The sequence below is a fragment of the Acidobacteriota bacterium genome, assembly GCA_004299485.1.
In the GTDB taxonomy this organism is placed as follows: domain Bacteria; phylum Acidobacteriota; class Terriglobia; order Terriglobales; family SCQP01; genus SCQP01.
On sequence record SCQP01000014.1, the window covers coordinates 1 to 115,343 of the forward strand.

Genomic DNA, 115,343 nt, shown 5'->3' on the forward strand with positions numbered 1-115,343 from the left:
GTCAAGTGACCATTCTTGACCACGATGCGGATCGGGTGCGCCGGATTGTTGCGGTAGCGGATGAACAGCGGGTTGCCGTAGATGGCGCGGGCAGCCGCCAGGCGGATCGAGTCGTCCATGGGCGAAACCGGCTCAACGTTGATATTGTCAATAACGCCCTTGACTCCCTTGGTGGCAACGATGATGTCGACCGCCGAGTCGCGCGATGGGTAGTCGATGACACTGCCGCTCACGGTCACCATGCCGTTTTGTACTTTCAGATTGAGCGAGTTGAAGGTTTGCCCCATGCTGATACGGTCGTAGACCAAGCGGTCAGCGATTTCGCGCTCCAGTTGCCCGTCCGGCACGGTGACCGTGCTGACCTCGATCTTATTGATGACGCCATTCACGGATTGCACCTGGCGCGCATCCTGATCGGCCTGCATCTTGGCCCGCAGGTCAGTCACCGAACCGGTCAAGGTAACGACGCGGTCATCCACGGTGGCATGGATATTGGCCATTTCCTTGTGCTTGGCGAACTCATTCTTGAGGAATGATTCGATGGAGTTGTCGAGCGCCTGCGTCTGGGATTGACGCGGCGCTTGCGCAGCAAGCAGGCTCAGGCCGAGCAATAGGCACCCAAGCACTGCCGGTATCCGGTAGTCCTTTGCTAGCATAGCTGCCTCCTACGCCATTGGATGCCCACCGGAACCACACGTTGCAAAAGGCGCTTGCGCTTTAACGGCCTGCGGTAACCAGGTCGCGGCGCGAGGGATAGAGCGGAAAGGCGTCGGCGAGTTCGAGAACCTGCTTTTGGACTTCGGCCAGCACTTGCGGTTCCTGATGATGATGCAGCGCTTGGGCGATCCATTGGCCAATCTGGCGCATCTCCTGTTCGCCCATGCCGCGCGTGGTCAACGCCGGTGTGCCCAGGCGGATACCGCTGGGGTTGAGCGGCGGGTTTTGGTCGAAGGGAATCGCGTTTTTGTTGACGGTGATATTGGCGGCATGCAGGGCATTTTCGGCTTCTTTGCCGCGGATGCCCTGGCTGAAGACATCGACCAGCATCAAATGGGTGTCCGTGCCACCGGAGACGATGCGGAAGCCTTGCCTTTGTAGCTCGGCCGCCAGCGCCTTGGCGTTGGTCACGACCTGCTGGGCGTAGGTGCGGAATTCTGGCTGCAGGGCCTCGTGCAGGCAAATCGCTTTGGCGGCGATGATGTGCACTAACGGTCCGCCTTGCGAGCCGGGAAACACGGAGCGGTCGATCTCTTTGGCGTAGACCGATTTCGCCAGGATCATGCCGCCGCGCGGGCCGCGCAGGGTTTTGTGCGTGGTTGTGGTTACGATCTGCGCGTGCGGCACGGGACTGGGGTGTACCCCGCCGGCGACGAGGCCGGCAAAGTGCGCCATGTCTACCAGATACAAGGCGCCCACTTCATCGGCGATGGTGCGCATGCGCGCAAAGTCGATGAGGCGCGGGTAGGCGCTACCGCCGCCGATGATCAGCCTGGGCCGCGCTTCGCGCGCTAGCCTGGCCAGCTCATCATAGTCGATCGTTTCGGTCTCGCGGTTGACGCCATAGGCTGCGATCTTATATGTCTTGCCGGAAAAGCTCAGCGGATGGCCGTGGGTAAGGTGGCCGCCGTGGGCGAGATTCAGCCCCATCAGCGTGTCGCCCGGCTGTATCACGGCGGCATAGGCTTCCTGATTCGCCTGCGATCCCGAGTGTGGCTGGACATTCGCATACTCGGCGCCAAAGAGCGCACACGCCCGCTGCCGCGCCAGCTCCTCCACGCGATCAGCGTTCTCGCAACCCCCGTAGTAACGCTTGCCGGGATAGCCTTCGGCATACTTGTTGGTAAACACCGACCCGGCCGCCTCCAGCACCGCTTCGCTGACGAAATTTTCTGACGCAATCAGCTCCAGGTGATCGTGCTGCCGGCGCGTTTCGGCGGTGATTGCCTCGGCCACGTCGGGATCGACCGTGCTGATGGGGGCGTGAAAGGTTGGCGGAAGTTGCATAGCTTCCATTCTAGGACCGGAGGCCCCGTCGCCCCAGCCCTGCACGCGCAAGGCAAAAAAAGCCGGAAGGCAGGGTTGCCTTCCGGCGGAGGTCGTGGCCCCGCGTGTGCGGGGCACGGTCAAGTGTGTGGATAGGCTCAGTCTACCGCAATCGTGTTCAAAAAACAGAAAAAAAATTATGAATAATTCTGAAAATAGAAATGTATTTAAGAGCCACTACTGGCTGCCTTCTTCTCGCGTTCGAGGATGTGAGCCTCCGTGCCGTCGAAATTGCACAGTTTGTGGCTGCTATCGCAGAAGGGCTTATTCTTCGACATGCCGCATCGACAGAGCGAATAGGCCGTTTTGCCCAGCGGCAGAGGTGGTAGTGGGATCTCTGCACCATCTGATCCAACCAGCCGGAATGGTCCTTCGACCTTGAACGAACCGTATCGCCGCACAGTAATGGTGACTTCAGGCATTCAATTTTCCTTTCTTCGGTCCATTGCGGTGTAGTGTTTCCGGGCACGCTGCAGAAGCTGGTCGAGACGCTGGGTATGCTCTTTGGATCGATCCAGCTCGAAACGTAGTTCGGGCACGCGCCGCAACTGCAACCGGTGGCCCAGTTCCACGCGTAAGAAGCCCCGTGCGGCCAGCAACCCCTCCATAGTGCGCACCTGCTCCTCTTCGTTGCCTGAGACCGCAAAGTAAATCCGGGCCAGGCGCATTGGCGGCTCTAGTTTTACTTCGCTTACGGTCGCCAGGCCGATGCGCGGATCGGCCAGCTCGCCCTCGATCAGCTCGGTGAGCTCGTCACGAATCATTTCGGCCAAACGTTCAGGACGGTGAGGCATAGGCGCATTTACGCGATCAGTTCCGCGGCGCTCCAGGTGACCCGCTGGCCGGCCAGAATGGTTTCTGCCGCGGCGCCTGCTTGTTGCAGCAGACCCAGCAGGTAATTTCCGTCAGGTCCGATAGCGGCAATACCAATAGTCGCGCGCTGCCACAGGTCGTGCGTCTCATCCATCTCGGCTACGGACACGTTGAACCTATGCCGCAGTTGGGCTTTGAGGCTTTGCACCACCTGGCGCCGGTCCTTGAGAGAAGCGGCTTCGGGCAGCAGAATTTCGAGTTGGAGCACGCCGACGGGCACAACCACACTCACGCTTAGGACAGCAGGGGCGCAACTTTCTCGATCGTGAAGGCTTCCAGCACGTCACCCTGCTTGATGTCGTTAAAGTTGCCGACGGAGGCGCCGCACTCCATGCCGGCGCGAACTTCACCGGCATCCTCCTTGAAGCGCCGCAGAGAGGTGAGCTTACCGGTGTAGACCACTGCGCCATCGCGGATCACGCGCACCTGCCCATCGCGCACCAATTTGCCGTCTTTAACGAGACAGCCGGCGACGGTTCCCACCTTGGGGATGCGGAAGGTCTGCTGCACTTCGGCGTGACCGAGGGTGGATTCTTTGAACGTGGGTTCGAGCAGGCCATGCATGGCGCGCTGAATTTCATCGGTCAATTCGTAAATGATGGTGTGCAGCCGGATGTCGACGTTTTCCTGCTCGGCCAGCTCGATCGCCTTGCGCTCCGGCCGCACGTTGAAGCCAATCACCACGGCATGCGAGGCCGACGCCAGCAGGACATCCGATTCGGTGATCGCGCCCACGCCGGAGTGAATCACGCGGACCTTCACCTTGTCGGTGGACAGCTTGTTGACGGCATCGACCAGCACCTCCTCGGATCCCTGTACGTCGGCTTTGATGATCAGGTTGAGTTCCTTCACATCGCCCCGCGCCAACTGTTGACTCAACGCTTCGAGATTCAGCCGCGTGGAGCGGGCAAGAGTCGCTTCGCGCGCCTTTTCCTCGCGGAACATGACAATTTGGCGCGCCTTGTTGCGGTCGTTGACCACCAGCCAGTTCTCGCCGGCATCGGGCAAGCCGTCGAGGCCCAGGACTTCGGCGGGGGTGGAGGGTCCAGCTTCCTCGATGGCGCGGCCGCGATCGTCGAACATGGCACGGATTCGGCCCATAACGGCGCCCGCGATGAGCGTATCGCCGGTATGCAAGCTGCCGTTCTGCACTAACACCCGGGCGACAGGGCCACGGCCACGGTCGAGTTGCGCCTCGAGCACCACGCCCTGTCCCGGGCGTTCCGGATCGGCTTTGAGCTCCTGCAAGTCGCTGACTAGCAGAATCATTTCCAGCAGCAGGTTCAGATTGGTTTTTGCTTTGGCGCTGACGGACACGGTCACCGTGCTCCCGCCCCAATCCTCGGCCAGTAAGCCGCGTTCGCCCAATTGCTTTTTCACGCGATCGGGCTGGGCTCCGGGCTTGTCGATCTTGTTGACGGCGACCACGATGGGCACATTGGCGGCGCGGGCATGGTCGATGGCTTCAATGGTCTGGGGCATGACGCCGTCGTCGGCGGCCACCACGAGCACCACGATGTCAGTGACCTTGGCGCCGCCGGCGCGCATGCGCGTGAAGGCGGCGTGGCCGGGTGTGTCAATGAAAACCACCTTGCGTCCAAACGCCGGCGAGTTGGGATCGGTGACCTCAACCTTGTACGCGCCAATGTGCTGGGTGATGCCGCCGGCTTCGCCGCTGGCGACGCTGGTTTGCCGGATGGCGTCGAGCAGCGAGGTCTTGCCATGGTCGACGTGGCCCATGATAGTGACCACGGGCGCGCGGCTCACTAGGGTTTCCGAGGGCGCGGCTTCGCCTGCCCCAGCGTCCACCGGCTCGATCGCTCCCAGGGCTTCCTGTTCGAAGCTGACCGTTTCTGCCGTCGCGCCGAAATCCTTGGCGATTTGCGTGGCGATTTCGGTATCGAGAGACTGGTTCACGGTGACCAGCAAGCCGCGATCCAGCAGCTTGCGAATGACGTCCTTGGCGCGCAGGCCGAGACGCTCGGAAAGATCCTTGACCGTCAATCCTTCGCTGATGGTGATGTTGGTGACGGCGGCGACCGGCGCCGTAGCACGCGCTGCGGGCTGGAAGTTCTGAGCGCCTTCCTTTTGCCGCTCCCGCCGGCCATGGCCGTGCTGCGCCCCTCGTGGCGGCGCGCCCCGGCCCTGCGCCGGCCGGGTGGGATGCATCGGACGGCGTCCTTCCGGCACCACCCCGGGCCGGGGCGCTCCCACCGGCGTGCGCTGATAGATGGGGCGTCCAGGCGCGGGAACGATGGGCCGCCCCGGAGTGGTTCGGACAACGGGGCGGTCGGGAGCGGTGTAGATCGGCCGCTTGGGTGCGATCGGGACGATGACGCGCCGCGCGCCCATGTCGATCTGGCCGGCGCCGGTGGGCCGATTGGGAGTTTGAGAAATATTAAGTTGGGGCCGGCGCACAGTTGGTCGAACAGGCGATGGCGCTGCCGGTTGCGGTGTTGCCCTGGCGGCGGGAGAGGGTCCCGCGGCCGGCACAAACGGTTTGAACACCGGCGGCCGGCGGGGTGCCTCGGGAGCAGCGGGCGTGCGCGACGGCGGCGGCTCTGGTTTTGCGGTCACCGGCGGCGCTGGCGCGGCGGGGACGGGCACATGGTAGACGGGCCGTTCGGGGGCGATCGGCAGTTTGGGTTTTGCCGGCGTTACTGTTGCAGGAGAGGCGGCAGCAGGAGCTTTGCGCAGCCCGGGAGCGCGTGCCTCGGGCTTGGCCGGTGGCTGCGCAGCCGGCTCCGGTACGGCCGGAATTTCGGCCGCCACTGGTTCCTGCGCTTTGGTTTTTGCGGCTGGCTTTGCAGCAGCGGGGGCGGCAGCCACGGGCGCGACATCTTCGCCGCGCAAGTGACGGCGCACGCGATCGGCAACATCGTTTTCGATGTTACTGGAGTGCGTTTTTTTCTCGGTAAAGCCGATGGCGGTCAGCGCGTCCAGAATGACACGCGACTTCACCTCCAGCTCACGCGCGAGATCGTTAATGCGGGTTGTGTCCATTCCTCGGTCCGCTCTGCTCCTACAGGGTTTTCTCCGGCGGCTCGGGCCGCCGCGCTTCGCTCGGCTCGGGCTCGCTGGCGGCGTTCAGTTCGCCGGGTTGTTCTTCCGCTTCGGCGTTTTCGCCGCGCGCCGGCGCTGATTCCGCCGCCGGTTCCAGACCGTCGCGCGCGGGCAGCTCGCTGGCATCGGCCAGCGGAGCATCGAGCACACCGCGCCGCTGCTCGGCTTCGAGATCCTGGCCGGTGGCGTCCAGTTCGCCAGGTGCGGTAGCCGTCAACTCCGGCTCGTTCTCGCTGCCGGCGGATTGCGCTTCCGGGTTTGCTTCGCCGGGCGTCTCCAGTACACCGAAAAATTGATTGACCGCCACGAAAATCCTGGCAATGGCCTTGGGTCCAATGCCGGGAATCTCCTGCAACTGTTCGGGAGTCTTGCTTCCCAACTGTTCGATCGTGGTGATGCCGGTTTCGATCAATCGCTCAATGATGCGTTCACTGAGGCCGGGCAGTTGCGCCAATGGAGTTTCCGAGACCACACCATCTCCCACCAGCGCCGACATTTGCTCTTCCACTTCCCGGCGCTTTTCCTCCTCGCTTTTGATGTCAATCTTCCAGCCCAGGAGTTTGGCGGCGAGCCGGACGTTCTGGCCCTTTTTGCCGATCGCCAGGGAAAGTTGTGCGTCGTCCACCACGACTTCTAAGTGGTGGTTTTCGGCATCGAGAATTGTTACATGGCTGATTTTGGCCGGACTCAGGGCGTTAGCGGCGAACTGAACCGGGTCCTCGTTGTACTCGATAATGTCGATTTTTTCTCCGCGCAGCTCCCGGATGATGCTCTGCACCCGCATGCCCTTCATCCCCACGCAGGCGCCCACGCAGTCCACGTCCTTGTCGCGCGAGCTGACGGCGATCTTGGTCCGTTCGCCCGCTTCGCGGGCTACACCTTTGATCACCACCGTCCCATCGTAAATCTCAGGTACTTCCGCTTCGAAAAGCTTCTGGACGAGCGCCGGGTCAGCGCGGGAGACGACGACCTGCGGTCCCTTGGCGGCTTTTTCCACGCCCCGGATCACCGCCCGGATGCGCTCCCCGTTGGCAAAGGATTCCAACCGGGACTGGTCCCGTTTCCCCAGGCGCGCCTCCGTGTGTCCGAGCTCCACGATGACGTCCGGGCCCTCGGAACGCTTGACCGTCACATTTACGACTTCGCCCACCCGACCGATGTACTCGTTGTAAACGGTGTCGCGCTCGGCTTCGCGGACTTTCTGGAAAATGATCTGCTTGGCCATCTGCGCGGCGATGCGCCCCAAGCCCTCGGTGTCTTTCTTGATGCGCACGCGGCCGCCGACTTCAACCGCAGGATCGATGCGCTGGGCATCGGGAAGAGAAATCTCCAGGACGGGATCGGCGGGTTGTTCCGCGACCGTCTTGACGGCATAGACGGAAATTTCGCCGGTGTCTTTGTCCAGCACCGACTCCAGTTCCTCCTGTGTCTTCAATTGCTTGCGCGTAGCGGCCAGATAGGCGTCCTCGACCGCGCTCACCACGATGGCGGGGTCAATGCCTTTGTCCCGGCTCAATTGCTCGACTTGTTGGTACAGTAAACTCGCCATAAAGACTCTCAGTGCCGCGGTTTTGCCTGTGGCTCCGGCCACTTAGGCGCCAGCCGGGCCTGGGCTACGTTATCCCAGGCGATGGATACCGCCTCGGCGCCGGGCGCCTCCGGTTGCATCCTCACCCCGGCTTCACTGCTTGCCTCCAGGGTTCCGGTGAAGTTCCGGCAGCCGTTCCAGGCTTCCTTCATCCGCACGTGCACGCGTTGGCCGGCAAAACGTTCAAAATCGGAGCGTTTCACCAAAGGGCGTTCCAGACCAGGTGAGGAGACTTCCAGCGTATAAGGACCGGACAGTAATTCCTCCCCACTCGCCTCGCGCACATCCAAAGCTTCGCTGAGCGCCCGGCTGACGCGTTCACACTCCGCCAGTCCCACGCCTGCAGGCTGATCGACATAGACCCGCAGGAGCCGGCCCGCCCCCTGGCCCTTCACTTCCACTTGCACAAGTTCGAGCCCTGCCGCGGCGGCCACGCCGCCCGCGAGTTGTTCCAGTGCCCCGAGTTGGACCGTTGCATGCATCACCAACAAAAAAGTGGGCTTACGCCCACCGTGGATCTCCACCGATTGCTCCTGACTATCATAACGCAACCGCTGGCCTATGGCAAAGCGAGCTGCCCGCTATCGCAACTATAATGAACCCGATGGACCTTTCGCCGTCTGCTGCGCCGCCGGCTGCCTGCGGCCTCTGGCAATCGCGCGGCCGGCGCTACCACGAACCACCGCATCCTTACCGCAGCGCCTTTCAGCGCGACCGCGACCGGGTCATCCACGCGCGCGCGTTTCGCCGCTTGGAGAACAAGACCCAGGTCTTTTCCCGGCGTTTTTCCGATCATTTCCGCACGCGGCTGACACACACGCTCGAGGTCGCTCAGATTTCGCGCACCGTCGCCCGCGCGGTGGGTCTCAACAGCGATCTGGTGGAAAGCCTGGCGCTCGCTCATGATCTCGGCCATCCTCCCTTCGGCCATGCGGGCGAGCACGCTCTGGACGAGTTGATGCATCCGTTTGGCCAGGGATTCGACCACAATCTGCAGGCTTTGCGCATCGTGGAACAGTTCGAGTTGCGCTACGCCGCGTTTCCGGGTCTGAATCTCACCTTTGAAGTCCGCGAAGGCTTGGTGAAGCACTCCCACGACTACGCGGCAGCCTCCCACCCCGAGCTGTCCGAATATCAACTCGATTGCCGTCCGACGCTCGAGGCACAGCTCATCGATCTCACCGACGAAATCGCCTACAGCGGCGCCGATCTGGACGATGGCTTCGAGGCTAAATTGCTCACACTGGAGCAAATGGAAGCTGTGCCCATTCTGGCGCGCTTGCTGGCTGCGGCGCGCGCGCAGCTGGGCGCACAGCCGCCAAAACTCCTCTTTAATGAGATGCTGCGTCACCTCGTGGACGTGCTCGCGACCGATTTGATCGAAAATCTGCGCCGTGTCCTTCCAGGATTCGATTCGGTCGAAGCCGTGCGGCGGCATCCGGTACGTCTGGCGGCTTTTTCAGCCGCGGTAGAGCCGGATCGTCAGGCGCTGAAATCGTTCCTGTACGCCAACCTGTACCACCACCCGCTCCTGCGCGCGGAAAACCGGCGTGCCGAACGGATCGTGCGCGAGGCATTTGCTTTGTATCTCGACGCTCCGGCCCATCTTCCGCTGTTGTACCGGACAAGAATGGAGACCGAAAAGCCCGAGCGCGTGATCTGCGACTATATTGCGGGCATGACTGACAATTTCATTACCCAGAACCTGCGCGCTCGCACGGCCACAACCGAAGATTGACAGAGGGCAGAACGGTATACTGAAGGCAGGTATGCCTGAAAATGATCATCCAGAGACGGTGCTGAAAGTTTCCGATCGCCGTCATTTCACCGAGGCCGGGGAACGCCGAACGGATGTGGAGGCGCCTGCATTTGAAGAGGGCCCGCCGCAGCCGCTGCCCAAGGCTGCGGCTGCCGCGCCAAAAGCTGCCAAGCCGCCGGAACCGAAACCCGCCGCAGCGCCGGCGCCGGCCAAGCGGGAGCGTTTGGCCAGTCGGGAAATCACTTTTGTTGGCCTGATCCAGGATCTGTATGCAACTGGGCTGCTGCAGTTGGGCGCCGAACTGCAACCCGGGCAGCCTCCCCATGTCGATCTGGAAGGCGCGCGGGAGACAATCGACCTGCTGGGCATGCTGGAGCAGAAAACCCAGGGCAATCTCGATGCTCAGGAGACTCGCTTGCTGGCGATGGCGCTGGACGAGCTTCGCCTGGCCTACGTCGAAGTGAAGCAGGCAGGCAACCGAGTACAGCCGGCGGCGGTGGTTCCGCCGCCGCCCGGCCGGCGCCGCTGATCGCGGATGCGCGGAATCCTCACGGTTCTGGGTTCAGGCACTTCGACCGGCGTGCCTACGCTGCGCTGCACCTGTTCCGTCTGCACCTCCTCCGACCCGCGCGATCATCGTTTGCGGCCCAGCATCTGGCTCAGTTTTGGGGGGCATGAAATTGTAATCGACACCACTCCGGACTTTCGCCAGCAGGCGCTGCGCGCCGCGATTCCGGCATTGGATGCTGTGTTGTTCACCCACAGCCACGCCGACCACATCATGGGCATGGACGACATCCGGCCCTACAATTTCGGCCGCCCGGAACCGCTCCCCATTTACGCCAATGCTGCGACGCTGGCGGATCTACGCCGCGTCTATCAGTACGTATTCGAAGCGAGCTATGCCGCGAGCGCGATCCCACGGGTTGCTGCGCATGAACTGGATGGACCGGTCGAGCTGTTCGGAGTGCACTTCGAGCCGGTACCGGTTCGGCACGGGCAACTGCACGTCCTTGGCTACCGCTTCGGCGCCAACGCCTACGTTACCGACGTCAGTGAGATTCCGCCAGAGAGCCTGGCACGTTTGCAGGGTCTGGATTTGCTCATTCTCGACGCCCTGCGGTTGCGGCCCCACCCAACGCACTTTCATCTGGCCGCGGCTCTGCGCCTGGTGGAACAACTGCGGCCGCGCCAGACCTACTTCACTCACATTGCGCACGAGCTGGCGCACGCGGCGACGGAGGCCAGCCTGCCGGACGGCGTTCACCTGGCCTACGATGGCCTGAGGCTGGAGATCGATCTGTAACCATGCGTGTACTGAACCAACTGCCGGAAGCCCCTTCGCCTTGCGTGGCGGCGGTGGGCAACTTTGACGGGGTGCACCTGGGACACCAGAAGCTGCTTGCGGCCGCCGTGGCCGATGCCCGTAGACGAGGCGTCGAGGCTGTCGCAGTTAGTTTTGAACCCCATCCGGCGCGCATTCTGACACCCCAGGTCGCCCCGCGGCTGCTCACGCCACGGGAGCAGAAGATACCGTTGCTGGCGGCCTGTGGCCTGGATGCATTGTTGTTGTTGCCGTTCACCCGCGATCTTTCGCTGCTTTCTCCGCGGGAGTTTGTAGAGCGCATTCTAGTGCGGGGTTTGCGCGTGGCCGCGGTTTATGAAGGCGCCAATTTCCGTTTTGGCCATCGCGGCCAGGGAAGCGGGGAAGTGCTGCGGAGGTTCGGGGAAGAGTTGAGATTTGCCGTCCATATCGAACCCCGTCTGGAAATTGACGGTGCTGCGGTGTCGAGTACCCGGGTACGCGAGTTGATCCGCTCCGGCGAGGTGAGGGCGGCTGGGCGGCTGCTCGGCCGTCCGTTTACGATTGCCGGACTGATCGCGCCCGGGCGCGGCATCGGCCGCCAGCGCACCGTCCCCACCTTGAACTTGCAGCACTACGACGAGCTACTTCCCGCCATCGGCGTTTATCTCACTCGAGTGAGTGACCAGCCCGCGCTCACCAATGTGGGCGTGCGCCCCACGTTTGGTCCCTCAGGTCCGCTCACGGTGGAGTCCCATCTGCTGCATCCTTCCGCGGAGAACCTGAGCGCCGGCTTGGGCGACCGTCTGGAAATCGCCTTTCTCGATCGCCTGCGGGATGAGCGCAAGTTCGACTCGCCCGACGAGCTACGGACGCAAATCCAGTCCGATATCGCCGCCGCCGAGAAATTCTTTGCCAATCAGTAGCCCCAGTAGGGCGCGTAGGCGTTCCAGGCGGTCCATTGCAGTTGTTGCGCCGTACGCCCGCCCGGACCCGAGTATGGGTGGTAAAGATGCGTTCCGCGACACTCATGTTTGCCGGATCAGGTCCAGAAGGTCGGACTTTGTTACCATGGCGACAGTGTGTCACTCATTCCCCGAACAGGAGTAAAGCCGATGAAACCTGTCTTTCGTTCTGCAGCCGTTGCGGTCGCGCTGGCGTGTTGCGGCCTGCTTGCCGCCGCGCAATCTTCCAATCCGGTCGCTGATGCGGTGCGCGCCTCGATGCAGCGCTCGGCCAAGATCATGGTCGCTGCCGCCAAGGACATGCCCGCCAACAAATACAGCTATAAACCAACCGCAGGCTCGATGACGTTCGGACGCCTGGTGCTGCACGTCGGGCAGTCAAATGCCATGACCTGCCACTGGATCATGGGCGGCACGTCCATGGCGCCGACCACGCTCACCCCTACCTCCCCCAAGGGTGAGCTGGTCGCCTACCTGCAAAAAGCGTTTGACTACTGCAACACCAAACTCGCCGATTTAACCGACGCGCATCTGAGCGAAATGAAGCCCTTCTACGGCCATCGCCAGGTGACCAAAGCGGCGCTGCTGTTCGCACTCACCGATGACATGGCCGATCATTACAGCCAGCAGGCGGCCTACCTGCGCAAGAACGGAATGCTGCCGCCGACGGCGCGCCGCGGCAAGCCGTAAGAATTTTTGCGTTTCCCGTTTCGAGTTCACGCCCGGGAGTCTATTCCGCTTTGAGCGCACGGGTCATGAGTTCGCTCAAGGCCCGGCGCGGAGTGAGATGCTCGAACAGGACGCGGTGCATCTGCGCCAGGATGGGCATCTCGACCCCCCACCGCTTGGCCAGCAGTACGCCGGCGGCGGTGGTGCGCACGCCTTCGGCAACCATGGGCGTCGCCGCCTGCGCCTCCGCCAACGTCTTGCCCTGACCGAGAGCGATTCCCAGTGCACGGTTGCGGCTGAGGGCGCCGGTGCAGGTCAGCACTAGATCGCCCAACCCGGCCAAACCCGCGAGCGTTTCCGCCTGGCCGCCCATAGCAATAGCAAGGCGGCTCATTTCCGCCAGGCCTCGCGCGATCAACGCCGCTTGGGTGTTTGAGCCCAGACCCAGGCCGGTGCAGATGCCCGAGGCGATGGCAATTACGTTTTTCAGTGACGCCGCCAGCTCGACGCCGATGACGTCTTCGCTGGTGTACAGCCGCAAGCTGGAAGAGGCCATACGTTTTTGCAGCGAGCGGGCCAGCTCGGGGGCGTGGGAAGCCAATACGACCGCGGCCGGTTCGCCGGCGGCAACTTCGCGGGCAAAGGTCGGTCCGCTGAGGGTGGCCAGACGCCTGCCAACGCCTTCTCCCAGCACGTCGACCGCAACTTCGCTTACGCGCAGGCAGGTCTGTTCCTCGAGCCCTTTGGTGGCGAGCAGAATCTCGCCTGCGGGCGGCAGCACCGGCTGCAGCCGGCTCAACGTCGTGCGCAGCGCATGCGACGGGGTGGCGACCACGGTCAGCGGCCCCACGGCTTCGACCAGTTTCGTCGTGGGACTTATGCCGGAGCCAAGAGGAAAGCCCGGCAAGAACACGGCGTTCTCGTGTTCATCGCGGATGCGTTCGGCCAGCTCCGGCTCATAAACCCACAACCCAACTTCGTATCCCAGGCGCTCGAGCACCAGCGCCAGCGCCGTGCCCCAGCTTCCAGCGCCGATGACACCAGCACGCTTGCCCCGCGAATAGCTCCGTTCTTTGGCGCTTGTGCTCATGCGATTTTTCCGGCGCCCTGACCCAGGCGGGACTCGGTACCCTGCGACAGGCGGCTCAGATTGCCCTTATGGCGGTAAACGACCAGGGCCATGGCTGCCGCTGTCACCGCAACGATAACCGGCGCGATGTGACCGGCGTGCATCGGAATCAGCAGCAGCAGCGGCAACGCGCTGCAAGCGCAGATGGATGCCAGCGAAACGTAACGCCATGCCGCCAGGACGATGAGAAAGACCACCACTGCGCCCGCCAGAGCGCCTGGCGCCAGCGCCATAAAGGCCCCGAGCGCCGTCGCGACGCCCTTACCGCCGTGCCCCCGCAGCCAGGGGCTGAACATATGGCCGACGATCACTAAAAACAGACAGCCGGCTACCAGCACCGCCGGGTTTTGCCCCCAGTGCAGCGCCAGCCATAGGGCAAGCCAGCCTTTGAAGGCGTCCAGCAACAGAGTGAGAATGCCGAGCTTTTTGCCAGCCGTGCGCAGAACATTGGTCGCCCCGATGTTTCCGCTGCCGGAGCGGCGGATATCGCCGCCCGTGTGCCAGCGAACTAACAAATAGCCGAAGGGGATCGATCCCAGCAGAAATGCCAGGGGCAGGAGCAACCAATGCATGCCTCTCGATTGTACTGAGGAAATCGCACACAATGACAGCATGGCCTGGCTACGATTTCTTTGGCGAGCGACGAGGGGACACCGCTTCACACCATGGCGGAGTCCGTTGCTGGCCTGGCGGATCGAGACCTACTCGGGAATTCCCGCCGAGCAGGTGACGTTTGGCCTGTTCTGCCGCTTCGGCTGGCGCGAGCGCGAAGAACTGTGCCGCTTTCTGGCGTGGACGCAGGAGATGAGCGGACACCCTAGACACGACCGGCATCCCGGACAGTCAGCCGAAGCCGGCCCATAGCCTACTGCCCTGGCGGAGTGATGTTGTAGTAGAACGAGAACTGCAGGGTAATGGAAGGCCCATGGAAGGCTGAGGGCAGAGGTGGAAACGGATTCGATGCGTGGATGGAGGCCTCGGCAGCCTGATCCAGGGATGCAGTACCGGAGAGGCTGACCGGGCGTAATCCGGGAACGGTGCCGTTGGTATTGATATTAAAAATAATCACCACGCGTCCCTTGGTGCCCAAATATACGGTTTCCGGCATAACGGCATACCAGTTGCGGCGCACGATTTCGACAATGCGGCGCAAGTAGGAACTAAAGTCAACCCCCTGCGTGTCGGTCAAAATCTGCACGCCCGCGCCTGTCTGACCTGGAGCTGCGCTGCCGCTGCCGGAGGGTTGACGGGGAAGGGGCGCGACTTCGGTAACCGCCTGTTGACCCCGGGAGCCATCGCGCACGGCGCCTTCGATGGCGCGCTGGAGCGAATTGGCCGGGTTGAGATCGAATTGCAACCCTTGGCGCGGCTTGGGCTGAGGAACGTTCTGAAGCTGGAGCTGGCCGGCTTCCGGACCAGGCTTGCCGCCGGTTTTGGCCGCGCTATTAGGCTCTGGTTTTGGACGCGGAGGTCCGGCAGCGAGCACGCTGGGCCGCGGCGGCGCCGGACGTTCGGTGGGTGCGACCCTACCGGGCGGTGGCGCCGCGGGACGGGGTTGGGGAGCAGGCCGCGCCCGCGGCACGCTCAGGGAGTTGGTGATCTTGTCGTCGTGTTGAAAATGCCGGTCCCGGTCGCTCAGAGCTTTGGGCTGCGTCGGTTTCGCCTTGGTGATCAAATCCGGCGGCATCTCCAGAAAGGTGAGCTGCGGCGGAGGAACTTGTTTCTCCTCGACCACCGGCCGGATCGTCAGGGAAGGAAAAATCCTGGCGCCGAACAGCAGAATCAGGAGTACGAAGACGTTGGCCAGAACCGAAAGAACAAACGCTTCCCGCACGCGCCGCCGCTCGCGGCTATGGACCTGTTCGAGCAACAGGTCTTCGATGGGGAAACTGCCCCCTTTGAGCATAGGCGGCGGAGGCGGGAGGGTGTCATCCTCCGGATCCGCCAGTATTCGAATGAGGGGCATCTCCGCGTTCCCTAAATCTTAGCAAGCCCGTGCGCACTGTCCTGTAGTCTGATACGAATAGTCTGATACGAAATGTCGGAGTTCTCGGACACATTAAAGGCGCGCGCCGATCTGGGGCAGCTCATCGGCGAAGTGGTTGCTCTGAAGCCCGGTGGGAACGGCTTCATCGGCCTCTGCCCTTTCCATTCGGAAAAAACACCTTCCTTCCATGTTCACACGGCACGGCGGTTCTATTACTGTTTCGGCTGCCATGCGCACGGCGACATTTTTCAGTTCTACATGGTACTGCGCAAGATCTCGTTCCCAGAGGCGGTGGAATTGGTGGCCGAGCGGCTGGGTGTGGCGATGCCGCAGCGGCTGGGGGAAAATGCCGATCCGCTGCGGCGGGAGCTGCTGCAGGTGCAGGGTCTGGCGCGGGATTATTTTGAGCGCGAATTGGCCGGCCGCGAAGGCTCGCATGCGCGTGCCTATCTTGCCAGCCGTGAATTCCAACCGGAGCAAGTGAGCGCCTTCCGGCTGGGGTTTGCCCCGGCAAGCGGCCGCGGCTTGACCCAGCAATTGCAGCGGCAGGGCGTGGCGCCGGCGGTGGCCTTACGGGCGGGCGTGTGCCAGCTCCGGCGCGAGTCGGCCGGCGCGAGTTTGCCTGCGACACAAGCCCGATGGGAGGATCTCTACGACCGCTTCCGCGAGCGGCTTATTTTCCCCATTGCCAATGAGCGCGGAGACGTAGTCGCCTTCGGCGGACGGGCGCTCGAAAGCAACGACCGTGTGCCCAAATATCTGAACTCACCCGAGCACCCGTTATATACCAAAGGCAAGCTGCTCTACAACCTCGATCGGGCGCGCAAGGCCATTCACGAACTCGGCTACGCCATTCTGGTGGAAGGCTATTTCGACTGTCTGCGTGTATTTCTGGCGGGGTTCGAGAATGTGGTTGCCAGTTGTGGGACGGCGCTCACACCCGCGCAGGTGGCGCTGCTCGGCCGCAGCAGCAAGAAAGTGGCAATCAACTTTGATCCCGATGTGGCTGGCCGCGCCGCCGCGGAACGCTCCGTGGCACTGTTGCTGGAAGAAGACTTCCAGATGCGGGTGGTAATCCTGGAAGGCGGTCTCGACCCCGACCTTTTCATCCGCCAGAAGGGCAGGGAAGCGTATGCGGCCGCTTTGAAATCGAGCCGGTCGTTTTTCGACTATCTTGCCAGCCGGGCACGGGCGCAATTTGAAGTTTCACGCCCCGATGGCAAGGTCAGTGCAATCAACTACTTACTCCCGTTTCTTAGCCATGTGCATGAGCCGGTTCTGCGACAAGGCCTGGCGGAAAACCTTGCCGCACAACTGGGCGTGGACCAACCCTTGATCAGCCGCCGGTTGCAGCAGGCAGTCCGGCTGCGCCGACGGGAATTAGAGGTGGATACGGCCACTACGCCCCGAAGTCTGTACGCGGAACGGATCGTGCTGCGAGCCTGGCTGGAGTGGGAGGGCCGCCGCAGCACGATTAGCCATCGCTTGCAAAGCGAGCGCCTATTCGAAGGGCTTGGCTCGGAGGGCCTTTTCAATCGGCTCCAACAGGGGGATCCGGGTGCGGACTGGCAGGCACTGACCGCGACGCTGGATCCTGCCGATCAGCATTGGCTGGCCGAGATTCTTCTCAGTTCCAATGATCCAACGCTGGATGAGGCCAGCTTTGAAGAGGCGATCGCCACCCTGCGCCAGCGCCGCGCCAGCCGGGAACGTCAGGATCTCCAGTCCCAGATCGCGGCGGCAACGGCGCGCGGCGACCGGGCGGGCGTCGAGGCTCTGCTGCGGCGGAAGGCGGCTGCCGATGCTGCCGGCCGGGATCGTTAATTGGCGCGGGACCCCCTCGGCCGAGCGACCCGCTTGCGTTGGGCGGGGCTGGGGGTCCTGGATTCCGAGCCCCGCCATCGTTGAAACTTTCCCTGCGGCGGACTCATCTAGCATAAGGAAGCTGTGGAAGCGAGCATTTTCTTTGATTTAGCCGTCAGCATCCAAGTAAAATAAATGTTTGCAGCGGGCTGCGGCGGGAAACGGCGCAGAAGAGGATTCCTTTGGCCATTGACGACAACGACGACGTTACTAAATTAGTCCACACCGGAAAGCGGAGCTATCGAAATGACGACTCCGCCGATGCCACCGAAGAGGTGCACTCCAGCGATGATCTGGACGATCTGATGTCCCGCTTCGGCCGCCGGCCGGGCGTGGAAGCAATTGAGGAGACGAGCGAGCCGGAACGCGTGGGCCTGGATGAGGAAGAGCTGGATTTGGACCTTACGCCCGGCGCGTTGGAAAAGACGAACGACCCGGTTCGCATGTATCTGCGCGAAATGGGCACCGTGCCGCTGTTGACACGTGAAGGCGAGGTGGAAATTGCCAAGCGGATCGAACGCGGCCAGATCCGGGTGCTCAAGGCGCTTTCGCGCTCGCCCATTGTGATCCGGGAATTGCTGGCGGAAGGCGAACAGCTTCGCCAGGGCAACCGGGGAATTAAAGAATTTGTTCCGGTGGACATCGAAGAGGACGAAGTTTCCGAAGAAGTCATGCAAAAGCGCCGCCGCGAGGTGCTGACCAGCATGGACCAGATGGCGGTGCTGCTAAAGCGCAGCGAGCAGGCCGGCGAGAAGTATGCCCACTTGCCGCGTAAGGGGACGGAGCACGTGCGCGGACATTACCAGCTATCGCGCGCGCAGGTGGAACTCTCGCGGCTAATCCGGGGCATGGGCTTCACGGTTAGCGCGCGCAAGCGTCTCATCGACCGCTTGTTTCACGTGGTGGATCAACTCCGTCCGCTGGAGATGCAGCACGCACGGCTGGAGCGAAAACTGGAGACGGCGCGCGGCGCTGACGCGATCAAGGAATTGCGGCGCGAGCAACGCCAGGTGCGGGATCAGATTGCCGAAATTGAGACCACCGCCGGCGCTCCGGCGGCGGAACTCAAGCGCACCCGCGCCACGATCGTGATCGGAGACACGGAGGCTGAGCAGGCCAAGCGGGAGCTGATCGAGGCCAATCTCCGGCTGGTGGTTTCCATTGCCAAGAAATATACCAACCGCGGTCTGCAGTTCCTGGACCTGATTCAGGAAGGCAATATCGGCCTGATGAAGGCCGTTGACAAGTTCGAATACCGGCGTGGCTACAAGTTCTCGACTTACGCCACCTGGTGGATTCGCCAGGCGATTACCCGGGCGATTGCGGATCAGGCGCGCACCATCCGCATTCCGGTGCATATGATCGAGACCATCAACAAGCTCATCCGCACCTCACGCCAGCTCGTGCAGGAGCTGGGCCGCGAACCCACCAGCGAGGAGATCGCCCGGCGCATGGAGATCCCGGTGGCGAAGGTGCGCAAGGTGCTCAAGATCGCACAGGAGCCGATCTCGCTGGAAACGCCCATCGGCGAAGAAGAAGATTCGCATTTGGGCGATTTCATCGAGGATCGCGGCGTGATTTCTCCCTCCGATGCCGTCATCAACGTGAACCTGAAGGAGCAGACCTCGCAGGTGCTCAAGACGCTGACGCCGCGCGAAGAGAAAGTGATCAAGATGCGCTTTGGCCTGGACGACGGCAGTGAGCACACGCTGGAAGAAGTCGGGCAGTCGTTTGCCGTTACGCGCGAGCGCATCCGCCAGATCGAGGCCAAGGCGTTGCGCAAGCTCCGCCATCCCTCGCGCAGCCGCAAGCTGCGTGCCTTTGTGGAAAGCCTGGTCGAGTAGGCTCATGGCGCGCGGCGGGTTCGGCGGTCGGTCGCTGGCGGCAATGCTGCTCCTGGGCCTTGCCGTGGGCTGGCTGTTGGCGCGCCACACCTACAAACCGCAAGCACAGCCGCGAGTGCCGCTTTCGGCCCGGATCAGTGCGGCCGAGCGCGCCGTGACGCCGGCCGTCGTGACGATTGATGTCGACAGTCGCGGACGCCGGGGGCGCTTGCTGCACAGCCAGGGTTCGGGCCTGATCGTCGACGCGCATGGCTATATCATCACCAACCGGCACGTGATACGCGATGGCGCGCGCATTGCCGTGCGCACCGATACCGGCAGCGCGCATCATCTCTACTACGCCCATCTGGTGGGCGCCGACCCCGATACGGATTTGGCGCTGCTGAAGATCAAAGCCGCGCATCCACTGCCGTTTGCGCCGCTTGCGGCTTCTGACAATTTAGCCGTGGGCGATTGGGTGGTTGCTGTCGGTAGTCCCTTCGGCTTGGCCAATACCGTGACGGCGGGCATCGTAAGCGCGGTGCACCGCGTCATGGATCCGCGCCAGCAATTCGAAACCTTCATCCAAACGGATGCGCCCATCAACCCAGGCAACAGTGGTGGTCCGTTGGTGAATCTATCCGGTCAGGTGGTCGGCATCAACACCGCAATTTATACGGAAGGGAGTGGCTACCAGGGGATCGGTTTCGCGCTGCCGAGCGATTTGGTCCGGCAGATTTATCCCGAGCTACTGCACCGGGGGCAAGTCACGCGGGGTTCGCTGGGCGTGTACTTCGAGAGCTCGCTCGACCCGGCCATTCGCCGTATCTACCACATTGCTAATGGCGTTCCGCTGACGCAGGTAGCTGCGAGCGGACCGGCAGCCAAGGCCGGGCTAAAGCCTGGGGATGTGATCACGATGTTGAACGGCCAGCGTGTTGCCGATGCCGCCGTCTTGATGCGCGACGTTGAGTTCTATCCGGTCGGGCGCACCATTCGGGTCGGTTATACCCGCAAGGGCCAGTATCACTCAGCCGAACTGCGGGTGGCTAATCGTGCCCAGCTATTTCCCAGCGCGGCGGGCTGGGCTGCAACCCGAAAACACAGCGCCCCTTTCAGGCCACCCACGGATTTCGGTATGGTGCTGGAAACCGCGCCCGGCGGCAAGGGTGTACGTGTCCTGGGTGTAGTTCCTGGTTCTTTTGCCGATGAGATGGGTGTAAATGCCGGCGATCTAATTCTGCAACTGAACCGGCAGGATGTACATAGCCGTAATCAGTGGGAACGAACTGCGGCGGGACTCCATCCTGGCTCGGATGTAGCCATGCTACTGCATCGCCGCGATGACAGTGGCGCGGTGAGCCGCTGGCTCGTGGGTGGCACGATTCCGCCCCCGCTCGAGGGCCACCCCTGATGGCGGTTTGGCTCCTGGCATTGGCGTTGATTACGCCACCTCACCATGCACGCCGCAAGGCGCGCCACCACGTCGCGCGTCATAGCCGCCTCCAACGGGTAGACATCAGCCCCGCACGCGCGACGCAGATTCAACAGGCGCTGGTCCACGCTGGTTATCTCAGCGAAGTCAGCGGACATTGGGATGCCGCCAGCATTGCTGCCATGAAGAAATTCCAGGCCGCGCACGATTGGCAGACCCGCTACGTCCCCGATGCGCGCGCACTGATGGCGCTGGGTCTGGTGCGCACGGGGACTGAGCAGGTCGCCGAAAACGGCATTCTGTAGGCGTTGCAGCGGCGCACGGCGCAGTACGCGTGCGACAACTCACGGAACTGGTGATTTGCGCTGCTGCCTCCGTAGTCGCCGCCGGGGCTTACACAAGCGCCCATGCTGCCGCGCCGGGAACGTTCAACGTCCCGTGTACGAAACCGATGCGGCGGGTCTCGCGCTGACTGAGGCGATGCCAGTCGGCGAGCGCGGCGACGGCGGAGCCGAGCGCGCCGACCAAGCCAATGACAATGGCCCCTCTTGCCGCCGCATCCCAAGGGTCACGGCCACGTTTGCCGGCGAGCCGGTCGAACACCACGGCGGCTGTCCAGCCGCCCAGCGGCACATCCGTCAGCACGACATGCAGAGGATGGCCGAGGGGATTACCATGCAGTCAACCGGCGACAGCGTCGCGGCGTGAGCCGAGCCGTTTGAGGGAGGCAGCAATTGCGCGGTCCAGGCCTTTTTCAGCCGTTTCCAGCCATTAATGGAGCGCCACTACGGAGGCGAGTGAGAGGAGCGTGCTGAAACGCAGCTTCAGGCAGCTCGGGCTTCGGGATTGGCGGGTACCAAACGCGCGTCGAGTTGAATTTGCACGCCGCTCAGCGCCTTGGAGACGGGGCAGGTAAGCCTGGCTTGCTCGGCGGCGCGGCCAAACTGTTCCGGGGTGATACCTTCTACGGCAGCTTCACAGTGCAGGTGGATGGCCGAGATAACGTAGCTATCGCCGCTCCGGTCAAAATGCACATCGGCCTGAGTGGTAATGCGGCTTGGTGTGGCATGCAGGTGTCCTAACTCGAGTGCCAGCGCCATGGAAAAGCATGCGGCGTGAGCGGCTCCCAGCAATTCTTCCGGATTCGTGCCTTCGCCGCTTTCCATGCGCGAGGCATACGAGTACGCACCCTGGTAGCTTCCGAAGCCAAGCGTTCCCCTGCCGCTGGCGACCTTTCCTTCCCATGCCGCCTGTGCGTGTCGAACGGGCATACTGTGCGGCGATGATACGCGGGCGCGGGTGGTTGCATGGCGGGGTGCAGTAAACTGGAAAACGCTATGGCAGACACTATTTCTCTTCACAATTGGATCGCAGGTCAGCCCGCGGCACCGCATTCCGGTGCCTGGCTGGAACGGCAGAATCCGGCGGACACGCGCGATCTGGTGGCGCGTGTGCCGGCCTCTGACGCCGCGGATGCCGACGCAGCCCTCGCGGCGGCAGCGGCAGCCTACCCTGGCTGGCGGGCCACGCCCGCACCACGGCGGGCCGAAATTCTGTTCCGGGCGGCGCAGCTCCTGGTCGAGCGCAAGGAGGCCTACGCCGCAGCGATGACGCGGGAAATGGGCAAAGTACTGGAGGAGACGCGCGGCGATGTGCAGGAAGCCATCGACATGCTCTACTTCATCGCCGGCGAAGGCCGGCGGCTGTATGGTCAGACCACGCCCTCAGAGCTGGCCAACAAGGTATGCATGACGGCGCGCGTGCCGCTGGGTGTGGCGGCGCTGATTACACCTTGGAATTTTCCCATGGCGATTCCGAGTTGGAAGCTGGCGCCCTGCCTGTTGTGCGGCAACACCGCCGTGCTCAAGCCTGCGGAAGACACCCCGCTTTCCGCCATGAACCTGGTGCAAACTCTGACTGATGCCGGACTGCCGGCGGGCGTGGTGAACGTGGTATTTGGGCGCGGCGGCGAAGTGGGCGCGGCGCTGGTGAGCGATGAGCGTCCGCGCATCATTTCCTTCACCGGTTCTACGGCGGTAGGGAAACAGGTGGGCCAGATTGCCGCTGCCGGCTTGAAGCATTGCAATCTGGAGATGGGAGGCAAGAACGCCATCCTCATCCTGGATGATGCCGACTTGGAACTCGCCCTCGATGGCTGCCTGTGGGCAGCCTTTGGCACAAGTGGCCAGCGTTGTACCGCCGCCAGCCGCATCGTGGTGCAGAAGGGGATTTACAAAAAGTTCCTGGAAGCGTTCCAGAAGCGAGCCGCGGCGCTCCGCATCGGCCCAGGGCTGGACGCCGCGAGTCAGGTCGGACCCATCGTCAACGCCAAGCAGCGGCAGCGGATCGAGGAGTACATCGAAATTGGTAAAAAAGAAGGCGCGCGGTTGGCGCTGGGCGGCGGGCGCGTGATGACTGAGGCCTGCGCGCACGGCTACTTTCTGCAGCCTACTATCTTCGCCGACGTCGACCGGGGTATGCGGATCGCGCAGGAGGAAATTTTTGGCCCGGTGGTGTCGCTGATTCCGTGCCAAAACCTGGAGGAGGCGATCGCCATCAACAACGGCGTGCGGTACGGTCTGTCCTCGTCGTTATATACCGCTGATGTCAATGCCGCCTTCCAGGCCATGCGCGATCTGGACACCGGTATTGTTTATATCAACGCACCAACCATTGGCGCGGAAGTCCACCTGCCTTTTGGCGGAGTGCGTGCGACCGGCAACGGGCATCGGGAAAGCGGACTGGCGACGCTCGAAGTCTACAGCGAGTGGAAAACCATATATGTCGACTACAGCGGCCGACTGCAACGGGCGCAGATTGATACGGGGGAATAGGCCATGATTATCGGAGTCCCGCGGGAGTTGAAGGATCACGAAACCCGTGTCAGCCTGGTGCCCGCGGGCGTCGTCGAACTGACGGGCGCGGGCCACCAGGTGCTAGTCGAGACGGGCGCTGGGCAAGCGTCGTTTTTTGACGACGAAGAGTACCGGCGGGCGGGCGCGGAGCTGTTGGGTACGGCCAAAGATCTCTGGTCGCGCGCCGAGCTGGTGTGCAAGGTGAAGGAGCCGATCGAGGCGGAGTATAAATTGTTTCGTCCAGGGTTGCTCCTGCTCACCTATTTGCACCTGGCGCCGCTACCGGATTTGACCGAGCATCTGCTGCAACAGCAAGTCACGGCAATCGGCTACGAGACTGTTTCTTCGAGCAGCGATGGGCGCTTGCCCCTGCTTGAGCCCATGAGTGAAATCGCCGGGCGGCTGGCGGTGCAGATCGGTGCGCAATATCTGGAGCGGCGGTATGGCGGGCGCGGCATGCTGCTCGGCGGAGTGCCGGGCGTGCCGCCGGGACGGGTGTTGATTCTGGGCGCGGGGATTGTGGGCAGCAATGCCGCGCGCATGGCCTCCGGCCTGGGGGCAGTGGTGACGGTGGCCGACCGCAGCGCCGTGCGGCTGCGGCATCTGGACGACATTCTGGATGGGCGGGTGCAAACGCTGGCCTCGAATCCGGCGACGATTTCCGACGCAGTGGCCGAAGCCGATCTGGTGATCGGCGGGGTATTGATTCCCGGCGCCAGCGCGCCCAAGGTGGTGACCCGTAGCATGGTGGCAAGCATGAAGCGCGGCGCCGTAATTGTGGACGTCTCCATCGACCAGGGCGGCTGCATTGAAACCGCGCACCCCACCACCCACACCCACCCTTCCTACATTGAATTGGACGTGGTTCACTACGCCGTCACCAACATGCCGGCCGCGGTGCCGCGGACCTCAACCCTGGCGCTCACCAACGCGACTTTGCCCTACGTGCGCAAGGTGGCTGATCTCGGCTTTGTGGCGGCGGTACACAGCGACGCGGGTCTGATGCGCGGCGTCAACACTCACGCCGGGGTGTTGACGTATGAAGCGGTTGCTGCGGCCCAGGCACGGCCCCACCGCAATTTGAGCGAGCTAGTTTAGGCAGCACCTGTGAGTTCGTTGACAGCTTATAATGAAGCGTGCGCGATGTGTCCCAAGCTACGGCGGCCCCGGCGGCAGGCCGCGAAACGGCAATCCTGGAAGGTGTGGTGGAGACCTACCTGGCGACGGGATTCCCGGTGGGCTCGCGGGCGCTGGCGGAAGGTGGCCGATTGGAGACAAGCTCGGCGACCATCCGGCATGCCCTGGTGGAGCTGGAACGGTGCGGATTTCTGACACAGCCCCATACCTCGGCGGGGCGGGTGCCGACCGCCGCGGCGATCCGCTGGTGGCTGCAGCGCATGGACGCACCCTTGCCGCTGGGCGATGAAGGACAAAAGCTGCGCCTGGAACAGGCGTTGCGCGCGGCCAGTGATGAAACCACTCTCTGGTTACGCACCTCCGAGTTTTTAGCTGAACTGACGAGCCAGGTGGGCATGGTGGCCGTGCTGCCGGCACACGACACAGGTCTGAAGGACCTGAGGTTCTTCCGGCTGACGGATTATCGGGTTCTGGCAATTCTGGTGACGGCCGATGGTCAAGTGCGCGAGCGCGTGGGACGGGTACCGGAGGCCTACAGCCAGCCCGAGTTGGATACCGCCAGCCGCTATCTGCTCCACCATTTCAGCGGTTTGACTTTGGCCCGCATCCGCCAGGAGCTGGTGCGGCGGGTAGAGGAAGAACGCGCCGCCTACGACGAACTGCTCAAGCGGGTGTTAGTGCTGTCGCATTGCGGAGTCCTGGAGATGCAGAATGAGGGCGCCGTGTACGTGCAAGGTGCCGGACACCTGGCAGAAAACCTGCACGCCAGCCGCCTGGCGGCGCTGTTGAGTGAGTTGCAACAGAAAGAACGCTGGTTGCACCTGCTGGCGGGACTGGACGAGCCGTTGAACGCGGAAGTGGTGCACTGGGAAGCGGGAAACAACCTGCAGGAGCGGTGCTGGCTGCGCGTGCGCGTCGGCATGGAGAACGAGGCCATGCCGGAGCTCTCGCTCATTGCCGCTAATTATGGATCGGGCGCGATTGGCATCCTTGGTCCCACTCGCATGCCGTATGCGTATGTGCTGGGGGCGGTAGCCCTGGTCCGCGCCGTTTGCCAGCGGGTGCTGGGGGAGCAATTGTCATGAGCCTGGAAAATCCGGATAGCAACTCCGATGTGACCGCGAGCTCCGGTCTCGACCCGGAACACCAGCTCGCAGAGGCGACGCCGGCGCCGGAAGTGGCGGACGAAGTCCAAAAGCTCACCGAGGAGCGGGACGCTCTGCAGGACCGGCTGCTGCGCGCTCTGGCGGAAGCCGACAACGCGCGCAAACGTTATGCGCGGGAGCTGCAGGATGCCCGCCAGCTTGCGACCGCCGAAACGGCGAGGCCATTTCTCAGCGTGGTGGACAGCTTCGACCGGGCGCAGGCGCATGCCGCCTCCGGCTCCGTCGACGAACTGCGCAAGGGCATGGATTTGCTGCACCGCCAGCTTCTCGATGCCGCCCGCAAGGCAGGCCTGGAACCGATTGCCTCGCAGGGCCAGAGTTTCGATCCCCATCTGCACGAAGCGCTGGAGATGGTGGAAACCACGGACGCTCCCGACGGTCAAATTGTGGAGGAACTGCAACGCGGTTACAAACTGCGCGACCGGCTGGTTCGTCCTGCGATGGTGCGCGTGGCGCGCCGCAAGGGTTGATCCGGCGTGCCCATGGCAGAAAAACGCGACTACTACGAGGTACTCGGCGTCGGCCGTGACGCCGGGGAGACCGACATCAAGAGCGCCTATCGCCGCCTGGCGATGAAGTATCATCCCGACCGCAACCAGGGCGACCCGCACGCCGAGGAAGCGTTCAAGGAGGCATCGGAAGCCTACACTGTCCTGGCCGATCCGCAAAAGCGCGCCCAATACGATCGCTTCGGCCATGCCGCGGTGGGCGGCAACGGTGGTCCCGGGTTTGATCCCAGCGCCTTCACCGACTTTGCCGATATTTTTGGCGACTTTTTCGGCTTTGGCGAGATTTTTGGAGGTGGACGCCGCACTCGCCGCGGCGGTCAGCGGGGCTCGGATCTGCGCTATGACCTGGAGCTAACGTTTGAACAGGCGCTGCGGGGTGCGGAGGTGGAAATCAAATTCCAGCGCCTGGGCACGTGCGATGTCTGCCACGGCAAGCGCACCCGCGGGGGCGCGGCGCCACCTACCTGCCCGGATTGCCGGGGTACGGGGCAGGTGCGATTCCAGCAGGGCTTTTTCAGCGTGGCGCGGACGTGCGGCACCTGTGCCGGCGCGGGGGTCGTAATCCGGGATCCCTGTACGGCGTGTCACGGACAGGGGCGGAGCAGCAAGGAAATTCATCGCACCGTGGCGGTGCCGGCAGGCATCGAGGAAGGCATGCAACTGCGCCTCAGCAGCGAGGGGGAAGCGGGCGTGGGCGGCGGCGCGGCAGGCGACCTGTATGTTCTGATCCACGTGCTCGCGCATCCGTTTTTCCGCCGCCGAGGCACCGAATTGTATTGTTCGATTCCCGTTTCGTTTCCGCAAGCGGCGCTCGGCTGTGACGTCAAGGTGCCCACACCTTGGGGGGATGATTTCCTGACAGTGCCCCCGGGCACGCCAAGTGGCGCTGAGATGCCGGCCCTGAAGGGCAAGGGGGCTCCGCGCGTGAATGGACGTGGACGCGGAGATCTGCATGTCATGGTCGAGATCGAAGTCCCCAAGAAACTGACGCGCGAGCAAAAGCAAGTGCTGCAGGAACTCGATCGGCTCATGCCCAACCAGAATATTCCGCACGACGCCGGATTATTCGAAAAGGTCAAGGATCTGTTCGGTTAGGGATGGCCCGCCGCCGCTTTTTCGCTACCCGAGTCCAGGGCGATCGCGCCTCGATTGAGGGCGCGGGAGCGCAGCATCTGGCATCCGTGCTGCGGGTGGAACCCGGTCAGGAGTATGAGCTGGCGTGGGAGGGCGCCGTTTACCTCGCCCGGATCGAACGGGCAAGTTCGGGTGCAGTCGCCTTCGCGATCCTGGAGAGGCTGGCCGCGCCGGCGCCGGTGCCGCAACTGGAAGCCGGCGTAGCGATCTTTAAATTTCACCGTTACGAGTGGATGCTGGAAAAGGCGACCGAGCTGGGGCTGACGCGGTTGTGGCCGCTGGTCACGCGGCGGACCGACGCGCAGCTAGCCACCGCCGCCACAGCCCGCTGCCGCCGCTGGCAGCAAATCGCCGCGCAAGCCGCCGAACAGTCGCGGCGTGCGGAACTCCCTGAGGTGGCGCCGCCGCTGGCGCTGCGCTCATTTCTGTCCCTGCCGGCCACGGGAAACCGTTGGCTGCTGCAGGAATCCGAAGCAGCTAGTACCGTGCTGGCGCCTGGCACGCCTTGCCGGTTGCTGATCGGACCGGAAGGCGGCTGGACTCCGGAGGAAGCTGCCGAGGCGGCCACTGCCGGGTTTACGCCGGTTTCCCTCGGCTCCCGGATTTTGCGCTGTGAGACGGCCGTGCTTGCCGCCCTCGTCCTGGCCGCGCGCTGAAGTGGCTCGCCACTTTTTGCCCTGGTCGCTCCCGTTGGGCGCTTGGAGTGCGGGCTTCGATTGCCGGCAGGGTCCGCCCGTTGGCGCTCAGGGCTTCTCCAAGTTGCCGCCAGGAGCGGCCCTACCTACCTGCCTGCAGCGAGCCGCTGCGCCAGCCGTACGGGCAGACCGGCGGCAACGATCTTGGTCTGCGCCTGGGTGATGTCGTAGGGAACGCGGTGAAAGACGACGCGCCTGGTCTCGGTATTGTAAAGCGCGAACGCCGCCCGCCAGTCGCCGTCGCGTGGCTGGCCCACCGAGCCGGGATTGAGCAGATAGCGGCCGTCGGGCCGCAGCACCAACTCGCGACTGCTGGCGCGGGCGCTCGCGCCGGGCTTTTCTTCCGCTGCCGAGGGCAGCACCGCAACCTGATCGTCGGCCAATACGAATCCGCCTTGCACATGCGAATGGCCATACCAGCAGAGCGAGGTGCCGTCGGCGGCAAAGGCCCCGGCCGCCTGCACCGGCTCGAGTAAATATTCATCCTCGTCGAGCGGAGATCCATGCACCAGCCGCGCATGGTCCCACGGCAGCGGTCCGGCAGGCAAATGGTCGAGCCAGGTGAGGTGTTCCGGCCGAAGGTTCTGGTGCGTCCACAGTGCCGCCTGTGCGGCCACGGCGTTAAAGCCGGCAATACCCTTGAGCGAAGCGCAGGCGCGATCGTGATTGCCGCGAATCACGGTTGGAGTATGGGTGTGCACCCAGGCGGCGGTTTCATTGGGATTGGCGCCATAGCCCACAATATCGCCCAGGCATAGACTGACGTCGTAGCGGCCGGCCGCAGCTTCCTCGACGGCCAACAGTGCCTCCAGGTTGGCATGGACATCGCTATAGATCAGCACCCGCATGTCTCGCCGCCCATTATCGCCCGGAACGGCTCAAATTGCTCGCTGCATCGAGAGTGGCGCGAAGCTGGCGCAGCTCGCGCTGCATCTCGGCCAGGTGCTGGAAGGCGCCGGTGGCGCGCAACCACTGGGCGTGGGCAAAGGCGGGCGATCCGCTATACATTTTCCCCGCTTCCAGGTCGCCATGAGTGCCGCTTTGGGCAGTGACGATCGCTCCGGCGCCGATCGTGCAATGGCCGGCCACGCCCACCTGGCCGGCCAACACGGCGCCCGCGCCGATGCGGGTGCTGCCGGCAAGGCCTACCTGGGCGCAGAGCAGGACATCCTCGCCGAGGTCGCAGTTGTGCGCGATCTGGGTCAGGTTGTCAATTTTGACGCCATCGCCGATGCGAGTGACCTCGAGGCTGCCGCGGTCAACGCAGCTATTGGCCTGAATTTCGACACCGTTGCCAATCACAACGGTGCCCACCTGTGGAATTTTGAGGTGGTGACCGTCACTGCCCGGGGTAAACCCAAAGCCATCCCCGCCGATGACCACTCCGGGTTGGAGCGTCACGTCATCCCCGAGGACCGTCCCCTCGCGCACCACCACGTGCGCGTGGGCCAGCAAGCGTGCGCCCGCGATCACGTGAGGATAGAGCACCGCATGAGCGTGAATGATGGCATCGGCGCCGACGTGGCAACCTTCCCCGATAACGGCGAAGGGGCCTACGTAGCAGCCCGGGCCCAGTTGCGCCGAAGGATGCACGCTCGCGTTGTGGTCTACGCCGGGCTCAGGCCGCCAGGGCGGCCGCAGCAGGGCGACGGCACGGGCGGCGGCCACCGCGGGATTGGCTGCACGCAGCAGTGCGCGGACTGGCGCTGCCGGTGCAGAAAAGTCCTCGCCGACGATCAAAGCCCCTGCACAGGAAGCTGCCGCCGCGGTGGCGTGCTGCCGGTCGGTGACAAAGCTCACGTCCGTCGGTTTCGCAGCCTCTAAACTGGCAATGCCGGAAAATTCGGCATCCGCTGGGCCCTCATAGCGGCATGCCAGATGGTTGGCCAGCTCGTCCAGTCGCATTAGCCTTTTTCTCCTGATGGAAATAACCAGCGCTGAGCCTCGCTCCCGGCCCGGCGCCGCCGGGGCGGACGCACGACGCCGATGATCGAAAACTGCTCCAATGCCCCCCGCGGAATATAGACTCGCTGCCAGGAGCATTCCGCAAAGGGCGGCGTGAGCTCGACTCCCGCCTCCAGGTGCAGCAAATCGGTTGCCAGAAGTCCCTCCCGGGTCTGGTGGTCGAGCGTCCGGCAGCGCACGCGCACGCCCGGAAGCGGTACTGCGCCCCTGGGAGCTGGACTGGCTAGCATTTGAACGTTCACAAACTCCCCGACGAAATAGGCCGCGAGCAGTTGTTCGCCTGCGACCTCGACCTTGCGGCCTTGCGGCATCAGTACCTGGAACTGCCCCGCCGCACTCAGGGCTTCCGGTTCCACGAACCCAGCCAGGACGTGTCCGGAGCGCAGGCAGAGAACCAGTTTCTTGCGAATCGAGGGGTTCAAGCGATGAGTCCCTTGGCCATGAATACGGCTGGCATCGTTTTGCCAACTTTAGTATGATTCGTTCTGAATCGGTCTGAGTTCGTAATTAACTCATTCCCATTCAGCCACTTGGAGAATGCGTGGAAACCTCCGTCACCATAGGCTGGCCTGATGCCATGGCCGGGTTCTTGGGCTGGGCCCGTGTCGAAAAAGGGTTAGCTCTCAACAGTTTAACAGCGTACACCCGCGATCTGGTCCAATTCACGAACTGGGCTGGCAGGCAAAGTCTGACACCTGCCACATGCCAAAGGGGCGACATCCAAGCCTACCTGCTGGCCCTGCACCGCCGTGGCGTGAGCGCCCGCAGCGCCGCGCGCCAAGCGGTGGCGATCAGGAACCTTTTTGGCTACCTGGTGCGGGAAAGCCGGTTGGAGCACGATCCTGGGGAGAATATTCGCGCGCCACGTTGGGGCCACCCGATCCCGGCGGTGCTAGGGGTCGAGCAGATCGAAAGCCTGATCGGAACCACTGAACCGCCCGCAGGCGCCAGCGAGCGCCAGCAGGCGATGCTGGCACGCGATCGTGCCTGCCTGCACGTTCTCTACGGTTGTGGATTGCGCGTCAGCGAGGTGGTGGGGTTAAAGCTCAGCGATATCGACCTGCAGCAAGGTTTCCTGCGCTGCCAGGGCAAGGGCAACAAGCAGCGTTTAGTACCCTTGAACCGTCGGGCAATTGCGGCGCTGCGCGGGTATTTGACCGAGGCCCGACCGCGCCTGTTGGGCACTCGCAAATGCGGTGGGATGTGGCTCTTTCCGGGCACGGCCGGCAGACCCCTCACCCGTCAAGCGCTCTGGCAGCGGCTGGTGCAGCTCAGCCGGCGCGCGGGGCTGCACGCCTACCCTCACCTGTTGCGTCACAGCTTCGCTACCCAGATGCTCGAAGGGGGAGCCGACCTGCGCAGCTTGCAGGCGCTGCTGGGGCACGCTGACATTCAAACCACGCAGATTTACACGCACGTCGCCAGCGGGCGGCTGCAGGAGGTCTACCGCGCGCATCACCCTCGCGCCTGAGCGAAGCCATGGCCGACTACAACTTCCTTCTTACTACGCGCCTGAATCAGGATCAGCAGCTTGCGTTGCAAGTACTGCAAGGCATTTGCCAGCAGCGTCGCCTGAACCTGTACTTCACCGGTGGCAGCATGCGCGACCTGCTCACGGGGCAAGCCGTGCGGCTGCTGAATTTCAGCCTGGAAGGCGACCCCCTGCCCCTGGAGACAGCCCTGGCGGCTGCCGGGGGTGAGCGATTGAGTCCGCTGCGGGAAACAGCCACGCTGTCGTTCAGTCTGCGCGGCTGCCGGATGCGGCTGCAGGCCGCGCGGCGGGACGGCACCGGTTCGGGCCCGGCTACCATCCACGATGACTTGCGCCGGCGTGGCCTAACCCTCAACTCCATTGGCCTGTCGCTCAATCCCGGATCGCGCGGCTTGCCGCTCGATCCTTGCAACGGTGCGGCGGATATCGAGGCGCACCTGATCCGGATGAATCACCCGTATGTATTCATCGAGGATCCCCTTGCCACACTTCGTGCCACGCGTTTGCGCACACGCCTGGGCTTTACCATCGAAGAACGCACGGCGGCCCGGATTGAGGTGGCGCGCGAGGAAGACTATCTGAAACAGGCGAGCCCTTCCGCACGCGGCCAGGAGTTGGAAGCCATTGCCTACGAGCCGGACCCAGCAGCCGTGCTGACGGCGCTGGAAAAAGAGCAATGGCTGACGGCCGCCTTTGGCCCCAGTGTCAAAACGAGCAAGATGAATCTGGCGGGCTTGGCCAAGCTGACATCGGCCGTCGAATCCTGGGAACTACTGGGGTTGATGATTGACGTCGGCCTGGTGGCCATGCCGATGATGCTGGCAGGCTTGGCGCCGGCGGATCAAGCGCGGCTGGCACAGTGGTTGCCGAGCCGGCACTTGGCCTCCGGCTGGAAGAAGCTCATGGTGGAAGCGAAGGGTCTGGAGAAGCGGCTGCTGACTCTGAATAGCGGGGGGAAATGGCTGGCGGCGGCGCAGGAGCTAATGGAGCATTGTTCCCCGGAAGCCGTGGTCTATGCCAGCATCGATCCGTCGGATGCAAAGGCCGGGAAGAAGCTGCGCGACTTCCATGCGCAGGCGTTGATTCAGCGCCAGAAATTGCCGCTGGGAGTTCTGCGGGCGCTCGGGCTGGCGCCGCGTTCGTTGCAATCCGAAGAACTGCTACGGCCGTGGTACAAACGCCTGCTGGCGGGCGAGGACCTCACCGAAGCTGGGCTGAGCGAAGGGATTCGTACCTCGGCCCTGGCTCTGCGGCCTGTCGCAAACACGGCGCCAGAGCCAACGCACGAGTCAAAACCACCCAAGAAAAATATCGCGAGCGCCGCCAAAGTCATAGCAAAGCCAAAGCCAGCGGCTAAACCTGCTGCCCGGAAAATGGCCGCGCGCCGCAGGAAATAGTTCGGGAGTTTCGAGTGGCGGCAGCTTGGAGGAGCCCTGAGCGCCAGCGGACGGACCCTGCCGGCACTCGAAGCCCGCGCTCCAAGCGACCAACGGGAGCGACCAGGGCAAAAAGTGGCGAGCCACTTTCGCGTTTCCAGTTTGGAGTGCGGGCTTGAAAGTTGAAGCTTGAAATTCGAAACTAGTAGCCATGGATCCTTTCGTCCATCTCCATGTTCATTCCGACTATTCGTTGCTGGATGGCGCCTGTGACGTCACCAAGCTGGTGGCGCGGGCGAAGGATCTGGGCATGGGGGCAGTGGCGCTTACCGATCACGGTAACCTGTTTGGTGCCTATAAGTTCCACGCCGCCGCGCGCGCGGCCGGTATCAAGCCGATCATCGGCTGCGAGCTCTACATCTGCCAGAAAGACGACCACCGGGCGCCCCCGGAGGGGGACAGCTACAATCACCTCATCGTCCTGTGCGAGAACGAACACGGCTATCGCAACCTGGTCAAGATTGTCTCGGAAGCCAGCCTGCAAGGGTTCTATTACAAGCCCCGCATCAGCAAAGCTTTTCTCGCGGAACACAGCCAGGGATTGATCGGCCTTTCGGCGTGCCTGAAAGGTGAAGTGCAGGAACTGCTCGGCGCCGGCAAGCCCCAGGATGCGCGACGGGTAGCCGGTCAGTACGGCGAGATCTTCGGCGCGAATCGCTTTTTCATTGAAATTCAGGACCAGGGACTGGAGCAGGAGCACCGCATCAAGGACGAGCTGCTGGCGCTGAGCCGCTCACTGGCGCTGCCTCTGGTGGCGACCAATGATTGCCATTATCTCGCGCACGACGACGCGCAGATGCACGACGTGCTGTTGTGCATCCAGATGGGCAAACGTGTGCAGGATGCGAATCGAATGCGCTTCGGCAGCGATCAGTTTTATTTGAAGTCCGGGGCCGAGATGTTGCGGGTGTTTTCAGGCGTGGAAGACGCCGTGCACCGGACCGCCCAAATTGCCGAGCGCTGCGATTTTCATCTGCACAAGGTGGAGAACTCGTTCCCCGACTTTGCGGTGCCGGCGGGCATTACACTCGATGATTACTTCGAACAGGTGACGCGCGAGGGTATGGCGCGGCGCGAGAGCTGGATTGAGACGCGGCGGCAGCAGGGAAAAACACGCTACCCGGCAGCGGCCTACCGCGAGCGCCTGGAGCGGGAGATAGCGGTGATCCGCGGCATGCGTTACAGCGGTTATTTTCTGATCGTATGGGACTTCATCCGGTTTGCGCGCGAACAAGGCATCCCGGTGGGACCCGGACGCGGTTCGGCGGCCGGCAGTCTGGTTTCGTATGCGCTAGGAATCACGGATCTCGATCCGCTGGAAAATGAGCTCCTATTCGAACGTTTTTTGAATACGGAGCGGATTTCGATGCCCGACATCGACGTCGACTTCTGCATGAACCGGCGCAGCGAGGTCATTGACTACGTCACCCGGAAGTATGGCCGGGACAATGTGTCGCAGATCATCACCTTCGGCACCATGGCAGCGAAAGCGGCGATCAAGGATGTTGGCCGCGCCATGGACTTGCCGTATGGCGAAGTCGATCGCATCGCCAAGCTGGTGCCGAACCAGTTGAACATCACGCTGGCTCAGGCGCTGGAACAATCCCCGCCGCTAGCGGAATTGGTAGATACAGATCCGAAGACGGCCGAGCTGATTGCAGTGGCACAGAAGGTAGAGGGCTTGTGCCGCCATGCCGGCATGCATGCCGCGGGCGTGGTGATTGCGCCGCGGCCGCTGACCGAACTGGTACCGCTGTACAAGACCAACCGGGATGAAATCGTGACCCAGTTTGACATGACGGGGCTTGAAAAACTTGGCCTGCTCAAGATGGACTTTCTGGGATTGACGACGCTGACAATTCTGGATGAAGCGGTGAAACTCATTGCCGAGCATGCCGGGGTGAGCCTCGATTTAGCCCACCTTCCGGAAGACGACGCCGCCACCTTCGAGCTCTTCTGCAAAGGCCAGACGTTTGGCGTATTTCAGTTCGAATCGGCGGGGATGCGGGACATCCTGCGGCGCTATCGGCCCAACCGGCTGAGTGACCTGACAGCCTTAAATGCCTTGTACCGGCCGGGACCGATTCAAGGCGGCATGATCGATGATTTTATCGATCGCAAACTGGGCCGCAAGCCGATTGCCTATGCGCTGGAGGAGCTGCAGCCCATTCTGGAAGAGACCTTTGGCGTATTCGTCTATCAAGAGCAAGTGATGCAGGCAGCCAATGTGCTGGCAGGCTATACATTGGGGCAGGCGGATATTTTGCGCAAGGCGATGGGAAAGAAGAACCAGCAGGAGATGGACCGGCAACGCGACAGTTTCCTGCAAGGTGCGGGCGCCCGCGGCTTGCCGCGGGCGAAAGTCGAAGCCGTCTTCGATCTGATGGCGCAATTTGCCGGCTACGGCTTCAACAAGAGTCATGCTGCCGCCTACGGTTGGGTCGCCTTTCAGACCGCTTATGTAAAGGCCAACTACCCGGTGGAGTTCATGGCGGCGCTGTTGAACGCCAGCATCGCCTCGACCGACAGCCTGGTTAAATACATCAAAGAATGCCGCTCTATGCGCATCCCGATTTCCGCGCCGGATATCAATGTCAGCGGCGCCGGGTTTACGCCCCAGCGCGACGGCATCCGCTTCGGTCTGAACGCCATCAAGAACGTGGGTGAGACATCGGTCCAAACGGTTCTGGAGGCGCGCGCGGCCGGCCCTTTTTGCGATCTAGGTGACCTGTGTGAGCGCGTAAGCGGCAAGGCCTTGAACAAGCGGGTCCTGGAGAGCCTGATCAAGGCCGGCGCCCTCGACGGCTTCGGATCCCGCGCGGCTCTGGCGGCCGAAGCCGAAGCGGCCCTGGAGCGGGCCCAAAAAGCGGAAAAGGCGCGCCAGTCGGGGCAGCACGGTTTGTTTCTCAGCTTTGAGGAGCCGGCGTCGTCGAGCGCCCGCCGCCCGCTCCCCCAGGTTGCCGACTGGGATGAAGCCACGCGCCTGGCCCACGAGAAGGAAGTGTTGGGCTATTACGTGAGCGGCCACCCGCTGGATCGTTTTGCCGACCGCTGCCTCGACCTGCAAACCATTGCGCTGGAGGAAATCGAAACTCGGGTACGCAGCCGCCAGGAGGAGATTTACGTGGCGGGAATTCTCTCGCAAGTGCAGACTCGGAAGAGCAAGAAGGGCGATCTCTGGGCTTCGGCAACGGTCGAGGACCTGACCGGGCGGCGCGAACTGCTTTGCTTTAGCGAGGCCTACCGGCGGCTGGATGCGCAGTTGCGGGCCACGCAGCCGGTGCTGGCGCGCGTGAGGGTCATGATGGAAGACGGCCATGACGAGGGCGAGGAAGGCGATGGCGCCGGGCGCACCGCCAAGCTGCAGTTGCTCGATCTGCAAGATCTGGCCAGTGCGCCGGTGACACCTCCGCTCGGCCTGCGCCTGCGGCTGGCGCTGGACACGCTGGAGCCACCGGATCTCGAGCAACTGGCCAGCGCACTGGACGTGCCCGTGGGGACGGTCAAGCTGCATTTGCTAGCCTATTCAGAGCGGGAGCAGTTTGAGCAGATTCTGGAAATCGGCCGCGGGGTCAACGGCGATGCCGCTCTGCGCCGCCGGTTAGAGGCCATTTGTGGCCCTGGTTCGGTACGGGTATTGGAGGCCTGAGCAATGGCGAATGAAACCCCATCAGCGGGTCGAGAGTCACCGGCGGCGAACGCGGTGCCCGAGGCACCGCTTCCGGATGCCGACAACGAAGCCTGGCAACGGGTGCTTTTGGCGCGCCATCCGCAGCGCCCCAATTTTCTCGACTGGGTTCCCCTGCTGTGTACTGATTTTGCCGAATGGCACGGAGACCGCAGGTTCGGCGATGATGCCGCCATTGTGGCCGGCCCGGCGCGATTCCGGGGCAGGGAAGTGCTGCTCGTGGGGCAACAAAAGGGGCGGGATATCAAGGAAAAAATCAAGTGCAACTTCGGCATGCCGCAGCCGGAAGGCTACCGCAAAGCACTGCGTTTGATGGTCCTGGCGCAGAAGTTTGATCGCCCGATCCTGACCTTTATCGACACCAATGGCGCTTATCCGGGAGTGGACGCCGAAGAGCGTGGTCAGGCGGAAGCCATCGCCGTGAATCTGCGCGAAATGGCCAAACTGGGAGTGCCGGTGATCGCTACCGTCACCGGAGAAGGGGGCAGCGGGGGAGCGCTGGCGATTGCCATCGGCAATCGCGTCCTGATGCTGGAGAATGCCGTCTACTCCGTGATCACACCGGAAGGTTGCGCCAGTATTACCTGGCGCGATGCCAATTTGAAGGCGCGGGCGGCGGCGGCACTCAAGCCGACGGCGAAGGATCTGCTCGCCTTGGGTCTGATCGACGAGGTGATTACCGAACCGGCAGGCGGCGCGCATACAGACCCGGCTGCGGCGGCCCAGGCGCTCGGAGACGCCCTGGAGCACCATCTCAACGACTTGAGCCGGTACAGCCGTGAGCAGTTGCGCGAGGACCGCTTCGCGCGCTTTCGCCGCATGGGCACGGAAGCATTGTCGTAAAGCCAATGACCGTACTGCTGGAAACCGTAGCTGCATCCGTCGCTTTCCACTGGCAGCGCCGTCAGCCCCGGCTTCTGCACGTATCCGTTTCGAGCGTACTCGGCCTGGCGGTGCCGGTGGCCAGCGCCCGCAAGCTTCGGCATGCGCTCGACCAGGAGTTGGACCGCCTCGAGGCTGGCTGCCGAAATCGCTCGGCTCCAGCCGTGGCTACTCTGCGCTGCTGGCCCGCCTCCGCAGGAGCGATGCTGGACCTGGGTTTTGAGGGAAGCGTGCGGCGGCGTTGGCATTTCCCGCCGGCGCCGTTGAGTGGCGCGGCTTGGCGTGCGCGCCGCGGGCGGCGTGCGCTACCAGCTCAGCCTATGGCTCACACGCCAACCGCAAGGATTTGTCTGCTCAGTCCAAACCCGGAGCTGGCGGGTTGGGCACAAGCGGCTGCGCTGGGGCTGGATTTAGGCGGTGTCGTCACCGTCGCAACCGTCCGGCAAGCCTACCGTTGGCTGGCGACCCACCCAACCGGTCGGCTCCTCCTGCTGGACGGCAGCAGCGGCCTTTGGTGTATCGATTTGAGTGGAACATATGCCCCGGAACGATTAGCAAGGCCCGATGTGGCAGGTCTCACCACCCTGATGCGTAAAATATTCCACCACATCCCAGAACTTCCTGCTGAATCTGACAAAATTGCCGCCTAAGCCGGCATACGCTCGCCAAATCTTGTGTTTTCAGAAGAGCGCACTTTGGCACGGGACGTGCTTAGTGTTAAAGCAGACGAAGTGGCGCAACCTGAGGAGGGGTTCGGATTGTAATCAGTATCCGAGCCCCTTTTCATTTGTGGAAAAGCTTAGTGCACGATCGCCGTAAGTAGGTCACTCGACATCAGCGCCTGCACGGATGACACAGGCGCGGAAATTTGCAGGAAAGCGTCGTTGCCGGCGGAGTCTACCTGCACCTGCTGCAGCAGGGCTTTTGCGGCTGCGTTCTGCTCTTGCCGCTGGCGCATGGCGATGTCGGCGTCCATCGCAGTTGCCAAGGCAGCGGCACTGAGAGCATCGGTGGTCATCATCTCCAGGTTCACCTGCACGTCGTTGGCAAAACTGATGGTATAACGCGCCCCTTGAAAGCGCTTGGCAATGAGCTTGCCGGCCAACTGGTTTGCCTGAGCCCCGATCAGTCCCCGCACCATCGACTGGGCTCCACCGGCATCGAGCACACTCCAAACGTCGCTCGACTGTGTGCCGGCGATGAGATTGGTCATGGCTTCGTTTTGGCTCAACGGCGAAGCGCCTTGTTGCGTCTGGATCGCCTGCGTAATAGCATTACGGGCGCCAAAAACGATGGTCGCCGGATCAGGTACGAAGAAGTCCAGCCCGTTCGAGCTATACACGCTCACGCCATCGATCTGCGGGGGATTGGGGTTCTGCTTGGTTTTGTGGAAGAACTTGGACAGGTTGAGGCTGCCGAAATTGCCCTCCGCGATACCGAGCAGGCCTACACCCTTGCCGTCGGAATAGGTGGCGAAGGTGAGCCGGTTGAGATCCGTGGCCGCATCGATGCCGCCAGTGACCAGCATTGCCTGAAGGCCGCGCATGCCAGGTGGCAGCACGCGGCTCTCCAGCTCTTGGGAAATCGGCTGATCGGCCAGGCGGTGATAGTTAACCGAGATGATCTGTCGCGTGCTATTGGGCAGGACCGATTGGGCCTGCGAACTCAGGGTTGCGGCCGAAGCGTTGACGCTCGCAAAGAGCGCCGCCCCGGCCAGGATGGCAAGGATTCGTTTCCGCATACAGCTACCCACATGGTAGCAGGATCACAGGATTTTAGCGCCTCGCGCCTTGCCCGGTGTCGCCTAATTGACGGTCAAGTTCACTTTTTGTGAGTGGGTGGCTTGGCCAGCGGTACCGGTGAACGTGAGGCTATAGTTGCCTGCGGGCGTTCCCTGGTTCGTCGTCTTACCGCCACAACCGGCGGCTGCGAACGACAGTCCGAGCAGCACCGCAGTCCCCACCCAGCCCACGCGACGACGCATACCCCGCATCCGCAGTCCGTAAATGGCGCCAGTGAGCGCCAGCGCCAATCCGAACAGGGCGATCCAGAACCAGGGACCCGACGGCGGAGCGCTGAACCAAGGCACGATGGCCGGTCTCACGGTCGTGGTCACCGTCATGGTCGCGATCGAAGTGCTGGTGCCATTCATGGTGAGCGAAGCTGGCGAGGGCGTACAAGTGGCGTTCTGTGTCGTGCCGATGCCCGTGCAGCTCAGCTTGACCACGCCCGTGTAGCCGGTAGCTGGCGCTAGGTCAACTTCAAAGCTGGCGCTGGCGCCGGCCGCGATGGTTTGGTTGATGGGTGTCACACTCACCGAAAAGTCCCCGCCGCTGCCACTCAGCGGCAGCGTTTCTGATCCGGAGGGGCTGTTGTCGGTGATCACCAGCGTTCCGTTCTGCGTGCCCGTGGCCGTTGGCGTGAACACCACGCTGATGGTACAGCTTTGCGTGGGCTGCAGTGTGGAATTGTTTGCCGAGCAGGTATCCGTCTCCGAATAGGGCCCGGTGGTCGTAATGGATTTGATAATCAGCGCCAATTCGCCGCCGTTGGTGAAGGTCACCGTTTGCGCCGCACTTTTCACGGTCGGCGCCTGTGCCGGAAAGCCCATGGCCGGAGGCGAGAACACGCCTTGCGCCGCTACGACATAACGCGCGACAAAGGCATCTGTCGAGCTGTTTAGACTGGTCTGGAATGTACCCGCGGTCACCGGGAAATTATTCGAGCTGGTGGTTCCCACCAGATCGATATCGCCATTGGCATCGATTCCCATGCCATTGACCGCGTCATTTTCCCGGCCGCCGAGGTAGCTATAGAACAGGAATGGGTTGGCGCTATTCGGGCCGGCTGGACCCAGCTTCGCCAGGAAGCCATCGACTGCGCCGCCGGGCGTGTTTTGAGTGGCATTGGATGTGGCCGGCAGGCTGGCCGATGAGGTATAGCCGGCAATGTAAACGTCGTCGGTGCTGTCGACCGCAATGGCGGTTGCCACTCCGCTCGGCGCTGCGCCCAGGTAAGCACCCCAAACCAGCTGCGAGCCAGAGGAGTTGAACTTGGCCACGAACGCATCGCCGTTCCCCGCAAAACTGCTCGCGCAGCTCGAGAAGGGGCAAAACAAGTTGCTGGAGTTGGTGCTGCCAGCCACGTACACGTTGTCCGCCGTATCGACCGTGACGGCATTGATGGCATCGGCGCCGCTGCCGCCCAAATAGGTCGCCCAACCGATGCTGGTGCCGGCGCGGGGAATCATGGCGATGAAGCCATCGAAGTTGCCGCCGATTTGCGGCTGGTGGGCACCCGCGGTTACCGGAAAGTTAGTCGAAGCGGTGGCCCCGCCAACGACAACATTGCCCGTCTGATCCACGGCAATGGCGTTGCCGTTGTCTATGTCGGAGCCGCCCAGGTAGGTCGCGTAAAGCGTCGAAGTACCGGCCGCGCTGATGCCGGCGACAAATGCATCGGTCTTGCCTGCCATGGTCTTCTGCGGAGCCGTCGCGCTTACGGGGAAATCCGTGGATGAGGTGGTGCCGGTAATGAAGGCTTCACCCTGGGGATCGACGGCAATGGCTGCTGCCTTGTCATCTCCGGTGCCGCCCAAATAGGTCGAATAATCAAGCTTGGCGCCGCCGACTGCGAATTTGGTCACGAAGGCATCGTAGCCGCCGGCGTTCGCGGCCTGGATGGGCGGGACTGCCGCCGTGGTGGGGAAATTCGTTGAATTCGTAAAGCCGGTGACGTAGGCGGCGCCGGTAGAATCGACGGCGATGCCGGTGGCTTCATCGTCGCCGTTGCCGCCCAAATAGGTCGAATAGATCAGCGATTTGCCGTCGGCGGAGATTTCGGTCACGAAGGCGTCATTGCTGCTGGTGCTGAACGAACCGGGCGCATCTTTCGCCTGGAAGGCGCTCTGCACCGGAAAGTCGGTAGATATTGTGAAACCGGCAACGTAGCCATTGCCTTTGGAGTCAACGGCTACCGCGTTGGCCTGGTTGTAAGAGGTGCCGCCCAGCAGGCTGGCGAAAGCTAGAATCGGGTCGACTATGAGCGTACGGTTCGCATCATAGGCGCCTACCACCAAGCCCACGCGATCATCCGGCAGCAGGCGGTACTGTACCCGGACGGCGTGACGGCGACCGTTTACGGACTGGTAGGCGAGCGGCGTGCGCAGACTGACGCCATGGGCCAAGGTAAGGCTGCCATCCGCGCCAAGATACGGTGAGGCCCCGCGAAATGCCATTTGCACGGCTGCCGGGGAGGCATGGGGCGCCAACTTCAGGTCGAATTCGACCTGACCATCATGACCGTAATAGGTGACACCCACGCCCGGATATATTTTCGCAAAATCGACCTTGCGATAGCTACGGACGGAAACCAGTCCAGAGCCGAGCCAATAGTGAACCGGCGAGGCGACAGCTTGCCGGCCCTGCGCGGCGGGTGCAGCCGTGGCGCCGGCAAACCTCATCCCGACGGCGCCCTGCTTCGTCTTCACGACCATACCCCGCGCGGTAAGAAACACGATGGTGCCCCGGCTGCGCGCCAAAAATTGAGCCTGGGAGGCCGTCTGGCCCTGATTCGCCTCAAAGGTCAGCGGAATCTGGGCATACTGCGCCTTCAGGCGCGAGGACTGCTTCCCGGCCGGCGCTTGCGCCAGTGCTACCGCCGCGGCCAGTGCCACGACTGCCCCGGTCAGGGACAGGGTTGAAGCAAAACGCGAATTCGGACACGACAGTTTCCACATAGACATGATCTGCTTAGACTCTCTCAATCGGGATCGGAAGGCTGCGGTCGATCACGGGCAGAGCGGTACCGGCCATGCCGGCGCCGGCAGAGCCGGACTATTTAGAAGAATCATCCCCAAACCAGTGCCTCAGAGTCAAGCAAAAAGAGCGCTTATGGCCCAGTTCGGAGGATCCCGGAGTGCCAGCGGCGCATCCTGCCGGGAATCGAAGCCCGCCGGAGGCTACGCTTGCAAGCGATCCAGCGCCGCTTCCAGGCGCTGGCGGTCGGGATCGGAGGCCTCCAAACCTTCACAATTGATCCGGACATTGTCGCGGGCGCCGGTGAATCCCGCTTCGGCCAGGGCGAGTGCGGTGCTCACGTCACTGGCCATTGCCGCAGGCGTTTGCGGGGCGGCGCGTTCTAGCAGGTCGCGCAGTTTGCGGCAGCGGGTGGCGACCCCAAGGGGCACGTCGGCAGCCAGCACCGTAGCCGCATGAATGGCCTGCGCGCGGCTGCCTTGTTCCGCCTCGGTGGCTTTGGGCAAGCGGCGGGCGGCGCGAATAGCGAGGAACGCTTCGCTGTCTTCATCGGTCGCGCGTGTCAGTTGTTCGCTCAAGGTGGCGAATTCACGCTCGGCTCCGTCCCAAACCGCCGTGTCGGTACCGGCTTTGCGCGCCTTCGCACGGGCCAGCCGCGCCACCATGGTGCCGAGCGCCGCCGCCATTGCTCCGGTCGCGGCGGCTGCGGTGCCGCCCCCCGGCGCCGGTTCCTCCGACGCCAGTGCATCGAGAAACGGCCGCAGCGTGTTCGCCTGCTTCACGGGCAGAGCCTTCAGAACCCTTTCAACACGCGTTTCAATGACCATTTCCGCGTCGAAGGCGACGAACTTCAGCATTTCCGCCGCGGCCTCTTCCAGCGCCTTCCGGGGGACCAATCCGATCAGTTCGCTCTCCACCGGCGTTGCGCCGTGCTTGGCGGCTTCGGTGGTAACGGTATGCCAGGCCGTGGCGAGAGAGGTGGTTTCAAAATCCGTCAAGTTCATCGAAACTTGTGCGCGCGGCGGGTGGCTGAGCAGCACACCCATGCCTTTCACCGCGGGCAGGCCGCCGCTCGATGTGCGCACTGCCTTGGCAACGGCCTTGGCCACCGCCAGATCGGCGGTGTCCAGATTGATGTTGTAGGCAATCAGGAACTTGCGCGCGCCCACCACTGTCGCTCCGGCCGAAGGGTGCAGCCGGCAGTCGGGGAAGGGAAGACCGAAATCGGGGGTGCGGCCAGGATCGGTCTTGACCAGTTCGGAAACGCCTTCAAATTGTCCCTTGCGGATGTTCTCGAGACCGCGCCGGTCTTCACGCCGTGCCGCGGCTTCATAGAGGTACACGGGAATCTGATACCGCTTCCAGATTTCCTCGCCCGCCCACTCGGCCAACCGGACGCATTCTTCCAGGGTTGCGCCTGCCAGCGGAACGAAGGGCACCACGTCGGTGGCGCCCAGCCGGGGATGCGCACCCTGATGACGGCGCAAGTCGATTCGTTGCGCGGCAAGGCCGACGCCACGCACGGCGGCTTCGGCCACGGCTTTGGCTTCACCGGCCAGGGTGATCACGGACCGGTTATGATCCGCATCCATTTCCTGCGCCAGCAGGGATACGCCCGGCACGGTAAGCATGGCTTGCACAATTTCGCCGACGACGGCCGCGTTGCGGCCCTCGCTGAAGTTAGGAACACATTCAATCATGGCCATGGCTTTCGATCCACACTCCATTCTGTACAACCGCACGGCAGAGATTCTGACCGGCGTAGTAGGGAATTGCGCGATAGTCGCCGGCGGCAAAAATGGCCAGGTCGGCGCGCTTACCCGGCGCGAGCGAACCGCAAATGCCGGCGCGGGCCAGTGCCGCGGCGCCATTGATGGTCACCGCCGTCCAGGCCTCGGCGGGCGTGAGTCGCATACCGTTGCAGGCGATGCTCATGACCAGCGGCAGCGACAGAATCGGACAGGTGCCGGGATTGAAGTCGGTGGCGAGGGCGACAGCCGCGCCCGCCTCGATCAGCATGCGTGCGGGCGCATAGGTCTGGCCCAGAAAAAAATTGGCGCCCGGAATCAACGTGGCGACAGTTTCGGCACGGCCCAAGAGGGCGGCGTCAGCGGCACGTGCCGCGTCACAATGATCGACCGATACTGCGCCAAGCTCGATGCCAAGGCCGATGCCGCCCATGGGAGCGAATTGCTCAGCGTGAAGTTTCAACTGTAAGTCCCGGGCGCGGGCCGCTTCGAGGATTTGCCGGCTTTCGGCCAGCGTGAAGGCGCTGGGATCGCAAAAAACGTCGGCAAACTCCGGCGCCGCATCGCCAAGGGCACAAACGGCATCGAGCATCGTGGTGCTCACCAGGGCGACGTAACGGGCGCGGTCGTTGACGAACTCCGGGGGGACAATGTGCGCACCCAAAAATGTAGGCGCCACGTCGCCGCCGGCAGCGAGCGCAGCGGCGTGCGCCGCCCGCAAGCTCTTGCATTCGGCCTCAACCGTAAGACCATAACCGGATTTCACTTCGATCGTGGTGGTGCCAGCGGCGCGCGCTTGCCGGATCCAGAAGGCGGCTTGATGGGTCAAATCGCTTTCACTGGCGGTGCGTACCGCTTCGAGACTCGAGCGGATGCCGCCGCCGGCCGCGGCAATTTCCTGGTAGCTGGTGCCGGCCAGGCGGCGCTCATAGTCGGCCATGCGCGGCGCGGCGAAAACCAGGTGCGTATGCGGATCGCACAGTCCCGGGGTCACCAGCATTCCTGAGCAGTCGTGAGTTGCAACCCCGCTGGGGGCCCGCGCCGCGACCGCATCGTTTGGTCCGGCGGCTACGATTTGCCCTTTGTCGATGAGGACGGCCCCGTCGCGCACCAGGCCCAGATCGTTCATCTCCGTCCCCCGCCGCGCGCGGTCCGGACCGGCGAGGGTCAGCAGTTGGGTCGCATGCGTGAGGAGCAGCGCCATCTATTTCATCGGGATCTGAATCCCGTGTGCATCCGCGAAGGCCCGCGCCTCCGGGTATCCGGCGTCCACATGCCGCGCGACGCCGATGCCGGGATCGTTGGTCAGCACGCGCTCAATGCGCTCCGCCATCTCCGGCGTACCGTCGGCGACCGTTACCTGGCCGGCATGCTGGGCGTAGCCGATGCCGACCCCACCCCCATTATGGATGGACACCCAGCTCGCGCCGCTGGCAGTGTTGAGCAGGGCATTGAGCAGCGGCCAGTCGGCGACCGCATCGCTGCCATCTTTCATGCTTTCAGTTTCACGGAAGGGTGAGGCCACTGAGCCGCAATCCAGATGATCGCGCCCCATCACAATCGGGGCCTTCACCTCGCCCTTGCGCACCATCTCGTTCAGCGCCAGACCGAACTTGGCCCGTTCGCCGTAACCGAGCCAACAAATGCGTGCCGGCAGACCTTGAAACTTCACATGCTTGCGTGCCAAGCCAATCCAGCGGCTCAAAATCTCGTCGTGCGGAAACAGCTTCAACACCAGTTCATCGGTGGCGTGAATGTCGCTGGCTTCGCCACTCAGCGCGGCCCAGCGGAAAGGCCCCCGCCCCTCGCAAAACAGGGGCCGGATATAAGCGGGCACGAAACCGGGGAAATCGTAGGCGTTCTTGACGCCGCGCTGGAAGGCCATGGTGCGGATGTTGTTGCCGTAGTCAAAGGTCACCGCGCCGGCCTTTTGCAGATCGAGCATGGCGCGCACGTGTGTGGCTATCGAATCCATGGCCCGGTCGCGATACTCCTCCGGCGCGCGTGCGCGCAGCTCCGCCGCCTCGGCCAGGCTCATCCCCGCCGGAATATATCCGTACAGCGGGTCATGGGCGCTGGTCTGATCCGTCAGCAGATCGGGAACCACTCCGCGCTTTACCAGCTCCGGCAAGACTTCGGCGCAATTGCCCACCAAGCCCACCGAAGTGGGCTGCTTCTGCCGGATGGCATTGCGCAGAATACGCAGCGCTTCGTCCAGGTCGTTCACCTGAATATCGCAGTAGCCGCTCCGGACCCGGCGATTGATATGCGCCGGATCGACCTCGACGCCCAAAAAGGCCGCACCGTTTAGCGTCGCTGCCAGCGGTTGCGCGCCGCCCATGCCGCCCAGTCCGCCGCTGACCACCAGCTTGCCGTGCAAGGAGCCGCCAAAGTGCTGCCGTGCCGCGGCGGCGAAGGTCTCAAACGTCCCCTGCACGATTCCCTGCGAGCCGATATAAATCCAGCTACCCGCAGTCATCTGGCCGTACATCATCAGCCCGCGCCGCTCCAGCTCATCGAACTGCTCCCAGTTCGACCAGTGGCCCACCAGATTGGAGTTGCAAATCAGCACGCGTGGCGCGTAGCTGTGCGTCGCGAAAACGCCCACCGGTTTGCCCGACTGTACCAGCAGGGTTTCCTCGTTGCCCAGCTTTTCCAGCGCGGCAACAATAGCCCGGTAGCAATCCCAATTCCGCGCCGCCCGTCCGCGCCCGCCGTAAACCACCAGATCCTGCGGCCGCTCGCCCACTTCCGGGTCGAGATTGTTCATCAGCATCCGCATCGCCGCCTCTTGCGCCCAGCCGCGGCAGCGCAACTGGGTGCCGCGTGGAGCGCGGATCGGACTGGTGGGCGCTATGCCCAGCGGAGACGATGAAGTGGTGGTCGGCATAATTTTCAGTTTACAGGTTGCCGGTTACAGGTTACAGATGAGAGCGCGATGGATGCGTACTTGATTTGGGCGCTCAGCGCGGCAGTGGCCTGGGGTTCGGCCGATTTCTGCGCCAAAAAAGCCGCCGAACGCCTTGGCTTCTGGCCGACCGTCTGGGGCATGAACGCGGTGGGTGCGCTGGCGCTGGCGCTGGTATGGGTCGCCGGCGGCGTGCAGATTCCCGCCTCGCAGTTGCCGCTGCTCATCTGGCTGGGCGTGGGCAATACGGTTGGCGGCGTGCTGTTTTATTACGCGCTCGAGAACGGTCCGCTCGTGCTGGTGTCGCCGATTACCGCTGCCTACCCCGTGGTTTCGGCGGCTCTGGCCTACGTCATTTCCGGCGAGCGGCTGGCGGCGTTGATGGCCTTCGCGGTTGCAGGTGTCATTGCCGGGACTTTATTAGCCTCGCTGGCGGCGCGGCGGGGTACGGCGGCAGGGTACCCTCGGCGCAAGTCGGCGCTTTGGGCAGCGGTCGGTGGTGCGCTGGTCTTCGGCACGGTCTTCTACGCCCTCGCGGCGCACTCAGCGGCCAGCGGTTCTACCGCTCCCGTCCTGATTTTCCGCTTCGCCGGCGCCGGCCTGCTGGCCCTGCCGCTGCTCGCCGGTTTTCGTCCGCCTCGAAACTGGTTCCGTTCCGGCTGGATGTGGGCCACCGGCCTGCTCGACAGCTCGGCCTATATCTTCTACGCCGTGGGCGCACGCCACCTGCCGGTTTCGGTCATCTCGGCGCTAAGCGGCCTGTTTACCGTCTGGACACTGGTGTTGGCCGTGGTCTTCCTGCGCGAGCGCCTGGCCTGGCGGCAATGGCTCGGGGTGGCGCTCATCGTCGCCGCCATCGCCCTGCTCGCGTTAAGATGAATTCCATGGTTATCTGTCCCATCTGCGGCCTCTCCGAACGGTGTCGCAATCACTGGGTAGCTTCGCAGGAGCCCGGCGGCGAGGTCGAATTTCAAATCGGCGCCATGACCGCCAGCGAGGATAACCTCATCCTGCTGCGCAATAAACTGAAAAATCCACCGTTACGGACGCTGTTTGAAAAGATAAACCTGGCGCCGGAGTGGGTGGAAGAGCAGGGAAGAACCCTGGCCTACCTGCCCTGGCCACTGGAGCTCCGCGGTGCCGTCCATCGCACCTTGTTCCCGCTCGGTACGGGCAATAGTTCCCCGTTGCCGCAGACCGTCTTCCACACTCATCGTCTGGAAGATTTGACCCTCGATAGCATCGAGCTGGACGCCGTCAATTGTCTCCCCGATGAGCTGATGTACAAAGCTCGCTTTCAGCTCCGCCTTGCAGACGTGGGCGCAGTGCCCTTCGAGTATGTTCAACTCGTCTTCGCCCCCGGCGTCGAGTGGGCGCCAAAGTTGGCGGCATCCTCGAAGCGGCAGGCTGCCGAGGCGCTGGTGCGGCTGCTGCTTGGCGGCTTGGTCGACCCTTTACGCACCCTCTTCGCGGGGCATGAAGTTCAAGTGTTAAGCGAGGAGCAGCAGGATAAACTGGCGCCTGACAAGCTGATCGACGAACTCGCACTTCCCGGTGAACCAGAACGCCACCTGGGCGAGGAAATCGAGAGGCTGGTCAATGAGCGCCGGCTGCAGCCGATGCTCCGCGACCAGCTCCTCAGCTTGCTTGCGACAGAATATTTGACATAAGATCCATTATCAGACATTATGTCGCCTGGCGGCAACTTGCAGGATCTCTGAGCCATGCGGGCGAAGGCTCCCGGGAATCGAAGCTCGCACTCCAACGGGAGCGACCCGGGCAAAAAGTGGCGAGCCACCTAGGCCGCTAACCTCCTGCCGCCGCTTTCCCCTTTGATTTCGATCTTGCGCGGCAGCGCCTTCTCACTCATCGGGGCGGTAATTTCCAACACGCCGCTGTTGAAATTGGCATCGATCTTTTCGGTCTGCACCCCTTCCGGCAGTGTGACCACGCGCTCGAAGCTTCCGTAGGTGATTTCGCGCTGGAACGAACGGTCTTCGGCCGGGGTGACGTCCTGTTTCCTTTCGCCGGAAATGCTGAGCTCATTTCCGTGAACCTGCAGGTTGACTTCACCTGGCTTTACGCCCGGCAGAGCCATGCGGATGTGGTACTTATTCTGGTCGATATAACTCTCCACCGGGGGAACCCAGGCCACAGCACTGCCGCTGGTGGACCAGCGCTCCCAGAACGGGTTGGTGAACATGCGGTTGAAGAAGTCATCAAAGCCACGCCGGGGATCATAGATATCGTAGGGGTCGCGACGGGAAAGGGACTGTGAATGCATTGCAGAACCTCCTTCGCGCTACGATGGCGCCCCAGCCCAAAAGGTGGTCCCTGCTCTACTCCTGCGGTTGCGGATTGGAGGCGCTCTCGCAGGGGACCGGGGACAGCACTGCCGGGCGCTCGTTGATCGGGTATTCCGTATCCGCATGCCGCACGATCTTGTCGAATTCCAGCTGTTGCGCGGGCGTAAGCAGGTCCCGGAGCTGGGCGCGGTCACGCTGCCGCAGAGCGTCAAATTGCGGTGCCAGTTGCGTCTCCAACTTCTGGTAGCGACCGATCGTGTCGCGCAGCACGGCATCCACCTCGGTCACCTGGAGAGGTGTGAGATGGAGACGACGCCCCATTTCCGTGGCAATCTTGCGGTGCTGGCGGATGTCGTACTCGTTGTGCGGGTGCATATGAAACCAGTAATGTTCCGCCAGGTTCATAAAGGTGCCGCCCAGCAGTAGGCCGCTGACAAAGAGCAACGCGATAAAAGTGGTTGTCCGCCGGTCCCGCATAGCCTTCCCTCCCTCACGGATTCATGAGGTTCAACATGGCGTCGGCGAGCCGCGGCTGCACGTGCGAATCCGCCGGATGCTGCGGGTTGATGTGCGGGACATCGAGCGCCATGGCCTCGTCGGCATTGGGCATCTCGGTACGTTGCAGATTGTAAGCGAACGAGCCCAGCGCGGCGACGAACAACGCCGCCGCGAGGGCCAGGTGCAACCACCGAATCTCAGCCCGGCGATAGCGCGGCTGCAACGTCTGAATGCGCGCTCGCAGCCGCTCGTAAAAATAAGGATCCGCAGCCGGTTCTTTCTCGGCCTGCAAGCGGTGCAGCAGGCTGTGGCTGGCAAGCATTACTTGCCAGCGGCGCGTGCAGAGGCGGCAGATCCCCAAGTGGGGGGCTAGACGCACCGGTGCGCCCCCTGCCGCTCCCGGATGGGTTGCCAGAAAATCTTCCGCTTCCCGGATAAACCTCCGGCACCCCGCCTTCTTCAGCAGCCAGTGACCAGTTCCCTTCATACTTCCCACACCTCGGCTTCAGACCCGCTTCCGCCGCAACGCCGTCAGGAGCGCTTGACGGGCGCGGAACAGACGTACCTTCACGGTGTTCTCATTCAATCCGACGATGGCAGCCACTTCCCTGACGCCGTACCCCTCGACTTCCTTCAATATCAGCAGCACGCGGTCCTCGGCGCAGACCCGCGCCAGCAGCTTGTCGGCCAGCTCCCGTACCTCAACCTGTTTGGCCAGGCTGGCCACTCCCAGGTGTCCATTAACGTCCAGATTTTCGATCCAGGCCGACTCCTGTTCCGACAGGTCCGCCAGGATTTTCGCCCGCCGAACCTTCTGTTTCCGCAAGTGGTCGTAGCATTCGTTCACCGCGATCTTATAGATCCAGGTGGAAACCGCCGACTGGAAGTTGAACTTGTTCAGGGCAAAATAGACTTTCGTAAATATCTGTTGCGCAATGTCGTCGCAATCGTTTGACTGGCGCAGGATGCCCCGTACGATCGCGCTTACGCGCGGCTGAAAGCGCCGCACCAATTCCTCGAAGGCGGCATCGTCACCCCCCTGACAGCGCCGCAGCAGCGCCGCCTGGCCATCCGCCTCGGGCGTCAACACCAGCCCTGGGTGGGTGACTGCAGCAGCGGCCGCCGGCAACACAGCTTCCATGTCGGGTAAGACGTGGCTCATGACGGTTCCGTTTCCCCTACTTCTGCCGTCATTGTAGCGCCGAAGAGGCCTATTCCCACTCGATGGTGGCAGGAGGCTTGGAGCTGATGTCGTAGACCACGCGGGTGATCCCCGGGACCTCGTTAACGATGCGGCTGGAGATCGTGCCTAACAGGTCGTACGGCAGCGGCGCCCAGTCGGCGGTCATGCCGTCTTCGGAGTGGATCGCGCGCAGAGCGCAGGTAAGACCGTAGGTGCGGAAGTCGCCCATGACCCCCACCGTGCGCACCGGAAGCAGCACCACAAACGACTGCCAGAGACGGTGGTAATAGCCGGCTTTGCGGATCTCCTCGAGTGCGATGGCGTCGGCGGCGCGCAACAGCTCCAGCTTTTCGGCGGTGACCTCGCCTAGGATCCGCACTGCTAGTCCAGGCCCCGGGAACGGCTGCCGTCCGAGCAGTCCGGCATCCAGTCCCAGATCGGCCCCCACCCGGCGTACCTCATCCTTGAATAGGTCGCGCAGCGGCTCGATCAGCTTCAGTTTCATCTCTGCCGGCAGGCCGCCGACGTTGTGATGGCTCTTGATCACCGCCGATGGACCATGCACCGAGACCGACTCGATCACATCCGGGTAGAGGGTTCCCTGCACCAGGAACTCGGCCCCGAGCACCCGCGCCTCCGGCTCGAAGGTTTCGATGAACAGCCGTCCAATGATCTTGCGCTTTTGCTCGGGATCGGTGACGCCGGCAAGTGCCGACAGAAATTGCCGGGTGGCATCGACAGCACGCAAGTTCAGGCCCAGGCGCTCCCGCAACGCCTGCTGCACCTGCTCGAATTCATTCCGCCGCAGCAAGCCGTTATTCACAAAAACGCAAACCAGCCGGTCGCCGATGGCGCGGTGTACCAGCGCCGCGGCGACACTGGAATCGACGCCGCCGCTGAGGGCGCAAATCGCTCTTCCCTGCCCGCCAACCTGTGCCTGAATGCGCGCCACCTGCTCGGCGATGAACGACTGCGGGGTCCAATCGCGCGTCACGCCGCACAAATCGAGAAAATTGCTCAACAGCGCGGTTCCGTGCTCGGTATGCCGGACTTCGGGATGAAACTGCACCGCCCACATCCGCCGCCGCACATCCGCGACCGCCGCCAAGGCGCTGGGACTTTGACCGATCGCGCGGAACCCTGCGGGGAGCTGCTGCACGGCATCGCCGTGCGACATCCAGACCACCTCGCATCCCGTGCTGCCGCGGAACAGGCCGTCACCCGGATCTACGGTAACTTCGGCACGTCCGAACTCACGTTTCGCAGCATTCTCGACCGTCCCTCCCAGCGCATCGACCATAACCTGCAGGCCGTAACAGATACCCAGCAGCGGCACGCCCGCCGTCCAGATCGCCGCCACCGGCCGTGGCGCGTCCGGCGCGTACACCGAAGCGGGCCCTCCGGAGAGAATGATGCCGGCGGGCTGGTGCGCTGCGATTTCGTCCCAGGTGGCATTGAACGGCAACAGGAGACTATGGACACCCAGCTCGCGGATGCGCCGGGCAATGAGCTGCGAGTACTGCGCGCCAAAATCGAGAACGACGATTGAGCGGTGAGAGCTGTTCATAACACAAAGTTCACCAGGCGCCCGGGAACGACGACTACCTGACGGGGCGTTTTTCCCGCCAGCAGCGGGGCGATCTTCTCGTGGGCGCGAGCCGCAGCTTCCAAATCCTGCTTTTCCGTCTCCGGCGCGACGCTCAGCCGCGCCCGCAGCTTGCCGTTCACCTGCACCACGACTTCAATGGTTTCCTCTTGCGCCAACGCAGCGTCAAATTCAGGCCAGGGCTGGCGGGCAATCTCGCCGCGTTCCCCCCGGCGCATCCAGAGCTCTTGCGCTAGAAACGGCGCCAGGGGCGCCAGCATCAACAGTACTAACCGGATCAGCTCCGCCCGCACGGACATCGAAAGCTCGTTTTGGGCGCCATAGATGGCGTTCACCAATTCCATCAGGCCGGCGATGGAGGTATTGAAATGCCAACGCGTTTCAAAATCTGCCGTCATTCGCCGCAGCGTCTGATGTGCCCTCCGCAGCAGGCCGATGTCGGCGGTGCCGCTTCCCGCTTCAGCGGGGCGGAGGGCCAGTCTCCACACGCGGACTAGAAAACGGTGAATGCCCTCGACGCCCTGATCGCTCCAATCAAAATCCTTCTCCGGAGGTGCGGCAAACAGTACATACATGCGGGTCGCATCGGCGCCATAGCGATCGATCAATGCTTCCGGATCAACGACATTGCCTTTCGACTTCGACATCTTGGCGCCGCCGCGGGTGATCATGCCCTGCGTGAACAGTCGCTTGATGGACTCGTCGAGCTTGCCCAGCCCCAGGTCGCGGAAAACTTTGATAAAGAAGCGCAGGTAAATGAGGTGCAGGATGGCGTGTTCGATGCCGCCGATATACTGATCCACCGGCAGCCAGCGGCCGATGGCTGCAGCATCAAAGGGCGCGCGCTCGTCGTGCGGGCTGGTGTAGCGATAGAAATACCAGCTCGAGTCCACAAAGGTATCCATCGTATCGGTTTCGCGCCGCGCCGCCCCGCCGCATTTCGGGCAGCGCACCTGCACGAACGCCGGATCGGATGCCAACGGCGATTCGCCCTCGCCGGTCAGCTCGACGTTGTCGGGCAGCAACACCGGCAATTGTTCCTCCGGCACCGGAACGACGCCGCACGCCGGGCAGTGAATCATGGGGATGGGCGTGCCCCAAAACCGTTGCCGGGAAATACCCCAGTCCTGAAGGCGGTAGCGGACGGTTCCCTTCCCGAAGCCGGCTCGTTCCGCTTCGGCGATCATGGCCGCCATCGCTGTCCGGCTCTCCATGCCGCTGAAGCGGCCGGAGTCAAAGAGCTTGTCGTCCTCCCCGACCACGGGCCGGATGGGCAGCCCGTACTTGGTGCAGAAGTCAAAATCACGCGCGTCATGGGCCGGCACCGCCATGACCGCACCCGTGCCGTAACCCATCAGTACAAAGTTCGCCACCCAGATCGGCAACCGCTCGTTATCGAACGGATTTACGGCGAAATGGCCGGTGAAAAAGCCTTCCTTCTCGGGTTCCTGCCCCGGCTCCAGGTGCGCCTGCCGGTTGCGGAGCGCCCGCGCCCGCTCGCGCCCCGCCTCATCGATGAATTCGCCCAGTCGCGGATGCTCCGGCGCCAGCAGGATCGCACTGGCGCCGTAAATGGTGTCGATCCGGGTGGTAAACACGCGCAGCGGCTCGCCGTTGCCGTCGGCGAGCGCGAACGCAACTTCGGCGCCCTCGCTGCGGCCGATCCAGTTGCGCTGCATGGTACGGACGCGCTCGGGCCAGCCCGGCAGCCGGTCCAGATCCTCCAGTAACTCCTGCGCATAGGCGGTGGTGCGAAAGTACCACTGGCTCAGTTCGCGTTGTTCCACCGGCGTATCTTCGTGCCGCCAGCACACCCCGCCGGCCACCTGTTCGTTCGCTAGAACGGTCGCACACTTTGGGCACCAGTTCACCAGCCCCTTTTTGCGGTAGGCCAGACCCTTTTCATAGAACTTGAGGAAGAGCCACTGATTCCAGCGGTAGTACTCCGGCAGGCAGGTGGTGACTTCGCGCGACCAGTCGTAACTGAACCCAAAGCGCTGGTCCTGCCGTTTCATGTGCGCGATATTTTTCAGCGTCCACTCGCGCGGGTGGGTATGGTTCTTAATTGCAGCGTTTTCCGCCGGCAGCCCAAACGAATCCCAGCCCATCGGGTGCAATACGTCGTAGCCGCGCATCCAAAAGAACCGCGCCAAGGCATCGCCGATGGCGTAGTTGCGCACATGACCCATATGCAGCGCGCCGCTGGGATAGGGCAGCATCTCCAGCACGTAGTACTTGGGTCCACCGGCGTTGGCGCCCAGCAGAGGGTTCTTGGCCGCCCAGCGTTCGGCCCATTGCGGCTCGAAGCTGCCGGGATCGTAAGAGGGGGACTCGTCCATAGAAGCTGAATCTTCTATTCTGCCAGACGGCGTAGCGCCGCCAGGTCGGCCACCTGGCCTTCCGGCGGCGTTTCGACGATGAAGGTCTTGCCCCGCAGCCGCCGATCGTGGAGCAGCAGCCGGAAAGCGGCTTCTCCCAACTGGCCCTTGCCGATATGTTCGTGTCGGTCGTGATGGCTGCCGCGCGCCGTCTTGGCATCATTGCTATGAAAGACGGGAACGCGCTGCAGGCCCACCGTGGCCTGCAGCTCTTTCATGGTGGCCGCATAACCTTCCGGCGTGGTCAGATCGTAGCCGGCGGCCCAGGTGTGGCAGGTGTCAATGCAGGCGCCAACCGGCAGACCTGGAAGGTCGTCGAGGATCGCGGCCAGGCCGCCAAAATTGCCCGCCAGGTGCGTCCCTCCGCCCGCCATATTCTCGATCAGCAGCATCAGTTTGCCCCAGGCGAACCCCTTGGCCGCCTGCTGAATGCCGGTGACGCACCGCTCGACGCTGCCGCTGCCGGGATGCAAAACCAGAAATTCGGCGCCAATGGCGCTGGCCCTCTCCAGTTCCCCACGCAGCGCCGCAATCGACTGTGCTCGGAAGCGATCGGTCTCGCCGGCCACATTGATCAGATAATTGGCATGCACGACCAGTGGCCGCAATTTGTATTCGCGGCATAGCCGCTGTAGCGCCGCCGCTTCTTCGGCCGGAACGGCTTTCGCCCGCCACTGCCGCGGACTGGCGGTGAAGACCTGCAGGGCATCGCAGCCCAGCTCATGGGCTCGTTCTGCGGCCCGGGATACGCCACCGGCGCTGGATACGTGCGTGCCAAAACGCATAGAAGAAGAGGTTATCAGTTTTCAGTTCTCAGCTTTCAGTCAAGCTGCCACGCCTGACGAGCCTTAACTGAAAACTGTTAACTGTAAACTGTCTTTATGCGCCTTGGCATCCTCACCGGCGGCGGCGACTGCCCCGGTCTCAACGCCGTGATTCGTGCCGTCGTGCGCAAAGGCACCACCTTCTACGGAGATTCCGTGGTCGGCTTTCTCGAAGGCTGGCGCGGTGTGGTCGAAAACCGGGCCATGGAACTCGATCTCGACCGCATCGCCGGAATCATTCACCGCGGAGGAACCATTTTGCGCACTTCGCGCACCAACCCCAGGCAAATGCCGCAAGGCTTGGAACAGGTGCAAGCCACCTTCGCCGTGCAGCATCTGGAGGCGCTTGTCGTCATTGGTGGCGATGACACGTTGGGCGTGGCGCAGTGGATTCACGAGGCCGGCCTGCCGGTGGTCGGTGTTCCCAAAACCATTGACAACGATTTGTCGGGAACCGATCTTTGCTTCGGGTTTGACACCGCCGTGGGCATAGCTACGGAAGCCGTCGACCGCTTGCATAGCACTGCGGAAGCGCATAACCGGGTTATGGTGGTTGAGGTTATGGGCCGCGAAGCTGGTTGGATCGCGCTTTATGCCGGGGTTGCCGGAGGCGCGGACGTGGTGCTGATTCCGGAGAAGCCATTCCGTGTACAGGAGGTCTGTGAGTTGCTCCGCCGCCGGCACGCGCGGGGCAAGTATTTCAGCATTGTCGTGGTCGCCGAAGGCGCGCGCTGGGCCGAAGCTCCGGAAGTCGAGAAAGATGCCCCCCGGGACGCGTTTGGCCATGTGCGCCTGGGCGGCATCAGCAACCGTCTGGCGGAGCAGATTGAAAAGCACACCGGCTACGAAACCCGTGTGGTTATTCTCGGCCACACGCAACGCGGGGGCACGCCCACGGCGTTTGACCGCATGCTGGCCACACGCTATGGCATCGCCGCCATCGACATGGTGCATCGCGGCGAGTTTGGGCGCATGGCCGCACTGCAGGGCCAGCAGTTGACCTCGGTGCCACTGACGGAAGCCTTGAGCCGGAATCGCACGGTGGGGGAGGACTTGTACGAGCTTGCCTCGGTCTTTTTTGGCTAGTTTTTTGGCTAGTTGCGCCGTGCTGCTGGCTCTGTTCGCCGCCGGCTGCTCCTCCCTGGCGGCGCGTTCGGCGGCCCCGCATATGTTGTTGGTTACGGGCGGGAATGAACTGCAGACAATCAGTACTCAGGATCTGCAACTCCGCGCGCAATTACGCCTGCCCGGACCGGTCGTCGCCGCTGCCGTGAATCCGGAGCGCAATGTGCTCCTGCTTGCCACGGCCGGCGCCCAGCCCTATTGGTTGAAAATCGGCAGCACCGGGAGCCGCATCCTGCAGCGCCGGCCGTTGGCAATGATACCGGCCGCCATGGTGATGCACGATCGGCAAGGTTATCTTGTGGGTTCCAACGACACGGGATCGTGGGTGCAAGCGTTTGATCCGGCGCACTGGGCGGCGCCTTGGCCGCTTCCCGGCCACGCCGTAGCCCTGGCACTCACCCCGCAGGGCGTATTGGCGATCGCGGCTACGCAGCCCTCCAGCCTGGTTCTGGCCGACCCCACCACCCATCGCTGGCGGCGGGTTGACCTCACTTCCCCGCCCCGTCAGGTCGTCACTTTACCTTACGGCCACAAGGTGTTTGTGCTCTGCGCCACGACGGTTGCGGTCATTGATACGCACATTCCCGGCCTGCTCGCCTACTTGCCGCTGGGACAGCAGCCGCAGCAGATGATCCTCAAGCCCGACGGTGGCGAGCTCTACGTCAGCAATGCGGGCGGCTCGGTGAGCGTCATCAACACTTCCGCCAATGAAGTTTCGGGTACGATTCCCGCCGGCTTGGGCGCCGGCGCCGTGGCGATTGGCGCCGCCGGCCTGAACCTGTACGTCGCCAACGCAGCCGCCGGTACGGTTACGGTCATTTCGACCGCCGGCCGCAGCGTGCAAGTGGTAATCCATGTCGGCCAGGACCCGCGCGCGCTGGCCCTGGGTCCGGACGGCTTGCTGTTGTTTGCCGCCGACGCCGGCTCGGACGACGTGGCCGCAGTGCGAGCCCAGGATCCCACCAACCCCAATTCTCTGATCACGTTGCTGCCGTCGCCACCCAATCCCGGCTACCTCACCGTCCTGCGTCCATGAAAATCCTGCACCGCTACGTCCGGCGCGAGATTGCCGTGTATGGCGGCCTGGGGCTGCTGCTGTTCACCTTCGTAATCTTCATGCAGAACCTCGGCCGCGCCATGGATGCGGCCGTGCACGCCAACGACGCAGCCGTCGGCTTGCTGTTTCTTTACGTGCTGCCGGCAGCGCTGGTATTCACGCTGCCCATGGCGCTGCTGGTGGGCATTCTCACCGGACTCGGCAGGCTGGGCGCCGATGGCGAACTGATGGCTCTGGCGGCCTGCGGCGCCGGAGCGCGCCGGGTGGTGCGGCCCCTGCTGGGCCTCACCGTGGTGGTTCTGGCGGTAGCCCTCCTTATGACGCTGTGGCTTGCGCCCGCCGCCCGCGGCCGGCTGCAGGCCCTGACCACGCGGCTGGCCAGCTCTCAGATTGCCGCTGCGGTGCAGCCGCGCATCTTTTTCGAGCCCGACAATAATCCCAACTGGGTGGTCTATGCTGGCGATATTACCGCCGGCGGCAGCGTCTGGAAGCAGGTCCTGGTGGCGCAAATGGACGCCGCCGGGACACCCGAGCTGACGCTGGCCGATTCCGGCGTGCTGGTACATCGCGGGGCTCAGGAAGTGCAGTTGCACCTGCTCGGCGGAACGCGCTACACGGTGGGACCGGCACACCCGGAAACCAGCCTGGTGAGTGCGTTCCGCTCGGTCGACATCCCGTTCCTGCTGCCTGCCCGCTCGCATGGACCGCCGGCGGTCAACGCCGAGGCCCTGGCTCCTCTCTGGCAGCGGGCCCACACGGCTGCTGACTGGCGTGCGGCGCGGGTTGAATTCTACCGCCGCTGGGCGCTGGCGTTTGCCTGCCTGGCGCTGGCGCTGGTGGGCATCGCGCTCGGCCTGGGCGGGCGGCGCAGCGGTCGCGCCGGTGGTTTCGTGCTGACGCTGGGGTTGGTGCTGGTCTATTACCTATTGTTTGTCTTTGGCATGGGTATGGCCAAGCAGGGCAAGGTGCCGCCGTTTTGGGGGGTGTGGGCGGCCAACCTCATCTTTCTGGCCTGGGGCGGCTGGGCGCTGTGGCGCCTGGACCGTCATCCTCCGCGGCCGCGGGAGCCGCTCGACCTGTGGGTCCGCCTGCGCCGCCTCATTCCACGGCGGCAGGATCATGTCCTTGCCGTGACCCCGGCGCGAGGACGCTCGTGGATGCCGAACCTGATCAGCGGCTATGTCACAAACAGTTTTCTGCGCTATACGCTGCTGCTGCTGGTGGCTTTCGTCATTCTGGTCCTGATCTTTACGCTCTTCGAGTTGTTGGGCAGCATTCTGCAGCACCACATCGGCCTGCGTGTGATCGCGGAGTACCTGCTCTACTTCACGCCGCAGATGGTCTACCAGATGATTCCGGTGGCGATACTGGTGGGTGTGTTGATCGCGTTCGGGCTGTTGGCCAAGAATAACGAGATCACCGCCATCAAGGCTTGCGGCGTGAGCGCCTACCGCCTGCTGGCGCCGGTACTGGTGGCCGCCGCCATCCTCTGCGCGCTGCAGTTCACTCTGGGCGCGACCTGGTTGCCAGGGTTCAATCTCCGCCAGGACGAACTGCACGACCGTATTAAAGGCCAGCCTGCCCAGACCTATCGCAATCCCGAACGCAAATGGGTGTTCGGCCGCGGGAACGACATTTATTATTTCCGCTTTTTCGACGTCCAATCGCGCGCTTTCGATGACGTATCGGTCTTTCAATTTGATCCCCAGCGCTTCCAGCTCACGCGCCGCATCTTCGCGCACCAGGCGCGCTGGGACGAAACGATCCGCACCTGGGTCTTCGTCAATGGCTGGACGCGCACCTTCTCACCCCAGGGTGATACTGGTTTCGAACGCTTTGTGGTGGCGAACTTCACCGGCCTGCCCGAAACGCCGGCCTACTTCGCCGGCGACGCCCGCCAGGGCACGCAGATGACCTATGCCGAACTGCACCGCTACATCACCGTGCTGCGCCGCGGCGGCTACGATGTGAGCCGTCTGCGCATCACCCTGGCCAAGAAAATCGCCTACCCGCTGATCACCGTCATCATGGCGCTGCTGGCCTTCCCCTTCGCGCTCAGCGTGGGCCGCCGCGGCACCGTGGCCGGCATCGCCGCCGGCATCGCCGTGGCCATTGCCTACTGGACCTCCGCCAGCCTGCTCGAAGCCCTCGGTAATCTCAACCAGCTCCCTGCCGCCGTCGCTGCCTGGACCCCCGACGTGCTTTTCCTCGGCCTCGGCGTCTACCTGCTCCTGCGCGTGCCCACGTAGGGGCTTTTTGCTTGCTATAGTGGGGGCATGATGCCGCGAGTTGCCAAGCAGATTAGCGCTGAGCACGACTCGGCCAAAGAGTGGTTGGTGCGGCGGATGAATGAGTTCATCCCGGACCTCAAGGTGCTAAAGGTGGAAATCGAGGAGAAAGAAGACTCCGATGGCCAACCGAGCCTGTTTGTGCATGTTTTGCTGGCCCGCCATATGAAGCCGGCTGAAATTGCGGCTCGGATGTCGCTGCGCGCTGATTTTCGCATGTGGCTGCTCCTCCAGGGCGACGACCGGTTCCCATACTTTGAATTCGTGACGAAATCTGACCTACGCGAGCGAAATCAGAGCAATTGATCACGCCCAACAAGTTATTGGAGCATGCGCGCAGCGAGCTTGCCTACTCGGGCCAGAACAAGCCCCGCCAGGCTGATTTGCATCGCGCCGTTTCCACAGCCTACTACGCAGCGTTTCACAGTCTCTCTCAGACCGTTGCCTCCGAGTTCGTACCCGCAGCCTCGAAGGAGACCCGGCTGGTTTTTGCCCGGGCAATCGATCACGGAAAGGCTAAGGACATCTGCGCTGCCTGGTCGAGTTGCTCCGATCCGGTATTACGCAAGTTCGCAGCGGCGCTCAAGAACCTTTATCAGCAAAGGACCGACTGCGACTACAACCTGCAATACAAAATATCGAAGGCCGAAACCCTCGTCGCGATCACCGAGGCGGCTGGCGCAATGCAATCGCTGGATCGAGCAGATCCGGGCTTGCGTCGCGACTTTCTGGCCGCCGTCCTTCTGAAAAGGCGCTAAATTTACGCGGTGCGCGCCGCCTGCCCTTGCTCGTCGCTGGCGCCCGCTTGTGCCGCAGCCAGCCGCGCTGTCAGCACGCGATAGGGCGAGCAGGAGACGTAGTTCAGCCCGGTGCGGTGGAAGAACTTCACCGACTCCGGGTCGCCGCCGTGTTCGCCGCAGATGCCCACTTTGAGATCGGGCCGCGTGCGCCGGCCGCGCTCGGTGCCCATCTGCACAAGCTGGCCCACGCCGCCCTGATCGATGGAGGCAAACGGGTCCTGCTTGAGCACGCCCTGCTCGAAGTACACCGGCAGAATTTTGCCGATATCGTCGCGCGAGAAACCATAGGTGGTCTGCGTCAGATCGTTGGTGCCGAAGCTGAAGAACTGTGCTTCCGCGGCAATTTCGCCGGCCACCAGCGCCGCCCGCGGTAGTTCGATCATGGTGCCCACCAGATACGGAAGTTTCACCGCCGCGGCCGCAAGCACCTCGTCGGCCACGCGGCGCACAATCGCCGCTTGCAGAGCAAGCTCCTTGGCAGTGCCGACCAGCGGGATCATGACCTCCGGCTTGACCGTCTTGCCCTTCTTCTGCACCTGCACGGCGGCTTCGAAAATGGCGCGCGCCTGCATCTCCGTGATCTCCGGATAGAGGATGCCGAGGCGGCAACCGCGTAGCCCCAGCATGGGATTCACTTCGTGCAGATCCTGAACCCGGGCCAACAGATGCTCGAGCGAGGCGAGGTCGGTGACGGCGTAGTCCTTGTACTTGGCGCGGATTTCGGCCAGCACCTTGCGCTTGGCCGCGCCGGAAGTAAGCCGCAGCCGCTCGCGGTCCACCAGGATCTCCTCGCGCTGGGGCAAAAACTCGTGCAAGGGCGGATCCAGGGTGCGGATGGTGACCGGGAATCCATCCATGGCCTCGAAAATGCCGGCGAAATCACGCCGTTGCAGCGGCAGCAGCTTGCGCAGTGCCGCGCGGCGCTGCTTTTCATCGTCGGCCAGAATCATGGCGCGCATGTACTCGATCTTGCCTTCGCCGAAAAACATGTGTTCGGTACGGCACAGGCCGATGCCCTCCGCGCCAAACGACCGTGCCGCTTTGGCGTCCCGCGGAATATCGGCATTGGCGCGCACCCCAATCTTGCGGTGCGGTTCGGCCCAGGCCATGAAGGCCTGCAACAGCGGATCTTTCGGATCGCCAGGCACCGTTGGCACCTGGCCTGCGTAGATATTGCCGCTGCTGCCGTCAATCGAAATCCAGGCGCCTTCGGCAAAGCTGCGCTTGCCGATGGTGAGCTTGCGGGTGTGCTCGTCCACCACGATGCCGCTGGCGCCGGCCACACAGCACTTACCCATGCCGCGCGTAACCACGGCGGCGTGGCTGGTCATGCCGCCGCGCGAGGTGAGAATACCCGCGGCGACTTCCATGCCATGAATGTCTTCCGGTGTCGTCTCGGCGCGCACCAGCAACACCGGTCCTTTCTTCTTTTGCGTCCACGCGACGGCAGCGTCTGCAGTAAACACGATTTGGCCAACGGCCGCGCCCGGCGAGGCCGGTAGACCATGCGCCAGCGGCTCGTAATTCTTCAACTGCTTTGGGTCAAAGCGCGGGAACAGCAGCTCGTAGACCTGATTGGCATCCACGCGGAACACAGCCTCGACCTTGGTGATCAGCCCTTCGTTGACCATGTCGGTAGCCAGCTTCACCGCGGCGCGGCCGGTGCGTTTGCCGTTGCGCGTCTGCAGCATATACAGCCGGCCGTCCTGAATAGTGAACTCGAAATCCTGCATATCGCGGTAATGCCGCTCCAGCCGCGTGGTGATGTCGCGCAGTTGCTGATAGACATTGGGCATTTGCTTCTCGAGCTCGCGGATGGGCACCGGCGTGCGAATCCCAGCGACCACGTCTTCGCCCTGCGCGTTCATCAGGAACTCGCCGTAAAACTCCTTTTCGCCCGTTGCCGGATTGCGCGTAAAGCCCACGCCCGTGCCGCTGGTTTCGCCCAAATTACCGAAGACCATGGCCTGCACGTTTACCGCGGTGCCGAGGTCCTCAGAAATATTATTCATACGGCGGTAATGCCGCGCGCGATCGTTAAACCAGGAACGGAAGACGGCGTCGCGCGCCATGGTGAGCTGCTCAACGGCATCCTGTGGGAACGGCTTGCCGGTGTGCTTCTGGATCAGCTTCTTGTAGCCGGCGATGACCGCCTGCAAATCGGCGGCGTTCAGATCGGTGTCCAGCTTCACGCGCCGGCGTTTCTTCTGCCCGTCGAAAATCGCGTCGAAGGCATCTTTGGGGATTTCCTGCACCACGTTGCCGAACATCTGCATCAGCCGCCGATAGGAGTCGTAGGCGAAACGAGGATTCTGGCTGCGCTTCGCCAGCCCCGCCACCGTCTGGTCGTTCAGCCCGAGATTGAGGATGGTATCCATCATGCCCGGCATGGAGAATTTGGCCCCGCTGCGCACGCTCACCAGCAGCGGATTGGCGGCGTCGCCCAATTTCTGCCCAGCGGCGCGCTGCAAGCCCTCAAGCGCCGCCCGCATCTGCGTATCGGCCTCCTCGGGCACGCGGTTGCCGAGCTTGTAGTACTCGCGGCAGGTCGCCGTCGACAACGTAAATCCAGGAGGCACCGGCAGCCCGGCGTTGGTCATTTCCGCCAGACCCGCGCCTTTTCCGCCCAGCTCATCCTTCATTTTGCCGTTGCCGTCCGCCTTGCCTTCACCGAATGAAAATACGTATTTGGCCATTGCCGTTCCTTCTCCTAAACCTTCCCTTGTCAGAATAACAGGACCATGACGATGTCCCACGCGTCATGCACGCGTGCAAAAACCTTTGCCGTTGCCTTCCGCTTTTTGTCACAATGCGAGCTTCAAGCAGAGTTGTTCGTAACCCGAGAGGATTTCTTGCCATGACGTCACGATGTTTCCGCTGGACGGGCCTTGTCTTGGGCCTCGCCCTGGCTGCCAGCGTGCCCGCGACGGCTCAGTTTGCCGCCCGGCCCCAGACATTCGCCTATGAAACTGCGGCCACCGATCCACCGCCGGTCAAAACCCAACACAGCATTACCGTCGGCGGCAAGACGCTTAGCTACACCGCCGAGGTGGGCAAGATAGCCGTTCCCGATGCCAGCGGCAAGACCATGGGGCACATGTTCTATGTGGCCTACATCCTCGACAACCCGGACCCGAGCCATCCCCGCCCCGTGACGTTCAGCTATAACGGCGGCCCGGGATCGGATTCGGTCTACGTGCACATGGGGGGGTTCGGCCCGCGCCGTGTGGTCCTGCAGGACAACGGCAACAACCCTCCGCCGCCGTACACTATCGTGGACAATGCCGATACCTGGCTCGATTCTTCCGACCTGGTTTTCATCGATGCCATCGGCACCGGCTACAGCCGTGCCACCTCGCACAAGAACCTGGTCTATGCCTCCAGTGCCCAGGGCGACCTCGAGTGCTTCGCGCAGTTCGTCCGCCTCTGGCTCTATGACAACAATCGTCTGAACTCGCCCCTTATTCTGGCTGGCGAAAGCTATGGCACCTTCCGCTCGGCCGGCCTGGCCGACGTGCTCTGGCAGCATCACATTCCCGTGAGCGGCATCGTGCTGCTCTCGAGCGTACTGAACATGGCGACCCTGCGGCCTTCCTACAGCAACGATCGGCCCTACTGGCTGGCGTTGCCCACGCAAACCGCCATCGCCTGGCATTTCCACAAGCTCGCACCTCAATATCAAAAAATGTCGCTGCCCGACGCCGTCAAAGCATCCGAAGAATGGGCACAAACCAAGTACGAGCATTATCTCGACCTGGGCGATGCGCTCCAGGGCGCTCAGCGCCAGCAGGCACTGCAGGAAATGTCCGGCTTCACCGGCCTCTCGCCCCAATTCCTCGATAGCTGGAATCTGCGCGTGAGCACGGCGCTGTTCGACGCTTCTCTGCTCCGTGGCCAGCGCGAAACTATCGGCCGCTACGATGGCACGCAAATCGGCACCTCGCAGACGCCCGGCCAGACGCGACCGGATTACGACGCCAGCGACCTGCTCGGCGTGCCCTACCTGCATGAGTTCGTGAGCTACATGGAAAACGAGCTCGACTATAAGACCACGCTGGAGTACGGCGATCGCGGTATGGGGGGCGCCGGCATCGAGCGCTGGAACTACAACATCAGCAGCGGTGGCTTCGGCAACTTTTTCGGAGGCGCGGGCGACGACGTCAGCCAGGATTTGGAGCGCGTCTTCGCCCAGAATCCGTCCATGCGACTCATGCTGTGCGAAGGCTACTTCGATCAGGCGACGCCGATGCTCGAAGCCACCTACAGCATGCGGCATCTGTTCATCACCCCGGCCGAACAGAGCCACATCAGCATCGAGCATTACTTGTCCGGTCACATGATCTACGCCCACAAAGATTCGCGCGAAAAGCTGCACCGCGACTTTGGCGCCTTTGTGAAGACGCTGCCGGGAGTCGCCCAGTGAGGCGTCTGGCGCTCGCCGCGACCCTGGTCCTGAGCATTGGCCTGCTGGCCAGTGCTCAGCGCCGGCGTCCAGAAACCTTCGGCTATGAACCTGCGGCTACCGATCCGCCACCGGTCAAAACGCACCACAGCATCACCGTGAACGGCAAGACGCTGAGCTACACGGCTGAAGTGGGCAAAATTCCGATCCCCGACGCCAGCGGCAAAACCATGGGCCACATGTTCTACGTGGCCTACATGCTCGACCATCCCGATCCGGCGCATCTGCGTCCGGTCACCTTCAGCTACAACGGCGGCCCGGGGTCGGATTCCGTCTATGTGCATATGGGCGGCTTCGGTCCCGAGCGCGTCGCCCTGGACAACAACGGCAGCAATCCTGCGCCGCCTTATGAAATCGTTCCCAATGCCGATACCTGGCTCGACGTAACCGACCTGGTGTTCGTTGATGCCATCGGCACCGGTTATAGCCGCGCCACCTCGCGCAAGACCTTGATGGAAGCGGCTACGGCGCAGGGCGACCTCGAGACCTTCGCGCAGTTCGTCCGCCTCTGGCTCTACCAGAACAATCGCCTCAACTCGCCGCTGATTTTAGCCGGAGAAAGCTACGGTACCTTTCGCACCGCCGGACTGTCCGACGTGCTTTGGCAGCATCACATTCCGCTGAGCGGCATCGTGCTGCTGTCGGCCGCGCTCAACATGAACACCATTACCGCTTCTTACAGCGACGATCTGCCCTACTGGCTCGCTCTCCCAACCCAGACCGCCATCGCCTGGCACTTCCATAAGCTGCCGGCAAATTTGCAAAGCGAGCCGCTGCCGCAGGTCGAGCAACAAGCTGAGCAGTGGGCCGAAACCAAATACGTTCATTACTTGAATCTGGGCGGCGCACTGCAAGGTGCTGAGCGTCAGCAGGCGATCGAGGAGATGTCGGAGTACACCGGCTTGTCGCCGCAATTCCTCGATAGTTGGAACCTGCGCATCTCCACCGGCCTGTTCGACTCTTCCCTGCTGCGCAGCCAGCGCGAAACCATCGGCCGCTACGACGGCACGCAGATCGGCCACAGCCGCACGCCCGGCCAAACTTATCCGGATTACGACGCCAGCGATCTGCTTTCTACGCCCTACCTGCACGAGTTCGTGAACTACCTGAAAAACGACCTCGATTTTAAAACCACCGTCGAATATGGGGATCGCGGCATGGGCGGCGCGGGCATTCCGGCCTGGACCTATAACATTCGTGGCAACGGCAAAGCCGGTGGCTGGGGTACCAGCGGCGGCGGCAACGACGCCAGCCAGAATCTCGAACTCACCTTCGCTCAGGATCCTTCGCTGCGGCTCATGCTCTGCGAGGGCTACTTTGATCAGGCCACGCCAACCCTCGAGGCCGAGTACGCCATCCGGCATCTCTTCATTACACCCGAGGCGATGACCCACGTCACCATCGAACATTACATGTCCGGCCACATGATCTACGCCCACAAAGATTCGCGGGAAAAACTGCACCGCGATTTCGATAATTTCGTCAAAACCCTCCCGGGAGTTGCGCAATGAAATCGAAATTTACCCTCTCTCTCCTGGCGCTCGCGGTCGCGGCCACGCTGCCGACCTTTGCACAACAGACTCGCCCGGCACGCAACCGTCGCCCCAACTCACAAAACAGCTCGCAGGCGACGGCGCAAACCAATGCTCAGCCCAAGACGCCCACGCCGGCGCCAGAAGCTACGCCCGCGCCAGGCCGCGGCAACCAGATGTACGGCTTTGAGCCGGAGGCAACTGACCCGCCGCCGGTCAAAACCCACCACAGCGTGACGATCGACGGCAAGACCTACCAGTACACCGCCGAAGTCGGCAAAATGCCCATCGCCGATGCCAGCGGCAAGACCATGGGGCACATGTTCTACGTGGCCTACCTCGTCGATAATCCCGACCCCTCGCATCCGCGCCCGGTGACCATCAGTTATAACGGTGGCCCGGGCTATGCCTCGGTTTGGGTCCATGTCGGCGGCTTCGGTCCGCGCCGCGTCGCGCTCAACGACAACGGCAGCGTTCCTCCGCCGCCCTACAAGTTGGTCAACAACGCCGACAGTTGGCTCGACGCCACCGACCTGGTTTTTGTCGACGCCGTCGGCACCGGCTATAGCCGCGCCACCGATCTGAAGAACCTGAAAGCCGCGACCAATGCGCAGGGCGATCTGGAAGCGTTCGCCCAGTTCATCCGCATGTGGATGTATCAAAACAATCGGCTGAATTCGCCGCTGATTCTGGCCGGTGAAAGCTACGGCACATTCCGCTCCGCCGGTTTGTCCAACGTCCTCTGGCAGCACCACATCCCGGTGACCGGCATCGTGCTGCTTTCGAGCGTGCTGAACTTCGATACGCTGCGACCCTCCTACAGCAACGACCGGCCCTACTGGCTGATGTTGCCCACGCAGACGGCGATTGCCTGGCATTACCACAAGCTCGCACCTCAATATCAAAAGGAAACTTTACCCGAGGCGGTAAAGCAGTCCGAGGAGTGGGCCGAAACCAACTATCAACACTACCTCGATTTGGGGGATGCTCTCCAGGGCGCTCCGCGCCAACAGGCCCTGAAAGAAATGTCGGCACTGACGGGTCTTTCGCCGCAGTTTCTGGACGGTTGGAATCTACGTATTTCCACCGCTCTGTTTGATTCTTCCTTGTTGCGCGACCGGCGCAAAATCATCGGCCGCTATGACGGCACACAGATCGGAACCAACCGCACGCCGGGTGACATCCGCCCCGATTACGACGCCAGTTCCGACCTCGATACCGCCTACCAGCACGAGTTCGTCGAGTACCTGCGCAATAATCTCGACTACAGGTCCACGCTCGAGTACGGTCAGTATGGCCTCGGCGGCTCGGGCTTTCCGGGCTGGAGCTACAACATCAGCAGCGGTGGCCGCTTTGGCCGTGGCAGCAGTGGCCCCGGCAACGCCAATGACGACGTGAGCCAGGATCTCGAACGCGCCTTCGCTCAGGATCCCTCGCTACGCGTCATGCTCTGCGAGGGTTACTTTGACCAGGCTACGCCCATGCTGGAGGCGACGTACAGCATGCGCCACCTGTTCATCACGCCCGCCGAACAGACCCACATCTCGATTGAGCACTACGAGTCCGGCCACATGATTTACGCCATCAAGGGCACCCGCGAGAAGCTGCACCGCGACTTTGACGCCTTCGTGCGCTCTGTCACTGGAGCTGGACAATAGGTAGCAGACGCCACAACCTATCACGTCGCCCGCCGCATCGCAGCGAGCGATGTTGCTCATCCTGGCGATTCTGCTGCTGGTGTCGTGGTGGTTCCTTTGGGGAATCTTCCATCTCGCCGGCAGCGGCATTCATCTCGCCTTGGCCGTCGGAATCGGAATTCTCGTCCTTCGGCTCGTCCGCCTGAGCGATGCGCGCCATCCTCCTACAGCCCAGGTCTCTGCTAACATCGAGAAACCATGACTAGCATCATTCCAGATCAGGACGGTCTTCCCCTGGAGGCTGAAACCGCATTGGCGCAGCGTTCGCTTGCCACTGCGGACACTACCCTGCTCTGGATGGTCCTATGGCCCTAGCCGAACCCTCCCATTGCGTCCCCAGAGGTTTTCTGCGCTGTATCACCTGCGGTGCACACCCAGGTGCTCTCGCCAATGATGCGCTCTGTCCCTCCTGCGGCGATTTGCTCGAATGGATATGGGACGATGGCTTTTGGCATGCGCGCACTCCTGCCCAGTGGCAGGCTCTTTGGCGTGCGCGCCGTACCAGCAATGCCCCGCTCGATCGCAGCGGCGTGTGGCGCTTCCGCGAAATGCTGCCGCTGCTGGCGGACACGGAGCAACCCGTAACCCTGCAGGAAGGCAACACCCCCCTCTATCCTCTGCCCCGCTACGGTGCGGCAATCGGCGTCGGAAATCTTTTTGCCAAGCATCAAGGCGCCAATCCGACCGGTTCGTTCAAAGACACCGGCATGACCGCCGCGGTTTCTGCGGCGCGCGCTGCGGGCGCGCGCTGGCTGGCCTGTGCCTCAACTGGAAACACCTCGGCCTCGATGGCCGCCTATGCTGCGCGCGCCGGCCTAGGCTGCCTGGTGCTCGTTCCCGAGGGCAAAATCTCGTGGGGCAAGCTGGCGCAGGCACTCGACTACGGCGCGCTCACCTGCCAACTGCGTACCGACTTTGACGGCTGCGTGCGCATTCTCAAAGAGGTCATCGCCCGCTTTCCGGCCGCAACCGTAAATTCGATCAACCCTAACCGGATTGAAGGTCAAAAAACCGTCGCAGTCGAAATAGCTGAGGCGTTCGACTGGCAAGCCCCCGATCACGTTGTCGTTCCCGGTGGCAACCTGGCCAATGCTTCCGCGCTGGGCAAGGGATTTTTGGAAATGCGTCCCTGGGGCCTGATCGCGCGCGTTCCCCGCATCTCGATCATCCAGGCGCAAGGCGCGAATCCATTGGTTCGGTGCTGGCGCAATGGGGGTGAACAGATGGTTCCAGTCGTAGCCGATACGCTCGCCAGCGCCATCCGCATCGGCAATCCGGCCTCCTGGAATAAAGCCGTGCGCGTGCTGCACGAAACCGGCGGTGAGTGCCTTGATGTAACCGAGGCAGAAATCGCCGAGGCCAAAGCCACGCTGGGGCGCGAAGGCGTCGCCTGTGAGCCGGCCTCCGCAACCACACTGGCAGGCGCTGCCAAGCTTGCGCGCCTAGGACGCATTCGCTCCAGCGAATCAGTCGTTCTCATTCTGACCGGGCACGGGCTGAAAGACCCCGATATTACGCTTGCCTTGCACCGCGGCCAACTTCCCTTCCCCATTGATCCACCGCTGCGCCGCGCTCCGTTGGTGCTCGAACCGCAGGCGGACGCTGTTCTCCATTTACTGGATGCGGAAGTAAACTAAGAATTTCCGTGCTTCCCATCCTCGTTCATTTTGGCGGTTTCGTCATTCACACCTATGGCGTAATGATTGCGCTCGGCGCGGTGGCGCTGATTTACGTCGCATGGCATTGGGCCGAACGCTTCGGAATTGACCCGGAAAAGCATTTTCGGGGCGCCGTCTACCTGGCTTTGGCGGGCATCATCGGCCCGAAGCTGTTCCTGGTGATTCAGGACTTTCATTTCTACGTTCGTCAGCCCGCTGCTCTGCTCACCGTTAGTTTCTGGGAGTCGGGCGGCATTTTTTACGGCGGCATCGTGTGCGGCCTGCTGGTCCTGACGGCTTACACGTATCGCCATAAGCTGAGCTGGTTTGGGGTCGCGGATGCGCTGGCGCCGGGCATTGCTATTGGACAGTCGATTGGCCGCCTGGGCTGCTTTTCCGCCGGCTGCTGCTGGGGCAAGCCCACCACCGGTTTCTTCGGCTATACCTTCCACAGCGCGTACGCACATGCGACTGTCGGCGTACCGCTCGGCGTTGAGCTCTACCCGACGCAACTGCTCATGGCGGCAGGCCAGCTCGTGATTTTCCTAATCCTCTGGCGTGTAGCGTCGCGCCGAACCTTTGACGGCCAAGTCGCTGCCATCTACCTGCTCTGTTACGGCGTCTTCCGTTTTCTAATTGATTTCTTACGCTACTACGTTCCCTCGGCGATGCTGTTTGGCGGTCTGCTCACCGACGCCCAGCTCACCAGCCTGTGCCTGATCGCCCTGGGTATTGGAATTTGGATCGCGCGCAGCCGCCTACCCGCCGCGCTCCCCGCGGGTGTGGCTAGTATTGCACCGTAATTTGCTGGCTTGTCGTCACCGCGGGGAACGAAGTGCCCTTCCGCGGTATTCCTGTGGCCGTAACGGTAATCGTCGCCGTCTGGTTTGAAGGAGTGGGCGGCAGGCCACCGCAGGCGGCGAGGGCAACACCGGCTACAATCATGGACCATGCCAGACGCTGCTTCCGGCTTTTCAGCAGCCTCAATCCGGTCAGCAGCGCGCCCAGCAGACCAAGTAGAACCCAAACCCAGCGCCCAGAGCCGCTGCCGCCCTCCCCAAGCCACGCGAACCCGCCGCTTTGGCTAGTCGATAGTGTGAACACTAGATTGCGTTGTACGGACGTATTGGTGCCGTCCAAGGTAACACTGTCTGACTGAGTCTTGAGGTCCGGCGTCGTGTAGAAACTGCAGGTGCGACCCATGTCTGCAGGGATCCCGGAGCAGCTCAAGGCGACGATTCCCGCATAATTCCCTGTGGGCGTGAGTGTGAGCGTAGTGGCTATTTGCGCCACGTTAATACTTGTGGGGTTGATCCCCATCGTAAAGCCTGCGTTCCCCGGCGCCCCTGCCACCTGCACCTGCACCGTATTCGAGGCTGCACCTGCAAAATCAGTGTTGGGGAAAAACGTTGCCTGGAGTGTATTGGTTCCGAGCGTATTCAGCACGGGGTTTACGATTGCCTGACCGCCTGTTGTAAACGCGCTGATCAGCGTCCCTGTCTGGGTCGAGGTGGTGAACAAAATGAGACCATTCGCCACCGCCGGCGTCGATGACGTCGCCGTGGCCGTAAGCGTAATGGGTACGCCCGCGGCAATCGAACTGGCCGATGCGGTCAGCACCAGCGTAACCGTAGCTTTCGTGACCGTGATGCTGCCGCTCACATAGCTGATTGCATAATTGGCATCGGCTGCTCCGGCGCATGCGGTAGCGGCAGTTGTGCCGGGTGCGGATGTCGCCGTGGCCGTGGTAGTGCAGACCGGCTGCGTGGACAGCAATTTTGCAGTATCCCCACCGACGAATCCAGTGAACAACGGTGTTACCGCCGGCGTCTCCCCATACTGCATCGTTCCGCTCGAGGCCGTAATTGTCAGCGGCGCTGGCGCCACCACCAGCGATTGCGACACCGGCGTCGCCGCGGCGTAGGTGCTATTGCCGGCCTGCATCGCCTCAACCACCACGGTGCCTGCGCCGATAACCGTGAGCGTCGAGCCGGCCACCGTCGCGGGGCCGCTGAGGATCTGAAACGTCGGCGCCAGACCGCTGGTGCTCGTCGCGCTCAGCATGATAGGCGCGGCGCCATAGCTCACCGCCGCGAGTGGACCGAAGGTGATGGTCTGCAGGCTCAATTTGGAAATCGTCAAGACGCCTGCAACGTAGCTGAAACCGTAATTCGGGTCGACCGCGCCGCTGCACGTCGTCGGGTACGTGCCTGCCGGACTGCTGCTGCTCGCCGTCGTGGCGCACGCGGGCGCAGTGGTCAGCGCGGCCGCGGTGTCTCCATTCACAAATCCTGTATACACCGGGGTAACCTTGGGGATGGCAGCTCCGAGGTTGATCGTGGCACTGGACGCGGTAATCGTCAGCGGCGCGGGCGCTACTGTCAGGCTTTGTGACACCGGCGCCGCCGCCGCGTAGGTGCTGTTCCCCGCCTGCTCGGCCTCCACGACGACGGTTCCCGCTCCGGTTACGGTCAGCGTTGTGCCCGAAACCGTTGCTGGGCCGCTCACAAGCTGAAAGGTTGGCGCCAGCCCGCTGCTGCTCGTCGCGCTCAACGTGATGGGCGCGGCTCCGTAGGTCACGCCCGCCAGCGCGCCGAACGTGATCGTCTGCGCGGTGAGATTGCTGATCGTGATCGCGCCCGGCGCGTAAGTAATCGCGTAGTTGGCGTCTACCGCCCCCGAGCACGTTGTCGGATAGGTGCCCGCAGGGCTTCCGCTTTTCGCCGTTGTGGTGCAGGTGGGCGCGGTAGTCAGCGAGGCCGCCGTATCGCCGTTAACAAAACCCGTGTAAACGGGCGTAATCGCCGGAATCGCGGCCCCTTGCGCCACCGTGGCGCTCAGACCCGTAATTTTCAGCGCCGCTGGCGTCACCGTCAGGCTCTGCTGCACCGGCGTCGCCGCCGCGTAGGTGCTGTTGCCCGCTTGCTCCGCCTCCACTACCACCGTGCCGGCGCCCGTAACCGTCAGCGTCGTGCCCGCAACCGTGGCCGGCCCGCTGACCACGCTAAACGCTGGCGCCAGTCCGCTGCTGCTGCTGGCGCTCAACGCAATGGGCGCGGCGCCGTAGCTTACGCTGGCCAGCGCACCGAACGTGATGGTCTGTACCGTCAGCTTCGTGATCGTGATCGTTCCCGATACATAGGTGAAGCTGTAATTGGCATCGACGGCGCCGTTGCACGTGGTCGGATACACTCCCGCCGGACTGCTGTTGGTGGCCGTCGTCGAACAGGTCGGCGCGGTCGTTAGCGACGCCGCCGTATCACCATTGACAAAACCTGCATACGCGGGCGTAATTTTCGGAATCGCTGTCCCGAGGGTGATGGTGGCGCTCGAAGCCGTAATCGTCAATGGCGCCGCCGTACCCGTGCCGTTGAACACTACTTTCTGGAGAGAGCCGCTCACGCCCAAATCGTCGTCGCTGAAGTTGATGTTGCCCGCGACCGCGCCTAGCACCTGCGGCGAAAACGTCACCGTCTCGCTGCAACTGCTGCCGTTCGCCACCGTCCCGGCGCTGCAGCCGCTGGCCACGAAGCCCGATCCCGGATTGCTCACCGAGGTGAAGGTCAGCGGCAGCGTGCCCAGGTTCAGGAGCGAAAACGCCGACGTACCCGTCGCGCCCAGCGCAAGGGAGCCGAAGTTGAGGGTTGGCGCAGATCTGCGGTCGATCCGCTCCATCTGTCCCGCGCTTGTGCCTTCCCAATATGCAATTCCCTTCGCGTCCACCGCCAATGCCTGACTATTGCTTGTGCCCGCGGTAGTCGCCGTAGTATAGCCGCTGGCCGCGCTCAGCATCGTGACCTGATTCGTGCTCTTGTCGTATATGTACAGGTTGCCAGCAGCATCCAGCGTCAACCCTGTTGGATTGGTGAGATCGCCCACGCCCAGCAGGTGCGTGGTGTACGCGCCGTTGTCGGGCACGGCCTCCAGCACTGCCTGCTGTCCCGGATCAGCGGCGAAAACGGTTCCATCGCCTGCCACCGCCAGCCCCCCTCCCTGCGGCAGCGTCGCCGTAACTACCGTAGACTGCACGTAGTTGCCCAACACCGGCGTTTCACGGATCACTCCGGTCGTATACGCAACGTAAATCGAGCCGCCCGCGTCTACGGCAATCTGCCCTGGTGTAGCCGGTATGCCGGGGACAAGGTTCGTCTGGGTATAGCCGCCGCCGGAGGGAGTCTCTTTGTAAATATTGCTCGTGCCCGTGTCCGAGATGTACACGTTTCCGGCACCATCTACGGCGACACCCTGTGGTGCATTGATGAACGTGCCAATCGTCGTCTGTGTATACCTGCTGCCCGATAGCTTGTCCTCATACACGCCCGGCGCAGTACCCGTGACGGCCACAAACACGTTGCCTGTGCCATCAACGGCGGCTTCAAACGATGTGCTCAGTGTCCCGCCGATAGATGTCGCGGTGCCTGGCCCGAACGCCACTTGCGGGCCATCTCCCGTTCCGCGCACCGGGACGGAAATCTGGACAACGCCTGTGTTATCGGTGAGTTCGATGGCGCCCAGGCGGAGGCCCGCCAGTGATGGCTTAAACGACGCTGACATCGTGCATGACTGGGCGCCGAAAAAACTTCCCGTACAGGTTCCAGCAGCAGCGGTAAAATCAAGTCCTGAAACCCCGCCGGTGAGCGCGAGCGGTGTACCCATCGTCACGCCAGCCGTAAAGTAAAAGCGCAGCGTGACCGCGCTGGTTGCGGCGCCCACCGCACTCCCACCAAAATCTACTCCCAACGCCGGAAATTCCAGCACTAGATTCAGGCTGCCATCGGCGACAAAAATACTGCCTTCAGTGTCCACGTACAGACCGAGGGGCTGTGCCAGCCCGTTGTGCGAGAAATCGGCAACCGCGGTCGCGGAGTAGGAGGTGCCTGACGGCACTTCTTTAGTCACCTGTTCGAACGAAGTATCAATGACATACACGTCACCGGCGCCGTCGACCACCAGCGCGCCGGGTGCTGTGATCGTGGTGTCAATGTTGGTTTGCGTGTAGGTGCCGCCTGCGGCCGGCGTCAGCTTGACGACTTCGTTCAGGGCCGAGTACGAAAGATAAATGTTGCCCGACGCATCGACCCCGACGCCGTCGGTCAGATTGCCGGAAACGATCGTGCGCGCTGTGTAGGTGCTGCCGTTGGGCGTGTACTCGACCACCTGCCCCGAACCCGATGAGCTGGCCACAAACACGTCACCGTTCGCGTCCACGGCAACGGCATTACCGTCGTAGCCGCTCGCAATCGTGCTCGCCGTATACGTACTGCCGGAAGGCGTTTCTTTAATGACCGCGTTGGCTTCGCCGATATAGACGTTGCCACTGGCGTCGACCGCCAGTCCCGCGCCGCCGCCCGCGTTCAAGGTCAGACCGCTGGCCACGACACTCTGCACCCCCGACGGCGTCTGCTGGATCACTTCGCCGTTAGCCTGATCAGCTAGGTACAGATTGCCGGAGGCGTCCCGCGCCACGGCCACCGGCACGGCGCCGGTTTTCTGGAACACGACCACACCTCCAAAATTGACCACGGGGGAAGTCGCGCAAGCTCTTGCGGGAGTCAGGCCAATGCCAATCGCAACACTCACAAAGGCCCAAAAGAAAGCTGCCGGCAGACACCGTGCGTAAAACATGAAACTAGGAGTCTACTGTCTGGTCTCTCTCGGAGTCAAGTCTTCCTGATGTCGTTCGTGGCTGGCTCCCTGAAATTGGATTAAAACGTTTGGTACTGCACCGTGATCTGATGCGTAACCGTCTCGTCCACAGGACCAGAATTCGGCGCTACCACCGCGGTGGCCGTTACCGTGACGCTTGCGGTCTTTTTTGTCCCAACCGGCATGGGCGGTGGATTGTAACCACAGACAACGAGTGCGGCGCCGGCAATCACCATCGGCTATGCCAACCGCTGCTTGCGCTGCGCCAGCAGCCACCAGCCGGTCAGCAGCATGACCAGCAGATCCAGCAATATCCACGCCCAGGACCAGCGGTTGCCGCTGCCCTTGCCGGACCACGGCAACGCGCCGCTCTGGGGCAAAGGGCTGCCAAAATAAATCAGCCGCTGTAGCAGGGTTCACGTCGAGGGCTTGATCGTCATCGTGAAACCCTGGCCGAAGGTCGTCACGCTTACGGGAACAACATTGGATCCCGATCCGGCAAAATCTGCGTTGGGGACAAAGGTTGCTTGGAGATTAAATTCGCAACCGGGGGCTTGCTACTGCCGGCGTTGCACTCAGACCGGCAACAAACGCAGCTCTCAGGGCGACCCGCATGTTCCCCAGAGAGATGCGCGGCGACACATAAAGCCGAGAGTGTATCCGCGACCGGTGCCCCCGTCAAATGGATCCGCGCAAGCTAAAATTTCGTCACTTCGGTGAAGTTGAAGCCCCGCACCTTGAGTGCGGGCACGACCATATCAAACGATTCCTCGCCGCTGGCGCGCACCGAGGGGCTCATCGCTTCAATCGAATTGAGCAATTCGATCATGTTCTGGTTGAAGCGGAAATTGCGCACGCCGTGCGCCAGCTTGCCGTTCTCGATCAGGAAGGTTCCGTCGCGGGTCATGCCGGTCAGAATCTTCTGGTACGGATCGACTTCTCGGATGTACCACAGCCGTGTGACCAGAATGCCGCGCTCGGTCTCGCCGATCATGCGCTCGACTGGAACGTCTCCGCCGGCGAATACCACATTCAGCGGAAACTCTCCGTAGGGGTTCGGCAGCGGCAAGCCATGGCCGGTTGGTGCGGGTGCTGGATCTTCTGGATGCCGCCGCTTCCATTCCGCCGCCGACTGGCGCGAGTAAACCAGGTTGCGCACCCAGCCGTTCTCCACTAACACCACGCGCTGCCGTGGCACGCCTTCGCCATCAAACGGCGCGCCGGTCTGCAGCGGATCCCGGCAATTATCCGTGATGGTCACGTTGTCGCCGAACAGTTTTTGGCCCATCCGGCCGCTTAAGAAGCTGCTTTGCTCGAGAATTTGCCGTGCGCTGAAATCCCACATCACAAAGCCGAGCAAATCCAATACCGCCGCCGGCTCGAGAATTACCGTGTAGCGGCCAGCGGGAACTTCCGTCGGGTTCACGCTCGCCAGTGCCTTCGCGGCCGCGATGCGCGCGCCGGCGACCGGATCGAGATCGCTCCAGCGCACCGAGCCGCCTTTCGCCCAGCCGCTGCTCAAGCCTCGCAGCATCGTCACGGAAAACTGCGCGCCGGTGGAACGATAGAAATCCTCAACGCCGTTGGTGTTGACGATGGCCGTGGCATCGTGCTGGCTCGAGCAAATGCCCGCCGCGGTTAGGCCCTCTTTACGCGCCACCTCGACCATGCCGGCTACGGCATCGGCACGCTGTGCGGGCGTGAGTGCCGCCGTCGCATCGTCCCATCGGCTTACCGGCTCGATCGCCGCCGGCGCCGCCATCGGCAGCAACTCCGCATCCTGCGCCTGCGACCGCGTCAGGCTCAGTGTGCGGGCTACCAGGTCGGCGATGCCGGTGGCGTCGTTTCGGTGCGACGTGGCGCGTGCCGTGCGGCCTTCGATCTGCGCCCGCAGCGACAGCGTCAGGCTGGCATCCGCCATGTGTTGATGAATGGCGTTGTTGGCGAAGCGCGTCAGCTCCGAACTTGACTCTTCCAGCAGCAGCTCCAGCGCCGTACCCGTCGGTGCGGCCTTCTGCGCCTGTTGCAGCAGCTCGCGGGCATACTCGGGCTTCAGACGCAAGCTCATTTCTGGTATGCCGTCCCGATCTTGATATTGCGGAAGCGCGCCGGCGCAGCCCCGTGCCCGGTGCCCATGGTCTGCTGTGGCTGGCCCTTGCCGCAATTGGGCGTGCCCCACAGCGTCCAGTGTTCGCGCGAACAGATGGCGTCCATTGAATTCCAGAATTCCGTGGTTATGCCCGAATAGCTCGGGTTTTTGAGCATCCGCACCTTTTTACCGTGCTTGATCTCCCATCCGATTTCGGTCCCGAACTGAAAGTTGTAGCGCTTGTCGTCAATCGACCAGCTCCGGTTCGTCTCCATGTAAAAGCCGGAATCGGTATCGGCGATTAACTCCTCCGGGCTTAACGGCCTCGGCCCCGGTTCAATGCTGATGTTGGTCATCCGGATCAGCGGCAGCCGGTTGACGGCTTCCGCCCGCATGCAACCATTCGAACGCGGCTGGCCGATCTGCGCCGCAGTCTCGCGGCTGGTGATATAGCCGGTAAACTCGCCGGCCGTAATAATATTCGTCCGCTGTGCGGCCACGCCTTCATCATCAAACGCGAATGTCCCCAGGCCGGGCCCATGTTCCAGCCGCGCATCGGCCACCACGTTGACCACAGGCGAGCCGTAGCGCAGCTTGCCGAGCTGATCGAGCGTCAAAAAGCTCATGCCCGCAAAGTTGGCTTCTGTGCCCAGAACACGGTCCAGCTCAATCGGATGCCCGATTGACTCATGCACCTGCAAGCCAAGCTGCGAGCTGTCCAGAATCAGTGTGCCCACCGCCTGCGGGCACTGTTTGGCCTTATGCAGGGCGACCGCTTCCTCGCCCACGCGCTGCGCGTTTTCCAGTAGCTTCAGCTCCTGAATGAGTTCGTACCCCTTGAGCTGATATTGCCCACCAAACGAGTTCGGGTACGACCGCTTTTGAATCTCGCCCTCCGCAAACGCGAGCGCCGTGTACCCCGCCCCGCTGAGCACACGCGTTTGCTCGATACGCGAGCCTTCGCTCGACAGAAACAACTGCTTCTGCCGGATGAAGTTCATCTGTGCTTCGGCCAGCGTCACGCCCTTCACGGCGCGCAGTTCCTTGTCAATGGCCAGCAGCAGCGCGAGGTTTTCGTCCACGCTAACCGCAAACGGATCACGCCGGCAAGGTGCGATCCAAGTGGCCTGGTGTGCCGGTTCCGGCGCCAGCCGCACTTCTGCCTGCTTGACCCGTGCCGAAGCCCGCGCAATCGCCAGGGCCCGCTCGGCGGTTGCGATCACAGCCTCGCGCGAGCAGTCGTCGCTGGCCGCGAAGCCCCAGGCGCCATGGAGCAGTACCCGGACGCCGATGGCCTGCGCTTCGCTGTCGGCCGCATGGCCGAGCTTGCCGTTTTTGGTGATCAGACTGCGATGCCGCTGCTCGCCCACCCGCGCATCGGCGTAGCTGGCTCCCCCGCTGACTACGGCGTCCAGTGCCAGTTGGCCAATCTCATCCATCACTTGAACAATTTAACGCGCGGACGCCATTTCACGGGCGCCTATCACCGCCTGCAGTTCCTCGACCTTGTCTTCGCGCTCCCAGGTGAAGTCGGGATCATTCAGTCCAAAATGGCCGAACGCCGCCGTCTTCTGGTAGATCGGCCGCCGTAACTGCAAGGAGTCGATAATGCCCTTGGGCGTGAGCTGGAAGCACTTGCGTACCGCCGCGCTGATTTTATCCTCCGGTGTGGTGTGCGTCCCAAAGGTTTCGACGCGAATCGAAACCGGCTCGGCCACGCCAATCGCGTACGCGAGTTGGACTTCGCAGTTCCGCGCCAGACCTGCGGCAACCACGTTGCGCGCAATGTAGCGCGCCACATAGGCCGCCGAGCGGTCCACCTTGGTCGGGTCCTTGCCGCTGAAGGCGCCGCCACCGTGCCGTCCCCAACCACCATAGGTGTCGACGATGATCTTGCGCCCGGTCACGCCGGTGTCGCCCATCGGCCCGCCAATCACAAAACGTCCGGTCGGGTTGATGTGGTACTTGGTCGCCTTGTCGATCATCTCCACCGGCACAATCGGGTCGATCACATGCTCGCGGATCGCCGCGCGCAGGTCTTCGGTCGTCACTTCTTCGCTGTGCTGGGTCGAGATCACCACCGCATCGACGCGTACGGGACGTCCGTCTTCGTACCCAATTGTGACCTGGCTTTTGCCGTCCGGACGCAGGAACTCGAGCTTGCCCTCGCGCCGCACTTTCGAGAGCTGCCGCGTCAGCCGCCGCGCCAGCGCGATGGGCAGCGGCATTTTCTCTGGCGTCTGATCGCAGGCATAGCCGAACATCATGCCCTGGTCGCCCGCCCCCTCGCGGTCCACGCCCATGGCGATGTCGCCCGATTGTTGATGTACGCTCACCATCACGCCGCAGGTATCGCAATCGAAACCAAAGCGGGCGTCGGTATAGCCCACCGAGCGTACGGCCTCGCGCGCGACCTGCTGATAGTCGATCTGGGCGCGCGTCGTGACCTCGCCCGCTACCACAATCAGGCCGGTGGTGAGCAGAGCCTCGCAGGCAACGCGGCTTTGCGGATCTTCCGACAAGGCGGCATCAAGCACGCCATCGGAGACCTGATCTGCGATTTTATCGGGGTGACCTTCTGTGACCGATTCGGAAGTAAACAATGTGCGGCTCGACAAGGTGGGGAATCCTTTCGGAGAGATTCAAACAGTCAGCATACGGCTATTCAGGCAGCGGCGCCAGCAATTGTTCCTTGCGATACACCATGGACCCGGCGTCGTAGTTGGCCAATTCAAACCCGTGTCCATGCGTAATGGCGTCGGTCGGGCAGGCCTCGACACAATAGCCGCAAAAGATGCAGCGATTGTAATCGATGTTGTACACCTTGGCGTAACGTTCGCCTGCACTGATGCGCTGGGCGGCGGTGTTTTCCGCTGCTTCTATGTAGATGCAGTTGGAAGGACACGCGGCGGCACACAGGAAGCAGGCGACGCACTTTTCCAAGCCATTCTCGTCCCGCTGCTGCACGTGGACGCCACGGAAGCGAGCTTCAAAGCGCACCGGCTCGTCCGGGTAAAACTCCGTGACCGGTGGCAGGAACATGTTCTTCAGCGTGACCCCAAGGCCCTGGGCAATGGCGCTCAGATCCTTGGCCGGCTGCAGCAAATCAGGCATGCGAAGATTATACCGTGCGTATTGACTTGCGACAGCCTGATCAACTGCGTCCGGTTCGCTTCGAACCCGACTTTCTGCCCACCGCCGAAGGCTCGGTCCTGGTCAGCGTAGGCAACACCCGCGTCCTCTGCGCCGCCACGCTCGAGGAAACCGTGCCCGCCTTCCTGCGCGGCCAGGGCAAAGGCTGGGTCACCGCTGAATACGCCATGCTGCCACGCGCCACCCTAACCCGCACACCACGTGAGGTCACCAAGGGGCGGCCCTCGGGACGAACGCTGGAAATTCAGCGTCTGATCGGCCGCGCGCTGCGCTCGGTAACGGATATGCAGGCGCTGGGCGAGCGCACCCTCGTCCTCGATTGCGATGTTCTGCAAGCCGATGGAGGAACGCGCACCGCCTCGATCTGCGGCGCCTTTGTGGCTCTGGGCATGGCTTTGCAGCGCCTCGTCGATGCGGGCACCCTCAAGCGGCTGCCCTTGCGCCAGTACCTGGCGGCCATCAGCGTCGGCATGGTCAAGGGCGAACCCGTACTCGATCTCGATTACCAGGAAGATTCTCACGCCGATGTCGATATGAATGTCGTCATGACCGGCGATGGCTGCTACTCTGAAATCCAGGCGACCGCGGAAACCCGGCCCTTCAGTGATGACCAGGCACGGGAACTGCTGCGCCTCGCCCGCGTCGGCATCAGCCAGATCATGATGCTGCAGGACGGCATCCTGCACCTGCCTTTGCCGCGGTTGGCATGACGATTTATCTGGCCACCGGCAATCCCGGCAAGGTCGCCGATTTTCACGGCATCGGCCTGCCGCTCGAGATGCTGCCCAACTTCGCTTCCCTTCCCTCGATTGCAGAAACCGGCGCAACCTTCGAAGCGAATGCCCGCCTCAAGGCCGAACATTACAGCCGCTTCACCACGGCCATGGTTCTCGCCGACGACTCCGGCCTCGAGGTCGATGCCCTCCAGGGCGCCCCGGGCGTTTACTCCGCCCGCTTCGCAGGAAAACATGGCGATGATGTCGCCAACAATCGCCTACTGCTGCAAAAGCTGGAGGGAATCCCTCAGCCGCAGCGTAGCGCGCGTTTCGTTTGTGTCTTGGCGCTGGCGCAACTGGGCCGGCCTATCGCCACGTTTTGCGGCACAGCGGAAGGCCGCATCCTGGACGCCCCGCGCGGCGACGGTGGCTTCGGCTATGATCCTTTGTTCTATTCCCCGGCGACTGGCGCCAGCTTTGCGGAACTGCCGCCCGACCGCAAAGCGCAGCTCAGCCATCGCGGTGCTGCCGCGCGCGCAATGCTAGAGTGGATCGGTGCCCAGCAAGCGCACAAATCCTGAGCGCGTTCGCGCCATTCTCAAAGGTCTCGCCGAGGCTTACCCGGATGCCCAATGCGCCCTCATCCACCACTCCGCCTGGGAGCTGCTGGTGGCAACCATTCTCTCGGCGCAGTGTACCGATGTGCGTGTCAACCTGGTTACGCCCGCGCTGTTCCGGAAATATCCAAAGCTCACTGATGTCGCCGCCCTCAACCCCGGGCAGTTGGAACCGGACATTCGCAGCACCGGCTTTTACCGCAACAAGGCCAAGTCCATAGTGGGCGCCGCCCGCCGTATTGTTGACACCTACTCGGGCGTCGTTCCCGACGCCATGGAAGCGCTCCTCACCCTCCCCGGCGTCGCCCGCAAAACCGCCAACGTCGTGTTGGGCGTTTGGTTCCACAAGGCCAGCGGCATCGTGGTCGACACCCACGTCATGCGCATCAGCCGCCGTCTCGATCTGACCCGCAACGAAGCTCCTGAAAAAATCGAGCGAGACCTGCAGATGCTGATCCCGCCGCAGCAATGGATCGCCTTCAGCCATCGCGTCATCGCCCACGGCCGTCAAACCTGCCTCGCCCGCAAGCCCCGCTGCGCCTCCTGCCCCATCGAACCCCTCTGCTTCTCGAAAGATAAAGCTGTCTGATCTGTTGCAATCTTGACAGTGTTTGGTCAAGGCATCATGATGTCATCAAGCGGACCACTGTGACATTGGATGCGGACGTGCTGCGCCTGTTGCAGGACGAAATGCATCGAACGCGCAGCAGCTTTAAGCAGAGCCTGAATCAGGCCGTGCGGCGCGCACTGACTGTAGGACAGCCCCGCAAGTCAGAGGCCTTTGTGTTGCGCCCGGGCCCCCGGGGTTTGCGGCCCGGAATCGACGATACCCGGCTGGGGCAGTTCGCCGACCAACTGGAAGACAAAGCCCTGGTGGAGCGCATGCGCCGAGCCGAAGCGGCTGCGGCGGCAATTCAGGAGCGGGCCACGAAAAAGCGACGGGGCCGGTCTTGATTTTGCCGGATATCAATCTCCTGCTGTACGCCTACAATCCGGAATCCCGTTTCCACCGTGAGGCCGCCGCTTGGTGGCTTGGAGTCATGAACGGCGCCGAACCCGTGGGCTTGGCTGTACCGGTGGCGCTGGGATTCGTGAGACTGTCTACCCAGAGCTTTGCCTTCCGCGAACCGCTGTCGGTCCAAGCGGCTACCGCGATAGTGCGCGACTGGATCGCACGCCACCAAGTAAGCCTTCTGCACGTCGAGGCATCGGATCTGTCGCGTGCATTGGCTCTGCTCGACGCCTGCGGAACCCCAGGCAACTTGGCAAGCGATGCTGTCCTGGCCGCGCTCGCTATCGCTCACGACGCCGTCGTCCACACCGCCGACGCCGACTTCACGCGGCTCAAGTCGGTGAAGTGGCGCAATCCGCTGGCGCGCTAGGGGTGCTTTCGCTGTTCCGCGATCAGAACGCTGCCGGCGCCGGGCGCTTTCACGATCACCGTGCCGATCATGCCGTTATGCTCGTGCTGCGTGCACACATAGCGGTAAATGCCCGGTTGCGTGAACACCCGCGTGTAGCTTTGTCCGGGCTGCAGGAACGAGGAGGCGAACGTTGCCGCGCCAATCGGCAGCATGACGTCCGCGCGGCTCAGCGCCACGTTGGGATCGTCCACCACGGTATGCATCGTGCCCGAGGTGTTGACCCACGTCACCGCCTGTCCCGGCCGGATCTGGATCACCGCGGGCACGAAGTTCATGTCCGTCATCGTGACCTTGGTGGTCGAGACCACGACCGAGCTGGCAAGCTCGGCCGCGATCAACGGCGACGGCGCATCGGACTGGTCCGCCAGAAAAGCTTCCTCCGCATCCTCCGGCGTGATCGCCAGCGGCGGAATTGCCCCGATGCGCTCATCCGGTCCCGCGTACATCAGATGAGCGACATCCTCACCGCTGACGCTGAAGATGCCCACCAGGCCCTTCGTCACCCGCTCCAGAGCATGATCGACCAGCGTAAATTGCCCCGGCATCTTGGCCTTCATCTCCAAAATGGCCGCGCTGCCGGGCGGCACGGTACCGGTCTGTACACCCTCGAGCGGCGGCGACTCCAGCGATCCAAACGGGTAGTAGTGCGTAAACATCTCCCCGATGACGTGCGGCGAGGAGGTGAGATTCGGTCCCGCATTGCCGAAGAAAATCCGTACCGTCTGGCCGACGCGCGCCCTCAGCGGGTACTGCTTGGTGAGGGCATCGACGGCGCCATTGAAGACGATGAACTGCGGCTTTTCTTCCAGCAGTCGCGTTTCATCGAGCGATAGCGTGTCACCGCGCTTGCCCGGACCATCGGTGTAAATCTCGCCCTGCATCACGTAGTACTCGTGATCGACACGGCGCAGGCCGCCGGGCGGTTCCACGAGAACCAGCCCGTACATGCCGTTGGCGACGTGGTCCGCCGCCACCGGCGTGCCACAGTGATACACGAACAATCCGGGAACGGTGGCTTTGAAACTGAATGTGCGGCCCCAGTTAAGCTGGCCTCCAGGCTCCGGAGGCAATTCGGAAAGCCCCATGCCGCCGCCCGGCCCAAGTGCTGCGTGAAAATCCAGAGAGTGGGCCATGTGATTGCTCGCGTTGTTGTACAGCGTCACCTCAACGGTGTCGCCGACGCGCACGCGAATCATCGGTCCAGGAACCTTGCCATCAAACGTCCAGTAGCTGTACGACACGCCGGTCTCCGGATCGAGAGGCGCCACCAGTTCTTTGGCGGTCAGAACCACTCGTACCACTTCCGGTCCGCGTGTGCCGATCGGAGGAGGAACATCGCTGGGATTCCGGACAATGATCGAACCTGCCGGCTGGACATTCGTTTTTGACTTCGGTTCTGACCGGTGCTGCTGGGCCAGAACCGAAACAGCGGGAAATATGAAAAACAGTAGTAGAGCAAGCCAACGCCGCCCGTGCGCTCGACGCGCAGAAGCCGCGGTGGTCGTATAAAGAGGTGTCATCAAAGTTCACCTGCTTTACCCTAGCCCACTACGCCGTCTGGGCCAGTGACCGAGGTCACTTCTATCAGAAGTGGGATATATCCCCGCTCCGCGGCGCCGACCGCGGGCCGTTTCGACTACAATGAGATCCAGGCATGCAACCCATGCTGCACGCCCAAGCACAGCGCTCGGCTGAGTCTGCACCCCGGGGTAGATCGCAGCCAGCCTTCCCCCAGCAGTTTTGGATTCCGTTGGCCGCGACGGCATGCCTGCGAGTCGGATTCGGCTGGACTTACCTGGAGCGTGTAAGCCACAGCGCTGTACCGATCGCGCCCTTCGCCTTCGAATCCGGCAACATCGCCCGCGCCTTGGCGACCGGCCATGGCTTTGCCTCGCCGCTGCCGGTTGCGAGCGGCCCCACGGCCTGGGTCGCACCGGTCTACCCAGGGCTGCTGGCCATCCTGTTCCGGCTTTTCGGGGTGGCCTCGTTTTCGGCGTTTATCGCTGCCGTGTCCCTGAACGTCGTTTTCGCCACTTTGGTGTGCCTGCCGTTATTTGCTGCAACCCGAGCGATGGCCCGGCACGTCGGCAGCCAGCGCACGGCCCAGCTTGCCGGCCTGCTCGCCTGCTGGCTTTGGGCCATCTATCCGAACGCCATCCTGCTCACCTACCAGAGCATGTGGGATGGCTGCCTCTCCGCCCTGCTGGGGATTACCGTTTTGTGGCTGACGCTGCGACTGCTCGACGACGGCGACCGCGCGCGGGATTGGGTTCTCTACGGCGTGCTCTGGACTGTCCTTCTGCTGACCAATCCGGTTTTCATTGCGGTGTTGCCCATCTTGTTTGCAGTGCTGCTCTGGCGGCGGGCCGCCATGCCACGCGCTGCCCTGGCTCTGCTCGTGACCGTTCTGTGCGTCCTGCCCTGGACAGTCCGGAACCGCGAAGCGTTCCACGCCTGGGTGCCCATACGCAGCGACTTGGGATTGTCACTTTGGTTGGGCAACAACACCGATACCACGGTTCCCTGGCACGGTCAGCAGCATCCGCTCGACGATCTCAGCGAGCGGGCGTTATTTGTGCGCCAGGGCGAAGTGCCTTACATGCGCGCCAAGTTTGGCGCCGCGCTTGCCTATATTGCGGCACATCCTCTCCAGACGGCAGAGCGCGCGTGGCTGCGCTTCCGGGCATTCTGGTCCGGCGGCACGCCGCACCCCCTCCACACTTTTCTTTGGGGAAACTGGCAGGTTCGTTACGTTCTGTTCGCCGATCTGTTGCTCGGCCTGGGCGCACTCGCCGGCATCACTGCCCTGCTCCGCCGCAAAGCCACCGTCGCTTGGGCAGCGGCAATTTTCCCGATACTGATTCCCTTCGCCTACTATTTCACTGAAGCCATTCCGCGCTACCGGCTCGCCCTCGACCCGGAAGTCATCCTGCTCGCTGCCTGCTGGATCGCCCTGCGCGCGAACCGCGCCCGCGCTGGCACCGCCTCATGATCGTCTCCATTATCATTCCGGTTTACAACGAGATCGGAACCCTAGCGCAGGTTCTCCAGCAGGTACTCGCTGCACCCTTGCCTCCCGGCTGCGACCGCGAAATTCTCGTCGTCGATGGCGGCTCGACCGACGGCTCCCGCGCCTTCCTGACGTCCATCGCGCACCCAGGCATCAAGACGATTCTCTATGCCAGCAACGGGCGTCCTCCCTTTGGCAAGGGCACGGCCATTCGGGTCGCGCTGGATCAGGTGCGCGGCGAGTGCGTGCTCATTCAGGATGCTGACCTGGAATACGATCCCGCCGACTACTCCCGGCTCTTTGGCCCCATGATCAGCGGCCAAGCCGAGGTCGTCTTCGGTTCCCGATTTCTGAATGGCTGCAGGCGGCAAGAGCTCGGCATGAGCTCCGGCTCTTGGCTTGCCAACCGCATTTTGTCTGGAACCGCCAACATTCTCTACCGCGCCGGCCTCAGCGATGAGGCGACGGCTTACAAGGTCTTCCGCACGGAGCTGCTGCGCAGCCTCCAGCTGCGCTGCCGGCGCTTCGAGTTCTGCCCGGAAGTGACCGCAAAGCTCTGCCGCCGCGGCATCCGCATTCACGAAGTGCCCGTTCAGTATCATGCCCGCAGCCGCGCCTCGGGCAAAAAGATCCGTGCCCGTGACGGTTGCGTGGCGCTATGGACGCTGCTGCGCTACCGGGTCGGAAACTAGCGGCGGCAGAGTGCCTTCAGTGTTGTACGCCCGCTGAACCCGTGTAAACCGCCGCGACTGCTGCTCCCAGTACATGCGCTCGTTGTCGTAGCGCACCAGAATGTTACCCACAAAGTAGGGCGTGTTGCCCTCCAGCCACAATGCTCTGTACTCGCCCCGCAGCGTGGTCACGCCATCGCGCATGTCCTGCACAAGGCCGTTGATCGAATTAATGCGGTTGAAGATCCGGTTGACCTTGTACGGGGCCTGGCCCGGCTTCCCGGCCTGCTTGTACAGTTGGGCGATCAGCACCGCGTAAATCGCCTTTTCCCCCACAAAATCAAAGCGGCGGGCGGCAAATTCGACCGGCATCAGCAGTTTCGGGTAGCGCCGGGCGCCGTCGCGGTGCGCTGCCATCGACGCAATCACATCCTCGGCGAGCAAGCGCACCGGATGTGCCGCTGGCGCCATCTCGCCGTAGATGCGCTGGCCCTCCGGGCTGAAGGCTTGGTGCCACATCAGCCGGTCGCTGCCATCAGCATGGATGGTCTTCTCCAGCAGCGCATGGATCTGCGTGAGCGTTTCGATCTGCTTCAGGAAGAAATGCCCATCGGCGCGGTACAGCGCCCAGTCGTAAGCGCCCTGAAAACGCGGCACCGAAGGCTGCTCTTCCCATCCCTGCGCAGCGCCCAGCGCAATGCCGTACCAGCAGTAGTCGAACATGCTCTCGCCGTCGTCATTCCAGTTGGTATTGAGAATGCCGGTAGCACCGAGCGCACGGCCGTCACGCACGAAGTTGACGATGTTGGGCGTGGCTTCGTTGTAATCCGGGAAAATCCGGCTCCAGTTGCTCACGCCCGGCGCGACCCAGGTCTCCAGACCCGCATCGGTAAACGGCTGGATGAGCTTCACGAAGCTCTGGCGTGGGGCGTAGTTCCACGGCACCGCGATCATGTCCTTGGGCAATTGCGAAAGCAGCTCGGGGTGGTTTTGCGCAATGTCGCCCCAGAACAGAATCTTGCGGTGGTAGGGCTCGAGCCGCTGCGCGATGGCCTTAATGTAGTTCAGATACAGCGCCCCGGCGCCTTCGGCCTTCTGCATCGCCTGTGACCGTCCGGTGCCGAGCGCGATGGTCTCGTCTGCGCCGATGTGAAAGAACGGTCCGGGAAAATATTGCGCCAGCTCGGCATACATCTTGCTGATGAAATCGAGCGAGGCGGGGACGGCCGGCGACAGCAGGCCGCCATAGGGCTTCTCCAGCAGATTCTGAAAGCGTTCTTCCCGCAACCCCAGGTGGAGATGCCCGAACGCCTCCTGTTCGGGAATCACCGTAATGTGGTACTTCGCCGCCAGTGAGACGATCTCGGTCGCTTCCTCCGGCGTGATCGCTCCGCCCGGGACCGCCCACACAGGCAGGTTCGAATAGGCGAATGTGTTCTCGAAATACAGCACCAGTGCGTTGATCTTGAACTCCGCCAGCAGTGGGATATCGCGCCGGAACGCGGCCAGCGAAGGAATGGCGCCCCGGCTGAGGTCCATCTGCACCCCGCGCCAGCGCAGCGCCGGCCAGTCCACAATTTGCGTGGCATCGGCAACGGCCGCGTCCGCCAGCGGATGAAACAACTGACGGAGCGTTTCCACCCCGTACAGTATCCCCGCAGCGCTTGCCGCAATCACCACCGCCTGCTTCGGCGACACCAGCAGCACGTAACCTTCGGTCTGCGCTGCCGGCGGCAGACTCACGCCCGCACGCTGCAGCAGTTGTTCGCCACGCTTGCTCTGGGCCCGCACCAGCAGGATCTCGCCGCTGTGGCCCTGCTTGATCCGCACGGGTAGATGGTCGATGCGGCTCAGCTCCTGCGCCAGCACCTGGGCCGCAGACCGATCCTGTGCGTTCTTGCTCTCGACCCCAATCGTGACGCGGCGATTCAGAATCAGCGCGCCACCTTGCATCGTAATCTGCCGGGGATAGGGCAGCAGTTCGGGCGTGCTCGGTGCCGCCGCTGCAACTGCGGCCAAGCATAACAGCAGTATGGTAATGCCCAGGTGGCGCAGGTGCATGGCTCAGTTCGATGATCCCGGGTTTCCCTGACCGGGAGTGCTGGAGCTGTTCAGCCGCATGAAGGCCGGAATATCGAGATCGTCCTCGCCCCCTGCGGCCGCAGCCGCCGCCCCGGGTGCGCCCGATCCAGCGGGCATGCGCGTGGTGGTGCTCGAAGCCGCTGCAGTGATTACCGGTGCTGCCGGCGGCGTGTGTTTCTGCTGCTGAATATACTCGGCGCGGAAGCCGGTGGCGATGACGGTGATCTTGATCTGGTCGCCCATCTCCTCATTCAGTGTGGCGCCAAAAATGATGTTGGCATCTTCGTGTGCCGCCGCCTGAATCACGCTTGAGGCTTCATTGACTTCCGACAGCATCAGGTTGCTGGAGCCGCTGATATTGATGAGGATGCCGCGCGCGCCGTCGATCGATGTGTTCTCCAGCAGCGGGCTCGAAATCGCCGACCGCGCCGCTTCCACCGCGCGATGGGGTCCGGTCGCCACCGCCGTGCCCATGATGGCGTAGCCCATGCCGTGCATGATGGTTTTTACGTCGGCGAAATCGCGGTTAATGATGCCGGGAATCGTGATGATGTCGCTGATCCCCTGCACCGCCTGCCGCAGAATGTCATCGGCAATACGGAAGGATTCCACAAACGCCGCATTCTGCGCCACCATCAACAGCCGGTCGTTGGGAATGGTGATCACCGTATCCACCGCTTCGGCCAGTTCCTTCAGTCCCTGCTCGGCCTGTGCCATGCGACGTTTGCCCTCGAATTGAAACGGCTTCGTCACCACCGCAACCGTCAAGGCGCCGATCTCATTCGCCAGCGAGGCAATCACCGGCGCCGCGCCGGTGCCCGTACCGCCGCCCAGTCCCGCCGTGACAAATACCATGTCGGCGCCGTCGAGCGCCTCGAGGATCTTTTCGGTATCCTCCAGCGCCGCTTGCCGCCCGACGTCGGGATCGCTGCCGGCACCGCGCCCGCCCGTCAGCTTGCCTCCAAGCTGAATCTTCACCGGCGCCAGTGACAGCTTGAGCGCCTGAATGTCGGTGTTGGCGACGATGAACTCCACGCCATCGAGGTGCGCATCGATCATGCGGTTCACGGCATTGCCGCCGCCGCCACCGATGCCGATGACCTTGATTCGTGCCGCTGTGGTTTCGTCCTCATCGAGGACCAGACGAATGGAGGATTCCGAGCTCATTTCGGTCTAGTATACTGACGCCATGGCGCTAACTCCGAGTGAGAAAATTTGGCGGAACGGCAGCATGGTGGCCTGGGACGACGCCCGCATCCATGTTTTGTCCCACATCGTCAGCTACGGTTCCGGCCTGTTCGAGGGCCTGCGCTGCTACTCGACCGCCCACGGGCCCGCTATTTTCCGCCTCCGCGACCACATGCAGCGGTTGCTGAACTCAGCCAAGGTCTACCAGATGGAAATCGGGTTCACCCGCTCCCAGCTCGAGCGCGCCTGCGTCGAACTGATCCGGGTGAATCACCTGCCCCAGGCCTACATCCGGCCCATCGTCCTGCGCGGTTACGGCAGCATGGGCATCGGCATTAAGGATGGTGACTGCCCGATTGAAACCTATATTGCCGCCTGGAACTGGTCCGATTACCTCGGCGGCAAAACCGTTACTGAAGGCGTGGACGCCCGCATCGCCTCCTGGACGCGATTGGCGCCCAACACCCTCCCGGTCATGGCCAAAGCCGCCGCCAACTACATGAATTCACAGTTGATCAAGCAGGAAGCGCTCGCCGACGGTTACCAGGAAGGCATCGCCCTCGACGAAACCGGCCACCTCAGTGAAGGCAGCGGCGAAAACGTCTTTCTGGTGCGGGAGGGCAAACTCTTTACCCCCCCGCTCAGTTCCTCCGTGCTGCCCGGTATTACCCGCGATTCCATCATCCGCATCGCCGGCGACATGGGGCTGGAGGTCGTGCAAGAGCCGCTGCCGCGCGAAGCCCTTTATCTCGCCGACGAAGCCTTCTTCTGCGGCACAGCGGTCGAAATTTCGCCCATCAAATCCGTCGACCATCGCCTCGTCGGCGCCGGCACCCGCGGTCCCATGACCAAGGCCATCCAGGACCGCTTCTTCGCCCTCGCCCGCGGCGAATCTGACGACATCTACGGCTGGCTCACACCCGTGGAGGCCCCAGTCGGAGTGCGGTAATGAGCACGCGAACTCTGCTGACGCTGGCGCAATTCGACGCCCTGCCGCGCGTCGAGCCAAAGAAATATGAGCTCAGCGAGGGAGAGCTGGTCATGACGGCGTCACCACGGCCGCTGCACGGCATTGTGCGGGAGAAATTGGGGAAGTCGCTAATCATTTTTGCCGACGCTCACCATCTCGGCAGCGTTTTTTGGGAGATGGAGTTCCATCTGAGTGCCGAGACCGTCCGCATTCCCGATCTGTCGTTTGTAACCTCCGAGCGCATGCGACTACAAAACATAGACGAGCGCATTCAGGGTGCGCCGGAACTCGCCATCGAGGTCGTGTCGCCTTCTAACGAACCTAGCGATTTGATCCTCAAAGCCAAACAGTACCTGCAAACTGGCGCCAGGCTGGTCTGGATTGTGTACCCGCAAACCCAAATGGTCTACATTTATCGCCCGGGCGAGCGGGTCGAGATTCGCGAAGACGGCCAAGTGCTCGACGCGCCTGAGTTGCTGCCCGGCTGGTCCATCCAATTAGGCGAGCTGTTCAGTGTTTCCCGGAGCTAGGAGGATCGAAATGAGCACGCGGACGCTGCTCACGGAGGCCGATTTCGACGCGCTGCCACGCGAGGAGGGGAAAGCCTATGAACTCAGCGAAGGCGAACTCGTTGTGACCGCCTCTCCCCGGCTGCTACATAACCTGGTGCGTGAGCGCCTACACCTTTCGCTCGGAGCATTCTGTCAGGAGCACAAACTTGGCGTATTGCTCACCGAGATGGACTGTCGCCTGGCAACCGCTACGATCCGCATACCCGATTTTGCCTTCGTGACCGCCGGCCGGCTTCGAGACATGGATCTGAACGACCGCATCGAGGGTGCCCCCGATCTGGCTGTCGAGATCGTGTCACCCTCGAACAGTCCGGCCGATCTGGCCTTGAAGGTCCGGCAGTATCTGCAAGCCGGCGTGCGGCTGGTCTGGGTGATCTATCCAGAGACGCGGCTCGTCTGCATTTACCGACCTGACGGCAGCTTTGAATACCGCGAAAACGGCCAGGTCCTCGACGCCCCCAGCATCTTTCCCGGCTGGAGTCTGCCGCTACCCGATCTGTTCAACGTTAGCTAGCCGTAGCTTCTGCCGTAGCGTAGTGCGAGGCGACGTAGTCTTCCAGAATGGCGATGAACTCGTCGGCGAGCTGCTCGCCGTGGAGGGTTTTGTAAAGGTGGCCGTCGATGTAGACGGGCGCTTTGGGATCTTCGAACGTACCCGGCAGCGAGATGCCGAGATTGGCGTGGCGGCTTTCACCGGGGCCGTTGACGATGCAACCCATCACGGCGACGTTCATCGCCGCAACGCCCGGCCGCTCACGCCGCCATACGGGCATGCGTTGCTCGATATGGGTCTGAATGCGCTCGGCCATGACCTGAAAAAACGTGCTCGTGGTCCGGCCGCAGCCGGGGCAGGCGGTGACCTGCGGCGCAAACGATCGCAGTTCGAGCGATTGCAAAATTTGCTGTGCGACGCGCACTTCCTCGCAGCGGTCGCCCGCCGGCGCCGGAGTGAGCGAGACGCGGATGGTATCGCCGATACCCTCCTGCAGCAGCACCGCCATAGCAGCCGTCGAGGCGACAATGCCCTTGGCGCCCATGCCGGCTTCAGTTAAGCCCAGGTGCAGCGGATAATCACAGGCCGCGGCCAGCTTGCGGTAGACCTGGATTAAATCCTGCACGCCCGATAGTTTCGCGCTCAGAATAATGCGGTCGCGTGGCAGGCCGTGGCGCTCGGCAGCCTCGGCTGAGTTCAATGCCGAAGCAACGATCGCCTCGATCAGGACCTCCTTAGCGCCGAGTGGTTCGGCGGATTTGGCATTTGCGTCCATCATCCGCGTCAGCAGCGCCTGATCGAGCGAGCCCCAGTTCACGCCGATACGCACCGGCTTGCCATGCCGCAGCGCGGTTTCGATCAGAACCTGAAAATTGCCGTAATCCTTGCGGCCGATGTCGGCATTGCCGGGATTGATCCGGTACTTGGCCAGCGCTGCAGCGCAGGCCGGATATTTGGTCAACAGCAGGTGGCCGTTGTAGTGAAAATCACCGATCAGCGGGACTTGACAGCCATGTGCTTCGAGCCGCTCGCGAATGCGCGGCACGGCTTGGGCGGCAGCTTCGGTATTCACCGTGATGCGCACCAGCTCCGAACCGGCACGGGCCAAGGCTCCCACCTGGGCCGCCGTGGCGGCGGCGTCCGCCGTATCGGTGTTAGTCATCGACTGCACGACGATGGGAGCATTGCCGCCCACCCACACGCCGCCCACATCGACCGCGACCGTTTTGCGCCGCGAAGGCATCAGTTGCGGACCACAACAGCGCGGACGATGTCGTTGTAGACGACCACCGTCATCAGAATCAGCAGGAACGCGAAGCCGGCCTGGTAGACGCGCTCCTTGATCCGGGTCGAGACATCATGCCGCAGGATTGACTCGATGAACAGGAACAGAATCATGCCGCCATCGAGCACCGGAATCGGCAGCAGGTTCAGCAGCCCGAGGTTCAGGCTGATGAGCGACGTGACCGAGAACAGCGGCAGCAGCGTGGGGGCGCGCGCCGCCTCGCCCGTCACTGCCGCAATGCCCACCGGACCTTGCAGCGTCTGGATCGAAGCTTTCTGCGAGACCAGCTTACCGACCAGATCCAGGATCACCATGCTGTAGCGCTTATTGTCCTGGAGCGAGTGTTGCAGCGCCTCAGAAAACGGCAAACGCAGGAAGGTGGTGTCGCTGGTAAACGCCGCGCCAATCATCCACTGCCGCTTACTCACATTTTCCGCCAGCGTCGGCGTAACCGGCAGCGTCAGCGACTTCCCGTTGCGTTCCACGGTAAGAGTGATGGTTTTGCCGGGAGTGCCGAGCTTGACCGAATCCAGAGGCGGCTGCACCGCCTGGATTTCTTCGACCAGATTGCCTGGATCGAGCACTTTACGGCCGTCCACGGCCAGCGCCAGATCACCCGGCTTCAACCCTGCCTGCTCGGCCGGCGAATTTTTGTTGACTTCGCCAAAGCGCGTCACTTCTTCGGGCGCCAAACCCACCAGCGGCGGATTGCTGTTGCCATCCTGAATCGGCGTCAGCGCGGTGTGCACAACCTGGCCGCCGCGGTCGATGGTCAGCGACAGCGGCCGGTCCACCGAGATCGCCGTCTGCATGAACAACGTTTCCCACGTGGGGTTCTGGTTGCCGCCGACCTCGATGATGCGGTCCTGGGGTCGAATTCCTGCCTTGGCGGCGGGCGAATCCGGCTGCACTTCGGCCACGACGGCCGGGCGGTCCAGGACCGGATTGTGCGGGTATTCGCGCATGTAGACGGGCACCAGCAGTCCGATCGCCAGCAAAATGTTCATCAACGGTCCGGCAAAGGCGATGATGAAACGCTGCCAGCGCGGCTTGGACAGGAATTCGTCCGGCTTGCCGCTGGGCTGGTCCATCGGATTCTCACCTGCCATGCGGACGTAGCCGCCCAGAGGAAGCAAGCTGATGCGGTAATCGGTATCCCCGGCCGTAAATCCCATCAGCCGCTTGCCGAAGCCGAGAGAGAAGGTCTCGACCCGCACGCCGAAAATCTTGGCCGCAATAAAGTGCCCCAGCTCGTGCACGAAGACGATGACGCCCAGGACAATTGCAACCGCAACAATGTCAATCAGGATGGGATTCATGTTCAAAAGTTGACGTGCTTAGCAGAGCGCCGCCAGCGCCGAAGCCGCCACTTCGCGCGCCTGCCGATCACAGGCCAGCGCTTCCGCGACGGTTGATATCGCAGACGCACCCATACGCTGCATCGTTTCCTCCACCACGCGCGCAATCGCCGGAAACTCGATCTGGCCGGCGACAAATGCCTCCAACGCAACTTCATCTGCTGCGTTGAGAACCGCCCCCGCACCTCCTCCAGCCCGCCATGCCTGCCGTGCCAACTCCAGGCATGGAAAACGCTGATCGTCCGGGGGCATAAATTCCAGCCGCCCTACCTCTTCTAATTTTAACGGCAAACGCTCCGTCGGGAGCCGGTCCGGATAAGTCAGGGCGTACTGGATCGGGGTTCTCATATCGGCCGTCCCCAACTGGGCTATGACGGATCCATCGGCAAATTCCACTAGGGAATGAACAATGGACTGAGGATGGACCAGCACACCTACCTGCGATTCTTCAAGCCCGAACAGGTGGCAGGCCTCCATGATTTCAAAGCCTTTATTCATCAGCGTCGCCGAATCCAGCGTGACCCGCGTGCCCATGTTCCAGGTGGGATGGCGAAGCGCCTGAGCAGGCGTCACATGGGCCAGCTCCGCCGCCGTGAATGTGCGGAAGGGTCCGCCGGAAGCCGTAAGGATCACGCGGGCCAGCTCCTGCCGCTTTCCGGCTCGCAGGCACTGATGAACCGCGCTATGCTCGCTGTCAATGGGAAGGATTCTCCCTCGGCCCAACCGTGCTGCTTCCAGCAAGGCGGCGCCGGAAACCACCAGTGCCTCTTTGTTCGCCAGCGCCACCGTGCAACCGCTGGAAAGGGCAGCCGAAATGGCCTCGAGCGCAGCCACGCCAACCACAGCCGCCACCACAAGGTCTGCGCCACACTGGCTGGCCGCGGCCAGCAGGCCCTCCTGGCCGGCGAGAATGCGAGGCGCGTAGTCGAGCTTCTGCCGCAGCGCTGCAATCGAGTCCTGATTTTTGACGGCGAGGAGTTGAGGCCGAAAGCGGTTCGCCTGTTCTGCAAGGATAGCGACATTGCTGCCGGCGGCAAGAGCGGTGATCTCAAAGCGGCCGGCGAGGCCTTGAATCACATCCAGCGTGTTGCGCCCGATAGAGCCGGTTGCGCCCAGGATAGCAACGCGGCGCGGTGTAGCAGAAGACATTGTTTTTGCTAATGAAAGTAGCTTACATAGTACCAAAGCACCGGCGCGGCGAAGAGCAGGGCGTCGATGCGATCGAGGATGCCGCCGTGGCCAGGCAGCAGGTTGCTCGAATCCTTTACCTGGGCGCCGCGTTTGAATAGCGATTCCACCAGATCGCCGATTTGCGCCGCGACATTGATGACACCGCCGAGCACCGCCATTTCCACGATCGGCCAGTGGCCCGGCGCGACATCGAACCATGCTCCAAATCCAGCTCCCAAGAGGATGGCGACGACAAGCGATGCGGCCGCACCCTCCCAGGTCTTTTTCGGACTGACGCGCGGCGCGATGCGATGCCGTCCCCAGGCGCGCCCGGCGTAGAGCGCGGCGGTGTCGCCAATCCAGACGACAGCAAAGAGAAAGAGCAGCCAAACGATGCCGGCGCTGCTGTTGCGGATGCTACCCAGCAGACCGAGCAATAAGCCCAGATAAAATGCGCCGAACAAGGTCAGACTGGCGTTGGAGGCGTGCGTGGCCATCAAACTCGGCTGGCACAGGGCCCGAATCCCGAGCGCCAGCAGCAGGCCCACCAGCACCGCGACCCAAACTTGCTCTCCGACGGTCATTGCCGTGAGCACCACAAAGGCACCTGTGGCCACGGAGCCGATCCAGAGGAAGGGCGAGGCGCCACACGCGCGCGCGAGGCCGTAAAATTCATGCGCGCCCAAAATGGCTACCGCCGCGAGGAGCACAGTAAATAGCCAGGCCGGCGCCCACACCACTACCGCCAGCACTGGAATAACCAGCGCGATCGCAGTCCAGACGCGCATCATGGACGTCGGCTTCCGCGCTCGGCTCGTGGCAGCTTCAGGCGATACCGTAGTTCCTCCTGGGCGGACAGGCCGCCGAAGCGGCGCTCGCGACTCTGAAATGCAAGCAGGGCCTGGAGCAAATCGGCGCCGCGGAAATCAGGCCAAAGCACCGGCGTGGTCCAGATTTCCGCGTACGCAAGTTGCCACAGCAAAAAGTTGCTGAGGCGCAGCTCGCCGCTGGTGCGAATGAGCAAATCCAGATCGGGCAGGTGTGCGGTGGAAAGATGCGCGGCGATATCGCTCTCGGTGATCGTCAGGTCCTCCAGACTTCCCTGCTGCCGCGCCTCTTCTACGATCGCCTGGCAGGCGTCGGCGAGCTCGTGGCGGGCACCATAATTCAACGCCAGGGTGAGCACCATGCCGGTATTGGCGGCGGTTGCGGCGAGGCTGCTCTCCAGATCGCGCTGTACCATTGCCGGCAGCTCGTGCAGGCGGCCAATGGCGCCCAGCCGCACGTTTTGCTGATTGAGCTCTCGGATCTCGCTGCGCAGATACCGGCGGAGCAGGCGCATGAGGAAATTGACTTCGGCTTGCGGCCGGCGCCAGTTCTCCGCCGAGAAGGCATAGAGCGTCAAGGCAGGAATATGGAGACGGACGCAGGCTTCCACGGTCGCCCGCACGGCGCGCACTCCGGCCAGATGGCCGGTGACACGCGGCCGGTGATAGCGCGCCGCCCAGCGTCCACTGCCATCCATAATGACGGCAATGTGGCGCGGCAACCGGGCCGGATCGACCCGGCGCTCCAGTTCCGTTTCATCCGGCGCGCCGGCGAACGCTGCGGTCGCGCCTTGCGATGCAGGAGCCATGATTCTGAATAGTATGGCGTATTGGCGGGAGCGTTAATCTTCGCTCAGCCAGGAGATCACGTCGTCGGCGGTAACGACGCCCAGGACCCGGCGCTGGTCATCGACCACCGGCAGCGCCAGCAGGTTGTACTTGTTGAACAACTCCGCCACGTCCGCTTCCGCCCGCTCCCGCTCCACGGCAATCGCTTCATCCGCCATATCCTGCAGCAGATTACTTGGGGCGGCGAGCAGAATACGGCTGACGGGGACGGCGCCGGAAAGCTGGCCCTCGTCGTTGAGCAGGAAGATGGTGGTTACACCGGAAATCGGCCCCTCGAAAGCGCGCGTCGCGGCGATAGCGGCAGCCGCGGTAGCGGATTCCGGGACCGCGATGAATTCCGTGGTCATGCGCCCGCCGGCGGTATCTTCTGGATATTCCAGCAGGTCGGCCACGTCTTCGCGTTCAGGCGCTTCCATCTCGCGCAGAATCTCTTCCGATTGTTCTGCGGGAAGGTCGGCCAGGACGTCGGCAGCCTCGTCCGGCTCCATTTCCTCGATGATGTCGGCGGCGTGATCGCTTTCGAGGCCCTCAATCAGCGAGCGCTGCAACTTGGGCGTGACCTCGCCGAGAATGTCGGCCGCCACTTCGTGGTCGAGCGAACCGAACACGGCATCGCGTCCGGCCGGCGCCAGCTCTTCCATGATATCGGCGGCGTCGGCCGGGTGCAGCCGGCCCAGGGCACGATAGGTGATCTGCAGGCGTATGCGCCGCGCGGGGTCGGTTTCTACCAGATCGAAGGCCCGCCAGGGGATGGGGCGCGAGTTCGGCCACTCGGAGGCGCCCTTGAGCCAGGCCCGGGGCACGGCGCCCTGCAGCAGGCGCCGCAGGGCCCCGGAGACGCCGATATCCACCTGCTGGGCGCGCAATTCGTAGCTGCCATCCTTCTCGCGCAGATCCATGCCAATGTCGTTGACGCGCACCACGCGGCGGCCATTGACATCAATGATTTGCTGGTCCAGAACGTCGTGACGCAAGAGCAAGTGGCCGGAGTTGATTTCCATGGGCACGGGCGAAACTTGCCGCATTTCCACGGTCATGCCCTCCAGGTCCAGGCCCAGCAGCCGTAGTGGCACTTCCCACAGGTTACCGTTATGGCGGTAAATCACCCGCCGCACCAGATTGTCGTCCGCCTCCGGTTCGACCACCAGCTCGCGCACGTTGCCGTAACGGTGGCCGTCGCCGCCCCGCAGAGGCAGGTTGATCAGTTCGGTCAGATAGAACATCCGCTACCAGTTTAATTCTGCTGCAAATTAGGCGAAAATGAATGCCGGAGGAGAATACCGCTATGCCTACGCCACCGGATCCCAATCTTACCGTCTGGTTCCGCGGTCAGTATGGACGCCTGGGCGATGCCAACGTGAACATCCTGACGCATGGGCTGAACTACGGCTCAGGCGTGTTTGAAGGCATCCGCGGTTACCACGACGAAGGCGACGGCAATCTCTACCTCATGCGGATTGCCGATCATTACCGGCGATGGAAGCACAACTGTGGCATTCTCCGGCTCCGGGTTCCCGAGAGTGTCGAGGAACTCTGCGAAATCACCGCGGAGCTTTGCCGCCGCAACCAGTTCCACACGAACGTCTATGTGCGCCCGCTCGCCTACAAGGCTTCGGCGGCCATTGGCGTGCATTCGGACAACAATGACGCCTATGCGATTGTGGTCGTGCCCTTTGGCGCGTACTTTCCCCGGCAAGGCGGCTTGCGCGCCGGCGTATCGGCGTGGCGGCGGGTGGATGACAACTCGATCCCCGGCCGCGGCAAGATTACCGGCGCCTATGCCAACAGCGTTCTGGCCGGCGATGACGCAGCCGCCAACGGTTACGACGAGGCCATCTTTCTCAACCAGGACGGTCACGTCTGCGAGGCGGCGGCTGCGAACCTGTTTATCGTCCGCAACGGAGAACTGCATACGCCCTCGATCACCGAAAATATCCTGGAAGGCATTACGCGGGATACCGTCATGGAGCTGGCGCGCGCGGAGTTGAAACTGACGGTGCGCGAGCGCCCGATTGACCGCACCGAGCTCTATATCGCCGATGAGATCTTCCTATGCGGCACGGGCGCAGAAATCGCGCCCATTATCGAAGTCGATCATCATACCGTAGGCGCGGGAAAGCCAGGGCCGCTGACGCAGAAGCTGAGCGAGGTATATCGCAACGCCACGCGTGGACACCTGCCTGCTTATCGCCACTGGCTCGCTCCTGCGTATGCGAACGAGGTTGTGCGTGCCTGAAATCGAGAACGAGACCCCTGCCAACGAAACCCTGCCGGAAGCTACGCCGGAGCCGGCAGCATCGCCGGAACCGGAACCGGCGGAAATGGCTGCGCCTGCCTTGCCGCCAGCGGCAACCGGGCAACCGCCTGCGGAGCCGCAGCGTCCACGGCGGCCACGGCACCGGCATGGCCGGAGGCGTCCTCGCCCCGCACCTTCCGTGAATACGGCGGCCGTGGCGGCCCCGGGCGCTGCGCCCTTGCCGCGCGCCACCCACCCCGCGCCCGCCACTACCGGCGTCGACCCTCGCTTTGACTGGCGTCGCGTCGTCCGCACGATGCTGGTTTCGCGGGCGCTGGACGCACTGGAGGAGAACGAACTCTATCCCAAGAAGGTTCCGTATCAGTTTTCGGCCCGCGGCCATGAACTGGGACAAATCCTACTGGGCACGATGCTGGTGGGCCCGCACGACGCCGCGAGCGGCTATTACCGATCCCGTCCGCTGCTGTTGACGCTGGGCCTGAGCGCGGCGGATGCGCTGGCCGGCGGCATGGGCAAAACCGGCAGTGTCAGCGAAGGGCGCGACATCGGCGCCGTGTACAATCTGCCGCGCCCGCCAGGCGAAGCCGGCGTGATCGTGCTGCCCATGTCGGGCGGCGTCGGCACCCAATTCACAACCACCGCAGGCTGGGCGCGGGCCATCACCTACTACCGCGATGAGCTGCGCCAGGCCAGCTACAAAGGATCGATCGCGGTTGCGCTCGGAGGCGAGGCCTCGTGCGCCGCCAACGGTTTCTGGTCGGCATTGAACATTGCCACCACCGAGCGGCTGCCCATGCTTTTTTACATCGAGGACAACGGCTTTGGCATTTCCGTGCCCGGCACGCGCCAGACGCCAGGGGGCAATATCGCCCAAAACCTGGCTTCGTTCCGCAATCTCCGCGTCTGGGATGGCGACGGCACCGACCCCGCCGACACCATCCGTTGTCTGAGCGGTGCGATCATGGCAGTGCGCGGCGACCGATCCCCGGCTCTGGTTCATCTGCGCATGCCGCGCCTGTCCGGCCACTCCGGTCAGGATACGCAAGCCTACAAGAGTGCCGAGCTGCTGGTTGCCGAACGCGCACGCGACCCGCTGCCGCGGCTGAAGGCGTACCTGGTGCCCTCGGCCTTCTACGAAGGAGAGTGGCAGCGTCTGGAACGTGAGGCGGACGAGGAGGTGCGCGCGGCCTTGGCCGAGGTCGAGCAGCGGCCGGATCCCGACCCGGCCACGCTGCAGCGCTACCTGTTTGCGCCACAACCGCGGGTAGCCGCGATGGAACCGGCCACCTCGGGCGCGCGCATGAACATGGTCGCAGCCATCCGGCGGACGGTCGAAGTGGAGATGGAACGCAATCCGCTGCTGCTGACGTTTGGCGAAGATGTTGGCGCCAAAGGCGGCGTGCATACTGCGACGCAGGATTTGCAATCTCGTTTCGGCCCGCGGCGCGTATTCGACACCAGCCTGTCGGAGGAAGGCATAATCGGCTCGGCGGTGGGCATGGCGTTGGCGGGCTTGCGGCCGGTGGCGGAGATTCAGTTCCGCAAGTACGCCGACTCTGGAACCGAGCAGATCAATGACTGCGGCACGCTGCGCTGGCGCACCGCGAACCGCTTCTCTGCCCCGGTGGTGGTGCGTATGCCGGGAGGGTTTTTCAAGTGCGGCGACCCCTGGCACAGCAAGTCAAGTGAAGTGACATTTGTGCATGAGTTCGGCTGGCAGGTGCTGTTCCCTTCCAACAGCTCCGACGCGGTGGGCCTGCTGCGGTCTGCACTGCGGAGCGAAAATCCGAGCATCTTTTTCGAGCATCGGAATTTGCTTGACGCTGCGAGCGCCCGGCGGCCTTATCCCGGCGACGATTACGTTCTGCCGCTGGGCAAGGCCGCTTGTCTCCAGGAAGGTAGCGACGTCACGGTGGTGACCTGGGGCGCGATGGTGGAGCGCTGCCTCACTGCGGCCGCTGAGCAGGCCGGCTCGATTGAGATTCTTGATCTGCGGACGCTGATGCCCTGGGACAAGGAAGCCGTGCTGGCCTCGGTGCGCAAAACCGCGCGCTGCCTGATCGTTCATGAAGATACGCTCACCGCCGGGTTTGGCGCCGAAATCGCCGCCACCCTGGCTCAGGAAGCTTTTCTCTCGCTGGACGCACCGATCGAGCGGCTGGCCGTACCCGACGTCCCCATGCCGTATAACGTCGGCCTGTTGAACGCCCTCTTACCCAGCGTGGACTCCATCCGCGCCGCTATCTCCCGCTTGTTGGCCTACTGAGGTACCGCGTGCCACGAGTGGGTGTCGTATCAGTGGCCGGCTGCACGGATCGCTCCGGCCAGTACGGTTGTCCTTAGGTCCGCCAGCGGCGTGATGGCCATCGGAAAGTGACCGATCTGCGTGAAAGGGTCGAGGCCGTGCTCATAGAGCACCACCGGTTGTGCCGCCGTCATCGCGCCCGGCTGCAGCGCACCACCCGGCAACTTGAACTCCCAAATCGTGCCTTCCAGCGGCCGCATGGCGCCATTGTCACTTACTTCTACTCTTCCCATGTAGGAGCCTGCGTAGAGCACGCGCACCTTCAGGGGGCCGTGAATTACGTTCTGGCTGGTGTTGAGCACCCGGACCGCAAACGAGACGGTGTGCGTCTTCAGGTTATAGAAGCGCTCCAAAAATTGCAGCTTCACCTGCCCGCTTACGTCCACCAGGTTGGCCAGCGCCGGGCTGCCGTGGCGCACCGCGTCGCCGTCGACGCGGATCGTCGTGGTCCACACTTGCGCCACGCCTTCCGGATTGGCGACCCACAGCGGGTGAAACGCCCCGGCAGCGTCGGCCGCCAGTCCCATGGTGTGTCCGCCATGAAATGCAAACCATGGCAATGCGAGATCGTTGAACAACGGCACGCGTCCGCCACGGCTAGGATCGTAATCCGCCGTTGAGGCCTTGACGCCCGGCACAAATGTATCGCCGCCGTCGCGCGAGGCGCGAAAGCGCACCGCCCACCCCAGGTTGTCCGGCTGATCGCGCCGGTCCAGCCACATTACTCCCACCACTCCGCGATCGTTCACGGCGACGGTGCCATGGATATCGTCGGGCCCGTTCAGATGGTCACCATCCCGGCGTGCCAGATTGTCATCAAGATTCCGCGGCGCTGACCAGGTTTTGCCAAGATCGCTCGAGTAGGTCAGCCGCACACGCGAGCGGCCCGAATCCCAATCCTCCCAAACCGCGTAGATGCGATCACGGAATGGCCCGTGGGTGTGGTCAATCGCCAGCGTGGTGTAGTAGCTGCCGTTGGCGGCCAAATCCACCCACCAGCGCGTTACCCGGTCTACCTGGCTCTTCAATGGCCAGTTGGGCCTTTGAAAGTGCATGCGCACGACGTTAATAAAGCCCGGACGCCACACGCGTTCGTCCTGCCGCTGGCTGCCGGGCGGAGCGACGGTCGGAACGGGAATCACCAGCGATCCATCGCTCAACAAATCGCCGGGGCCCACATTCACAACTTCGGCATCGGCCTGCACGGGCACGATTTGCGTCACAAACGTCGTACCACCATCGCGCGAGTAGCTAACGCGAATGTCGTGATCGCCGTTCATTCCATAGACAAACAGCCAGCCGTGATGGGGTCCTGGTTGATTGTCAACCGTGAGAAAACTGCGCTCCGCATGAATCATCCGCGTGAACGGCAGCCACGTTTTCCCGCCGTCCAGCGACCGGTCCAACCGGTCGTAGCCATCCGGATATTGTCGCGTCTGTGCTTCCGACAATGAATACGCCACGCCGCCCGGCCCATACTCGCACGCCGGATCCCACGCCTCGAGTTGCGCCTTTTGCCGCAAGCTCAGTTGCCACGTACGCCCGCCGTCAAACGTAACGAACGTATCGACCTGGCTGGTCGGAGCCTCCGGTGGAAACACCATCGAACAGGCAATCAACTCTTTTGCATTATTCGGGTTGGCGCCGATTTCAATTTCATAATGTGGGTCCTGCGCCAGGGCTTTGCTCACCTGCACGCTGGCACCCACCTGGATAGGGCTCTGGGCGGCGGTTAATACACCCATAGACAACAGCGCTGCGCCCATCAGACTCTGAAATCGAATGCGCACGATCCCTCCCTAGTCCTTCCGCCCGCGGTTATACTCCTCCACCAGCGCCCCCAGAGCGCGGTCGTTTTCGCGCGGCGATGCCAGCAGATGTTCGGCAACCGCCAACGCATCCCGCCGCGGCTCATCCTGCCCCAGCTTGAACTTCGCTTCGATCTGTTGCACTTCGATGCGAAATCCCAGAATCCGCGGCAGCCGACGCGTAATCGCTTGCTCCGGGATTTCTGCCGTAGCCCACGGCTGCGGATACGGAGCTTCCATCCGGTCGACAAGCTCCTCCAGCGCCTCCCGCAGTGCGGCAGCATCTTGAAATACGAGCCTTCCGCGACAGTGGACCGCGGTGTAATAGTACGTTGGAGGCATGTCACGACCTGGGTACCAGCTTGACGTCACATAACTGTAGGGACCCTGAAAAATCGCCAGCACCGGCTCCGGTTGCGCCTGGAGTGCGGCCGCGTGTGCATTAGCTCGCGCCAGGTGTCCCGTGAGCCGCCAGCCGCCGGGCTGGGCGTGATCCAGCAACAGGGGCAGGTTGGTCGCCACGGGCGCTCCCTCACTCCCGCTGACCAGCAGCGCCCACGGGTGCGTCTCTATGAGCTCGATGACACTGGCTTCGCTCGGGCGCCATTCCCTCCGTACGTACATCTAAGGCCTCAGGTGCGACTCGTACCAGTTGAGCATCCGGGTCAGTGAATCGATCCGGTGCGGCCGCTCCTGGAAGATATGATGCTCGCGCGGGTAGACCACCATCACCGGATGACGGCCCAGGTCCTGCAGTCCATGGTAAAACTCGTAGCTTTGCGCAGCGGTAACCCGCGCGTCCGCACCGCCTACGACGATCAGCACGGGCGTGTGGCAGTTCGCCAGGTAACGTTCCGGTGAGTGGCGATACAGGAGATCTTCGGCGCCCACAATCTGGCCCCAATAGTTGGACCAATACGACGGTGCGATATCGGAGGTGGTCGCGGCAGAAACCAGATCCGATATTCCAGCCCCCATCATCGCAACCTTAAAGCGATCGGTGTGCGTAATCGTCCACGCGGTCATATAACCGCCGTAGCTCCAGCCGCCAATCCCCAGTCGCGCCGGATCCGCAATGCCCTGCTTCTCGAGCTGCGTGACCCCATCCATGATGTCCTGAAAATCGCCGTCGCCCCACTTTTGATAGTTGGCATCGGCAAACGCCGGCCCCTGTCCATCCGAACCCCGTGGGTTGGGCAGCAAGACGACGTAACCATGCGACGCCAGCATCACCATCCAGTCGTACCAGCTGCCATGAAAATCCGTCACGTAGGCTTCTTCCGGGCCGCCATGCACCCACACCACAGTCGGATACCGCTGCCCCGTCCGATAGCCTGGCGGCAAGAGCAGGACCCCGTAAATCCTCGTCCCGTCCAACGTACTCTTCCATTGAATTTGCCGCGTGTTTGGCAGCAGCCACTGTTTGACCTGCGGATTAGCTTTGGTCAGTACCTGCTCCCGCCCGTTCGCGGCAACGCAGATGTCACCGGGGTCGCTCGGCGTCGCGCACACGAACGCGACCTTACGCCCATCCTTGCTTAGTGAGAATTCCTCTCCGCCGGCGGCGCCGCTCACCGGCGTGATCGCTCCCGTCTTAGCGTTGACCTTCAGGAATACGTTCGAGGAGCCCTGAATCGCCATGCCCAGCAGCTCCTGCCCGTTCGGCTCCCAATGCAAATCTCCGATCGTCGCGGGGTAGTTGGCTCCGATCATGCGCGTCGCGCCGGTCGCCAAGTCACGAACCGCCGGCAGTTCCGCAATCCCGTGCGGCAGCCGCATCGAATACAGAATCGTGTGCCCGTCCGGCGACCAGCTTACCGGTCCACCTCCCGCGTGCGCCACCAGCATTTTTTCGGCTCCGGTATGCACATCGATCAGCGCCAGCTTCGAGATGTACCAGCGGTCGTTATAGTGGGTGGTCGGCGAAGTACGCGCCAGAATCTGGCTCCCATCCGGTGACCAGGCAAAACTGTAGATGCTCCCCGCCTCTTTGGTCAGCAGATGCGCGCTGTGCGTTTCCAGGTCAAAAATCCAGAGCCGGCTAAACAGGTAATGTTCATCTTCCACTGTTTGGTCGTTTCCGGCATGGCGTGCCGCAGTTGTTTTTGCGTCCGGCCGGTCGTTACGCACAAAGGCGATCTGCTTGCCATCGGGTGACCACCGGAATCCTGACACCCCTCCGGCAATCGCCGTTAAAGGCAGCGCATCCCCGCCCTGGATCGAAATTGTCCAAATCTGCGATGGCTGCGGCTGCCGGCACGATCTCGACCGAGTACTCTCAGTCTCGCTTGCCAGATCCTGTCCGCTCTCGCTCCCCGCCACGCGGAATCGAAAACTCAGACTCAGCGGAGGCAGTTCGCGATTCGAGAGAAACGCAATCGTGCGTCCGTCCGGCGCCCACTCCGGCGACGTATTGCTCGATCCCCCGAGGATAAAAGCGCGGGGAGCCACACTCCCATCGCTCGGCACCAGCCAGATCTGGCTGTTCTGTCCCGCGCATTTCCCGCTCGGTACGTCCCGCACGTAGGCGACCATGCCGCCGTTCGGCGACAGTTGCGGATCGCTCAGGTTGGTCATGCTCATCAGCTCGGCAGGGCTGATCGCATGCTGCGCCTGCGCTCCCGCCAGGGTGGTCAATCCCACAGCAAGCGCCAGACCAAGGGCCACTTTCATCGCATACCTCCGCAGTTCAGCATGCCATCAAAAGCTGAATTTAATACCCAACTGAACCTGCCGTGGCGTGCCGCTGCCAATTGTTGCTCCCAGCGTCTGGAAAATCTGGCCGAATCCGGCCGTCCCAAACGTCGTGTCGGGCTCAGCGAAGTTCGGATGATTGAACAGGTTGAAGGCTTCAAAGCGCAATTCCATGTTCCGGCCTTCGCCTAGCGGCGTCTCCTTGACCAGTGAGGTGTCCAGCTCGACGAATCCAGGCCCATACACGCTGTTGCGCGGGCAGTTACCAAACGTACCGGCCGCCGGCTCGGCAAAGGCCGCCGGGTTCAGCCAGTTGTTCACGGTCTTATTCGCCGCATAGGGATTCACACCGGGAATACAATTCGCGCGCTGGTTTACATAGTCGCCGTTGCCGTACGGGTTGTCGCCGATGTACACCGTGACCGGGATGCCGGACCGTGCGACGCCGAGCGCGTTCAGGCTCCAGCCGCTGAAAACGGCACCCGCCGCACCGTGGGAAAACAGGTTGTGCCCGCTTCCCACCGGCAGATTGTAGAGTGCATCGAAGCTGACGTTATGCCGCACGTCACCGGATCCGTTGCCGCGCTCGGCTTTGATGTTGTTGTTGTCCTGCGGCTGCGTCGAAAACGCCCCCTGGTCCTCGACATTGTCGATCGCGTGCCCAGTGGTGTAGTTGAACTGGAAGGTGAACGCGGGCCCGGTCTTTTTCAGCGAGACTTGCAGGCCATTGTAAGAGCTGAACCCGCTGTTCATGTTGATGTAAATGTCGCCAAAATTCGGGTTCGGGCGCAGACCCGTAGCCGGATTGATGTAATTGATATCTTCCGAGCGCCCCAGGTTCACGCCATGGTTGCCGACGTAGGCCACTTGCAGCGCCAGGTTTGACACCAGCTCGCGCGCGACGCTGAAGTTCCACTGACCGGAGTAAATATCGGGCTTGTTCCACGAAAAGCCGTTAGCGTTCGGTGGCGGGGGCGTCGCCGCCTGCGACAGGTAGCTGTCGTAGGGGTAGCTCAAAGTTGGAATCTGTTGCTGTAGCAGCGTGACGTTGCCAGGAATCGTGTTCGACGGGACGCCGTAGAAGCCAAATCCCACCGGATAATCCTGGTAATAGATTCCATAGCCGGCGCGGACTACGGTCTTTCCGTTGGGCGACCAGGCCAGGCCGAGACGCGGCCCAAAATCCTTGTTGTTGGGCGCAAAGTATGGGCTGCCAGCCGGCGCGAGCGTGTTCAACCGCGTATCGAACGGCCGCGTGTTATGGAAGGCATCATACGGCACGGTCTCCCGGTCGTATCGTAGCCCGTAGGTGAACGTCAGGTTCGGCCGGAGGCGCCAGCTATCATTGAAATACATACCCAACTGTGTCGCACGCGTCCCTTCCTCCGGCGAAGCGGGCGAAATGCTGACGAACGCCAAACGGTCGTTGATAAAATCCTGCGGCGAGTTGAACTGCATCATTGGCGCAATGCCATTGTTGCCGTTCACCCAGATGCGCCACATCGTCGCGCCCCAGGTCATGGTGTGTTCGCCACGCACGTACGTCATCGAGTCGCCGTACTGGAAACTGGTGTTGTTTTCCGCAAAGACACTCTGCGAGCCGGGCTGAACTGAATACCCGACGATCGTCGTCGCCGGCCACGGCTCGGTCGAATCCACCGAACTCACCCAGCGCTGCATGCCGCCCAGAAACGTATTGATCAGATTGGGGCTAAACACGTGAACTTCCTGAATCGCCACATTGCGCGTCCCCAGCGGCACGTTCTGATGGTCGAAAATGCCGAGCGAGCTTGGAATTACGCCAAACAGGGGTCCGTTCACATACGAGTTGTTGATGTTGACCCGTACGAAGGCCTTGTCCTTGTTGCTCAGCGTCTGGTCAATGCGGATGGACCCGGTGTTCTCCCGCACCGCCGAGACTTGCGACGTAGTAAAGTCGTTCACGTTCGGATCCGAGGTCGTGGACGTGCCGTGCGGGAACATGGCGACAATTGGCGCGAGCTGCGGCGACTTGGCCAGCACCTGTGCCCGCAGCGAGTCACTCGGAACCGTACCCGACCCCGTTATCCCGAGCCGCTGGCGCGAACCTTCGTAATTCAAAAAGAAAAATGTCTTGTTTTTGACGATTGGTCCGCCCACATTGAATCCGAAATCGTTGTAGCGGAACTCCGGCTTGTCCGTGGCGAAGAAGTTGCGCGCATCAAGCGCATCGTTACGGAAAAAATCAAACAACTCACCGTGGAACTGGTTGGTGCCTGACTTGGTGACGATGTTGATGTACGAACCAGCCGCGCGGCCGAACTGCGCTCCGTAGCCACTGGTTTCCACCTTGAACTGCGAAATCGTCTGCAGGCTGCCGGTCAGCAGCCGCGCGCCGCGTTCAAACCCATTCGCCATATAGGGCTGGTCGACGCGAGAGGCGTCAATGCCATCGATGGAGAACTGGTTGTGGACTGTCTCCATGCCATCAAAGGTCAAGTCCGAGATGTAATTGCTGCGCAGAACCGCACCCGGCGTCAGCAGCGCAAAGCGGGTATAGTCCTGGCCGTTGATCGGCAGCTTCGTCACCGCCTTGTTGGTAAAGACCGTGCCGATGCTGGGGTTCTCCTTGTTGAGCAGCGGCGCCTGCGCCGTCACCGAGACCTGTTGACTCATCGAGCCGACCACCAGGGTGATGGTCAGCGTAACCGGCGAGGCCACGGCGACGGTGACGCGCTTTTCCGTCTGCTGCCGGAAACCCTGGTGGGTTACGGTGACATCGTAGTTGCCGACCGGCAGGTCCGGGATCACAAACTCACCCTGCGCCCCCGTTTTGGCCAGGCGCGTGGCGCCCGTCGCTTCGTCGATGGCGATGATACTCGCGCCGGGCACGGCAGCGTGCGAGGAGTCCTGCACGACGCCGTTGATTTGACTTCCGGTAATGCCCTGCCCCCGCGCCGGGGTGAACATCAGGGTTAGACAACCGACGACTGCCAACGCGCACAGAAGTGTTTTCATAGGACTCGGCTCCTCGCAATCAGACGTTTATCAGATGTACGCCTTGCAAACCCTTTCCGCTTTCTCACCACGGCCAAACCATAGCGAAAACGCGACAGCCATTTTTAGCGGGCTTTCCAGGGGCGCGCCCCCGGATCGCGCAAGAGCGTCTTTTGCCGGCTGGCGACGACGTCGCGATCCACGTATGCCTGCTGCATGTGGCGCATTCCGGTATCTAATCGAAAGCCGCGCCGTGCGTGGAACAGACGGTAGTTGTCGACCATGAACAGCTCCCCCGGCTGCAGCTTGAAGACCAGTTGCGCCGCAGCCGAGGAGATGATGCCGGAGTACATCCGCCTCGCCGCGTAAAGGTATCCAGCACATCCGGGTCCGCCGCGACCACCTGATCACATCGCCCATGGAACCTAAGGTGCAGAATGCGGCCGTCCGGGGCTACATCGATAAACGGCGCCGTGTTTTCCAGAATCGCCTGATCATCGCAGTAGCGATACACAACCGGGGTGGTCGATAAGGCGGCGAACAGATCGGGACGCTCCCGCCGGATCGTTTCCGCCACGAACAGCCCGTCGATCAAGACGGACTCTCCTCCTTCGGCATCGTTGCGCAGGCAATGGAGCGTCGTATAACCCGGCTGTGGAATGCGGTACGGATTATCCACGTGCGGCTCGAGCGCGCGCGGCGTCATGCTCAGATCGTAGTGTTGGCCTCGAGGCAGCGCCTTGATGTCCTCGATGTCGCCGTTGTTGGTCATGCGCGTATACCCGATCAAGTCCAGAAACTCGCGGCTTCCTTGGTTCACCGCGGGCACGTGGCGCACCAGCGCAAAGCCCACGCGCGCCAGATCGCTCAGCAACGCCAGCAGCTTCTGCGGGTCAGCGCGCAGCGACTCCAGCTCATGCCAGCGCGGAATTCCCAGGCTTGCATCCCATAGGAGTTTTTCACCCACTAATTCGTCGCTGATGGGGTGCTCGGCCGCGCGTCGCAGCCGGTCCCATGCATAGCCGGCACGATGGCCGTCCGTGAACTCGATTTCGAGCCGCTCCGCTCCGGCTGTCGCGCGCGCGATGGCGATGTTCAGGGGGATCTCATTCGCGTTCTGCAGCTTGTGGCCGGTGATGGGGTCCCGGTAGCCGGGCGCGTCGCTGCTCTCCCGCAGCCAGAACGCATGGAAGGTATGCTGGAAGCCATCCTCGCCGGACAGCCGCAGATGCCGTGTGCTGTATTCGATTTTCATGAGGGGCCCCGGGTGCATTGCAGCACGCCCAGCCGCCGTCAGATTCTGCGCCCGCGCCAATCGATAGCGGGAACAGGTCAGGACTTCGAACGCAGGTACTGGCCGGGGGTGGTGCCCAGCAGGCGCTTGAACGAGGCAATGAACGCGCTCGGGGTGCTGTAGCCGACTTCGGCTGCCGTAAACGTCATCTTCTCGCCCCGCTCCAGCATATCCAGGCTGCGTTGCACGCGCGCGCGCGTGCGCCACTGCCCCAGGCTCAGTCCCGTGTCCTGCCGGAACAGCCGCTCTATCGTCCGCCGGCTCGCGCCCGCCTCGTGGCAAATAGCATCCAGCGAATCCTCCGCCTGCTCAAGGTTGGCCAATGCCGCCGCCACCCGTCGCGCGCGCGGATCGTTGGGCACGATCATATCCAATGCCGGTACCGGCCGCGCAACCTCCATTTCATCCCGGATCACCTCAGTGATACGCAAGTGCTTCGGATCCGTGCCGGGCACCGCCCATTCCGAGGCCCGCACAATCAACTGCCGCAGCAGTGGAGAAACCTCCATCAGTTCCGGCCGCCGTTCCAGTCCGACGTAGCCGCCCGCCAGGTACAGGCAAACGATAGCCATCCCCGCCCCGCACTGCACCTCGTGTACCGTTCCTGCGGGCAGCCACAACGCCCGCAGCGGCGGCAGCACCCAGCATTGCGTAGCCGTTTTCGCCACCAGCACTCCGCGTGGCGAATAGATCAACTCATCCACGTTGTGCACGTGTGGCTGCCACGAGGCACTGGTCTCCGGCACTCGCGCGAAGCTCAGCAGCGGCGCGCCGCCTAAATCGATTGAATCGAGCGCAGGAAGCTGTCGCATTTTCGTTATCCTTCGCCGGTCCGCATGAAGAGAGTAGCTTTCGCGCCGGAGTATAACACAGAGGTGATCTAATTGGTCCAACATGCCCAGCTCTTCCTCCGCCCCAGCCCTGGCACAACGCCTGGGCCTCGTCAGCGCCACGGCCATCGTCATGGGTTCGATGATCGGCTCGGGCATCTTCCTCGTCTCGGCTGAAATCGCCCGCGAGGTCAATTCCGCCGCGCTGCTGCTTTTGGTCTGGCTCATTACCGGACTCATGAGCATGGCCGCGGCGCTTTGCTACGGAGAGCTGGCCGCCGCCATGCCCGCTGCCGGCGGCCAATACGTCTATTTGCGCGAAGCGCTGGGTCCGATCTTCGGCTACCTCTACGGATGGACCGATTTCTGGGCGATTCAGACCGGCGCCATTGCCGCGGTCGCTATGGCGCTGGCCATCTTTCTGGGCAACATTTTCCCCTCGGTATCGTCTTCCCATTGGTTGTTTCACTGGGGCGACTGGGGACCGCTGCACTTCGGAGTCAACACGGTCGAACTCGCCGCCATTGCCTGCATCGCCCTGCTTACCTGGTCAAACACGCGCGGCGTCCGGACCGGTGCCTGGATCCAGAATGTTTTCACGGCGCTGAAGGTGCTGGCCCTTGCCGCCATTATCGCCATCGGCTTATTCCTCATTCGCGTACCGGCCGCGGTCCATGCCAATTTCGCTCACTTCTGGTCGGGCATTCGCTGGACCGAACCGCATCTGCTCCAGCTCGGTGACCGGCACTTCATGGTCACCACCCTCACCCTGATCTTCGTGGCCATGATCGGCTCCCTGTTTTCCTCCGACGCCTGGAACACGGTCACCTTCACCGCCGGCGAAACCCGCTCGCCCCAGCGCAATATTCCTCTGTCTCTGATCCTTGGCACGGGCATCGTCACCGCCCTCTACTTGCTGGCCAATCTTGCCTATCTCAACGTCCTGCCGCTGGCCGGGCATGCCAACGCGCTGACCACGTCCGCGCGCGGCATCCAGCACGCCACCGAAGATCGCGTGGCGACCGCCATGATCTCCGTCTTGCTGGGCCATCACGGCGTGGTTGTCATGGCCGCGGCCATCGTGATTTCCTGTTTTGGGTGCATGAACGGCCAGATCATGGGCGGCGCCCGCGTCTACTACGCCATGGCCAAGGATGGCGTCTTCTTTCGCCGCATGGCGAGGCTCCATCCCGAGCGCCGTGTTCCAACCTTTGCCTTGGTGGCACAGGGTGTGTGGGCGTCGCTGTTATGTCTTTCCGGCACCTATACGCAATTGCTCGAATTTGTAATGTTTCCGATTTTTCTGTTTTACATCCTGACCGTCGCCGGCCTATTCGCCCTGCGCTGGAAACGGCCCGATATGCCGCGTCCCTACCGCGCACTCGGCTATCCGGTACTGCCCGCCCTGTACATCCTGGCGGCCGCGTGGTTCGATTTTCAGATTCTGCGCTTTGAACCGGTCTACGCCGGCGCCGGCCTGACGCTGGTGTTGATCGGATTGCCGGTGTTTCTCGCCTGGCGACGTCCGCGCCGCCCTGTCGCAATCGAACTACCGATTGTCAAGTGAGGACTTCCCTCCCCCCGCCGGGCACTGGCACGATACCTTTCATGGGCGACGAAATAACCCTCATCCTGCTCCATGGCAACGTCTGGACCGGCAGCCTTTCGCAACCGCACGCCGAAGCGCTCGCCATCGCTGGAACCACCATCGCCGCGCTGGGCACTAACGCGGAAATCGAATCCCTGGCGCCGGCGGGTTGCCCGCGCCTCGACCTGGCCGGACGCCGTGTGCTGCCAGGATTCAACGATGCTCACGTCCACTTCTACATGGGCGGCGCCGGTCTTGCCGGCGTCCAACTGCGTACGGCACGCAGCGCCGAAGAATTTCGTGACCGCCTCGCTGCGTTCGCCAAATCGGTCCCTGAGGGCGAGTGGATTCTCGGCGGCTTCTGGGACGAAGCGAACTGGGAACAGCCGGAGTTGCCTACGCGTGACCTGGTTGATGATGTAACGCCTCGCCATCCCGTTTTTGTGCGCGGCATGGCCGGCCACATGTCGTTTGCCAATTCCCTGGCGCTGCGCCTGGCACGTGCCGAAAGCACTCCCGACGTCCCCGGCGGCGTTATCGTGCGCGACGCGCAAGGCCGCGCCACCGGCGTCCTCATGGAAGCTGCCCAGACCCTCGTCGAGCGTGCCATCCCGGTTCCTTCGGTAAAACAGGTTCGCGGCGCACTGCTCGCCGCCCAGCGCCACGCCCTCACCCACGGCGTCACCAGCATTCAGGATATGGGCGTCGTCGGCTCGCAACGCCTCGCCCTCACCGGCCGAATCCTGCAGGTCTATCAGGACTTGCTGCACAGCGGCGAACTGCAAATGCGGGTTTCCTTCCATCTTCCGCTGCCGGAGTTCCGCGAACACCTGGACGCCGCGCTCTCTACCGCTGCCGGGCAGAAACTTCGCGTGGATGCGATTAAGAGCTTTTCCGATGGCGGCCTGGGCTCTTCCACTGCCTGGTTCCTCGACGACTACAGCCATCGGCCCGGCTGGCGCGGCTTGCCGAGCGAGGAAATGTCCGATCCAAAAACCATGCTGCGCAACTTGTTCGACGCGGATCGCGCCGGCTTGCGTCTGGCGGTGCATGCCATTGGCGATCGCGCCAACCGCACCGTTCTCGATATGTATGCGGCGCTTGCCACCAGCGAGGGCTACCGCGACCGCCGTTGGCGCATCGAACACGCGCAACATCTCCATCCGGACGACATCGGCCGCTTTG

The 115,343-nt window shown here is 62.7% G+C and carries 97 protein-coding genes and 1 pseudogene (1 of these 98 running past the window's edge); 48 read left to right on the plus strand and 50 right to left on the minus strand.

The features are described from left to right. The 8 genes from EPN33_08840 to EPN33_08875 all read right to left on the minus strand — a co-directional run. Positions 1-656: BON domain-containing protein (locus tag EPN33_08840; protein TAN21762.1), on the minus strand; the 656-nt coding region annotated here is incomplete at its 3' end. 61 nt (positions 657-717) lie between these two features. After that, positions 718-2,004 (minus strand): serine hydroxymethyltransferase, encoded by a 1,287-nt coding sequence (locus EPN33_08845; protein ID TAN21763.1) that lies wholly within the window; start codon positions 2,002-2,004, stop codon positions 718-720. A 206-nt stretch (positions 2,005-2,210) separates the two neighbouring features. Continuing rightward, positions 2,211-2,465 (minus strand): CDGSH iron-sulfur domain-containing protein, encoded by a 255-nt coding sequence (locus EPN33_08850; GenBank protein ID TAN21764.1) that lies wholly within the window; start codon positions 2,463-2,465, stop codon positions 2,211-2,213. Then, entirely contained in the window at positions 2,466-2,837 is a 372-nt protein-coding gene (gene rbfA, locus EPN33_08855) for a 30S ribosome-binding factor RbfA (GenBank protein TAN21765.1), read from the minus strand. A gap of 8 nt (positions 2,838-2,845) precedes the next feature. Further along, positions 2,846-3,136: a DUF503 domain-containing protein gene (locus tag EPN33_08860; protein ID TAN22154.1), complete on the minus strand. Its 291-nt coding sequence runs from the start codon at positions 3,134-3,136 to the stop codon at positions 2,846-2,848. A 14-nt stretch (positions 3,137-3,150) separates the two neighbouring features. Next, on the minus strand, positions 3,151-5,919 hold the full coding sequence (locus tag EPN33_08865) for a translation initiation factor IF-2 (protein TAN21766.1): 2,769 nt from the start codon (positions 5,917-5,919) through the stop codon (positions 3,151-3,153). Positions 5,920-5,938: 19 nt separating this feature from the next. Next, positions 5,939-7,528 carry a transcription termination/antitermination protein NusA gene (gene nusA / locus EPN33_08870; protein TAN21767.1) on the minus strand — a complete coding sequence of 530 codons (1,590 nt, stop codon included), beginning with the start codon at positions 7,526-7,528 and terminating at the stop codon, positions 5,939-5,941. Positions 7,529-7,536: 8 nt separating this feature from the next. Beyond that, positions 7,537-8,049, minus strand: a complete 513-nt coding sequence (locus EPN33_08875; protein ID TAN22155.1) for a ribosome maturation factor RimP — start codon at positions 8,047-8,049, stop codon at positions 7,537-7,539. Positions 8,050-8,171: 122 nt separating this feature from the next. On the opposite strand from EPN33_08875, the gene EPN33_08880 reads away from it, so the two are divergent. The 5 genes from EPN33_08880 to EPN33_08900 all read left to right on the plus strand — a co-directional run bounded on the left by EPN33_08880 (position 8,172) and on the right by EPN33_08900 (position 12,284). Next, on the plus strand, positions 8,172-9,305 hold the full coding sequence (locus EPN33_08880) for a deoxyguanosinetriphosphate triphosphohydrolase (protein ID TAN21768.1): 1,134 nt from the start codon (positions 8,172-8,174) through the stop codon (positions 9,303-9,305). Between the two features lie 31 nt (positions 9,306-9,336). Beyond that, positions 9,337-9,855 (plus strand): DUF1844 domain-containing protein, encoded by a 519-nt coding sequence (locus tag EPN33_08885; protein ID TAN21769.1) that lies wholly within the window; start codon positions 9,337-9,339, stop codon positions 9,853-9,855. Between the two features lie 6 nt (positions 9,856-9,861). Next, complete coding sequence (locus EPN33_08890) at positions 9,862-10,632, plus strand: MBL fold metallo-hydrolase (GenBank protein TAN21770.1); 771 nt, start codon at positions 9,862-9,864, stop codon at positions 10,630-10,632. A gap of 2 nt (positions 10,633-10,634) precedes the next feature. Beyond that, positions 10,635-11,555 carry a riboflavin biosynthesis protein RibF gene (ribF, locus tag EPN33_08895; GenBank protein TAN21771.1) on the plus strand — a complete coding sequence of 307 codons (921 nt, stop codon included), beginning with the start codon at positions 10,635-10,637 and terminating at the stop codon, positions 11,553-11,555. 189 nt (positions 11,556-11,744) lie between these two features. Next, positions 11,745-12,284 (plus strand): DinB family protein, encoded by a 540-nt coding sequence (locus tag EPN33_08900; GenBank protein ID TAN21772.1) that lies wholly within the window; start codon positions 11,745-11,747, stop codon positions 12,282-12,284. Positions 12,285-12,324: 40 nt separating this feature from the next. Here the strand turns inward: EPN33_08900 and EPN33_08905 are convergent, their stop codons facing one another. Beyond that, complete coding sequence (locus EPN33_08905) at positions 12,325-13,353, minus strand: NAD(P)-dependent glycerol-3-phosphate dehydrogenase (GenBank protein ID TAN21773.1); 1,029 nt, start codon at positions 13,351-13,353, stop codon at positions 12,325-12,327. After that, positions 13,350-13,964, minus strand: a complete 615-nt coding sequence (plsY, locus tag EPN33_08910) for a glycerol-3-phosphate 1-O-acyltransferase (GenBank protein TAN21774.1) — start codon at positions 13,962-13,964, stop codon at positions 13,350-13,352. Before plsY ends, EPN33_08905 begins: the two co-directional genes overlap by 4 nt. 40 nt (positions 13,965-14,004) lie before the next feature. Between plsY and EPN33_08915 the strand changes: the two genes are divergently transcribed. After that, positions 14,005-14,256, plus strand: a complete 252-nt coding sequence (locus tag EPN33_08915) for a hypothetical protein (protein ID TAN21775.1) — start codon at positions 14,005-14,007, stop codon at positions 14,254-14,256. Between the two features lies 1 nt (position 14,257). On the opposite strand, the gene EPN33_08920 is transcribed toward EPN33_08915, so the two are convergent. Beyond that, positions 14,258-15,358 carry a TonB family protein gene (locus EPN33_08920; protein ID TAN21776.1) on the minus strand — a complete coding sequence of 367 codons (1,101 nt, stop codon included), beginning with the start codon at positions 15,356-15,358 and terminating at the stop codon, positions 14,258-14,260. 72 nt (positions 15,359-15,430) lie between these two features. On the opposite strand from EPN33_08920, the gene dnaG reads away from it, so the two are divergent. From dnaG to EPN33_08940, 4 genes and pseudogenes are all read left to right on the plus strand, one after another. Continuing rightward, positions 15,431-17,203 carry a DNA primase gene (gene dnaG, locus EPN33_08925; GenBank protein TAN21777.1) on the plus strand — a complete coding sequence of 591 codons (1,773 nt, stop codon included), beginning with the start codon at positions 15,431-15,433 and terminating at the stop codon, positions 17,201-17,203. Between the two features lie 221 nt (positions 17,204-17,424). Next, positions 17,425-19,086, plus strand: a complete 1,662-nt coding sequence (gene rpoD / locus EPN33_08930) for an RNA polymerase sigma factor RpoD (GenBank protein TAN21778.1) — start codon at positions 17,425-17,427, stop codon at positions 19,084-19,086. A gap of 4 nt (positions 19,087-19,090) precedes the next feature. After that, on the plus strand, positions 19,091-20,479 hold the full coding sequence (locus EPN33_08935) for a PDZ domain-containing protein (protein TAN21779.1): 1,389 nt from the start codon (positions 19,091-19,093) through the stop codon (positions 20,477-20,479). Between the two features lie 116 nt (positions 20,480-20,595). After that, a pseudogene (locus EPN33_08940) lies at positions 20,596-20,805 on the plus strand (hypothetical protein). An 88-nt stretch (positions 20,806-20,893) separates the two neighbouring features. Here EPN33_08940 and EPN33_08945 read toward each other — a convergent pair. Continuing rightward, positions 20,894-21,145, minus strand: coding sequence for a hypothetical protein (locus tag EPN33_08945; protein ID TAN21780.1), 252 nt, complete (start codon positions 21,143-21,145; stop codon positions 20,894-20,896). Positions 21,146-21,324: 179 nt separating this feature from the next. Continuing rightward, positions 21,325-21,771, minus strand: a complete 447-nt coding sequence (locus tag EPN33_08950) for an OsmC family peroxiredoxin (protein ID TAN21781.1) — start codon at positions 21,769-21,771, stop codon at positions 21,325-21,327. Between the two features lie 66 nt (positions 21,772-21,837). On the opposite strand from EPN33_08950, the gene EPN33_08955 reads away from it, so the two are divergent. The 6 genes from EPN33_08955 to EPN33_08980 are packed head-to-tail and all read left to right on the plus strand — an operon-like array spanning position 21,838 to position 27,957. Then, positions 21,838-23,334 carry an aldehyde dehydrogenase family protein gene (locus EPN33_08955; GenBank protein ID TAN21782.1) on the plus strand — a complete coding sequence of 499 codons (1,497 nt, stop codon included), beginning with the start codon at positions 21,838-21,840 and terminating at the stop codon, positions 23,332-23,334. A 3-nt stretch (positions 23,335-23,337) separates the two neighbouring features. Continuing rightward, positions 23,338-24,453: an alanine dehydrogenase gene (ald, locus tag EPN33_08960; GenBank protein TAN21783.1), complete on the plus strand. Its 1,116-nt coding sequence runs from the start codon at positions 23,338-23,340 to the stop codon at positions 24,451-24,453. 38 nt (positions 24,454-24,491) lie between these two features. Further along, positions 24,492-25,577, plus strand: coding sequence for a heat-inducible transcriptional repressor HrcA (locus EPN33_08965; GenBank protein ID TAN21784.1), 1,086 nt, complete (start codon positions 24,492-24,494; stop codon positions 25,575-25,577). Then, complete coding sequence (gene grpE, locus EPN33_08970) at positions 25,574-26,128, plus strand: nucleotide exchange factor GrpE (GenBank protein ID TAN21785.1); 555 nt, start codon at positions 25,574-25,576, stop codon at positions 26,126-26,128. The genes EPN33_08965 and grpE overlap by 4 nt, the downstream gene beginning before the upstream one ends. Before the next feature lie 12 nt (positions 26,129-26,140). Then, entirely contained in the window at positions 26,141-27,262 is a 1,122-nt protein-coding gene (dnaJ, locus tag EPN33_08975; protein TAN21786.1) for a molecular chaperone DnaJ, read from the plus strand. A gap of 2 nt (positions 27,263-27,264) precedes the next feature. Then, on the plus strand, positions 27,265-27,957 hold the full coding sequence (locus EPN33_08980) for a 16S rRNA (uracil(1498)-N(3))-methyltransferase (protein ID TAN21787.1): 693 nt from the start codon (positions 27,265-27,267) through the stop codon (positions 27,955-27,957). Between the two features lie 125 nt (positions 27,958-28,082). Here EPN33_08980 and EPN33_08985 read toward each other — a convergent pair whose 3' ends face one another. Genes EPN33_08985 through EPN33_08995 form a run of 3 tightly spaced genes read right to left on the minus strand, consistent with a single transcriptional unit; the run spans position 28,083 to position 30,383 of the window. Continuing rightward, on the minus strand, positions 28,083-28,844 hold the full coding sequence (locus tag EPN33_08985; GenBank protein ID TAN21788.1) for a metallophosphoesterase: 762 nt from the start codon (positions 28,842-28,844) through the stop codon (positions 28,083-28,085). A gap of 13 nt (positions 28,845-28,857) precedes the next feature. Then, positions 28,858-29,901, minus strand: coding sequence for a UDP-3-O-(3-hydroxymyristoyl)glucosamine N-acyltransferase (lpxD, locus tag EPN33_08990; GenBank protein TAN21789.1), 1,044 nt, complete (start codon positions 29,899-29,901; stop codon positions 28,858-28,860). Further along, entirely contained in the window at positions 29,901-30,383 is a 483-nt protein-coding gene (locus tag EPN33_08995) for a hypothetical protein (GenBank protein ID TAN21790.1), read from the minus strand. Before EPN33_08995 ends, lpxD begins: the two co-directional genes overlap by 1 nt. A 119-nt stretch (positions 30,384-30,502) precedes the next feature. Between EPN33_08995 and EPN33_09000 the strand changes: the two genes are divergently transcribed. From EPN33_09000 to EPN33_09020, 5 genes are all read left to right on the plus strand, one after another. Further along, positions 30,503-31,432 carry a tyrosine recombinase XerD gene (locus EPN33_09000; GenBank protein TAN21791.1) on the plus strand — a complete coding sequence of 310 codons (930 nt, stop codon included), beginning with the start codon at positions 30,503-30,505 and terminating at the stop codon, positions 31,430-31,432. Between the two features lie 8 nt (positions 31,433-31,440). Further along, the gene (locus tag EPN33_09005; protein TAN21792.1) at positions 31,441-32,850 is read left to right on the plus strand and encodes a CCA tRNA nucleotidyltransferase; all 1,410 of its coding nucleotides are present in this window, start codon (positions 31,441-31,443) and stop codon (positions 32,848-32,850) included. 190 nt (positions 32,851-33,040) lie between these two features. After that, positions 33,041-36,538: a DNA polymerase III subunit alpha gene (locus EPN33_09010; protein ID TAN21793.1), complete on the plus strand. Its 3,498-nt coding sequence runs from the start codon at positions 33,041-33,043 to the stop codon at positions 36,536-36,538. Positions 36,539-36,541: 3 nt separating this feature from the next. Continuing rightward, positions 36,542-37,420, plus strand: a complete 879-nt coding sequence (locus EPN33_09015) for an acetyl-CoA carboxylase carboxyltransferase subunit alpha (protein ID TAN21794.1) — start codon at positions 36,542-36,544, stop codon at positions 37,418-37,420. Between the two features lie 5 nt (positions 37,421-37,425). Then, on the plus strand, positions 37,426-38,109 hold the full coding sequence (locus EPN33_09020) for a hypothetical protein (protein ID TAN21795.1): 684 nt from the start codon (positions 37,426-37,428) through the stop codon (positions 38,107-38,109). Between the two features lie 149 nt (positions 38,110-38,258). On the opposite strand, the gene EPN33_09025 is transcribed toward EPN33_09020, so the two are convergent. From EPN33_09025 to hutU, 5 genes are all read right to left on the minus strand, one after another. Beyond that, positions 38,259-39,200, minus strand: coding sequence for a hypothetical protein (locus tag EPN33_09025; GenBank protein ID TAN21796.1), 942 nt, complete (start codon positions 39,198-39,200; stop codon positions 38,259-38,261). A gap of 63 nt (positions 39,201-39,263) precedes the next feature. Next, complete coding sequence (locus tag EPN33_09030; GenBank protein ID TAN21797.1) at positions 39,264-42,203, minus strand: DUF1573 domain-containing protein; 2,940 nt, start codon at positions 42,201-42,203, stop codon at positions 39,264-39,266. A 216-nt stretch (positions 42,204-42,419) separates the two neighbouring features. After that, complete coding sequence (gene ftcD, locus EPN33_09035) at positions 42,420-43,943, minus strand: glutamate formimidoyltransferase (protein TAN22156.1); 1,524 nt, start codon at positions 43,941-43,943, stop codon at positions 42,420-42,422. After that, on the minus strand, positions 43,909-45,168 hold the full coding sequence (locus EPN33_09040) for an imidazolonepropionase (GenBank protein ID TAN21798.1): 1,260 nt from the start codon (positions 45,166-45,168) through the stop codon (positions 43,909-43,911). Before EPN33_09040 ends, ftcD begins: the two co-directional genes overlap by 35 nt. Next, entirely contained in the window at positions 45,169-46,854 is a 1,686-nt protein-coding gene (hutU, locus tag EPN33_09045) for a urocanate hydratase (protein TAN21799.1), read from the minus strand. 48 nt (positions 46,855-46,902) lie between these two features. Here hutU and EPN33_09050 point away from each other — a divergent pair, with 48 nt between their 5' ends. Further along, on the plus strand, positions 46,903-47,751 hold the full coding sequence (locus tag EPN33_09050; protein TAN21800.1) for a DMT family transporter: 849 nt from the start codon (positions 46,903-46,905) through the stop codon (positions 47,749-47,751). 5 nt (positions 47,752-47,756) lie between these two features. Beyond that, entirely contained in the window at positions 47,757-48,542 is a 786-nt protein-coding gene (locus EPN33_09055; GenBank protein ID TAN21801.1) for a hypothetical protein, read from the plus strand. A gap of 128 nt (positions 48,543-48,670) precedes the next feature. Here the strand turns inward: EPN33_09055 and EPN33_09060 are convergent, their stop codons facing one another. The 7 genes from EPN33_09060 to EPN33_09090 are packed head-to-tail and all read right to left on the minus strand — an operon-like array spanning position 48,671 to position 55,628. Further along, positions 48,671-49,156, minus strand: coding sequence for an Hsp20/alpha crystallin family protein (locus EPN33_09060; GenBank protein ID TAN21802.1), 486 nt, complete (start codon positions 49,154-49,156; stop codon positions 48,671-48,673). Positions 49,157-49,211: 55 nt separating this feature from the next. After that, positions 49,212-49,655, minus strand: coding sequence for a hypothetical protein (locus EPN33_09065; protein ID TAN21803.1), 444 nt, complete (start codon positions 49,653-49,655; stop codon positions 49,212-49,214). A 13-nt stretch (positions 49,656-49,668) separates the two neighbouring features. Beyond that, a complete protein-coding gene (locus tag EPN33_09070) occupies positions 49,669-50,163 on the minus strand; it encodes a hypothetical protein (protein ID TAN21804.1) in 495 nt (164 codons plus the stop codon). Between the two features lie 18 nt (positions 50,164-50,181). Then, positions 50,182-50,838, minus strand: a complete 657-nt coding sequence (locus tag EPN33_09075) for a sigma-70 family RNA polymerase sigma factor (protein ID TAN21805.1) — start codon at positions 50,836-50,838, stop codon at positions 50,182-50,184. 49 nt (positions 50,839-50,887) lie between these two features. Then, positions 50,888-52,426 (minus strand): glutamine-hydrolyzing GMP synthase, encoded by a 1,539-nt coding sequence (locus EPN33_09080; GenBank protein TAN21806.1) that lies wholly within the window; start codon positions 52,424-52,426, stop codon positions 50,888-50,890. Further along, positions 52,423-54,804 (minus strand): leucine--tRNA ligase, encoded by a 2,382-nt coding sequence (locus EPN33_09085; protein ID TAN21807.1) that lies wholly within the window; start codon positions 54,802-54,804, stop codon positions 52,423-52,425. Before EPN33_09085 ends, EPN33_09080 begins: the two co-directional genes overlap by 4 nt. Before the next feature lie 14 nt (positions 54,805-54,818). Continuing rightward, positions 54,819-55,628 carry a deoxyribonuclease IV gene (locus EPN33_09090; protein TAN21808.1) on the minus strand — a complete coding sequence of 270 codons (810 nt, stop codon included), beginning with the start codon at positions 55,626-55,628 and terminating at the stop codon, positions 54,819-54,821. 96 nt (positions 55,629-55,724) lie between these two features. Here EPN33_09090 and EPN33_09095 point away from each other — a divergent pair, with 96 nt between their 5' ends. The 5 genes from EPN33_09095 to EPN33_09115 all read left to right on the plus strand — a co-directional run bounded on the left by EPN33_09095 (position 55,725) and on the right by EPN33_09115 (position 60,895). Continuing rightward, a complete protein-coding gene (locus EPN33_09095) occupies positions 55,725-56,753 on the plus strand; it encodes a 6-phosphofructokinase (GenBank protein ID TAN21809.1) in 1,029 nt (342 codons plus the stop codon). Between the two features lie 82 nt (positions 56,754-56,835). Next, positions 56,836-57,828, plus strand: a complete 993-nt coding sequence (locus EPN33_09100) for a YncE family protein (protein ID TAN21810.1) — start codon at positions 56,836-56,838, stop codon at positions 57,826-57,828. Beyond that, a complete protein-coding gene (locus EPN33_09105) occupies positions 57,825-60,098 on the plus strand; it encodes a YjgP/YjgQ family permease (protein TAN21811.1) in 2,274 nt (757 codons plus the stop codon). The genes EPN33_09100 and EPN33_09105 overlap by 4 nt, the downstream gene beginning before the upstream one ends. A 27-nt stretch (positions 60,099-60,125) precedes the next feature. Continuing rightward, positions 60,126-60,443 carry a hypothetical protein gene (locus EPN33_09110; protein ID TAN21812.1) on the plus strand — a complete coding sequence of 106 codons (318 nt, stop codon included), beginning with the start codon at positions 60,126-60,128 and terminating at the stop codon, positions 60,441-60,443. Then, positions 60,440-60,895, plus strand: coding sequence for a hypothetical protein (locus tag EPN33_09115; protein ID TAN21813.1), 456 nt, complete (start codon positions 60,440-60,442; stop codon positions 60,893-60,895). The genes EPN33_09110 and EPN33_09115 overlap by 4 nt, the downstream gene beginning before the upstream one ends. A 2-nt stretch (positions 60,896-60,897) precedes the next feature. Here the strand turns inward: EPN33_09115 and EPN33_09120 are convergent, their stop codons facing one another. Further along, a complete protein-coding gene (locus tag EPN33_09120; GenBank protein TAN21814.1) occupies positions 60,898-63,633 on the minus strand; it encodes a pyruvate, phosphate dikinase in 2,736 nt (911 codons plus the stop codon). A 65-nt stretch (positions 63,634-63,698) separates the two neighbouring features. Between EPN33_09120 and EPN33_09125 the strand changes: the two genes are divergently transcribed. From EPN33_09125 to EPN33_09150, 6 genes are all read left to right on the plus strand, one after another. Then, positions 63,699-65,360, plus strand: a complete 1,662-nt coding sequence (locus EPN33_09125) for a peptidase S10 (GenBank protein ID TAN21815.1) — start codon at positions 63,699-63,701, stop codon at positions 65,358-65,360. Beyond that, on the plus strand, positions 65,357-66,910 hold the full coding sequence (locus EPN33_09130; protein TAN21816.1) for a peptidase S10: 1,554 nt from the start codon (positions 65,357-65,359) through the stop codon (positions 66,908-66,910). Before EPN33_09125 ends, EPN33_09130 begins: the two co-directional genes overlap by 4 nt. Further along, complete coding sequence (locus tag EPN33_09135; protein ID TAN21817.1) at positions 66,907-68,589, plus strand: peptidase S10; 1,683 nt, start codon at positions 66,907-66,909, stop codon at positions 68,587-68,589. The genes EPN33_09130 and EPN33_09135 overlap by 4 nt, the downstream gene beginning before the upstream one ends. Before the next feature lie 49 nt (positions 68,590-68,638). Next, the gene (locus EPN33_09140) at positions 68,639-68,830 is read left to right on the plus strand and encodes a hypothetical protein (protein TAN21818.1); all 192 of its coding nucleotides are present in this window, start codon (positions 68,639-68,641) and stop codon (positions 68,828-68,830) included. Positions 68,831-68,933: 103 nt separating this feature from the next. Further along, positions 68,934-70,265 (plus strand): threonine synthase, encoded by a 1,332-nt coding sequence (gene thrC, locus EPN33_09145; protein TAN21819.1) that lies wholly within the window; start codon positions 68,934-68,936, stop codon positions 70,263-70,265. Positions 70,266-70,267: 2 nt separating this feature from the next. Continuing rightward, positions 70,268-71,089, plus strand: coding sequence for a prolipoprotein diacylglyceryl transferase (locus EPN33_09150; protein ID TAN21820.1), 822 nt, complete (start codon positions 70,268-70,270; stop codon positions 71,087-71,089). Here the strand turns inward: EPN33_09150 and EPN33_09155 are convergent. The 5 genes from EPN33_09155 to nuoI form a co-directional block, all read right to left on the minus strand. Beyond that, a complete protein-coding gene (locus tag EPN33_09155; GenBank protein ID TAN21821.1) occupies positions 71,073-75,911 on the minus strand; it encodes a choice-of-anchor D domain-containing protein in 4,839 nt (1,612 codons plus the stop codon). The two genes, EPN33_09150 and EPN33_09155, sit on opposite strands and share 17 nt — an antisense overlap. 718 nt (positions 75,912-76,629) lie before the next feature. Further along, positions 76,630-78,000 (minus strand): TldD/PmbA family protein, encoded by a 1,371-nt coding sequence (locus tag EPN33_09160; protein ID TAN21822.1) that lies wholly within the window; start codon positions 77,998-78,000, stop codon positions 76,630-76,632. Beyond that, complete coding sequence (locus EPN33_09165; GenBank protein ID TAN22157.1) at positions 77,997-79,460, minus strand: TldD/PmbA family protein; 1,464 nt, start codon at positions 79,458-79,460, stop codon at positions 77,997-77,999. The genes EPN33_09160 and EPN33_09165 overlap by 4 nt, the downstream gene beginning before the upstream one ends. Before the next feature lie 12 nt (positions 79,461-79,472). Continuing rightward, positions 79,473-80,639: a methionine adenosyltransferase gene (locus EPN33_09170; GenBank protein ID TAN21823.1), complete on the minus strand. Its 1,167-nt coding sequence runs from the start codon at positions 80,637-80,639 to the stop codon at positions 79,473-79,475. Between the two features lie 43 nt (positions 80,640-80,682). After that, entirely contained in the window at positions 80,683-81,123 is a 441-nt protein-coding gene (gene nuoI / locus EPN33_09175; protein TAN22158.1) for an NADH-quinone oxidoreductase subunit NuoI, read from the minus strand. 26 nt (positions 81,124-81,149) lie between these two features. Here nuoI and EPN33_09180 point away from each other — a divergent pair, with 26 nt between their 5' ends. The 5 genes from EPN33_09180 (at position 81,150) to EPN33_09200 (ending at position 83,889) form a co-directional block, all read left to right on the plus strand. After that, the gene (locus EPN33_09180; GenBank protein TAN21824.1) at positions 81,150-81,884 is read left to right on the plus strand and encodes a ribonuclease PH; all 735 of its coding nucleotides are present in this window, start codon (positions 81,150-81,152) and stop codon (positions 81,882-81,884) included. Beyond that, positions 81,881-82,471: an RdgB/HAM1 family non-canonical purine NTP pyrophosphatase gene (rdgB, locus tag EPN33_09185; GenBank protein TAN21825.1), complete on the plus strand. Its 591-nt coding sequence runs from the start codon at positions 81,881-81,883 to the stop codon at positions 82,469-82,471. Before EPN33_09180 ends, rdgB begins: the two co-directional genes overlap by 4 nt. Further along, the gene (gene nth, locus EPN33_09190) at positions 82,446-83,096 is read left to right on the plus strand and encodes an endonuclease III (GenBank protein TAN21826.1); all 651 of its coding nucleotides are present in this window, start codon (positions 82,446-82,448) and stop codon (positions 83,094-83,096) included. Before rdgB ends, nth begins: the two co-directional genes overlap by 26 nt. A 65-nt stretch (positions 83,097-83,161) precedes the next feature. Next, entirely contained in the window at positions 83,162-83,461 is a 300-nt protein-coding gene (locus tag EPN33_09195) for an antitoxin (GenBank protein ID TAN21827.1), read from the plus strand. Then, positions 83,458-83,889 (plus strand): PIN domain-containing protein, encoded by a 432-nt coding sequence (locus EPN33_09200; GenBank protein ID TAN21828.1) that lies wholly within the window; start codon positions 83,458-83,460, stop codon positions 83,887-83,889. Before EPN33_09195 ends, EPN33_09200 begins: the two co-directional genes overlap by 4 nt. On the opposite strand, the gene EPN33_09205 is transcribed toward EPN33_09200, so the two are convergent. After that, positions 83,886-85,454, minus strand: coding sequence for a hypothetical protein (locus EPN33_09205; protein ID TAN21829.1), 1,569 nt, complete (start codon positions 85,452-85,454; stop codon positions 83,886-83,888). The two genes, EPN33_09200 and EPN33_09205, sit on opposite strands and share 4 nt — an antisense overlap. Before the next feature lie 131 nt (positions 85,455-85,585). On the opposite strand from EPN33_09205, the gene EPN33_09210 reads away from it, so the two are divergent. After that, positions 85,586-86,923, plus strand: a complete 1,338-nt coding sequence (locus EPN33_09210) for a hypothetical protein (GenBank protein ID TAN21830.1) — start codon at positions 85,586-85,588, stop codon at positions 86,921-86,923. Beyond that, positions 86,920-87,633, plus strand: coding sequence for a glycosyltransferase family 2 protein (locus tag EPN33_09215; GenBank protein TAN21831.1), 714 nt, complete (start codon positions 86,920-86,922; stop codon positions 87,631-87,633). Before EPN33_09210 ends, EPN33_09215 begins: the two co-directional genes overlap by 4 nt. Here EPN33_09215 and EPN33_09220 read toward each other — a convergent pair. Both EPN33_09220 and ftsZ read right to left on the minus strand, forming a co-directional pair. Further along, a complete protein-coding gene (locus EPN33_09220; protein TAN21832.1) occupies positions 87,598-89,673 on the minus strand; it encodes a hypothetical protein in 2,076 nt (691 codons plus the stop codon). The genes EPN33_09215 and EPN33_09220 overlap by 36 nt on opposite strands. Before the next feature lie 3 nt (positions 89,674-89,676). After that, positions 89,677-90,861 (minus strand): cell division protein FtsZ, encoded by a 1,185-nt coding sequence (gene ftsZ / locus EPN33_09225; protein TAN21833.1) that lies wholly within the window; start codon positions 90,859-90,861, stop codon positions 89,677-89,679. A gap of 22 nt (positions 90,862-90,883) precedes the next feature. Between ftsZ and EPN33_09230 the strand changes: the two genes are divergently transcribed. The 3 genes from EPN33_09230 to EPN33_09240 are packed head-to-tail and all read left to right on the plus strand — an operon-like array spanning position 90,884 to position 92,938. Then, a complete protein-coding gene (locus tag EPN33_09230; GenBank protein ID TAN21834.1) occupies positions 90,884-91,831 on the plus strand; it encodes a branched-chain amino acid transaminase in 948 nt (315 codons plus the stop codon). Beyond that, complete coding sequence (locus EPN33_09235; protein TAN21835.1) at positions 91,831-92,382, plus strand: Uma2 family endonuclease; 552 nt, start codon at positions 91,831-91,833, stop codon at positions 92,380-92,382. The genes EPN33_09230 and EPN33_09235 overlap by 1 nt, the downstream gene beginning before the upstream one ends. Before the next feature lie 10 nt (positions 92,383-92,392). Further along, the gene (locus tag EPN33_09240; GenBank protein TAN21836.1) at positions 92,393-92,938 is read left to right on the plus strand and encodes a Uma2 family endonuclease; all 546 of its coding nucleotides are present in this window, start codon (positions 92,393-92,395) and stop codon (positions 92,936-92,938) included. Here the strand turns inward: EPN33_09240 and EPN33_09245 are convergent. From EPN33_09245 to EPN33_09270, 6 genes are read right to left on the minus strand one after another with little or no spacing between them, the layout of a single operon-like run. After that, positions 92,931-94,160 (minus strand): flavodoxin-dependent (E)-4-hydroxy-3-methylbut-2-enyl-diphosphate synthase, encoded by a 1,230-nt coding sequence (locus EPN33_09245; GenBank protein ID TAN21837.1) that lies wholly within the window; start codon positions 94,158-94,160, stop codon positions 92,931-92,933. The two genes, EPN33_09240 and EPN33_09245, sit on opposite strands and share 8 nt — an antisense overlap. Continuing rightward, complete coding sequence (gene rseP, locus EPN33_09250; protein ID TAN21838.1) at positions 94,160-95,521, minus strand: RIP metalloprotease RseP; 1,362 nt, start codon at positions 95,519-95,521, stop codon at positions 94,160-94,162. Before rseP ends, EPN33_09245 begins: the two co-directional genes overlap by 1 nt. Before the next feature lie 18 nt (positions 95,522-95,539). Further along, a complete protein-coding gene (locus tag EPN33_09255) occupies positions 95,540-96,709 on the minus strand; it encodes a 1-deoxy-D-xylulose-5-phosphate reductoisomerase (protein ID TAN21839.1) in 1,170 nt (389 codons plus the stop codon). A gap of 8 nt (positions 96,710-96,717) precedes the next feature. Further along, complete coding sequence (locus EPN33_09260) at positions 96,718-97,521, minus strand: phosphatidate cytidylyltransferase (GenBank protein ID TAN21840.1); 804 nt, start codon at positions 97,519-97,521, stop codon at positions 96,718-96,720. After that, on the minus strand, positions 97,518-98,366 hold the full coding sequence (locus tag EPN33_09265) for an isoprenyl transferase (GenBank protein ID TAN21841.1): 849 nt from the start codon (positions 98,364-98,366) through the stop codon (positions 97,518-97,520). The genes EPN33_09260 and EPN33_09265 overlap by 4 nt, the downstream gene beginning before the upstream one ends. Positions 98,367-98,399: 33 nt before the next feature. Then, on the minus strand, positions 98,400-99,629 hold the full coding sequence (locus EPN33_09270; protein TAN21842.1) for a CBS domain-containing protein: 1,230 nt from the start codon (positions 99,627-99,629) through the stop codon (positions 98,400-98,402). A gap of 62 nt (positions 99,630-99,691) precedes the next feature. Between EPN33_09270 and EPN33_09275 the strand changes: the two genes are divergently transcribed. Further along, positions 99,692-100,642: a branched-chain amino acid transaminase gene (locus tag EPN33_09275; protein ID TAN21843.1), complete on the plus strand. Its 951-nt coding sequence runs from the start codon at positions 99,692-99,694 to the stop codon at positions 100,640-100,642. 316 nt (positions 100,643-100,958) lie between these two features. Then, positions 100,959-102,929, plus strand: coding sequence for a pyruvate dehydrogenase (locus EPN33_09280; GenBank protein TAN22159.1), 1,971 nt, complete (start codon positions 100,959-100,961; stop codon positions 102,927-102,929). A gap of 29 nt (positions 102,930-102,958) precedes the next feature. Here the strand turns inward: EPN33_09280 and EPN33_09285 are convergent, their stop codons facing one another. The 7 genes from EPN33_09285 to EPN33_09315 form a co-directional block, all read right to left on the minus strand. Next, entirely contained in the window at positions 102,959-104,758 is a 1,800-nt protein-coding gene (locus EPN33_09285) for an exo-alpha-sialidase (GenBank protein ID TAN21844.1), read from the minus strand. Between the two features lie 9 nt (positions 104,759-104,767). Continuing rightward, entirely contained in the window at positions 104,768-105,400 is a 633-nt protein-coding gene (locus tag EPN33_09290) for an FMN-binding negative transcriptional regulator (protein ID TAN21845.1), read from the minus strand. Beyond that, entirely contained in the window at positions 105,401-107,449 is a 2,049-nt protein-coding gene (locus EPN33_09295) for a S9 family peptidase (protein ID TAN21846.1), read from the minus strand. A 27-nt stretch (positions 107,450-107,476) separates the two neighbouring features. Beyond that, positions 107,477-110,467: a TonB-dependent receptor gene (locus EPN33_09300; GenBank protein TAN21847.1), complete on the minus strand. Its 2,991-nt coding sequence runs from the start codon at positions 110,465-110,467 to the stop codon at positions 107,477-107,479. Between the two features lie 104 nt (positions 110,468-110,571). Beyond that, positions 110,572-110,799 carry a hypothetical protein gene (locus tag EPN33_09305; GenBank protein ID TAN21848.1) on the minus strand — a complete coding sequence of 76 codons (228 nt, stop codon included), beginning with the start codon at positions 110,797-110,799 and terminating at the stop codon, positions 110,572-110,574. Continuing rightward, positions 110,682-111,719: a DUF971 domain-containing protein gene (locus tag EPN33_09310; GenBank protein TAN21849.1), complete on the minus strand. Its 1,038-nt coding sequence runs from the start codon at positions 111,717-111,719 to the stop codon at positions 110,682-110,684. The genes EPN33_09305 and EPN33_09310 overlap by 118 nt, the downstream gene beginning before the upstream one ends. A 59-nt stretch (positions 111,720-111,778) precedes the next feature. Continuing rightward, positions 111,779-112,729: an AraC family transcriptional regulator gene (locus tag EPN33_09315; GenBank protein ID TAN21850.1), complete on the minus strand. Its 951-nt coding sequence runs from the start codon at positions 112,727-112,729 to the stop codon at positions 111,779-111,781. Between EPN33_09315 and EPN33_09320 the strand changes: the two genes are divergently transcribed. Then, the gene (locus EPN33_09320) at positions 112,635-114,137 is read left to right on the plus strand and encodes an amino acid permease (GenBank protein ID TAN21851.1); all 1,503 of its coding nucleotides are present in this window, start codon (positions 112,635-112,637) and stop codon (positions 114,135-114,137) included. The genes EPN33_09315 and EPN33_09320 overlap by 95 nt on opposite strands. A 41-nt stretch (positions 114,138-114,178) precedes the next feature. Next, positions 114,179-115,343, plus strand: partial view of an amidohydrolase gene (locus EPN33_09325; GenBank protein ID TAN21852.1) — the 5' portion only. 479 nt of this gene lie beyond the right edge of the window; only the first 1,165 of its 1,644 coding nucleotides appear in the window; it begins with the start codon at positions 114,179-114,181; its stop codon lies beyond the right edge, outside the window.

What these genes read in the sequence shown, in the direction of transcription:
- EPN33_08845 (TAN21763.1), bottom strand. Translation starts at nt 2,004, where the DNA reads ATGCAACTTCCGCCAACCTTTCACGCCCCCATCAGCACGGTCGATCCC.
- EPN33_08850 (TAN21764.1), bottom strand. Translation starts at nt 2,465, where the DNA reads ATGCCTGAAGTCACCATTACTGTGCGGCGATACGGTTCGTTCAAGGTC.
- rbfA (TAN21765.1), bottom strand. Translation starts at nt 2,837, where the DNA reads ATGCCTCACCGTCCTGAACGTTTGGCCGAAATGATTCGTGACGAGCTC.
- EPN33_08865 (TAN21766.1), bottom strand. Translation starts at nt 5,919, where the DNA reads ATGGACACAACCCGCATTAACGATCTCGCGCGTGAGCTGGAGGTGAAG.
- nusA (TAN21767.1), bottom strand. Translation starts at nt 7,528, where the DNA reads ATGGCGAGTTTACTGTACCAACAAGTCGAGCAATTGAGCCGGGACAAA.
- EPN33_08875 (TAN22155.1), bottom strand. Translation starts at nt 8,049, where the DNA reads ATGCATGCAACGGTCCAACTCGGGGCACTGGAACAACTCGCGGGCGGC.
- EPN33_08880 (TAN21768.1), top strand. Translation starts at nt 8,172, where the DNA reads ATGGACCTTTCGCCGTCTGCTGCGCCGCCGGCTGCCTGCGGCCTCTGG.
- EPN33_08885 (TAN21769.1), top strand. Translation starts at nt 9,337, where the DNA reads ATGCCTGAAAATGATCATCCAGAGACGGTGCTGAAAGTTTCCGATCGC.
- EPN33_08890 (TAN21770.1), top strand. Translation starts at nt 9,862, where the DNA reads ATGCGCGGAATCCTCACGGTTCTGGGTTCAGGCACTTCGACCGGCGTG.
- ribF (TAN21771.1), top strand. Translation starts at nt 10,635, where the DNA reads ATGCGTGTACTGAACCAACTGCCGGAAGCCCCTTCGCCTTGCGTGGCG.
- EPN33_08900 (TAN21772.1), top strand. Translation starts at nt 11,745, where the DNA reads ATGAAACCTGTCTTTCGTTCTGCAGCCGTTGCGGTCGCGCTGGCGTGT.
- EPN33_08905 (TAN21773.1), bottom strand. Translation starts at nt 13,353, where the DNA reads ATGAGCACAAGCGCCAAAGAACGGAGCTATTCGCGGGGCAAGCGTGCT.
- plsY (TAN21774.1), bottom strand. Translation starts at nt 13,964, where the DNA reads ATGCATTGGTTGCTCCTGCCCCTGGCATTTCTGCTGGGATCGATCCCC.
- EPN33_08915 (TAN21775.1), top strand. Translation starts at nt 14,005, where the DNA reads ATGGCCTGGCTACGATTTCTTTGGCGAGCGACGAGGGGACACCGCTTC.
- EPN33_08920 (TAN21776.1), bottom strand. Translation starts at nt 15,358, where the DNA reads ATGCCCCTCATTCGAATACTGGCGGATCCGGAGGATGACACCCTCCCG.
- dnaG (TAN21777.1), top strand. Translation starts at nt 15,431, where the DNA reads ATGTCGGAGTTCTCGGACACATTAAAGGCGCGCGCCGATCTGGGGCAG.
- EPN33_08935 (TAN21779.1), top strand. Translation starts at nt 19,091, where the DNA reads ATGGCGCGCGGCGGGTTCGGCGGTCGGTCGCTGGCGGCAATGCTGCTC.
- EPN33_08950 (TAN21781.1), bottom strand. Translation starts at nt 21,771, where the DNA reads ATGCCCGTTCGACACGCACAGGCGGCATGGGAAGGAAAGGTCGCCAGC.
- EPN33_08955 (TAN21782.1), top strand. Translation starts at nt 21,838, where the DNA reads ATGGCAGACACTATTTCTCTTCACAATTGGATCGCAGGTCAGCCCGCG.
- ald (TAN21783.1), top strand. Translation starts at nt 23,338, where the DNA reads ATGATTATCGGAGTCCCGCGGGAGTTGAAGGATCACGAAACCCGTGTC.
- grpE (TAN21785.1), top strand. Translation starts at nt 25,574, where the DNA reads ATGAGCCTGGAAAATCCGGATAGCAACTCCGATGTGACCGCGAGCTCC.
- dnaJ (TAN21786.1), top strand. Translation starts at nt 26,141, where the DNA reads ATGGCAGAAAAACGCGACTACTACGAGGTACTCGGCGTCGGCCGTGAC.
- EPN33_08980 (TAN21787.1), top strand. Translation starts at nt 27,265, where the DNA reads ATGGCCCGCCGCCGCTTTTTCGCTACCCGAGTCCAGGGCGATCGCGCC.
- EPN33_08985 (TAN21788.1), bottom strand. Translation starts at nt 28,844, where the DNA reads ATGCGGGTGCTGATCTATAGCGATGTCCATGCCAACCTGGAGGCACTG.
- lpxD (TAN21789.1), bottom strand. Translation starts at nt 29,901, where the DNA reads ATGCGACTGGACGAGCTGGCCAACCATCTGGCATGCCGCTATGAGGGC.
- EPN33_09005 (TAN21792.1), top strand. Translation starts at nt 31,441, where the DNA reads ATGGCCGACTACAACTTCCTTCTTACTACGCGCCTGAATCAGGATCAG.
- EPN33_09010 (TAN21793.1), top strand. Translation starts at nt 33,041, where the DNA reads ATGGATCCTTTCGTCCATCTCCATGTTCATTCCGACTATTCGTTGCTG.
- EPN33_09015 (TAN21794.1), top strand. Translation starts at nt 36,542, where the DNA reads ATGGCGAATGAAACCCCATCAGCGGGTCGAGAGTCACCGGCGGCGAAC.
- EPN33_09020 (TAN21795.1), top strand. Translation starts at nt 37,426, where the DNA reads ATGACCGTACTGCTGGAAACCGTAGCTGCATCCGTCGCTTTCCACTGG.
- EPN33_09025 (TAN21796.1), bottom strand. Translation starts at nt 39,200, where the DNA reads ATGCGGAAACGAATCCTTGCCATCCTGGCCGGGGCGGCGCTCTTTGCG.
- EPN33_09030 (TAN21797.1), bottom strand. Translation starts at nt 42,203, where the DNA reads ATGTCTATGTGGAAACTGTCGTGTCCGAATTCGCGTTTTGCTTCAACC.
- ftcD (TAN22156.1), bottom strand. Translation starts at nt 43,943, where the DNA reads ATGGAGTGTGGATCGAAAGCCATGGCCATGATTGAATGTGTTCCTAAC.
- EPN33_09040 (TAN21798.1), bottom strand. Translation starts at nt 45,168, where the DNA reads ATGGCGCTGCTCCTCACGCATGCGACCCAACTGCTGACCCTCGCCGGT.
- hutU (TAN21799.1), bottom strand. Translation starts at nt 46,854, where the DNA reads ATGCCGACCACCACTTCATCGTCTCCGCTGGGCATAGCGCCCACCAGT.
- EPN33_09050 (TAN21800.1), top strand. Translation starts at nt 46,903, where the DNA reads ATGGATGCGTACTTGATTTGGGCGCTCAGCGCGGCAGTGGCCTGGGGT.
- EPN33_09055 (TAN21801.1), top strand. Translation starts at nt 47,757, where the DNA reads ATGGTTATCTGTCCCATCTGCGGCCTCTCCGAACGGTGTCGCAATCAC.
- EPN33_09060 (TAN21802.1), bottom strand. Translation starts at nt 49,156, where the DNA reads ATGCATTCACAGTCCCTTTCCCGTCGCGACCCCTACGATATCTATGAT.
- EPN33_09065 (TAN21803.1), bottom strand. Translation starts at nt 49,655, where the DNA reads ATGCGGGACCGGCGGACAACCACTTTTATCGCGTTGCTCTTTGTCAGC.
- EPN33_09070 (TAN21804.1), bottom strand. Translation starts at nt 50,163, where the DNA reads ATGAAGGGAACTGGTCACTGGCTGCTGAAGAAGGCGGGGTGCCGGAGG.
- EPN33_09075 (TAN21805.1), bottom strand. Translation starts at nt 50,838, where the DNA reads ATGAGCCACGTCTTACCCGACATGGAAGCTGTGTTGCCGGCGGCCGCT.
- EPN33_09080 (TAN21806.1), bottom strand. Translation starts at nt 52,426, where the DNA reads ATGAACAGCTCTCACCGCTCAATCGTCGTTCTCGATTTTGGCGCGCAG.
- EPN33_09085 (TAN21807.1), bottom strand. Translation starts at nt 54,804, where the DNA reads ATGGACGAGTCCCCCTCTTACGATCCCGGCAGCTTCGAGCCGCAATGG.
- EPN33_09090 (TAN21808.1), bottom strand. Translation starts at nt 55,628, where the DNA reads ATGCGTTTTGGCACGCACGTATCCAGCGCCGGTGGCGTATCCCGGGCC.
- EPN33_09095 (TAN21809.1), top strand. Translation starts at nt 55,725, where the DNA reads ATGCGCCTTGGCATCCTCACCGGCGGCGGCGACTGCCCCGGTCTCAAC.
- EPN33_09100 (TAN21810.1), top strand. Translation starts at nt 56,836, where the DNA reads ATGTTGTTGGTTACGGGCGGGAATGAACTGCAGACAATCAGTACTCAG.
- EPN33_09105 (TAN21811.1), top strand. Translation starts at nt 57,825, where the DNA reads ATGAAAATCCTGCACCGCTACGTCCGGCGCGAGATTGCCGTGTATGGC.
- EPN33_09110 (TAN21812.1), top strand. Translation starts at nt 60,126, where the DNA reads ATGATGCCGCGAGTTGCCAAGCAGATTAGCGCTGAGCACGACTCGGCC.
- EPN33_09120 (TAN21814.1), bottom strand. Translation starts at nt 63,633, where the DNA reads ATGGCCAAATACGTATTTTCATTCGGTGAAGGCAAGGCGGACGGCAAC.
- EPN33_09125 (TAN21815.1), top strand. Translation starts at nt 63,699, where the DNA reads ATGCACGCGTGCAAAAACCTTTGCCGTTGCCTTCCGCTTTTTGTCACA.
- EPN33_09135 (TAN21817.1), top strand. Translation starts at nt 66,907, where the DNA reads ATGAAATCGAAATTTACCCTCTCTCTCCTGGCGCTCGCGGTCGCGGCC.
- EPN33_09140 (TAN21818.1), top strand. Translation starts at nt 68,639, where the DNA reads ATGTTGCTCATCCTGGCGATTCTGCTGCTGGTGTCGTGGTGGTTCCTT.
- thrC (TAN21819.1), top strand. Translation starts at nt 68,934, where the DNA reads ATGGCCCTAGCCGAACCCTCCCATTGCGTCCCCAGAGGTTTTCTGCGC.
- EPN33_09155 (TAN21821.1), bottom strand. Translation starts at nt 75,911, where the DNA reads ATGTTTTACGCACGGTGTCTGCCGGCAGCTTTCTTTTGGGCCTTTGTG.
- EPN33_09160 (TAN21822.1), bottom strand. Translation starts at nt 78,000, where the DNA reads ATGAGCTTGCGTCTGAAGCCCGAGTATGCCCGCGAGCTGCTGCAACAG.
- EPN33_09165 (TAN22157.1), bottom strand. Translation starts at nt 79,460, where the DNA reads ATGGATGAGATTGGCCAACTGGCACTGGACGCCGTAGTCAGCGGGGGA.
- rdgB (TAN21825.1), top strand. Translation starts at nt 81,881, where the DNA reads ATGACGATTTATCTGGCCACCGGCAATCCCGGCAAGGTCGCCGATTTT.
- EPN33_09210 (TAN21830.1), top strand. Translation starts at nt 85,586, where the DNA reads ATGCAACCCATGCTGCACGCCCAAGCACAGCGCTCGGCTGAGTCTGCA.
- EPN33_09215 (TAN21831.1), top strand. Translation starts at nt 86,920, where the DNA reads ATGATCGTCTCCATTATCATTCCGGTTTACAACGAGATCGGAACCCTA.
- EPN33_09220 (TAN21832.1), bottom strand. Translation starts at nt 89,673, where the DNA reads ATGCACCTGCGCCACCTGGGCATTACCATACTGCTGTTATGCTTGGCC.
- ftsZ (TAN21833.1), bottom strand. Translation starts at nt 90,861, where the DNA reads ATGAGCTCGGAATCCTCCATTCGTCTGGTCCTCGATGAGGACGAAACC.
- EPN33_09230 (TAN21834.1), top strand. Translation starts at nt 90,884, where the DNA reads ATGGCGCTAACTCCGAGTGAGAAAATTTGGCGGAACGGCAGCATGGTG.
- EPN33_09235 (TAN21835.1), top strand. Translation starts at nt 91,831, where the DNA reads ATGAGCACGCGAACTCTGCTGACGCTGGCGCAATTCGACGCCCTGCCG.
- EPN33_09240 (TAN21836.1), top strand. Translation starts at nt 92,393, where the DNA reads ATGAGCACGCGGACGCTGCTCACGGAGGCCGATTTCGACGCGCTGCCA.
- EPN33_09245 (TAN21837.1), bottom strand. Translation starts at nt 94,160, where the DNA reads ATGCCTTCGCGGCGCAAAACGGTCGCGGTCGATGTGGGCGGCGTGTGG.
- rseP (TAN21838.1), bottom strand. Translation starts at nt 95,521, where the DNA reads ATGAATCCCATCCTGATTGACATTGTTGCGGTTGCAATTGTCCTGGGC.
- EPN33_09255 (TAN21839.1), bottom strand. Translation starts at nt 96,709, where the DNA reads ATGTCTTCTGCTACACCGCGCCGCGTTGCTATCCTGGGCGCAACCGGC.
- EPN33_09260 (TAN21840.1), bottom strand. Translation starts at nt 97,521, where the DNA reads ATGATGCGCGTCTGGACTGCGATCGCGCTGGTTATTCCAGTGCTGGCG.
- EPN33_09265 (TAN21841.1), bottom strand. Translation starts at nt 98,366, where the DNA reads ATGGCTCCTGCATCGCAAGGCGCGACCGCAGCGTTCGCCGGCGCGCCG.
- EPN33_09270 (TAN21842.1), bottom strand. Translation starts at nt 99,629, where the DNA reads ATGTTCTATCTGACCGAACTGATCAACCTGCCTCTGCGGGGCGGCGAC.
- EPN33_09275 (TAN21843.1), top strand. Translation starts at nt 99,692, where the DNA reads ATGCCTACGCCACCGGATCCCAATCTTACCGTCTGGTTCCGCGGTCAG.
- EPN33_09280 (TAN22159.1), top strand. Translation starts at nt 100,959, where the DNA reads ATGCTGGTTTCGCGGGCGCTGGACGCACTGGAGGAGAACGAACTCTAT.
- EPN33_09290 (TAN21845.1), bottom strand. Translation starts at nt 105,400, where the DNA reads ATGTACGTACGGAGGGAATGGCGCCCGAGCGAAGCCAGTGTCATCGAG.
- EPN33_09295 (TAN21846.1), bottom strand. Translation starts at nt 107,449, where the DNA reads ATGAAAGTGGCCCTTGGTCTGGCGCTTGCTGTGGGATTGACCACCCTG.
- EPN33_09300 (TAN21847.1), bottom strand. Translation starts at nt 110,467, where the DNA reads ATGAAAACACTTCTGTGCGCGTTGGCAGTCGTCGGTTGTCTAACCCTG.
- EPN33_09305 (TAN21848.1), bottom strand. Translation starts at nt 110,799, where the DNA reads ATGTACTCCGGCATCATCTCCTCGGCTGCGGCGCAACTGGTCTTCAAG.
- EPN33_09310 (TAN21849.1), bottom strand. Translation starts at nt 111,719, where the DNA reads ATGCACCCGGGGCCCCTCATGAAAATCGAATACAGCACACGGCATCTG.
- EPN33_09320 (TAN21851.1), top strand. Translation starts at nt 112,635, where the DNA reads ATGCCCAGCTCTTCCTCCGCCCCAGCCCTGGCACAACGCCTGGGCCTC.
- EPN33_09315 (TAN21850.1), bottom strand. Translation starts at nt 112,729, where the DNA reads ATGCCCGAGCCGATCATCGAACCCATGACGATGGCCGTGGCGCTGACG.